We start from the raw sequence: 112146 nt of genomic DNA, 5'->3' as shown, positions 1-112146 counted from the left end.
GGACCACCGACCGGGTCGGCGCGGGGAAGGAGATGAGGTCGTGGGTCGCGAGCTCGGCCAGGTCGATCACGGCGCGTTCGGCGAGCGGGTGACCGGCCGGCACGACCGCGCGCAGTGAGCCGGCGGCCAGGGAGTGCGACCGGAGTCCCGCCGGGACCGGCTCGCCCGCCCGCACGAGGAACCCGATATCGACCGCCCCGCTCGTGATCGCGTCCAGCTGGGCCGGGGTGAGGAGGTCCGTGTGCAGGTCCACTTCGAGGTCACCGACGCGCCGGGCGGTCACCATGATGCGCGCGAGCAGGGACTGGGCGGCGCAGCTGGTGAAAGCGACCGTGACGCGGGCCGGAGACGCGGTGGCCAGTTCCGCGACGGTGCGACTCACCACGTCCACCTCCCGCAGGATCGCGCGGCCCCGTTCGAGCAGGACCCGCCCGGCGGCGGTCAGCTCCACGCGGCGGGTCGTGCGGCGGAAGAGCACCGCCTTCAGCTCCCGTTCCAGGCTGCGGATCTGCCGGCTCAACGGCGAAGCCGCCATGTGCAGGCGGTCCGCCGCGCGGCCGAAGTGCAGCTCCTCCGCCACGACGACGAACGCTTTCAGCTGCCGCAGCTCCATACCGGCCGCCTCCCCCGCGCCTTGTCCGGTGCATCCCACCGAGCTACCATCCGACCATGTGTGCCGGTGACCGCACGGCGGCTGTCGGCGCGTCCGGCACGCCGAAGTCCTTCCACACCACCGATCTGGCGTTCGCGCGCGAAGAGCTGAGCCGCGTCTACTACCCGCTTCGCGTCGATCCCACGCACCGCTCGCGCGACTTCGAGTTCACGATGCGCACGCTGACCGTCGGCCCGCTGACGATCGGGCGAATGTCCTACGGCGCCGAGATCGTCAAGGACTGCGGCGACCTGCAGACCGCCTACCACGTGAACGTGCCGCTGACCGGAGCCGTGGCATCGACGTGCGGCGACCAGCGGGTGGTCGCCACGCCGCACACGGCCGCCGTGTTCAACCCGGTCGGGCACACCGTGCTCGACCGGTGGGAGGCCGGAAGCGAGCAGCTGTGCCTCAAGATCGACCGGACGTTCCTCGAGGACGAGGTCGTCCGGCGGGTCGAGCACCCGCTGCACGCTCCGGTCCGCTTCCGCATGGCGATGGACCTGACGCAGCCGGCCATGCGCGCGTGGCTGCACGCGGTCGAAGTCCTGGCCACGGAACTGGACGCGCCCGGCGCCTTCACGAGGGACGGGCTGCTCGCCGCCGAGCTGCGCCGGCTCATCGTGGGCGGGCTGCTGTGGGGACAGCCGCACAGCTACCACGAGGCACTTTCCGAGCTGGGTGCCAGCCCGCAGCCGCGGACCGTCAAGCGCGCGGTCGACCTCATGCACGCCAGCCCCGAAGTGCCGTGGACGGTCGCCCAGCTCGCCGAGCTGGTGGGCATCAGCGTCCGCTCGCTGGAGGAGGGGTTCCGGCGCTACGTCGGCGTCCCGCCGATGACCTACCTGCGCGACTGCCGCCTCGAGCGGGTCCGCGCGGACCTGCGGACCGGGTCGCGGCCTGCCGTCTCCGTGACCGAGGTGGCTTTCCGCTGGGGTTTCAGCCACCTCGGCCGCTTCGCCCAGGCGTACCGCGCCAAGTTCGGGGAGAACCCCTCGGACACGCTCCGGTTCGAGGAACTCTAGTTCCGCCGGCATTCCAGACCTCCCGTCAAGCGCCGTTGCTGACGTTCGACGGGAAGTTAGCGATCCGCGGCCGAGCGGGCGATCCGCTTCTCGCGGTGGTCATCCGGATATCGCGGCGGGCGCGGGTGACCGTCCGGCGCAGGAGGGCTAATCGCGCGCCGCGGCTGCGAGCTGGGCGGCGACGTCCCAGCCCTGCGGCCGACGGTCGCGGTCGTGCCACGGGTGCCCTCGGGCGGCCCACTCCCGGAACCACGCCTCGAAGCTGACCGGCTCCGAATCCTTGCGCGCGGCGTCGTCGAGCCCGAACCCGTAGCCGCAGCACGGGCAGCGGGTCCGGGACGGGTCACCGAAGTGCACGGAATAGGGCGGTGTGAACTCCGGCCGGCCGGCGTCCCGCGACAGGCCTTCGAACGCGAGGTACGGCGGGTCGTCGAGATCGTCGAACGCGCACACCGGACAGGTCCGCGACCGCTGCTCGACGCGGCGCAGTTCCCGCAGCCGGGCCGCGGCCGGGCCCAGCCGCCGGACCGCGGCCGGCGCATCCGGGAGCTGCTTCTCCCATGCATCGGCGAGGACCTCGAGATCGCTCGCCGGCAGTCCGTGGACCGCCGCGAGAGGTGGAACGGACTGCGGGAGTTCGACGATGGCGCGCGGGAGGATGGTGCTTCGCGAGGCAGACATGACCACATCATCGGTCCGGCCGGGCCGCACCGGCAACAGCCGCCGGCTCGCGGCCATGACCGGTTCGGTCATGATCCCGGACCGTACACTGTGGATGATGGCGGGGCGCTCGCATACCGGCGCGGCGGAACGGCTCGACTCGCCGCGCGACGACCCGGTTGCCCGGTGATCACGCCGCGGAGCCGGCCGGCGCGGCCGCGACGCGGATCGGCTCCGCACCGGGCAGCCGGCTGTCCCGCACCGGATCAAGCAGCTCGCCCAGGCTCATCACAGCAACCGCCCGCTCTGGCAGTCGCTCCCGGGCTGGTGGGCTTCGGCGATGTTCGTCGCGAGCACGCGGTGGTCGATGTCCTCGATGCGGGCGCAGGCGGTGAGGGCCATCGCGCGGTCGAGCTCCGAGGTCAGGATCTGCAGCACCCGTTCCACGCCCGCCTGCCCGCCGGCCGCGAGCCCGTACAGGTAGGGCCGACCGACGAGCACCGCGCGGGCGCCGGTGGCGAGGGCGGCGAGCACGTCGGTGCCCCGTCGCACGCCGCCGTCCAGGAACACCTCGGCGTGGCCCGCGACTTCGGCGACGACGCCGGCGAGGGCTTCGATGGTGGCGGGCGCGCGGTCGAGCTGGCGACCGCCGTGGTTGGACACCACGATGCCGTCGACGCCGTGGTCGAGCAGCACCCGGCAGTCGGCCGGGCGCAGCACGCCCTTGACCACGAGCGGGCCGGACCACCAGGCGCGCAGGTCGGCGAGATCCCGCGCGGTCACCGGGTAGAGGCTGCGCAGCATGTCGCGCTGCATCGCGTGCGGCGTGACCCGGCCGTGGCGTGAGCCGCGACGCCGCAGGTGGCCGCGCGCGATGTCCACCGCCCAGCTCGGGCGCGTGGAGCAGTGCAGGGCCATCCGGGGCCCGAACCGCATCGGCACGGTGAACCCGTTGCGGCGATCCCGTTCGCGGTTGCCGAACACCGCACTGTCCACAGTGACCACCAGCGCCCGGTACCCCGCTGCCGCGACGCGGTCCAGTAGCGCGCGCACCGCCGCACGGTCCGGCCAGAGGTAGAGCTGGTACCACCGCGGGCCCGGGGCCGCGGCGGCGACCTGCTCGAGCGTGAAGCTGGACACCATGCCCTGGACGTAGACGGTGCCGCGGGCGGCGGCCGCCCGGGCAACGGCCGTCTCGGCTTCGCCGTGCAGCACCCGGGCCGCGCCGGTCGGTGCGAGCAGGATCGGCGACGCCACCGGGTCGCCGAAGATCCGCACCGCGGTATCGCGCTCGCCGGGCACGGCCAGGGCCGAGGGCAGCAGCCGCGTGGCCTGGAACGCTTCGACGTTGCGCCGCGCCGTCACCTCGTCCTCGGCGCCGCCCTCGACCAGGTCGAACACCGGGCGAGGGATCCGGCGGCGGGCGGCCTCGCGCAGTTCGGCGATGTTGCCGGCGCGGTTCACCCCTCGCCTCGCGCATACCGCGCCAGCACGTCGGCCGCCGCCTCGATCGCCCGCGCCTTCCCCTGCCGCGTCGCGCCCGCGATGTGCGGCGAAAGGAAACATCCCGGGGCCGTCCACAGTGGATGATCCGGTGGCAGGGGCTCGGGGTCGGTGACGTCCAGCACCGCCAGCAGCCGCCCGGCGAGGACCTCGGCGGTCAGCGCCGCCGTGTCGACCACCGTGCCGCGCGCGGCGTTCACCAGCACGGCCCCGTCCGGCATCCGGGCCAGCAATCCCGCCCCCGCCAGCCCGCCGTGCCGGCGGTCGCCGGCACGAGCAGGACCACCGCGTCGGCCTCGGCCACGAGGTCGCCGAGCTCGGTCACCGGGTGGACCCCTGCGCGAGCGGTCCGCGCGACCACGGTGACCGAGGCCCCCAGCCCGGCGAGCTTGTCTCGGGCGCGGCGGCCGATCGCCCCGGCACCGACGAGCACCACCCGGGTCCCCGCCAGCTCCGCACTCTCCACGCGGCGCCATCGCCGCTCGCCCTGCTCGCGCACGGCGAGCAGCAGCCCGCTGGCCAGCCCGAGCAACGCCGCAGCGACCCACTCGGCCACCGCGTTGTCGCGCGCACCGGCGGGCCGGCTCAGCCGCACCCCGTCCGGCAGGTACGGCTCGAGCCACTCGGCACCGGCGATCAGCGTCTGCACCACCCGCAGCGCGGGCAGCTCGCCGAGCACCGGGAGCAGGTCGGTGCGCTGGTGCTCCAGCACGAGGAACTCGACGTCCCGCAACGCGCGCACCGCGGCCGGTCCCCCGCCGGAGGGGAGCGGGACGACGCGGACCCGCCCCGGCGCGGCGGCGCGCAGCGCGGGCAGTGCCTCGTCCGGTCCGGAAGCGACGACCGTCATCAGCCCAGCTCGGCCAGCCGCTTGTCGAACTTGTGCAGCTCCTCGACGCCGTCGTCCCCGATGATCACGTTGTCGCACACCCAGTGACAGAAGCCGTCGAGCACGTAGCGCGGGTGGCAGGCGAGGTTCATGCCCGCCGCCAGCACCATCGGCTCCTCGGCCCGGATCAGCGGGCGCTCGACGAGGTCGGTGCCCTGGCCGTGGCAGTGCAGCCGCAGCTCCTCCGGCCGCCCGTTGTCGCGCAGGAACTCGTTGTACTCCGCCCAGATGTCGGCGGGCGCGGCGCCGGGACGCAACAGGCCGTAGCAGAATCGCTGCGCCCGCAGGCAGAAGTCGTACTCCTCGGCGATCCGGTCCGGGACCCGGCCGACGACGCCGGAGCGGCCGATCTCGGTGTACATCCCGCCCGGGCCGTTCACCTCCACCATGAGGTGGAACGCATCGCCCTCGCGGATCACCCGGTGCTGGCTGTGCGGGTGCGCGATCCGGCCGGGCTCCCCGAGCGGGGTCGAGACGCACCAGTAGATGCCCTGCTCACTGCCCAGCGACTGCGCCGTGTGCTGCGCGACGGCGGCCACGTCGCTGTCGCGCATCCCGGGCTGCAGCGCCTCGAACGCCGCCGCGATCGCCGCGTCCTGCAGCCTCGCCGTGGCGCGCACCAGCTCCAGCTCCTCTTCGGACTTGAGCGCGCGGACGGTGTCGACGACGTCGGCGGCCTCGGCGAACGTCGCCGCGTGCAGCTCACGCTGCAGGTACTCGCCGAACGCCAGCGGGATCGTGCCGGTGCCGACCCAGCCGATGCGCCCGGTGGCAAACGGCCGCAGCGCGTCGAGCGCGAGCTCCGCGGCGTCGTGGCGGGTGTAGGACACCGAGCTCATGTACGGGCTCGCCAGCGCCCGGCCGACGCCGCGCAGCACCGGGTCGTGGCCGGGATCGATCACCAGGTCCTCGCCGCGCGCGCCGTGCCGGATGATCGTCATCGGCTCCTCGCGGGGGAACACGACGGTGACCGGGTAGCCGTTGGTCGCCGGGATGTCGGTGAGGTAGCGGATGTAGCCGCCGACGTAGTCGTTGTTCGTCTGCGCCACCAGCACGTCGATCCCGTGATCGGCCATGCCCTCGCGGATCGCGTGCCACCGCCGCTGCAGCTCGGCGGTGCTCACCGGGTGGTTCAGCCGTTCGGACAGCTCGGTTGCGGTCATCGGGCCGCTCCCGTCTTCGCGCCGCTGATCAGGGTGAGCACCTCGGTGCGCAGCTCGGTGAACCGCGGCAGCGCCTTGGTCGTCACCTGGCTGCGCGGCCGGGGCAGGTCGACGTCGAGCGTCCGCAGCACCGTGGTCGGGCGTCCGGACATCACGATCACCCGGTCACCGAGGTACACGGCCTCGTCGATGTCGTGGGTGACCAGCACGATCGTCAGCCCGGCGTCGTGGCGCACCCGCAGCACCAGGTCCTCCAGGTCCGCGCGCGTCTGGGCGTCCACCGACGCGAACGGCTCGTCCATGATGAGGAACTCCGGCCGGTAGGCGATGGCCCGCGCGATCGCGACCCGCTGCTGCATCCCGCCGGAGAGCTGCCACGGGTAGCTGTCGTCGAACCCGTCCAGGCCCACCTCGTCCAGCGCCTTGCGCACCGCGGCCCGGCGCGCCGCGCGGTCGCGGATCTTGTTCTTCAACGGGATCGCGACGTTGCGGCCGACCTTCGACCACGGCATCAGCGAACGGCTGTAGTCCTGGAAGACACACGCGACCTCCGGCGGCGGGCTCTCGATCACCTTGCCCGTCTCGGTGAGCACGACCTTTCCCCCGGACGAGGGCAGCAGCCCGGACAGGCAGCGCAGCAGGGTGGTCTTGCCGGCGCCGGACGGGCCGACGATCGTGACGAACTCGCCGGCGTTCACGGTGAACGAGATGTCGCGCAGCACCTCCAGCTCGCTGCCGGCGGTGCGGTAGGACTTCCTCAGGTGGTCCACGGTCAGCATGTCAGCTCTCCCGATCCTTGGTGTACCAGCGCAGCAGCCGGCGTTCGACCAGCACAAAGGCGCCGTTGAAGAGCACGCCGAGGATCCCGAGCAGGAGCATGCCCGCCCACATCTGGGACACCTCGAAGCTCTGCTGCGCCTGCAACGTGACGAACCCGATCCCGTTGGTCGCCGCCACGAGCTCGGTCACCACCATCATCACGAACGCCACGGTCAGGGCGATGCGCATCCCGGCGAGGATGTTCGGCGCGGCGGCGGGCAGCTGCACGTGCAGCACCCGCTGCGCCCGGGTCAGCCGGTAGGACCGCGCGGCGTCCTCGAGCTCCCGATCGACGGCCCGCACCCCGTCGATGGTGTTGAGCAGCACGGGAAAGACCGTGACGAACGCGGTGAGCACGATCTTCGGCAGGTCACCGATCCCGAGCAGCACGATGCTCACCGGTACCAGCGCCGTGGCGGGCAGGGCCCGGCAGAACTGCAGCGCCGGGTCGAACGCCCGGTGCAGCAGCGGCAACCGTCCGAAGAGGACACCCAGCGCGACGCCGAGCACCACGGCCACGCAGTAGCCCAGCAGCATCCGGCCGACGCTCGGCAGCACGTCGGAAGCGAACCGGCTGAACAGCCACAACTGCTGGAACGACACCAGGATCGAGCGCAGCGACGGCCAGAACGGCGAGGTGCTGCCCAGTGAAGCGAACCACCAGGTCAGCAGGGCCGCGACCGGGACGACGAGCGAGACGAGCCACGCCGTGAACCGGCGCCCGGCCCGGCGCGGGCGCACCATCGAAGTCATCGGGCCTCCTCACGGTAGGAGATGTGCCAGCGCAGCACCCGGCGCTCGATCGCGAGCAGTCCGACGTTGGCCAGGACACCGAGCACACCGACGACGAACACCAGCGCGTACATGCTCGGGTAGACCGCGTTGGAGGCGTAGACGGCGATGTCGGCCCCGATCCCCCGCACCGACGCGATGATCTCGACCGCCACCACCACGACCAGCACGTGCGACGCCGCAAGCCGCACCCCGGTGGCCACGAAGGGCGCCACGGCGGGCAGCACCACGTGCCCGAGGCGCTGGTGGGCCCGGAGCCCGAACACGCGAGCGCTGTCGCGCAGCACATCGTTGATGCCGCTGACGCCGTAGAAGGTCTGGAAGAGCATCGGCCACAGCGCGCCGAGCATGCCGAGCAGAGTGGACACCCGGGGGGTGGCGCCGAGCAGCAGCAGCATCAGCGGGAGGAACACCACGGCCGGCACGAAACGCAGGAAGTCGAGCGGGTAGTGCACGAGCCGGTACAACAGCGGCACAGCGCCGAGCGCGACGCCCAGGACCAGGCCGGCGACCACACCGCCGGCCAGACCGACCGCGACCTGCTCCAGCGTCGCCATCAGGGCGTGGACGAACCCCGCGGTGGGTGCCAACTCGACGAGCGCCGCCCCGATCGCGCTGATCGAGGGCACCTCCGGCGGCAGCCAGCCGGCGCGGGCGATCAGTTCCCACAGCACGAGGATGCCGAGGGTGGTCAGCCACGGGAGGCCGCGCAGCAGCCACGGCCGGGAAGCCCGCCGGGCGGGGGCGGCCGCCGGCGTCGGTGCGTCGAATCCGGCGGGCGCGGGGGCCAGGCCGGTGGGGGTCTGCTGGGTGCTCATGGAACCACGTACGTTCCGTATGCGGGCGCGGCCGAGACCACCCCGTACTTGACCGTGAACGCGGCTTCCTTCTCGATCACGCGGCGGCTGACGTCCGCGGTGTAGAGCGGCAGCGGGGCCTGGGCCACGAGGGCGGGATCGGCCTTCGTCTGCTTCACGATGGCCTTGCGGGTCTCGTCGGGATGTGCGTTGGCGTACTCACTGGACTCTCGCACCGCCTTGCGCCACCTTTCCACGATGCCGGGATACTGGTCGATGAACGACTTGGCCATGAAGAACACCGTGTTGTCGGCGTCCGGATCGGCGAACGCGACGGCCGGCGAGTCACCGATGTCCCGATAGCCCTTCTTCCGCAAAGCGGTCGCGTACGGCTGGGCGGTGCTGATCGCGTCGACCCGCCCCTGTTCGAGGGCGGTGATCTGGTCGGGGAACGTGAGCTGTACCAAGTGGACGGACGACGCGTCGCCGCCGTCCTTCTCGATCGCCTCGCGGATCCAGAACTCCCAGCAGCACTTGAGGGAGTTCACGGCGACCGTCTTGCCCGCGAGGTCCTTGAAGGACCGGATCGGGCTGCCGTTCGCCACCATGGTCTGGTACTGCGCGCCGGCCGCGGCGGGACGGTCGGCGACCGCGCCCGACACGATCTGCACCGGGATGTGCGAGGCCGCCGCGATCACGACCGGCGAGATGCCGCCGAGCGCCACCTGCTGCTGGCCGTTGATGACCTGGGTGATCGCTCCGGCACCGGTGGCCGCGCGGCCGATGGTGAGGTCGATCCCGTTCTGCGCGAAGAACCCGTGCTGCTGCCCCACCAGGATCGCGGTGGACGACTGCGACGCCGCGACCCCCGCCGTGATCGGGATCAGGCCGCCGGTCGACCCGCCACCCAGCGTGTTGGTCGCGCTCAGCGCCCCGCACGCCGACAACAGGAACATCGCCCCGGTGAGCACCAGGCACGCGAGTTTGCGTCGATACTTCACGGTTGGCTCCGTTTCGCCGGTGAAACGAATCAAAGTCCTTGCGGGGCCGCGGAAATCGCCCGTCCGGGAGAAGAAGTGTGCCCGTATCGTACGCCGCGCTCGCGCGCACGGACACAGTTTTCTGTTGTTATTACTGGGAAATACGCGCCGTGTCCGCTTCGGACACCCGCGGTAGCAGTGCGAGTGCGTTGTCCCGGTTGACGGCGGCGCGCTGCGTTTCGGACAGCGGATACGCGTCCAGCTGCGCGGTGAAGTACTGGGAGTTGTCGCCGCGGGCGTAGGGCCAGTCGCTGCCGTAGAGCACGCGGTCCGGACCGGCGAACGCGAGCAGGCTCGGCAGGGTGTCCGCGTTGGCCGACAAAGCCGTGTCGAAGTAGAACGTGCGCAGGTCGCGCAGGAAGTTCTCGCGCGTGACGACGTGCCCCGCCGCGCCTTCGGTGAGACTGGCCATGCGGTGTGCCGCGTACGGCACGAACCCGCCGGCGTGCGAGAGGATCATCCGCATCCGGGTCGATCGGGCCACCACACCGTGGCGCACCAGGTTGAGCGCCGCGCGGGTGGTGTCGAGCAAGAAGTCGGCGGCGAAGGGCGGCACGCCCGGCACCGCGGGGCCGGGCGGCGCGGTCGGATGGACGAACACCACCGCCGCCCGCCGGTCCAGTTCGGCCATCAACGGGTCGAACACCGGGTCGCCGAGGTACACACCGTCCACATTGGCCAGCAGGATCACGCCGTCGGCGTGCAGCTCGTCGAAGGCGTAGGCCACCTCGTCGAGCGAACCGTCCACATCGGGCAGTGGAACCGAGGCGAAGAACCCGAAGCGACCCGGGTGGTCGCGGACCAGCCCGGCGGAGAACTCGTTGACCTGCCGTGCCAGTTTCCGCGTGTCGGCGGCGCTGCCGCCCAGGTGCACGCCGGGCCGCCCGACGGAGACGACGGCCGTCGCGATGCCGAGCTCGTCGAGCAGCTCGAGCGCGGCGGCCGGGCTCCACGCCGGCGTGGCTTGCCCGCCGAAGTAGCCGCTCGTGCGCAGCGCGTCCGCCCACACCGGGGGGACGATGTGGTGGTGGGTGTCGATCCGGCCGGTGGTCATGTCAGCACTTTCCCTTCCGTGCTTTTCCCGTCCCCTGACGGCGCGCCGAGCCTGCCTCGGGCCCGGGTGAACCCGCGGGGGTTGTTCCAGCCGAGGACGCCGGTCACCCGGCCGCCTGCCGCGTGGGCGGCCACGAACTTGCCGTCGGCCACCGAGCCGTCGACGACCGTCAGCTCACCGTCGGCGAAGGTGCCGGCGGCCTGGATCCGGAGGTCGCCGGCGTCGGTCCAGAAGAAGTGCGACGGCGCGAACGGCTCGTCGTGCCCGAGCAGGTTCAGCGCGGCACGCCGGCCTTGCTCGGTGGCGTTCATCCGGTGTTCGAACCGGCGGTGGGTGCCGGTCGCCGGATCGGGGTTGGCCGCGACGTCGCCGGCCACGTAGACGCCGTCGGCGGCTCGGCAGAACGCGTCGCAGCGCACGCCACCGCGCAGGTCGAGCCCGGAGCCGGCAAGCCACTCCGTGGCCGGTTCGGCGCCGACGGCCGCGACGACGACGTCGGCCGCGAGCGTCGTGCCGTCGTCCAGCCGCACCAGTCCGGCGTCCGCGGTCGTGACCCCGACGCCCATCCGGAACTCCACGCCGCGTTCTTCACCCGCCGCCCGCACGAGCTCGCCCAGTGCCGGCCCGAACTGCCGGATCATGGGGCTGGGCAACGGATCGACGACGGTGGCGGTCGAGCCGAGCGACCGCGCGGCCGCCGCGATCTCGACGCCGAGGAACCCCGCGCCGACCACGACGGTGCGCCGAGCCGAACGCAGCCGTTCCCTCAGCAGCACCGCGTCCTCGACCGTGCGCAGGTAACACACATCCTCGGCGCCGGGCAGCCGCCGCGGCCGCACGCCGGTGGCGATCACCAGCGCGTCGAACGCCACCGCCGTGCCGTCGTCGAGCCGCACACGACGGCCGGGCAGGTCCAGCCCGGTTGCCCGCCGGCCGAACCGGGTGTCGAGCCCGAGCTCGGCGTAGCTGCCGGGCGGGCGCAGTGCGAGCCGGTCCGGCTCCCAGGAACCGAGCAGCACCTGCTTCGACAGCGGCGGCCGGTCGTACGGAGCGTGGGGCTCCGCGCCGATCAGGGTCAGCCGGCCGTCGAAACCGTGCTCCCGCAGCGTCTCCACCGCGGTGAGCCCCGCCGCGCCCGCACCCACGACCACCACCGCTCCCATGTCCGCGCTCACCCGCCCGACGCGGCCAGGCGGATCGCCCGCGCGGGACAGATCCGCTCGGCGCTGCGGACGGCGTCCTCTTCGGACGAAGGCACGTCGGTCACGCGCAGCACGACGATCCCGTCGTCCTCCCGCTGGTCGAACACCGCATCGGACAACAGCACGCACTGCCCCGACGCGATGCACTTGTCGGCTTCCACTTCGACCTTCATGTCCTGGCTCCGTTACCACTCGACGGGCATCGCGAAGAGCCCGTAGAACACGTTCTTCGTCTTGAACGGCAGCTCGCTCACCGGAGCCGCGAGCCGCAGATCCGGCAGGCGCCGCAGCAGCGTCGGGTACACCACTTGCAGCTCGACGCGCGCCAGCGGCTGCCCGAGGCACTGGTGGACGCCGTAGCCGAACGTCAGGTGGTGCCGCGCGGACCGGGACAGGTCCAGCTCGTCGGCGTTGCCGCCGAACGCCTCCGGGTCACGGTTGGCCGAGTCGTTGGCCGCCACCACACCCTCGCCCTTGCGGACCAGCGTGCCCGCGACCTCCACGTCCTCGAGCGCGACGCGCCGCCGGCCGTAGTGCGTGATCGTCAGGTAGCGCAGCAGTTCCTCGACCGCGTTCGCCACCGCCTCCGGCGAACCATCGGCCTTCAGCGCGGCGAGCTGGGCGGGGTTCTGCAGCAGCGCCAACGTCCCGAGCGCGATCATGTTGGCGGTCGTCTCGTGCCCGGCGCGCAGCAGCAGGTTGAGCATGTTGATCAGCTCGTCGCGGCTCAGGCCGCCCGCCCGCTCGATTTCGAGCAGGTGGCTGATCACGTCCGGCGCGGGCTCGGCGGCCTTGCGCTCGACCAGGCCACCGAGGTACTCGCGGATCGTGGCGAACGCCTCCAGCGCCTCGTCCGCGCCGGTCTCACCGGAGATGAGCAATCCGCTCTGCCGCTGGAAGAACTCGTGGTCCTCGTACGGAACCCCGAGCAGCTCGGAGATCACCGACGAGGTGACCGGCAGCGCGAATCCGGTGACCAGGTCGGCGGGCTGCGGGCCGGCGGTGAACTCGTCGAGCAGCTCGTCGACGTGCCGCTGGATGCGCGGCCGCAGTCCCTCGACCCGCTTGATCATGAAGTCGCGGGTGAGCATCCGGCGGTGCCGGGCGTGCTCGGGGTCGTCCATGTTCAAGAACGTAGGATGCTTCTGGCGGGTCACCGAAACGCCCGCGCTGTGGCTGGGGAAGCCCGGGTTGGTCATGTCCGCGCTGAACCGCGGGTCGCCCAGCACCTCGCGGACGTCGTCGAAACGGGTGACCAGCCAGGCGATCTTGCCGTCCCACAGCCGCACGCGGGAGATCGGCTCGTCCGCGCGCAGCCCGCGGAACTCGGCGGGCGGGTCGAACGGGCAGCCCGGCGGCCGGGACATCGGGTACTCGGGAATCGGCTGCCCGGAAATCTCTGTGGCAGTGATGGTGCACCTCCGACTTGGCTTGAGCGGCCGGGAAAGCGGATCAGTTCTCCGTGCGAGCGCGGACGGGGGTCAGCTCGGCCGGCGGCACCGGGCCCGCCCCCGCGCCCAGGGTCGGGCAGGTAACGGCACCGGCCGCGCTGACGCCGACGGTCAGCTCGCCGACCCGCGTCACGGCCGCGGTCACCGAATCGCCGTCGTGGATGGCGCCGACACCGGCCGGCGTGCCGGTGCTGATGACGTCACCGGGGTGGAGCGTCATCACCGAGGCGACGTACTCGATGAGCGCGGGTACGTCCCAGATGAGGTCGCGGACGTCGGCGTCCTGGCGCAGGGTGCCGTTCACCGAGCAGGTCAGCCGGAGTGTCTCGAGTGGACCGACGTCGTCGGGCGTCACGAGCCAGGGCCCCATCGGCGTGAAGGTGTCGAACGACTTGCGGGTGGAGCGATCCTCCCCGCCGCGCATGGTGATGTCGAGCAGGCACGTGTAGCCGAACACGTGCGACAGCGCGTCGGCCGCGGACACCCCGCGGGCCGTGCGGCCGATCACCACGGCCAGCTCGCCCTCCTGGTCGAACCGGCGGTCGGTGTAGGGCAGGCGGACCACGTCGCCGGCACCGATCAGCGACGAGGGCGCCTTGAGGAACACACCGAGCGAGCCGACGTGCACGCTCTGGCTCATCTCGGCCTGGTGGTCCACGTAGTTCACCGGCGCGGCCACGATCTTGGTCGGATCCGGCACCGGCGGCAGCACGCGGACCTCGTCGAGCGGGACGCCGGGACCGTCGGCGAGCGGGACGTCGCCCGCGAGAGCCCCGGACGCCGCGATGAGGCGCCGCATCGGGCTGAGCCCGGCCGGCCCGGCGGTGCGGTCCGGCGAGACCTCGCGCACCATGCCGTCGGCGAAGACGCCGACCCGGTCGAGGCCGTCGCGGCCGCGGTAACTGAGCAACTTCATTGCCGCTCCTCGGTGTCGTGCCGATCAGGACGAAAGGACGGCGGATTCCGCCGCGTACAACCAGTCCAGCTCGCTGTAGTCGTCCGGCCGCCGGGAGCGCATGTACCGGTCGCGCAGCCCCAGCGTGACGGGGTCGCCGGTGTGCCAGACCTGGCCCCACAGCCGCGCCCGCGTCTGGCACAGCCCCGCGCGGGGGACGCGGACGGCGTCGTAGGACTTCACGGCTTTCCCGATGTCGGTGCCGCTCCCGCGGACCGCTTCGCCCAGCGCCAGCGCGTCCTCGAGCGCCTGGCACGCGCCCTGGCCGAGGTACTGCAGCATCGGATGCGCCGCGTCGCCGAGGAGCACCGCCCGCCCGTGCACCCAAGTGGGCAGCGGGTCCCGGTCGTAGATCGGCCAGCAGCGGCCGGTCTCGATGCGCGAGACGTGCCGCTGTACCTCCTCGCACGCTTCGCCGAACCGGCCGAACAGCTCCTCGACCGGCCCCACCGGCTCGGCGCCGCGGCCGAAGCTGTCACTGCGGAACACCGCGACCTGGTTGTACAGCTCGCCGCGGCGCACCGGGTACTGGATGAGATGCAGCCCGGGGCCTACCCACAGCACCACGTCGTCGTTGCTGACCTCGGTCCGCACCTCGCTCATGGGCAGCGCGCCGCGGTAGGCGACGAATCCGCTCGGCACCGGCTGGTCGACCGAGACGAGCTTGCGCACCACGGAGTGCAGCCCGTCGGCGCCGACGAGCAGCTCGGCGCGGTACGTGACACCGTCCTCGCAGCGCACGCCGGCACTGTCCTCGTCGGCCCACGCCTCGGCGACGACCCGGTTGTTCTCCAGTCGCACCAACGGTTCCGCCCGGCAGGCTTCGACCAGAATGGACAGCAGATCGCTGCGGTGCACCACCACGTAGGGGTAGCCGTAGCGCTCCCGGAAGGCACTGCCGAGATCCAGGGTGGTCAGCGGGTCGGCGGTGATGGCGTGCCGCATCACGCCGTGCCGCGGCAGCACCGCGACGTCGAGCAGCTCGGTGAGCAGGCCGAGCCGGTCGAGCATCCGGATCGCGTTCGGGCCGAACTGCAGGCCGGCGCCGATCTCGGTGAACTCGGCCGCGCGTTCGAGCAGGTGGACCTCGCGCCCGGCGCGGGCCACGGAAAGCGCCGCGGCCAGCCCGCCGATACCGCCACCGACGATCAACGTGGGCAGTGGTGCCGTCCCCATGCGCTCAGCACTCCCGTTCGCGGTAGAGGCCCAGTGCTTCCAGCACGGGTGCGTCACTGACGCTGAACACGTCCAGGTTCTCCTCGGCGGCAAGGCCGTAGGGAGCCCACGACGGCACCGCGAAGACGTCACCCGGGGCGAGCTCGAAGCGCTGGTCACCGATCAGCACCTCGCCGGTGCCGGCCAGCACCGCTCCCACCCGCGACCCGGCCTGCCGGGTCGTGCGGCTGCGGCTGCCGCCGCGCACGCGCCGCATCTCGCAGCGCATGGTGGGCATGACGTCGGCGCCGGTCTGCGGATTGGTGTAGCGGATCTGCGCCTCGCTCGCGCCGGTGGCGGCCAGCTGCGCCGCGAGCGCCCGGTCGGTGTCGGCGCGCCGGTACACCAGCAGCGGCGAGTGCGCCGCCTCGTGCCGGGCCTTGCCGAGCCCGCCGGGCACGAGGCCGGGACCGGCGCCCCAGAGCCGTTCGGCGGCCGACGCCGGATCGCTGCTCAGACCATCCCGGGCGTCGGCGCCCTCCTCGAAGAACACCGCGTCGAGCGCGGCGACGACCGGCAAGTCGAGCACGTCCAGCCACATCATCGGCTCGGCGCCGGGGTTGTGGTGCTCGTGGAAGGTCATGCTCGGGGTGAGCACGAGGTCGCCGGTCGCCATGCGCAACGGGTCGCCGTCGACAAGGGTCCAGGCACCCTCGCCGGCGAGGACGAACCGCAGCGCCGCCGGGGTGTGCCGGTGCGCGGGCGCCCGCTCCCCCGCGCCCAGGTACTGCATCCCGGCCCACATGGTCGAGGTCGCGTACGGCGCGCCGCCGAGACCGGGATTCGCGCAGGCCAGCACGCGGCGGTCGCCGCCCCGGTCGATGCCGACCAGCTCACCGCTGCGAGCCGCGAGCCCGCGCAGCGCTTCGGCCTGCCACCGGTACGGCACGGTCCGGGGCACCGGCTCCGGCGTCAGCAGGCCGGAGAGCTTCCACAACGGCTGGAGATCGGCTGCCGCCACGTCGCCGTACAGCTCGTCCAGCCGGCTGTCCTGATCCGTGAAGCGAGATGTCGCCATGGGGGTTTCCCTCCGCATGCCACTCAAGCTGAATTAGTACGTGTACGTACTATGAAACGGCACGCTAGACGCTGATTTGTTGACAGTCAAGGGCTTCTCGGCGCAACGACGACGTCGATCAAGCCGAGATAGTACGGACACGACCGACCTCGGTCGGCTACAGTGAACCGGTCAAGAAGGGGACTTCCGTGCGAGACACCACCATCGGCAGCAGCCCACCTCCCCAGGCACCGGGGCCGGTCACCCTCGTGCTGCCACCCGACACGACGGCGGGGCACCTCATCCGCCGCGCCCAGCAGGCGCACACGGCGCTGTGGTCGGCCGAGGTCGGCACCGAAGTCACCGGCCCGCAGTACGCGATCCTGAGTGCGCTGAGCCGCCGGTCGGGGGTCGACCAGGTCACCGCGGGGCGCGCGGCGTCACTGGACAAGTCGACAACGGCCGACATCGTCGACCGGCTGGGGCGCAAGGACTGGATCCGGCGCGACCGCGACACCGGCGACGGCCGCCGGTACCTGCTGTCGCTGACGCCCTCGGCCAAGGCGATGCTGCCCGACCTCACCGCCCGGGTGGAGACCGTGCAGGACCGGCTGCTGCACCCGCTGGGCCCCAATCTGCGGCGCAGCTTCGGCAGGCTGCTGGGCCGAGTGGCCTACCAGGGGCCGGTGCCGGCCACCGGCAAGGACGAGGACAAGGAAGTCGAGGTGCTGCGGCTCAGCTCGACACCCGGCCACCTCATCCGGCGCGCCGAGCAGGTGCACGGCGCGCTGTGGAGCCGGCACGTCGGCGCCCGGCTCACCCCGTCGCAGTACGCGCTGCTGTGCAGCCTCGTCTGGCGCCCGGCCATCGACCAGACGGCCGCCGGCGAAATGGCCTCACTCGACAAGTCCAGCGCGGCCGACATCGTGGCCCGCCTGCGCCGTCGCGGCTGGCTGCTCGACACCCGCGACGAGACCGACCGGCGGCGCAAGCTCCTGGCGCTCACCGACCTCGCGCGCACCACGCTCGCCGAGGTGACACCCGCGGTGCAAACCGTCCAGCGCGACCTGGTGGCCCCGCTGTCCCCCGCCGAACAGGACAAGCTCATCAGCCTGCTGCGGCGTGTCGCCTACCAGTGACCGTCCGGTGAGGCCTGGAGGGCTCGTGCCCGACACTCCAGTGTGGACACCGCACCCGCGGGCGGCCGAGCGAAGTCGGCCAACCCACGGATCGGGCGCGCTAGCTCGTGGAGCTCCCCGCCGCCGGTGCGTCGGCATCCTTTGCGGAGGCGCGGGTCCGCCGATCCTCGAGCTCGTGCAACCAGGCCGCGAGATGTTCACCGAAGGCGTGCGGGTTGTCCTCGGGCGTCCAGTGGAAGCCGGGAAACTCCGAGCGCGAGAGGTTGCGGTACTGGGCGATCGCGTCGCGGCGGCGGCCGCCCACCCAGTCGATGCCGCCGGGCACGCCGGCCAGGTGCAGCTTCGGAGTGTCGCTTGTGGACAGACACGTCGCCTGCGCCTCCAACGCGTCGCGCGTCGCGGTGCGGTCGTCGCCGAACGGTACTTCGCGCGGCCAGTCGATGGTCGGCCGCCGGGACTCGCCTGGTGAGCGGTACGGCCGGACGATGGTGTCGAGCTCGGCCGGTGCGAGCATCCGAACCATGCTGTGCTGGGCGGCGTTGACGAAGAAGTTGTCCTCCAGCACGGCCTGCTCGCCCGCAGGCGAACGCAGAAACTCGAACTGCCCACGCATCCGCTCCGGCCAATCAGACCATTCGAACGGCGGGAGCAGGGCCTCGGCGAAAGCGATCCCGGCGACCCGGTCTTCGTGCTGCATCGCCCAGTCGAAGGCGACGTTGGAGCCCCAGTCGTGGCCGACGAGGACGACGTCGTCCCCGACGGCCAGCTGATCCATGAGCGCGCTGAAATGCTTCGCGTGCGTGGCGAAGCCGTAGCTTCCCGCGGTGGCATCCGGCAGCTTCTCCGAGTCGCCGGCGCCGATCAGGTCCACCGCGATCACGCGGCCGAACCCCTCTACGTACGGCATGACGTTGCGCCACAAGAAGGACGACATGACGTCGCCGTGGACGAACACGATCGTCCGGTCGCCCGCGCCTTCGTCGACGTAGCTCATCCGGCTGCCCAGCACCGTGACCGACTTCTTCCGATACGGCGACGTCGGCGACACCGCCGGCCCCGACTCGGACGCCGGGGCGAGCATGACGTTCTGAAGAAGCGCCGCGGCCGGAGTCAGCGCGGGTCCGCCGGCGTTGACCTGTTCGAAGTAGTCGTACCAGCCGGATTCCGCGATGCCGGCCTGCAGTTCGCGCAGGAGTTCGGCGTCGGGGAGCCGGTACACCGAGAAGAAGTCGAAGTCGGCGCGGTGATCAGTGGCGGGATCGTTGGGACCGTACCCGAGAATCTCCAGGCCGCGCTCCTGCAGGCTCCCCAGCGCGGTGGGCAGGGCCATGGCGAAGCGCCGGCGTTCGGCCGCGCTCAGCTCCAGCCAGGCCGGCTTGTACTTGTACAGCTCGATGAACAGCTGTTGCACGGTGATCTCCTTTTTGTGCAAGGTCGAGCCGCCGGCGACCGGACGCGGTCGTCGGCGAGGGACTTCGGGCACTCAGGCCAGGGTGAAGCGCTGCCGGTACTCCCCGGGCGTGGTTCCGAGCCGTTCCCGGAACACCCGGTGCAGGGTTTCGATCGAGCCGAACCCGCTCGCGCTCGCGACCGCGGCCGGAGGCAAACTGGTTCGCTCGAGCAGCCGCCGGGCGTGTTCGACGCGGAGGGCCTCGACGTACTCGGCCGGTGTCGTGCCCAGATCCGCGCGGAAGATCCGGGAGAGGTGGCGGGGGCTGACCGACATCCGCTCGGCGAGCACCCCGACCGACAGCTCGTCCTCGAGATGATCGGCGATCCACCGGCGCAGGTCGCCCAGGCTCCGGCGCACCGTGGTGGGGTAGGCCAGAGGCACGCTGAACTGGCTCTGCCCGCCAGGTCGCTGCACGTACATCACCATGTGCTGGGCGACCTTGAGCGTCAGCTCGTCACCGTGGTCCTCCGCGACCAGTGCGAGCGCGAGGTCCATCGACGAGGTGATTCCCGCCCCGGTCCAGATCTTGCCGGAACGGACGAAGATCGGATCGGCCTCCACCTCGACCGACGGGTTCTCGGCGGCGAGCAAGCCCGCCGTGGCCCAGTGCGTGGTCGCCTTGCGCCCGTCCAGCAACCCGGCCGCGGCGGCGACGTGCGCACCCGCGCACGGGGCGGCGATCCGCCTCGCGTCTTTCCCCTTGCGCCGCAGCCAATCCACGAGGTCCGGGTCCACATAGGGCCGCGGCCCGCGTTCGGTGATGTCCATCCGGCCGGTGATCAGCAGGGTGTCGGGGCATTCCTTGATGTCGGCCAGTGCGGTGTCCGCGTGCAGCGACACGCCGGAGAACGTGGGGATGCGTCCGGTACGGGTGCCGCCAAACCGGACGTCGTACCGCGCGCGGTCGTCCGGCAGCAGAACGTTGGCCATCGCGAACACCTCCGCGGGCCCCGTCGCCTCGAGCGCGTCGACGCCCGGGAACAGGGTGACCAGCACCACGTGCGGCGGAACGTTCTGCATGACTCCACCATGCGCCGCGGCCCTGCGGTCCGCAATGACACGTCATTGCAAGAAAGGGACACGCGACGCCGCGACGGTCGGCGTGCCGACTGCGGCCCCAGCCGGCGCACGGTGCGTCTGTGACCGTGCGCCGGCCGGGTCCACCACCGCGAGCCCGGGCCCCTCGACATCCCGGCCTCGCTCCCAGTAGCCGGAACCATCGGATCCGGCTGCGGCTCGTGTTGTGCGCGACGACCGCCGGTTTCACACCGGCCGGTCGGTTGGTCTGCGCGGAGCGGGTTCTGCGGCGGGGCCGGCGTCGTGGGCCGGCCGACGTTCCTTCCGGGCGGTCGCGGGGTCGGTGGACTCTCGGGAGCGCTCAGGTACGCAGAATCCCATCAGACGCCTCCAAAGTGAACGCGGGATGAACGAAGGGCCGTCGCCTTTTTCGGCCGGACAACGGGTCCGCGGCACGGAGATGCGGCAGGAATCCGTGCTGTCGCGAGGGCGCGACGCCGGATCGCCACGGTCACCGAAACCGGTATTTTCGCCTTGAGGTGACCGCGCGAGGCCGTTCGGTGGTTATTCGGCGACGATCACGTAGATGCCATAGCCGATGATCAGTGCGCTCGCGGAAAAGCACAGCGCCGCGGCGGTGTAGCGGAGGCCGCGTGACGCGTCGGCGCCGCGCCCGGGACCGGTTCGAGCGACGGGCGCGAGCGCCGCGATACCGAGGGTCACCAGGACGATGACGGCGACCGCGGCGCCGAAGGAGACCAGGAACACCAGTCCCAGCAGGTTCCATTGGATGTGCACCGGTGCCTCCTGTCAGGGGTTGCTCGGGGCCGGCCGGGGTTCGGCGACGGGGTTGTTGACGTTGTCGGCACTGATCGGCCGGCGACGGGACAGCGCATAGATACCCGCGGCGATGGCCACGCCGCCCACCGCCACGAGGACCGTGCCGAGCGTCCCCGTGGAGGCGACCCAGCCCGCGACCGCGCCCAGGACGGCCGCGGCGGGCATGGTGAACAGCCAGGCGAGAGCCATCTGGCCGGCCAGGCTCCAGCGCACCGTGGCCAGCTTCTTGCCGACCCCAGCACCGAATATCGCGCCCGAGCACACTTGCGTCGTCGACAACGGAATGCCCATTTTGGAGGACACCAGGATCACCGCGGCGCTGGTCGTCTCGGCGGCAAAGCCTTGTGGCGTCTCGATATCGGTGATCCGTTTGCCGAGGGTCCGGATGATCCGCCAGCCGCCGAGGTACGTGCCGACCGCGATCGCCAGCCCGGCCGAGACGATGACCCACGCCGGTGGGCCCGAGCCGGCCGGCAGCGTGCCGGCGGTGATCAGGGTCAGGGTGATGATGCCCATGGTCTTCTGCGCGTCGTTGGTGCCGTGTGCCAGGGAAACCAGGGACGCCGAGACGATCTGGCCGGCCTTGAACCCACGGCCGACCGCTCGGTCGTCACGGCGCTTGCTGAGCAGGTACGCGAAGTAGGTGCCGGTCATCGCGACCACACCGGCGATGAGCGGCGCCAGGAACGCGGGAATCAGCACCTTGCCGAGCACGGTGGAGAAGTTCACCGCGCTCGTGCCGGCGGCCACCCAGGTCGCGCCGATCAGCCCACCGAACAGGGCGTGCGAGGAACTGGAGGGCAGCGCCAGCAGCCAGGTGAACAGGTTCCACAAGATCGCCCCGACGAGCCCGGCGAAGATCACCGTCGGACTGATGGCCGTTTCGTCGACCAGCCCGCCGGAGATCGTCTTGGCGACTTCGACCGACAGAAACGCCCCCACCAGATTGAGGGCCGCCGACACCGCTACCGCGACCCGCGGGCCCAGCGCCCCGGTCGCGATCGACGTCGCCATGGCATTGGCCGTGTCGTGAAACCAGAATGACGATCAAGACGATCGTGGCCATCACAAAACACTGCGACCGGTACACCAACACGAGTTGAACAGCGTATTTCTTCGGCCTTAACAGGAACGGCGCTTTCTTGATCTTTTTGATCGCACTTCGGGCGCGGCAACGTCCGGCGACGAAACCGCCCCCTCGGCGTGGCTCACGCTTCGGCGCGGTGCCGCTCGGCGAGCTGCTTCAGGTTGAGCAACTGCCGTCGAGCCATGATCAGGTCGCCGACGCACACGCCGCGCGCCGCCCAGCGGTTGGTCTGCATGACCAGTTTGAACAGCAGGCGCGTCGTGTCGTGATCCCGGGGGATGAGGACGTAGGACATGAAGGCGCCCATGATGGTCCCGGTCAGCTGGTTGCCCCGGTCGACCGAGACGATCCGGCCCAGCCTGCGCCCGCCGGCGGTCGTGAACTTTTCACCGACGTGCGGCTCGGGAAGGTCCAGCAGCTCGCGAGGTGAGCGGCGGCCCAGGTTGTCGATCCAGTCGTAGGAGTAGGGCGCGAGCCGCACCTGCCCGACCCAGGGCCACACCGCTTCGGACGGCGCCTGCACACCCACGCCCCGCCACGCTTCGAGCGCGGGTGAGGCGACGAAGTCGTCGCACGGGTAGGAGCGCGTGATTTCGCTGTCGCTGACACCCCAGCGGTCACCGATCATGCATCGATCGTCACCCACCCCGGCCCGGTCTTCAAGACGCGGGTCCGTTCGCCGACGGTGAACCACGGAATCGCGCACCCGCCACCACGCGTTTGCACGATATGAACAACGACAAGGCGGAGCCGGACGCACTCGACGCCTACTCGGCCATCGTCACCTCCGTCGCCGCGCAGCTCACGCCCCGCGTCGCGGCGTTGACCGTCCGCTCCCGCAACGGGGAGTCCGCCGGGTCGGCCGTCGTCCTGACCGCCGAATCCCACCTGATCACCAACTCGCATGTCATTTCCGGCGGCGACCACGGCACCGCGGAATTCGCCGACGGCACCGTCGCGCGCTTCGACGTCGTCGGCAGCGATCCCCTTTCCGACATCGCCGTGATCCGCGCCGACCGGGAACTGCCCGCCCCGCCCGAATTCGGCGACGCCGACACCCTTCTCGTCGGCTCCCTCGTCGTCGCCGTCGGCAACCCGCTCGGCCTGGCCGGCACCGTCACCGCCGGTGTGGTCAGCGCGCTCGGCCGCAGCATCCCGGCCCGCACCCGCACCGCCGCACGGCTGATCGAGAACGTCATCCAGACCGACGCCGCGCTCAACCCCGGCAACTCCGGCGGCGCGTTGGCCGACAGCCACGCCCGGATCATCGGCATCAGCACCGCCGTCGCCGGCTTCGGCCTCGGGCTCGCCGTCCCCATCAACGCCACCACCCACCGCATCGTCCACGCACTGATGCACGACGGCCGAGTCCGCCGTGCCTACCTCGGCCTGGTCACCACACCGGCACCCCTGACACCAGTCCAAGCCGAACGATTCGGGCAACGCACCGCGCTGCGCATCGTCGAGGTGGTGGGCGACAGCCCCGCCGCCCGCAGCGGACTGAAGCCGGCCGACCTGGTCCTCGCCGTCGACGGCACCCAGCTCCCCGACGCCCAGTCACTCCAGAAACGCCTGTTCTCCGAAGCCATCGGCCGCCAGATGGAAGTCACCGTCCTGCGCAACAGCGCCCTCGTCGACGTGATCGCCGTCCCCGCCGAACTCACCGACTGAGCCCGACGCTCACCCGAGCCGAATCGGCCCCGAGAGCACGTCAGACCCCTGCTTCGCGAGGTGCCGCCGGCGGATCACAACAATGCGTCCAGAGTGATCGGCAGTGACCGCACGCGCACGCCGGTCGCGTGGTGCACCGCGTTGGCGACCGCCGCGGCCACGCCCACCAGGCCGACCTCGCCGACTCCCTTGGTCCCGATCGGGTTCATGCGGTCGGGCTCGCCGACGAAGGTGACGTCGATGTCGGGGATGTCCGCGTGCACGGGGACCAGGTAGTCGCCGAAGGTCGCGTTCGTGATGCGGCCGGTGGCCGGGTCGGTGACCGTGTCCTCGAACAGGGCCATGCCGATCCCGCCGATGACGCCGCCGATGATCTGGCTGGTGGACGTCTTCTCGTTGAGGATGCGGCCACCGTCGATCACGGACACCACGCGCGTCACCCGGACCAGGCCGAGGTCCTCGTCGACCCGGACCTCGACGAAGTGCGCGCCGAACGCCCCCGCGGGCGCCATCCCCAGGCGGTGGGGATCCGCAGGGGTGCTGCTCCCTTCGGCGGACAGGTCCGGCAGTCCGTGGCGGGCCAGGATGGCGGTGTAGGTCTCGCTGCGCTCCGGGTCATCGCGCCGTCGGATCCGTCCGCCGGTGGCGATCACGTCGGCGGGATCGCTGCCGCGCAACGGTGATCCGGGGTCGTCCCGCACGAGGTCGAGCACGGCGCCGATCAGCCGCGCACACGCGTCGTGGACGGCCGAGCCGAGCGCGCCGGTGAGCCCGGACCCGCCCGCCTGCGGTGCCTTCGGCAGGTCCGAGTCGCCGAGGTCGAAGTGCACCTGCTCCAGTGGCAAGCCGAGCAGCTCCGCCGACAGCTGGGTCATCACCGTGTAGGTCCCGGTGCCGATGTCGATCGCCGCGCTGCTGACGGTGGCCCGCCCGTCGGCCGCTACCGTCGCCCGCGCCGAGCACGGTGCCTGGTACCACGGGTAGCTCACGCCCGCCATGCCCTGGCCGACGAGCCAGTGCCCGTCGCGAAGACTGCGCGGCTCGGCCGGGCGCCGGGACCACCCGAACCGCTCGGCACCCACGGTGTAGCACTCCCGCAGCGCCTTGCCCGACCACGGCAGGCCCAGCCCGGGATGGGTGTCGGCGTAGTTGCGCAGCCGCAGGTCCAGCGGATCCATCCGCAGTGCCAGCGCCAGTTCGTCCATCGCCGATTCGAGCGCGAAGCTTCCCTGTGCCTCGGCCGGTGCCCGCATCGAGACCGGGGCCGGGATGTTCACCCGCACCTGCTGGTCCCACGTGCGGATGTTCGGGCAGCTGTAGGCCACGGCGGAGCCCGCCGCGAAGGGCTCGTAGTCGTCGTCCTCGACGGCCAGCAGCGAACGGCTCCGGTGTTCCAGCGCCAGCAGCCGGCCGTCGGCGCTCGCACCGAGCCGCACCCGCTGCACACCCTTGGGCCGGTGACCGACCGAGGTGAACATCTGCGGCCGCGTCAGCACGAGCTTCACCGGCCGGCCCAGTTCCCGCGCTGCCATCGCCGCGAGGATCACGTGCGGCCACGCCCGCAGACCGGCACCGAATCCTCCGCCGACGAACGGGCTGAGCACCCGCACCGACTCCTCGGGCAGGCCGAACACCACGGCGAGCGTCTCCTGCACCATCGACGGCCATTGCGTCGAGTCGTGCACCGTGAGCCGATCACCCTCCCACTCGGCGAGGGTCGCGAACAGGCCCAGTGGGTTGTTGGTGTTGTCCGACGTGGAGTACTCGGCCTCGACTGTCACGTGCGCCGCGGCCAGACCCGCCGCGAGGTCCCCGCGCTCCTGATCCAGGCCCCACGGGTTGTCGACGGTGGCCGCACGAGGATCGTCGGCGTCGAGGACCGGTTCGGCAGCCGCGTACTCGACGCGCACCAGCGCCGCGGCCGCGTCGGCCTGTTCGCGGGTCTGCGCGACGACGAGCGCGACGTGCTGCCCGTGGTGCAGCACGCGGTCGTCCTGCATCGGAGCGGGCGGCGACGAGCCCAGCGCGGTCATCGGTCCCCGCACCAGCGGGGGCACGTTCAGGTGGCTGAACACCCGGACCACCCCGGGCGCCGATTCGGCGGCGGCCGAGTCGATCGCGGTGATCCGCCCGGCCGCGACGGTGCTCCGCACGAGGGCGGCGTGCGCCTGGCCGGGAGCGCTGAAGTCCGACGAGTAGCGCGCCTGGCCGCTGACCTTCCGGGGCCCGTCGACCCGGTTCAGCCCGGCGCCGATCAACGGCAGTGCCTGGAAGGTGGTCATCGGGAGATCTCCGATACGGTCTGGAGCTGCCGGACCAGTGCCCGTTGGGCCAGCTCGACCTTGAACTCGGTACCCGGCACGGTCCACGCTCCCGTGAGCGCGGCCGCCGCGGCCGCCCGGTAGCTCGTCACGGTCGCCGGTGCCCCCCTGAGCACCTCCTCGGCCGCCGGGGCCCGCCAGGGTTTCGACCCGACCCCGCCGAGACCGATCCGCGCCGTGCGGACCACCCCGTCGTCGATCTCGAGTGCCGCGGCCACCGAGACCAGAGCGAACTCGTACGACACCCGGTCTCGGACCTTGAGATAGCCCGAGCGCGTGGTCTCCGGCAGCAGCGGGATCTCGACCTCCGTGATCAGCTCACCGTGTGCCAGCACGGTTTCGACGTCCGGCGTCGTGCCCGGCTCGAGGTAGAACTCCGTGAGCGGCACGGTCCGCTTCCCCCCGGCGCCCTCGATGTGCACCAGCGCGTCCAGCGCCACGAGGGCCACGGCGAGGTCGGACGCGTGCAGCGCGATGCACCGCTCGCCGACGCCGAGGATGGCGTGCATCCGGGCCGGTCCGGTCACGGCGGCGCAGCCGGACCCCGGGGCACGCTTGTTGCAGGTCGCGACCGCCGGGTCGCGGAAGTACCGGCAACGCGTGCGCTGCAGGAGGTTGCCGCCGATCGTGGCCATGTTCCGCAACTGCACGGAGGCCCCCAGCAGGAGCGCCTCTCGCACCACGGGCAGCCGGTGCGTGACAAGCGGATCCGCGGCCAGCTCCTCCATCGTGGTCAGCGCGCCGACGTGCAGCGAGCTCCCGGCGCCGAGGACGCCGCGCAGTGGCAACCGGGTGATGTCGACCAGCCGCTCGGGTGCGAGGACACCGTCCTTCATCAGGTCGACCTGGGTGGTGCCGCCGGCGAGGTAAGCGGCGCCGATGCCCTCCGACGCCGCCAGCGCGTCGGCCACCTCGGACGTCCGGACGTACTCAAACGAGCGCATCGGTACCTCCCGCGTCCGCCACTTCGCGAATCGCGGCCACGATGTTCGGGTACGCGGCGCAGCGGCAGAGGTTCCCGCTCATGAACTCGCGGATGTCCTCGTCGGTTCTCGCGCGGCCCTCGGCCAGCAGCGCCACGGCCGACATGATCTGGCCGGGCGTGCAGTACCCGCACTGAAATGCGTCGTGCCGGACGAACGCCTCCTGTATCGGGTGCGGGCGTCCGTCGCGGGTGAGCCCCTCGATGGTGGTCACCTCCCGGCCTTCGCACGACGCGAGCAGCGACAAGCACGAAAGGACCCGGTGCTTGTCGACGAGAACTGTGCACGCGCCGCACGCGCCCTGGTCGCAGCCCTTCTTGGTGCCGGTGAGGTCCAGCCGGTCGCGCAGGGCGTCGAGCAACGTGACGCGCGAGTCCGCGACCACCACCCGCGGTTCTCCGTTCACGACGAATGCCGTGGTGATCTCGGTGGCGTCCGGGGCAAGGGTCCGCGACGCCGTGCGTAGCCTGGGTGTGGAGGTCATCCCCTCAGCGTGGTCCCCCGCCGCCGTCTCCGGACCCGGGAGTCACCCCGGTCGGCCCGCGGACGGGCCCGGGGTGAGCCGGCCTCGGCAGGCTGCGCAGCTGCTTGCGCGACGTGACGCCGAGCTTGCCGAACACCTTGCCCAGGTGCCATTCCACCGTGCGCGGGCTGAGGAACAGCCGCGTTCCGATCTCGGCGTTGGACAGGCCTTCCTGGACCAGCCACGCAATCTGGACCTCCTGCGCGGTGAGCTCCGAATTTCCTTCGGCGGCACGCCGGCGCGGCACTTCCCCGCCCGGACGCAGCTCCCGCTCCGCCCGGCGCGCGAACGCGTCCATCCCCATCGCCGTGAACAAGTCGTGCGCGGTCCGAAGCTGCTCGCGCGCCGCCCGCCGTCGCCGGTTGCGGCGCAGCCACTCGCCGTACAGCAGGTGGGCTCTCGCCAGTTCGCCGCGCACGCGTGTCCGGCCGAGCCGTTCGACGGACTCCACGTAGTTGTCCTCGGCGACCGAGCCCTCGGTGACCAGCGCCCGGCAGCGGGCCTCGATGCCGAGCGCCCATTCCGTGCCGCTGACCCTGGTGTGCGCGGAAAGCCGCCGCAACGCCTGCGCGGCCTCGTCAGGTTGCCCGTTCCGGGCCGTCGCTTCGACGCGTTCGGCCATCATCCAGAGCCCCGCACCGACCAGCAGCTGTTCCTGCTCCACGAGGTCGGTCGCGGCCACCGCGTCGGCGTAGCGGCCCAGGCTGTTGCCCAGCAGCGCCTCCGCCCACGCGTAGATCTGCGCCCCGGAGCCCTCACCGCGAGCCAGCACCTCGGCGCGGGTGGCGGCGACCATGGCCGAAGTCTCTTCCTCGCGGCCCTGCCAGGCGGCGAGCATGACCGCTCCGTAGGGCGCGAGGCCGACGCCGATCGTTTCGGCCAGGACATCGATTTCGCCGACCAGCGCGGCCGCCTCGGCCAGCTCGCCCAGGACCACGTGCACTGCCACCCGCGAGGTCACGGCGAGTGGCAGTGTGGTGAGCGCCCCGGCCGCGCGGGCCTGCTCGACGTGCCGGGTCGCGAGCCGTTCCCAGCTCCGGTAGTCCCACAGGTCGGGTGCGGTGGTGCCGGCGAGCCAGAGCCAGCGCAGCTCGTCCACGCCGCCGCCGGTCTCGTCGCAGAACGCACACAAGGCCCGTTTCAGCAGGTGGCTGCCGGCGGCGAGCTGACCGGTGTCGCGAGCGGCCAGGCCGTCGAGGAGCAGGTCCGCGGGGGTGGGCGGACCTGGCGGAGCGGGGGCGCGCCGGGCCGCTTCCGCCACCTCGACCACGTCGCCGCCGACCGCGAGGTGGAGCGCGAACCGCGCCGCCGACAGGGCCTGCAAATAGGTGTCCCTGGCCAGGCGCGTGTCGAACGGCTCCAGCTGCTGAGCGGTTTTGAGCAGCAGCATGGGCGCCTCCGCACCCCGGCTGACCGCGAACGCCACCTCGGCCCGGAGCAAGTTGGCCTTTGCGTGGCGCAGGTCGTCGAAGCGGCCCGCCTGAGCCACCGACAACAGGCCGAGCGCCATTTCGGGCGCGCCCGCGTCGAACGCCGCCCGCGCGGCGGCGAGCGCTCGCTCCGCCCGGCTCACCGGATCGCGGGTCAGCTCCACCGCACGAGCCAGGAACGCCGCCGCGGCGGGAAGACCGCCTCGGGCCTGCGCGCGGGTCGCCGACCGGGCCAGTTCGGCCGCGACCTCCTCGTCCGGCCCGGCGACGGCCCGGGCCCGGTGCCACGCCCTGCGGTCCGGATCGGACTCGGGGTTCGTGCACTCCGCCAGCGCCCGGTGCGCATGCTGCCGTTGCTGCTCCGTGGCGCCGTCGTACACGGCCGAGCGCACGAGCGGGTGCCGGAATCCCACCCGTGCGCCGAATTCGACGAGGCCCGCCGACACGGCGGGGGCTGCCGCGTCGACCCCCACGCCCAGCAGCTCGGCGGCACTCCACACGAGCACCGCGTCGCCGAGCGGGTCGGCCGCCGCGACCAGCAGCAGCCGGCGGGACGCTTCCGGTAGCCGGGTGACTCGTTCCTGGAAACTCGCCTCGATCCGGCCGGGTGAATCCCGGGCAGCCGGCAGGCCGAAGCCACCGGCGAGTTCCGAGGGCGGCATGCTCCGCGGCAACTCCAGCAGCGCCAGCGGATTTCCCCCGGCGTCCGCGACGATCTGCTCCGCCACGCGCTCGTCCACCGGGCCCGGCAGCGCCGTCCGCAACAGGGCCCGGGCGTCCCCGGCAGGCAGTCCCCGGACCGGTAGCTCGCTGACGCCGATCAACACGGCCGCGGGCACCTGCTCTCGCGTGGCGAAGACCAAGCCCACGGATTCGGCGAACAGCCTGCGCGCCGCGATCGCCAACGCCTGAGTCGAAGCGTGATCGAGCCACTGCAGGTCGTCGACCAGGCACACCAGCGGACGCTCGGCCCCGGCGTCGGCCAGCAGGCCCAGCACGGCCAGCCCGACGAGCAGCCGGTCCGGCGCCGGACCCGCGGTCAGGCCGAAGGCGGTGCTCAGCGCCTGGCGCTGCGGGGCCGGCAGCCGGCCCAGCCGGTCCAGCAGGGGTACACACAGCTGGTGCAGGCCGGCGAAGGGCAGCTCCCGCTCGGCCTCGACGCCGGCCGTGCGCACCACCCGGCACCCCGCGGCGTGCGCGGCGACATAACGCAGCAGCGAGGTCTTTCCGGCACCGGGTTCGCCGACCAGCAGCAGCGCGCGACCCTGCCCCGCCCGCACGGCTCCGACGAGCGTGTCGAGCGTTGCGCACTCTCGGTGCCGGCCCAGCAGCACCTGATCGCCTCCGTCCACCAGCTCCAGGCCACGGCTGCCCGACGTCGCCGGGGCGCTGCCGCGGACGACCAGTTTATGGCGCTTCGGGCGTCGTGGGACGTTCCGCGACCCATTCCCGTACCGCGTGGTGATCGTCCGTTGTGGACGCAGAAGGTCCGCCTGATCCCGGCTGTCCTCGTGAACGGCGCGCTCGCCACGGCGCTCCACATCACACGTTTTCGCAGGTCAAGGCCGCTGGAACCAGCCGGCAGCGTTGCGCCTGCCCCAGCGCGGGCGGATGCTGGCCGGCATGACCGAAATGGACGAGAACGAGTGGAAAGCCTTCATCGGAAAGGGAACCCGCACGGGCAAGGTGGCCACCGTCCGGGCGGACGGTGGCCCGCACATCGCACCCGTGTGGTTCCTCCTCGACGGCGACGACCTCGTGTTCACCACGGAGAACGTGACCGTGAAAGCCCACGACCTGATCCGCGACGGCCGGGCCGCGGTCTGCATCGACGATCAGGTGGCTCCCTACTCCCACGCTGTCCTCTGGGGACACGCGGACATCTCCGAAGACCCCCGACAGTTGCGCACCTGGGCAACGAGCATCGCGGCCCGCTACATGGGCGAGGACCGCGCCCGCGAGTTCGGCGAACGCAACAGCGTGCCCGGCATGCTGCTCGTGCGGATGCGCATCGAGCACGTCAGCGCCTACGCGGCCATCGCCTGACTCGAGCGTGACCGCCGCCGGACTACCGGCCGACCCGCCGAAACATGGATCCATGCGCGCAATCGCTTGAGACACTCCCGCCCCGTCGGCCGAGAAGCCGTTGCAGTGGAAGGAAGTCGCCGCTCCCTAGCCAGCTGCGCACACGGGTCGGAGCCAGCGTCGGCCGCGCGAACCTGCACTTGGTCGAAGGCGACTGGCGAGCGGCCGAGGGACACGGACCGATCCTCGTCGACTGACCTCGGGCGCCGTCGGTCCGCGACGGTTCAGTTCGCCGCGAGCGTCACGGCGAATTCCGGCGGTGTGCGCAGCGACTGGAACACGACGCAGTAGCGCTCGGTGAGCTTCTTCAGCGTCGCGAGCTGGTCGGGGTCGGCGTCGGTGTCGAGGTCGAACGACAGGCGGATCGCGCGGAAGCCGACGGGGGCGTCCTTGGCGACGGCGAGGGTGCCGCGGAAGTCGAGGTCGCCTTCGGCGCGGACGCGGCCGCCGCGGACGTCGAGGCCCAGGGACGTCGCCACCGCGCGCAGCGTGACCCCGGCGCAGGCGACGAGCGCTTCGAGCAGCATGTCGCCGGAGCAGGCGAGGGTGCCGTCGCCGCCGGTCGCGGGGTGCAGCCCGGCCTCGACGATCGCGCGGCCGGTCTCGACCTTGCAGGAGATGCCGAGGCCGTCGAGCTGGGCGTCGGCGTGCAGCGTGACGAGCGCGCTCTCCGGTTCGTCGCGGTACTTGTCCTTCAACGGGGCCTGGGTCGCGCGCAGCTCTTCGGTGTCCATGCGCTCGATTGTGCCCATCTTTCCCGGAAATCAAAAAGGTGAGGACCCGCGAGGGAGGTGGTTGCGCCCGCAGCCACGGAGGACTGGACCAGCCGACGACCAGCGAAAGCACGGCCCGGGGGCGGCCTCGTCGTACGGAGGCGGCCGCCGGCCGGCGCGGAGATCGGTGGTCATGAATGTTCGTTATGGGGTGCTGTGGCGGCAGGCGCCGCCGCCTGCGGAGCGCGCGGCCGAGTGGGTGACCCGATGCACGCACCGCGCCGGGAAAAACGCAGGTCACCTCCTTCTCGATGAGCGAAGGCGGCTCGTGGCGGTCGCCCACGCCGGCCGGGCCGACGGGCACCGCGGCCAGGTCGGGCGGGTTCCGAGCGTTCGATCATCCGCCGCATTTTCGCTACGATTCGCCGGCACCGAGAATGTTCGATCGACAGCTTGGAGTGACCATGCCGCGCCCGTACGCCAGTGGAGTCGTCGCCGCGCCCGTCGAGAAGGTCTGGGCCCAGGTCCGTGCCTTCGGAGACTTGTCCGCCTTCCTGCCCGCGATCGGGCACAGCGAGATCGTCGAGGGCGTCGACGCGCAGGCCGGGGCCGTCCGGCGGCTCACCCTCGCCACGGGCGGCGACCCCTTCGACGAACGGCTGGTCTCCCTGGACGACCCCGGTCGCACCCTCACCTACGCGTTCGTCGGCGCGAACCCGTTCGGCGTGCGCCGCTACGTCTCGACGGTCCGCGTCTGCCCGGTCAGCGACACCGGCGAGTCCTTCGTCGAGTGGTGGGCCGAGTACGACGCCGACGCGGGCCAGGAGGAAGAGCTCAACCGCACCTTCGCCGAGGACGTGTACGGCAGCGGCATCGCCGGGCTGCGGAAGGTGCTCGGGTAGGGACCGGCTCGGGTAGGGAGAACGCCGTGGTCGAGGTGATCACGGCGTGCGGGTCGGCGGCGCGGTCACCGTTTTCCTGAAGGACGTTCGTCCGTGCGGAAGGGAACCCACTCGGCGCTCGTCTCCTTCCTGAACGCGGCCACGGCCGCGCCGACGGTGGGATAGAAATGAGCCGGGTCGAGGCTGCGGGTGAGCTCGTAGCGGTCGATCTTGCGCCGCACCGGGTCCTTCAGCTCGGCCAGCACCAGGTGGGTGTCGCGCGCGTTGAGCTCGTCGTCGAGTTCCCGCAGCATGTCGGCGGCGGTGGTGTCCACATCGGTCACCGGCTCGGCGGCCACGACGATCCAGCGCGGAGCCGGCGTGGCCGCCGCCAGGCGGCGGACCTCGTCGCGGAAAGTTCTGGCGTTGGCGAACATCAGTGGCGCGTCGAAGCGGAAGAGCACCAGTCCCGGCAGGCGCAGCGCCCGCGGGTAGGACCGGACGTCGTGGAAGCCGGGCAGGTCGGGGACTTTCCCGAGGATCGTGTGGTAGGGCAGCCACGACCGCCGGAACACGTTCAGGATCGACAGGACCACCGCGATGGCGATCCCGGGCAGCACTCCGAGCAGCGCGACTCCGGCCAGGGCGGCGATCGACAGCAGGAACTCGGTCTTGCGCTGTTTCCACAGCCGCACTGTGCCGCGCACGTCGGCCAGTGACACTGCGGCGGTGATCACGATCGCCGCCAGCACGGGCTGGGGCAGGTTCCGGAACAAGCCGGGCACCAGCACGATCATCACCGTGATCAGCACGGCGCCGACGACCCCGGTCAGCTGGGTCCGGGCCCCCGCCTGCTGCGCCACCGCGGTCCGCGAACCACTGGTGCTGACCGGAAAACCCTGGAACAGCCCGGCCGCCAGGTTCGCCACGCCGATTCCGGTCATCTCCCGGTTGCCCTGGACCTCTTGCCCGGTGCGGGCGGCGAAGGCCGAGGCCGTGGAGATCGTGTCCGCCAGCGACACCACCGCGATACCCACCGCTCCGGCGAACAGCGGTGCGAGATCGGCCAAGCCCACATGCGGCAGCGTCAGCGGAGGGAAGCCGGCCGGCAGGACACCGACCAGCTGCACCCCGCGGGCGCCCAGATCGAACAGCGGAACCGCGGCGATCGCGAGCACCACGACGACCAGAACCGCGGGCACCTTGCGCACCCAGCGTTGCAGCACCAGGATCGCCGCGACACCGCAGAGCCCGACCGCGGCGGCCGCGCCGACCACCTCGCCGCCGGCGATTCCCCGCGCCACGGCGCCGATCTCGGCGAGGAGCCCTTCCGCGTCGACGCTGAACCCGCACAGTTTGGGCAGCTGACCCACCACGATGGTCAAGGCCAGCCCGTTGAGGTACCCGATCATCGTGGGCTTCGAGATCAGGTCGGCGATGAACCCGAGCTTCGCGACTGCGGCGACGAGCATGATCACCGCGACCATGATCGCCAGCATCGACGCGAGCGCGACGGCGCGGGCCGGGTCCCCGTTCGCCGCGACGAGGGGCAGAACGGTCGCGGCGATCATCGGTCCCAGCGAGGAATCCGGCCCCAGCACGAGAATCCGCGAGGGTCCGAAGACCGCGTAGGCCAGCAGGCACAGGATCGACGTGTACAGCCCGGTGATCGCCGGCAGCCCCGCGAGTTCGGCGTAGGCCATGCCCTGTGGAACCAGCAGGGTCGTGAGGACGACGCCCGCCACGAGGTCCTTCGCCAGCCAGCGCCGCTGGTAGGTACGTACTTGCTGCAGGCCGGGGATCCACTGGGCCATGGCGCCGATCCCTTCTGCCGGCGGGCGGTTCGACGCGATGCTAATCGGGCCGCGGCCGCCGGTCCTCGCCTCCGAAGGACGAACCAATCCACAGCACCGCTCTATGACGCTCGACCCGGCGCGGCAGAACTCGGTCTGGCGGGCGAGGGCGCGCGGGTGACGGGGCGTGCGCGAAGAGGTGCATCGCGAGCGCCTTGCGAGCCCGGAACCGGTCCCGCGGGCGGCGGGTGAGCGCAGCTCGGGTCCGGCCGAGGTGCTGACCTGCCGGCGGCATCCGGCGGGCACACGCGCCGGCCGGGCGAACCCCTGCTCACGGGCGTGCGCGCGGACTTGACCCATCGCCGCGGCGGGGATGTACTGGTAGTGGCGATGGATCCCGCCTGGGCCCCACGGCCCGAACCGCCGGACGCAACGGCTGATGGCTTCCTGGACGATGCAGTGCTGCAGCGGACCGGGAGGACGTCGTGACGACAACCAGCCACTCTCTGCGATTGTCCATCTTCCTCGGCGAAGGCGACATCTGGCGGCACCGGCCGCTGGATGCCGAGATCGTGGCCCGCGCGCGCCGGGCGGGCCTGGCCGGGGCGAGCGTGTTCCGCGGGATCGCCGGCTACGGCGCGACCTTGCGCATCCACACGCCACACCGGGTGCCGCTCGGCGCGGACCTGCCGTTGCTGATCGTCATCGTCGACTCCCCCGCGAAGATCCGGGAGTTCCTCACGCAGCTGGACGACCTCGAGCTCACCGCGCCCGTGGTGATCGACGAGCTCGAGTCCCTTCACTTCACCGAATCGGCTCCGGCCCGGTCACGCTGGTCGTGGGCGACCTAGGAGCCGGTGGCGGCCATCCCACTCGAGAGGAGTGCATGACGATGCAGCTCACGGGAACCGCGCTACGCATGACGATCCTCATCGGCGAAGACGACGTCTGGCAGCACACACCGCTGCACCGCGAGATCCTCGACCGCGCACGCAAGGCCGGCCTCGCCGGCGCGACGGTCGTGCGGGGCTGCGAGGGGTACGGCCTGCACCGCATGATCCACACGACGCGGATGCTGAGCATGGCCGACCACATGCCCATCCTCGTCCTGATCATCGACCGGCCGGACAAGATCCGGGCATTCCTGCCCCAGCTGCAGGAGGTGATCAGCAACGGCACGGTCATCCTCGACAACGTCGACGTGATGACCATGGGGTGGTCCACGCTCGGCCCGGCGGCCGGATCTCGCACGGAAAACTGACCCGCTTCACCGGCGAGCTCACGACCGCAGCGCACCGCGAGCCCCCACGGCCGTGCGCTGCACCGCGGGGGTGGCCTGCCCCAGTCCTCCCACACGGGCCGGCCACCCCCGCCCCCCGTCGTCGCGAGGTGACTCAGAACCGGTGCTCGGCCACCGTGCCGAGGCCGGCCGGTCCTGTGGTCAGTTGCGGCCGGCCATGACGCCACCGTCGACGTCGACGATCGCGCCGGTCATCCAGCTCGCCTTGTCCGAGAGCAGAAACGACACCATGTTCGCGACGTCTTCCGGCGTGCCGACGCGTCCCAGCGGATGCATCGTGGAGAAGTTCGTCTCCGGGTCGTCGCGCTGGTCTTCGGGAACCAGAAGGAAATACGGCGGCGTCTTCACCGACGCCGGCGCGACCGCGTTGACCCGGATGGCGTGCGGCGCCAACTCGATCGCCAGGGCCTTCGTCAGCGAGTGCAAGCCGCCCTTCTGCAACGAGTGGCCGGTGTGCGGCTTCGCCGCCACGCCCTGATGCGCCCACATCGAGCCGATGTTCACGATCGCGCCACCCTCGCCCCTGGCGATCATCCCCGCGACGACCGTCTGAGTGATGAAGAACATCGCCCGGTTCAACTCGGCGAACGAGTCGTAGAACGCCTCGTCGTACTCCGTGAACGCCTTCGGCACGAAAATGCCCGCCGCGTTCACCAGCAGGCTCGCATCGGCGTGCTCGGCCGCGAGCTGCTCCCGGACCGCCGGAACCTGGCTGCGATCAGTCAGCTCGGCCACGATGCCCCACGCCTTGCCCTGCCGCGACAGCGTTTCCACCGCCGTCCCGAGCTTCTCGGCGTTTCGGCCCGTGATCACCGCACTGCCACCACCGGCGAGCACCTGTTGCGCCGTCGCCAGCCCCATACCACTGCTGCCGCCGACGATGACGACCTTGCGTCCCTCGAAAATCCCACCCATGGACCGTTCCTTCCCGAATCGGCAACAACCACGCATCCGCAAACAAATGGGAAGAGAACCAGCACACCGCCCGATGAGCCCCCTACACCCATCGGACACCTCCCACCGCAGCAAGATCAAGTCAACTCCCCCGCGCGGCGCGACCGCACCCGTGGCGATCCCGGGCCGACCACACCCGTAGGTCCCGGCCCGCCGGTACCGGTCGCCCCAGCGCTGGGGACGCGAGGCACACCCGCACCGCCGGATCACGGTCCGATCTGCGCGGCGGGTGGACCACCCACCACCCACCGAGTGGACCAAATGGTCCGCCCTGGTGCATGATGGTCGCGCCGGTGAACGAAGTCGACTCAGTCGATCCCCGCGTCTTGCTTCCGCGGATGGGCAGCATCCCGGCACCTCCGCACCGCCGTCCGGCAGGTGCGCCGCCGTCCGGAACAAGCGAAAGGCACGCCCCGATGCGAAACGCGGCACCAGCGCTCGACGAGGGTCGCCCGACGAGGACGCCGCAGGTGGCGTTCGTCTCCGCGGTGATCTCCCTCGTGGCCGTGTTCGCCGCGGTGGGCTCGACGATCCCCCTGTTCAACATCTACCGGGCCGAAGACGGGTTCACCAACGCCGGCATCTCGGTAACCGTCGTCGCCTACTCCGTCGCCACCCTGACCACGCTCCTGGTACTGGGGAGGCTGTCCAACCACCTCGGCCGGCGGCCCATCTCGATCGCCAGCCTCGCGCTGCTCATCCTGGGCTGCGTGGTGCTGTTGAACGTCCACGACATCGTCGTCCTGGTCGCCGGCCGGCTCCTGATGGGTCTCGGGGCCGGCCTGGCCAGCAGCAGTCTCACCTCCTACATCGTCGACGCCGCCCCGAAGAGGCCGGCCTGGCTGGCTTCGGTGGCCTCCAGCCAGACAGTCATGCTCGGGCTCGCCCTCGGCGCCATCGCCTCGGGTGCCCTCGTCCAGTTCGGACCTTGGCCGCGCGACCTCGGATACCTGATCGTCATCGGCCTGCTTCTCTTGTCGGTCGCACTCATCGCCGTCAGCCCGGAGACCGCCACCCCGACGCCGGGAGCCTGGCGATCGCTGCGCCCGAGGGTCCTCGTGCCGGCACAGGTCCGTGGGCTGCTCCCCGTCGCGGCAGCGGTGCTTCTGGCCACGTGGGCGGCCGGCGCCTTCTACCAAGCGTTCGTGCCCGCGCTGGTGGAAGATCAGCTCCACACCCGCAGCCCCCTCGTCCTCGGGCTGGTGTTCGCCGCCTACATGGGTCCGAGCGTCCTCGGCGCTCCCCTCGGCGGCAGGTTCACCCCGGCCGGCGCCCAACGCGTTGGCATGATCGGCTTTCTGGCGGGAATGGCCGGCGTCATCACGGCGATCGTCACCGGCACCCTCGTGCTGTTCATCGCCGCGACCATCGTCGCGGGAGCGAGCCAAGGCATCGCGATCAGCGCCGCGACCCGCGGCCTGCTGTCCGGCAGCACCCTCGCCGACCGCGCACCGACGTTCAGCGTGATCTACCTGCTCTCCTACAGCGGTTCGACGATCCCCGCCCTCATCGCCGGCCAGCTCTCCGGCACCTTTTCCCTGCAGCAGATCGCCTTCGGCTACGGCGGGCTCGCTCTGGTCGCGACCGTGTTCACCGTTCTCGCCGCACGCAACCCGCACACCGGCCCGAAAGGCCCGTCCGGGCAGTGATCGACAGCGATCGATCACCCACTGCCGAGCCGGCTCCACCACGACCCCAGGAGAAGTTGAGTCGCAGACTTTGGTCTGTATAGTCCATAATCGGTGCGTCCGCGACGACGAGGTTCGGGACTCTGCAGCACCAGGAGCCCGGGCTCGGGCTCGACGACGGCTACTCACACCGGAGGTCGATTCACTGTGTCACGACTGAACACTCCCGCCCCCGACGAGGTCCCTGAAGGTGCTCAGCGGATCCTGGACAACGTCGGCACGCAGCTCGGTTTCGTTCCGAACATGTTCAGGACCATCGCGTCCAACCCGACCGTTCTCGAGGTCGTCACGACGCTGCAAGGAACCTTGAGCCGGGTCCTGGACGCGCGGACCCGGCACAGCATCGCGCTGGCCGTTTCGCACGCCAACGAATGCAGTTACTGCCTGGCCATGCACACGTACGTGTCGTCCGAGTTCGGCGGTATGTCCCATGAGGACATCGAGCTGAGCCGCGGCGGGAGTTCGGTCGACCCGAAGCGCGCCGCGGCCGCCCGCTTCGCGAAACGGGTCGTCGACAGCCGGGGGCAGGTCAGCGACGCCGACCTCGCGGCCGTGCGAGACGCCGGATACACCGACTCCCAGGTCTTGGCGATCGTCACGGTGGCGGTGCAGGCCCTTCTCACCAACTTCATCAACAACGTCAACCAGACCGACATCGACATCCCCGCCGTGGACTCGGCCACCGCGCCTCGCTGACCGCGCTACCTCCACTCGCCGCAAGTTGATTCAGGAAAGATGCGATATGCAGGGCTCCGAGCTCTATGAGAACTTCATGGCGCTGCACACCCGAGACGGTGGCCTCGTCATGCCGAACGCCTGGGACGGCCTCTCGGCGCTGATGCTGGCCGACGCCGGCTTCGAGGCGATCGCGACGTCGTCGGCGGCGCTCGCCGGCACGCTCGGCCGTTCCGACGGGCGGCACGAAGTCACGCGCGACGAGCATCTCGGCCATGCCCGGCTCCTCGGCCGGCTCACCGGGCTCCCCGTCAACGGAGACTTCGAGGACGGTTACGGCGACACGCCCGAAGACGTGGCAGCGACCGTCGAAGCCGCCGTCGGCCACGGCCTGGCCGGCATCGGAGTCGAGGACACCTCGGGCATCCCCGAGTGCCCGATCCGCGACTTCGACGAGGCGGTCACCCGCGTGCGCAGCGCCGTGGACGCGGCCAAGCAACGCATCGTCGTCACCGGCCGCACGGACAACTTCATCCAGGGACGGCCCGATCTCGACGACACCATCCGGCGGCTGACGGCCTTCGCCGAGGTCGGTGCGGACGTGGTCTACGCCCCGTACCCGCCCGACCTCGCCGCGCTCGAGGCGATCGTCGCCGCGGTCGCGCCGACGCCGGTCAACGTGCTGGTGTCACCCGCGGACAAGGTGCTGACCGTCGCCGAGCTGCAGAAGGCCGGCGTCAAACGCATCAGCCTCGGCCCGTGGCTCTACACCCACGCGATGGCGGCACTCGATCAGGCCACCAAAGCGCTCGTCGCGGGTGACCTCGCGGCGGCGGCCACCGGTCTCGGCTTCGACCGCATCGGTGAACTCCTCGCGCGCGGCAAGAACTAGCCCGGACCCGGGCACTGCCCTCACCTGATTGATCACCCGAAGAAAGCAGAGGACCATGGATCTCGACAAGCTCATGAGCAAGCACCTCACCAGGGCTTTTGATCCCGGCAAGACCATTCCGGAAGAGACCCTCGAGCAACTGCTCAAGTTTCTGCGATCCGCGCCGACGTCGACGAACATCCAGCCCAATCACTTCTACGTGCTCGCCACCGCCGAAAGCAAAGAGCACCTCGTCGCCAATCTGGGCGAACGGTTCCAGGACAACGGCGAAAAGATCCTGAAAGCGTCGCACACCATCATCCTCACCACCCGGGCGGACGTACCGGACAGCCACCTCGACGAGGTGTTCGCCAAGGAGACCGCCGACGGCCGGTTCCCCGACCCGGCGAAGAACGCGATGTGGCAGTTCATGACCCGCGATTTCCTCAATCTGCGCAACTACCAGTACAAGGACCTCAACCACTGGATGGAAAAGCAGACCTACATGGTGCTGGGCATGACCATGATGGCGGCCGCCGAGCTCGGCGTGGACGCGACGCCGCTCGAAGGCTTCGATCCGACCAGCGTCGACAAGGCGTTCAAGATCCGCGAAACCGGGCACACCACCACGGTGCTGCTGGCCCTCGGTTATCCCAATCCCGAGAAGGCCTACACCGGCCCGATTTCGCGCTTCGAACCCGACCGGCTGTTCAGTTTCCTCTGAGCCGTCCTCGGTAGCGGGAACCACTGCGCCGACGCCCCCGCGGCTCGTCCGTTCGACGGAGCCGCGGGGGCGTCGAGCTCTTGGTCAGTCGGCTGCGACGAGCTCGCGCGCGGCGGCGGCGATGTGTGCCGCGTCGATGCCCGCCGCGGCGAGAAGTTCCGCGGCGGTGCCGGAGCCCGGCAGGTGGCGTACGCACAGGTGGGTCATGCGCAGGCCGGGGATCAGCGCCTCGAGGATGGCGGAGCCGATCCCGCCCTCGCGGTGGTGGTCCTCCGCGACGACGAAGCGGCCCTCGGTGGCCGAGGCGGCGGCCGCGAGCGTGGCGGTGTCGACGGGTTTCACCGAGTACAGGTCGACGACCCTCGCGGTGATCCCCTCGCCGGCGAGCACGTCCGCCGCGGCCAGGCACTGGTGCGCGGTCACGCCGGCACCGACAAGGGTCACCGAGTCCTGGCGGCTGGAGCGCAGGAGTTTCGACCCGCCGACGGGGAACGTCTCGCCGGGGCCGTAGAGCACGGGGTAGGCGCCGCGCGTCGTGCGCAGGTAGCTGATGCCGGGTGTCTCGGCCATCACCTTGGTGAGGGCGACGGTGCTGGTCGCGTCGCTGGGGTAGAGAACCGTCGAGCCGTGGATCGCCCGCATCATCGCCAGGTCCTCCAGCGCCATCTGCGACGGGCCGTCGGCGCCGATCTCGACTCCCGAGTGGGAGCCGACCAGCCGGAGGTTCGCCTGGGAGATCGCGGCCATCCGGATGAAGTCGTGCGCACGGGTGAGGAACGCGGCGAAGGTCGAGGCGAACGGGATCCGGTGGCGCACGCTGAACCCGACGGCCGACGCGAGCATCTGCTGCTCGGCGATGAACATCTCGAAGTAGCGGTCGGGGTAGGCCTTGGCGAACTCGTCGGCGTGGGTGGAATTGGACACCTCGCCGTCGAGCCCGACGACCGTGGGGTTCGTCGCACCGAGCCACACCAGGGCGTCGCCGTAGGCCTTGCGGGTGGCGACCTTCTCCCCCAGCTCGTAGGCCGGCCGCGGCGCCTGCTCGTTCTCCGCCGTGGGCACGGCGCCGTGGTCGCCGGTGGGCAGCGGACCGCGGACCAGGAGGTCGCTGGTTCCCCCGAGTTCTTCAACGGCGCGGGCGGCCATGTCCTCGGGCAGCGCCTTGCCGTGCCAGCCTTCGTGGTCCTCGATCTCGGAGAATCCGCTGCCCTTGACGGTCTTGGCGAGGATCACGGTCGGCGCGCCGGCGCCGGCTTCGCTCGCGGTCCGCAGGGCGGCATCGATTTCGGCCAGGTCGTGGCCGTCGATCGTGAGCACCCGGGCCCCGAATGCCTCGGCGCGCCGCGCGTAGGTCTCGGTGTTCCAGCCCCATTCCGTGGGTCCGCGCTGTCCCAGCCGGTTCACGTCGGCCAGGACGATCAGGTTCTCGAGCCGGTAGTACGAGGCCTTGTCGAGGGCTTCCCAGATCGAGCCCTCGGCCAGCTCGCTGTCCCCGCACAGGACCCACGTGCGGTAGGAGAGCCGGTCGAGGTAGGCACCGGCGAGGGCGACGCCGACCCCGATCGGCAGCCCCTGTCCGAGCGAGCCGGTGGCCACGTCGACCCACGGCAGGACCGGCGTCGGGTGTCCCTGCAACCGGTGCCCGAACCGCCGGTACTCCGTCATCAGCTCAGTGTCCGAGACGACCCCGACTGCCTTGTAGATCGAGTACAGCAACGGAGAGGCGTGGCCCTTGGAGAAGATCAGGTGATCGTTGCGGTCGTCCTCGGGCCGGTCCCAGTCGTAGCGCAGGTGACGCGCGACCAGCACGGCGAGCAGGTCCGCCGCGGACATGCTCGACGTCGGGTGCCCCGACCCGGCGCTCGTACTGGACCGGATCGAGTCGACCCGCAGCTGGCGGGCGAGCTCGGCCGCCCCGGCGAGATCGAGGTCCGTGCGGGCCTGGTGCGTGGTGCCGGAGGTGCTCATCGGTGCTTCTCCTCATCGCGTGAATGCGGCCGTACGGCTTCCGCGGCCTCCCGGAACGCGAGCAGGCCGCGGGTCACGGTTGCCGGTCGTGGCGGATCATTCGCTCGTCGTGCGGGCAAAGCTGCTTGATGGGGCGCGAGCGGCCGTCCGGTTTCGGGCAACGCGCGGGTTCGTGGTTGTCGGCCGATGCCCGTCGGCGGGCCACGACCGTGATGCGTCCTCAGTGGAGGATACCCGCCTGACGACCCCGTTCCACGACCATCCGGATGATCTTGACCGACGGCCGCAGACCACCGGGTTCCCGCCCGGCGAATATTGTGTTACGTCGTCGGGAAATGGGTAAGACGCCGCTCCGGGACGGCACACACCTACGGGCCGGTGAACCGGTACGGCGGCGGGAGATGCTCGTGGATCTGGGGCGTTGTGGGGTGTGGGGCGTCGGCCTCGGCGCGGCTGAGCGGCGTCTCGCCGCGGAAGTGGCGGCCGAGCTCGAAGACGCCGGTTGGGGCGCGGTCTGGGTACCGGAGTCGCGCGAAGCCGATGTGTTCGACCAGTGTGAACTTCTTCTCGGCGTCACCCGTCGGATCAAGGTCGCGCCGGCTCTGCGGGACATCGGAACCCGCGACGCGTCCGTCGTGGCCGCTCGGCACGGCCGGCTTCGGGACGCAAGGGGCCACAGGACGTTACTGGGTCTGGCCGCGACCGGCACCGGCACGCGAACGGACCCGGTGGCGCGGATGGAGGCCTACCTCGACTGCCTCGATCGGCTCCCGGGTCCGGTCACCTGGGAAGAGCGGGTGCTGATCTGCGATCGGACGGAGATGGCCGAGCTCGCGAAACCGCGGGCGCTCGGGGTCGTCCGCCGGGTTGCGACACCGGACTGCACGGACCGGACGAGAGCGTTCCTCGGTGACGGGTCTTTCCTGGCGGTGCGGCAGGCAGTCGTCGTCATGCGGGACGCCGAAGCCGCCGAAGAGCTCGGCCGCGCCGAGCTGTCGAGAATGCTCTCGTGCCGGACCTGCGTGCTGGAGCTGCGCGGACAGGGCTTCGGCGAGGACGACCTGCGCGCAGGAGGGAGCAAACGACTCTTCGACAGCGTCATCGTCCGCGGGGATGCCGAGCAGGTGGAGGCGAGGATCCGGGACCACGTCGCAGCGGGCGCCGACCACGTCAGCCTGCACGTGCTGACCACCGGACTGGACCGGGCTCGAATCGAGTGGCGCGAACTGTCGCCGCTCGCGGTGCACCGCGCAACCGGGTCCTGAGGCAGCAGCGGCGACGCCGTTTACGGACGCCTTCGTCCCTTCGGCACCAGGGTGGCCGGGAGGTCGCCAACGGTCATCGCTCGTGGTAGTGCGGTAACCTGGCGCCGTGGTGGAACCTCAGGATGACGTGCGGCCGACCCGGGTCACGGCGCGCGGAGAGGCGACCAAGGCGCGAATCGTGCAGGCCGCGGTCGACTTGATGACGGTGAAGGGCGTGGCCGCGACGACGCTGGACGACGTGCGCGCGGCCAGCGGCACGAGCAAGTCGCAGCTGTACCACCACTTCGCGGACAAGAACGAACTGGTCCAAGCGGTCATCGAGTTCCAAGCTCACGAAGTGCTGAACTTCCAAGGCGAACAGCTCCGCCGGCTGAACTCGATCCGCGGCCTGGAACGCTGGCGGGACGCGATCGTCCAGCGCAACGCCCTGCGCGACGGCGCGTACGGCTGCGCACTCGGGTCACTGGCGAGCGAGCTGTCCGATTCGAACGAACGGGCCCGCTCGGCGCTGGCCCAGCACTTCGAAACCTGGCTCGGCCTGCTGGCCGACGCGTTCACGAGGATGCGCAAGGACGGCAAGCTCCGCCCGGACGCCGACCCCGAGCGGCTGGCCACGGGGTTGATGAGCGCGCTCCAGGGCGGGTACCTCCTGGCCCAGACCGAGCGGGACGTCAGGCTGATGAAAGTCGGGCTCGACATGGCGATCGACTACATCCGCACCTTCCGGGCCTGACGCCCAGCCCGCAGCCCGCACCCGCTGTCCGCCATGCCACGGCGGCTCGTCCGTCACGCCGTCGATCGCCGAGCACGGCACCTCCCGGTTCGACTGCCGTCCGCGAGCGCTCATCGCGCCGCGTCGCCGTCGTGCGCGGAGGCGATCCGCTCCTTGGCCTTGGCTCTGGCGAACCCCCACACCTGCGCGGCGGTGGGTGCCGAGGGCAGCGCGATCTCATCGGCGTTGGTGACGACGTCGAGCAGGACCGGACCGTGGTGCCCGAGCGCGTCGCGCACGGCGGAGTCGACGTCCGCGGCCCGCTCGACGCGTACCGCGTGGAGTCCGCAGGCTCGGGCGATGGCAGCCAGGTCCCGGTTTTTCAGCCTGGTGCCGAACTCCGGGAGTCCGCTCTGCTCCTGCTCCTGCTTGATCATGCCCAGCCGAGAGTTGTTGAACACGACGATCTTGACCGGCAGGTCGTGGTCGACCACCGTCAGCAGCTCCCCCATCACCGGGGTCAGGCCGCCGTCGCCGCAGAGCGCGATGGTCTGGCGGGTCCGATCGAGCTGTGCCGCGCCGAGCGCTTGAGGAAGGGCGTTGGCCGTCGAGCCCAGGTTGTACGAGCCGAGCAGGCGGCGGTTGCCGCCGAGCGTGACGAACCGAGCGAACCAGACCGTCGACATGCCGGTGTCGGAAGTGAACACCGCATCGGCCTTGGCGTGCCGATCGATCGCCGCGGCGAGCACCTCCGGACGGATGGCACGCGCCCGGTTGTCGAACTGCCGGCGGACCCGCCCTGCCACGCCGGCCTCGTAATCGGGGTCCGCGAGGTGTTGCTGACGCTCGCGCCAAGTCTCGTAGCGACGGTGGGACCGGGCCAGGTGGTCGCGATCCGGCTTGGTGGTCAGCTTGGGCAGCAGCGCCTCGAGGGTGGCCGCCGAGTCGCCGACGAGGCCGAGGTCGACGGGCACCCGTCGGCCGATGTGGGCACCTTCCACGTCGATCTGGACCACCGTCTTGCCCCGGGGGTACCAGTCGCGGTACGGGAAGTCCGTACCGACCATGAGCAGGACGTCGCAGTCGTCGAGTGCGTGCTGAGCCGCGGGGTTGCCGAGCGGGCCCGGCTGGCCGACCTGGAACGGGTTGTCCTGCTCGATCTCTTCCTTGCCCTGCAACGTGAGGACCATCGGTGCGGAGAGCGCGTCGGCCACCGCGAGGACCTCTTCCCGAGCTTCCCTCGCTCCGGCGCCGACGAGCATGGTCACCTTGGCCGCGCCGTCGAGCAGGTGGGCGGCCTGGTCGAGCAGGGGCCACGTGGGAACGGTCTCCGGGCGCTGCGCGATGAACCGCGGGCCGGCCGCGGACAAGGGGCGGGCACCGATGTCACCGGGCACGGTCAGTACCGCCACGCCGCTGCGCGCGTACGCGGTGTTCACCGCCAGTTCCAGCAGGTACGGCAGCTGCGCCGGGTCGGTCACGGTAAGGCAGAACTCGGCGACGTCGCGGAATACGGCGTCGTTGTCGACCTCCTGGAAGTGGTCGCTGCCGAGTTCGGCGCTGGGGACCTGGCCGCAGACCGCCAGCACCGGTGCGTGGGACTTCTTCGCGTCGTAGAGGCCGTTGAGCAAGTGGACGGCGCCCGGGCCGACGGTGCCCATGCAGACGCCGATCGTTCCGGTCAACTGCGCCTGCGCGCCGGCGGCGAACGCGCCGGCCTCCTCGTGCCGGACGTCGATCCAGCGGAGCCGCTTTTCGAGGCGCACAGCGTCGGTGATCGGGTTCAGCGCGTCGCCCACCACACCCCAGACGGTCCTGACTCCGTGGTCGGCCAAGCTCGTCACGAGCAGGGACGCGACAGTCGTCATGGCTGTGGCCTCTCCGCGGATTTCGGGTCGAGGAAGTCGAATCGCTCGTCCTCGTCGGGACAACGAACATTATAAGTGGACTATAACGTCCATTGTCTGGCCGGCGCGCTCCGCGGTGAGTGGCGTACACCTCGATCATCGAAGAGGTAAGAACCTCTCCGTCGTGACCACTAAATCAGCGAACGGCCTTCTGCCGCTTCGATCCACCTTCCGTCGGTCCGGATTCCGGGCCGGAGTTCTCACGAGTGAGGATCACACACGATCATGGCCAAACACACGAGGGCGCGCGTCACGACGGTGGCGGCGGCTGTCGCCCTCGCAGCCGTCACGTTCACCGCGTCACCTGCGTCCGCGACGTCGGCTCGTGCCGCCGGCGGCACGGTGTTCGTTCAGACGGATTCACCCGACGGCAACGCGGTCGTCGCGTTCGACCGCATGACGGACGGCTCCCTGCGGCAGAAGGCCGTGTACCGGACCGGAGGGCGCGGTGGCGTGCTCGACGGCTCGGTGGCCGACCACACCGCTTCGCAGGGTGCCCTGACCTACGACAGCCGCCACCACCTGTTGTTCGCCGTGAACCCCGGCAGCGACTCGGTCACCGTCTTCGCCGTGACCGGCGACCGGCTCACCAAGCTGCAGACGATCGGGTCCGGTGGCACCTTCCCGGTCAGCATCGCGGTGCACGACAACCGGGTGTTCGTGCTCAACGCCCGCGCCGGCGGCTCGCTGCAGGGATTCGTGCTGCTGGCCGGGCACCTCGTGCCCGTCCCGCTCTGGCACCGCGCGCTGGGCTTCGACGCCGACGCCGCGCCCGAGTTCACCCACACCGCGGCGCAGGTCGCGTTCACCCCGGACGGCGGCTCTCTGGTCGTGAGCACGAAGGCCGCCGGCGACAGCGTGATCACCTTCCCCCTGAACCCGGTGTTCGGTCCGTCGGCCAAGCCGGTCGTCGACTCGACCGGCGCGGGATCGGTCCCGTTCGGGTTCGTCTTCGACGGCTCCGGCCGGATCCTGCTCACCGAGGCCGGCCCGAACGCGATCGTGACCGGCCGGGTCGACGGCCGGGGCAAGCTCTCGACCGGTACCCCCGTGGCGACCGGGCAGCAGGCGACCTGCTGGATCGCGGCCGCCGGTGACTTCGCCTACGTGGCCAACGCCGGCAGCGGCACGGTCAGCGGCTACCGCATCGGCGCCGACGGCACTCCCGTGAGCCTGGGCACGACGCCCGCGGGCGCCGGCACGGTCGACCTGGCCACCACGCCGGACGGCCGGTACCTCTACGCGCAGACCGGAGCGGACGGTGGCGTGTCAGCCTTCCGGATCAACCACGACGGCAGCCTGACCTCCGCCGGGCACGTCGTCCTCGACGGTGCTGCCGGCGGCGAAGGAATCGTCGCTCTGTGATCAGTCGGCTCAGGAGCCTGCCGTACGGCGGCTCCTGAGCCTTCCCGGCGCCCAACGCCGGCCATCCGTCCAAAATTCGCGACTTCACGGTGCGACAACAGGGTGTGGGCCCGTTGAAAAATCCGTGTCGCCGGGGGTTGCGCTGCGGTGCCGCTACGAGCCCGACCGACGGTGGGCGAAGCTGCCCACCGTTTCTATCGCCAGGTCGAGCCCGCTGTGAAAGTACTTCGCGTTCCGCATCGTGTGCGACAGCAGGAATCCCCCTTGGACGGCGGCCATGATCGCCGTGGACAGCGCGGCCGGATCAGCGGCCGGCGTGAGCTCACCCGCCCCCTTGATGCGCTCCAGTGCCTCCGTGACCAGTTGCTGCCACTGCCCGAACGCGGCCACCAGCGCAAGATTGCCCCGCAGGTGGTGACCGGCGAGGTGCTGGATGAGCATGCCGAGGGGACAGCCTTCGATCGCGTTCACCGAGCCGACCAGTTCCGATCGCCACTCACACAGGCCGTCGAGAGTTCTGACGGCGGCGAGACTGGGCCGCTGGCCGCGCAGCACGGTTTCGAGCTGGGTTTCGACAATTGCTTCGACGATGGCATCGACGGTGTCGGATTCCCCGAAGACCATCCGGACCCGACGTGGCTCGATCGCCGCCGCCCCGCTGATCCTGGACATCGTGAGCGCACCGAGTCCGTGCCGGAACAGGAGGTCTGTCGAGGCGGCCACAATCCGGGCTCGTGGCTCCGATTCGGAGGCGTCGAGAGGGGAACAGGAGTCCCTGGTCGGATCAGACGGCATGCAGTGAAGCGTAGCCGCGCCGACGCCTGAGCAGACGTAGACCCCCTCTGAATAGTGGACTAACACGTCCAATTGAAAGGCCGGAGGCGCGGCTCGGCCGGCGTGGTTTCGGATTCATATCCGGAAGGCGACTCCAAATGTGACCTGCGATGGTCACCGTTGTGGACCGGACAAAGGACGATATAGTCCACTAAGCCCCTCTTGTGGCTCCGCTGCCCGTTGCCGGCCGGAGCCTCTTCCCCTGCATCCGGAGACCGACATGAGTGACGACACGGACGAATACGACGGCCGATTCGACCTCGATTCAGGCCTCCTCGAACCCGAGGACACCCTGGACGACCTCGGCGTCGCCGACGTTCTGGACGAAGGTTACAGCCCTCCCGACCGCCCGCAGGCCGTGTTCGACTGGGGCCTCACCGCGCGCGAAGAAGCGGGCCACGAAAGTCTCGGCAGGCGCCTGGCGCGGGAGATTCCCGACGTGAGCGTGGATCCGGCCGAAGGCGACGGGCTGGGCGACTCATCCGACACCGATGGCGAGCTGTACGACGACGAGGTCGGCGTCTCGCGGGCGGGGCGGCTGGTCGAAGATCCCGACGCCGACGAGCAGCGCCCGTACCTCTTCGCCGTGGACGTCGGAGTCGACGGATCCGCTGCCGCCGCGGAGGAAGCCGCGATCCACGTCGTCCCCGAATGACGGGCGGACGTCGATGCCTCGGCGACCCGCGAATCGCCGCCCCGAACGGTCTTCGTGACGGCACGGTCTCGTGTTCACCCCACAGATTGAGAGAATGACCTTGGCGCACCCCAGGAACGGGAAGGCCGTCGTCCGCCTTCCGCCGCTGGTTTCGAGTGTCGATCGCTTCACCGGCGCGGCAGTGGGCACGCAATCGGTGCTGGTGCTGGCCGACTTCGCGGTGCTCGGCGCCGCCCGGGTCCCCATCGGACTCGCGGAAAGCGTGCTGATGGTCGCCGCGGGTTTCGTCGTCCCGGTGGTCGGGGTTGCCGGCCACCTGCGGCACGCCAGCAGGCTGGGTGTGTGGTTCGTGACCGCGTCGCTGGCCTGTTCGTTCGTGCTGGGGGTGCTGTTCCACTTCGTGCTCGACACCGGTACCACCCTGCGCCGGATCCGGGTGGACGGGTTCGGAAGCCTGGCCCGAGTGTATGAAACAACGGCGACCCTTCAGGTCTTGACCGCCCTCGTCGGCGTGATCATCGCGGCGGTCGCGTGGCGCAGGCGAGCCAAGCTGCTGACCCTGTTTCCGAGGCGCACCCGCACCGCGGTCCTGTGAGTCCCGTGGCCCTTCGCGCGCCCCGGCACTGTCATCAGGAGGAAGCGGCCTCGCTCAGTGCGGGACGTGGTGCCTGTCGTGGTCCGCGAGCGTGACCTTCAGCTCCCGTCGCGAAGAGATGCCGAGCTTTCCGAAGATCTTGCCCAGGTGCCACTCGACCGTGCGCGGGCTGAGGAACAGCTGCGAGGCGATCTGCGAGTTGGTGTGGCCCTCGGCGGCCAGCCGCGCGATGTAGGTCTCCTGCCCCGTCAGCTGCGCCCTCAGCGGCACTGTGGGTGCTTCGACGGCTTCCCCGGCGGCCAGGAGCTCACGGCGGGCGCGTTCGGCGAACCCGCCGGCGCCCACGCGCCGGAAGGTGTCGCACGCGAGCCTGAGCTGGTCGACCGCTTCTTCGCGGCGGCGTTCGCGACGCAGCCATTCGCCGTGGAGCAGCTGAGCCCTGGCTCGGAGGACGTCGACCTTGCTGCGGCCGAGGTGCTCGATGGCCAGGCGGTACAGCTCGTCGGCCTCCTCGCCCCGGGCCACCAGGGCGCGTGAGCGGGCGGCGACGCCGAGCGCCATCTCCGTGCCCGTCGCGGCGGCGCGATCGGACAGCTCCCGTGCCGCGTCGATCGCGATCGCGACCTCACCGCAGCGGGCGGCGGCCTCGACCCGTTCGGCGAGGCCGTATCCGTGCATACCGATGTCGTCGTGCTCCACGGCCCAGTCGGTCGCGGCGAGCGCTTCGCGATACCTGCCGAGGCTGTTGTGCAGAACGGCCGCGGCGTACTGGACGATCGGGATCACCCGGCCTTCACCGCGTTCCGTCGCGCTGTCCAGGCTGGTACGGACGAGCTCCAGGGTCCGGGCATCCTGGCCGCGGTAGGCCGTGAGGACCGGCTCGATGCACAACGGCGGCAGAGCGCCGGTGGCCTGGCTGATGGCAGCGGATTCCTCGAGCAGGGTGGCGGCCTCGTCGAATCGCCCCGCGTGCACGCAAACCCCGGCCCGGTTGGCCAGCGCGACCGGCAGCAGCGTCAGCACACCCCGTTCGCGAAGGGTCTGTACTTGCCGGGCCGCGAGGTCGTCCTCCGACTGCCGGTCCCCCAGGTCGAGGGCGATCCGGCTGGCGAGGCCGTACCAGCGCAGGCCGGCGCAATCGGCATCGGAGTCTCGCCGGAACTGCCGGACGGCGCGCATGAGAGTCGGGGCCGCGTCCGTGTACCCCTTGGTGAACCGCAGGACGAGGCCGTCGAGGAGCACGTCGACGGCGCGGGGCGGAGTCGGCGCGGGCGGGGCCGACCGCGCGGCGCGCGCCATGCCGTCCGGCGCGTTGTCCGGCGCCCACACGAGCCGGCCGGCGAACACCGAAGCCATCAGCGCCTCGAGGTAGGTCTCGCGCGACAGCAGCGGGTCCAGGTCCCGGAGGCGCTCCGCAGCCGACAGCAGCAGGCCGGGCGCGTCGCGGCCGCGGTTGAGGGCGAACGCGATCTGCGAGCGCACCAGCTCGATCCGGGCCTGCCGCAGGGGTTCCCGTGGTGCCGCCTCCGCCTGCGCGACCAGCTCCAGCGCCGCCTCCGGGGCCCCGGCGTCGAGTTTGGCTCGCGCCGCTCCCAGCGCACGGCGGGCGCGATCGACGGGGTCCGGAGTCAGCTCGGCCGCGTCGGCGAGAAACGCCGAGGCCGCGGCCGCTCCGCCCCGAGCCCGGGCGAGCTCGGCCGTCCGTTCCAGCTCGGCCGCGGTCGCCTCGTCCGGACCGGTCGCCGCCTGACTGCGCTGCCACGCGCGTTGCTCGGCATCACTGCGGGGATCGATCGCCTCGGCGAGCGCCTCGTGCACGCGTCGGCGGTCGGCGCCGCCCGCCGATCCGTAGACGGCGGACCGGATCAACGGGTGACGGAATCGTACCCGGCGGCCGATGCTGATCAGCTCCGCCGACTCCGCCGGCTCCGCCGCCGATTCGGGCAGCCCCAGGAGGCCGGCGGCCCGCCAGAGCACCGCGGCCTCCCCCACCGGGTCGGCCGCGCCGATGAGGAGGAGGAGCCGGGTGTCCGCCGGCAACGCGGCCAGATGCGTCGCGAAACTGCGTTCGATGCGGCGCGACAGCGGCCGTCCGTGTCCGACCAGTCCGAAGCCGCCGGCGAGGGCCGGCAGGTTCGCCGTGCGGGGCAGTTCCCGCAGGGCCAACGGGTTGCCCCGCGCCTCGGCGAGAATCCGCTCCCGCACCCGTTCGTCCATCGGACCGGGCATCGTCGTCGCCAGCAGGGTCCGTGAATCCCGGTCGCAGAGCCCGGTCAGAACCAGCTCGGGCAGCTGCGCCAAGCCCGCCAGGGCCGCGTTCTCCCGGCTGTCACGGACCGCGAACACCATCGCCACCGGATCCGCCCGCAACCGGCGCGCGACGATCGACAACGTCCGTACCGAGGCACTGTCGAGCCACTGCGCGTCGTCGACGACGCACACCAGGGGTTGCTCCGTGGCCGCGGCCGCCAGCAAGGTCAGCACGGCCAGCCCGACCAGGAACAAGTCCGGCGGCTTACCCTCGGCGAGGCCGAACGCGGTGGCCAGCGCGGTGCGTTGCGGAGCCGGCAGGCGATCGAGCCCGTCGAGGTGCGGCGCGCACACCTGGTGCACACCGGAGAAGGCCAGCTCCGCCTCCGACTCCGCACCCGACACGTGGATGACCTGCAGATCGGCAGCCCGCGTGACCGCGTGATTCAGCAACGAGGTCTTGCCGACGCCTGCCTCGCCACGCACCACCAGCACGGCGCTGCGCCCGTGGCGCACCTCGTCCAGCATCTTGTCGAGCAGCTCGGCCTCGCCGCGCCGGCCGAGCAGGTCCGGATCGCCGCCGCCGATCATCGAAATCCCACGGCCGAGCCGGGTCTCATGACACTCCAGAAAGCGAAAAAAGGGCATTGAGTCACGTCAGGCTCGATATCAACGCACGGCGACGTGCACCCGATTTCGCTTCCGATCGACCGCCGCGGGGGCGCTCGGGACCGGCGTTCGCGTATCCACTCGAGGCCTTGGCCGCGCCGACCGCGCGTCGCGGGTCGATGCCGGACCGCACGAGCGAGGGATGAAAGTGAAGAAGCTTCACCTGTCGGCGGAGAGCGAACCGGTGAAGCTCCGGCGAAGCCTCGAGGTGGATCTCGGTTCGATCACCTGACACAGCCGAAGCCTAACCGCGCTTCACCGCGGAGTACACCCCGCCTCGGCCATTTGTGGACTTTTGCGTCCACTGTCACAGCGGCACCGGACTGCGGACGTCGGCGGGACGCCCGCAGTCCTTTCGGTGCGGTGCTTGTGTTGTGCGCCCGGGCTAGTTGCGGCCGGCCATGACACCACCGTCGACGTCGACGATCGCGCCGGTCATCCAGCTCGCCTTGTCCGACAGCAGGAAGGACACCGCGTTCCCGATGTCCTCCGCGGTGCCGACGCGCCCCAGCGGGTGGAAGCCCGCGAAGCTGTCGACGCTTTCGTCGAGCTTGTCCGCGCCGAACACGCCGAGGTACAACGGAGTCTTCACGACCGCAGGCGCGACCGCGTTGACCCGGATGCGGTGCGGCGCCAGCTCGATCGCGAGCGCCTTGGTGAGCGAGTGGAGCCCGCCCTTCTGCACCGAGTAGCCCGCGTGCGGGGTCGCCGCGATGCCCTGGTGCGCCCACATTGAGCCGACGTTGACGATGGCGCCGCCGTTGCCGCCGGCGATCATCCCCGAGACGACGGTCTGCGTGATGAAGAACAGCGCGCGGTTCAACTCGTTGTACGAGTCGTAGAACGCTTCGTCGTACTCGATGAACGGCTTCGGGACGAAGAAGCCCGCGGCGTTGACGAGCAGGGTCGCGTCGGCGTGCTCGGCCGCGAGCTGCTTCCGCAGTTCGGGCACCTGGCCGCGATCGGTCAGCTCCGCCGGGATACCCCACGCTTTCCCGTGCTGCGACAACGCTTCGACCGCCGCTCGGAGCTTGTCCGGGTCCCGGCCGGTGATCACCGCACTGCCACCTCCGGCGACCACCTGCTGCGCCGCGGCCAGACCCATGCCGCTGCTGCCGCCGGCCACCACGACTTTCCGGCCCTCGAAGTTCTCACTCATGACACGTTTCTTCCTTCCGCAATGACACCCGAATTGTGCTGGCAGACCCCGGAATCACCGGGTGCGAGGCGACATCCGCAGAAGCGCTGCCGGCCTTACGAGAACCTCGCCGACAGAGCAATGCCGGCGGACCGGCCGAATGTAGCCTCGGCAGAACTGGTCGGTCAAGTCCACTTTCGAGTCCGCAACGGTGCTCCGTCCAGGCGCCGGAACCCGGTTCGTGGACGGCCGATCACGCGATGAACTCGTTCTCGACCAGGTAGGCGTGAATGTTGCGCCGGGCTTCGAAGATCGCTTTGTAGATCGCATTCCGGTTGGTACCCAGTTGCTCGACGAGGGCGTCCACGGGAACCCCGTCGATCGCCACGGCGACGAAGACGCGCCGCTGACGCACGGTCAGTGCCCTCTCGATGGCGTGGCCGAGGGCGGCGCTGAGCTCGACGGCCTGCACCCGCTGAGGTGGTTCGTCGCCGGCCGCGGCGCGCACGCCGTCCGCCTCGCCCTGGTTCGGGAACACCCGGTGGTCCCGCCAGAAGTGCCGCCCGACCTTGCTCGAGACCTCGAGGGCGACGAACCTGAAGGCCCAGGTCTTGAACTGCGCGTCACCGCGGAAATCACCGATCTTGCGGGTGATCCGCATGAGGGCGTCCGCCGCGGCCTGGTGGGCGAGGTCGTCGAGCTCGGGGCCGCCGATCCTCGAGGCCGAAGACCTGCGCGCAGCCTCACTCCTGGCGATCTTGACGAGCATCGCGTAGAGCCGGCGGCAGGCATCGTCGAACTTCGAGCTGCCGGGGCTCAGCTCCTCGACCCAGACGGCGGACTCGCGGTCGAAACTCCGCCCGCCGACCAGGACTCGTCCGGCGAACCCCGAAACGGTCGTGGCGGTGGTTCCCGTCCGGCGCCGGCGACATCCGCCGTCCGCACACAGTTCGCTCCTGGTGCCCTGTCCGCTCACCGTCTCCGTCACTGTCGACATCCCCACCGCACGTTCCCAGATCCTTGATCGCGTCTCGAACCGACTCGTGCACGACCCGGGGGATCCTGCTCCGGTTCCAGTGAGCCCCACCGGGGTCACGGACGGGACCCGTGGCGATCCCGGGTGAACAAGACCGGTGGACCGCAGGACCCCGGAGGCCGGCCCATCATGTGGACTTTATGGTCCACTAAGGGCAGGATCGGCACGGTCCACAATCAACCGAGGAAGACGGCAAACATGATTACTACCAGAGGTTTCGTCGGGCGCCGGCGCTCTGGTCAAGACCCGCGGCTGCCACCAGGCCAGCACGACGCGGGTGGCGACTGGCCGGTTCTGCACGCGGAAGCGACTCCCTCGATCGACACCGGGGACTGGACTTTCACCATCGACGGCCTCGTCGACACACCGACCAGCTGGACCTGGGACGAGATCCACGCTCTCGCGCCCGGCCGTTACGAAGGCGCCATCCACTGCGTCACGACGTGGTCCAAGTTCGACATGGCCTTCGACGGGGTCTCCGTCGACACGCTGCTCGACATCACCGGGCTGCACGACGATGCGGCGTACGTCATGGCGCGCTCGCACACCGGCTACACGACCAACCTCCCGATCGAGGATGTCGTCGACGGTCAGGCCTGGGTGGTGTGGGACGTCAACGGCGCGCCGCTGGACGACATCCACGGCGGGCCGGCCCGCCTGCTGGTGCCGCACCTGTACTTCTGGAAGAGCGCCAAATGGGTCTCCGGGCTGAAGTTCATGGCCGAGGACGAGCCCGGTTTCTGGGAGCGCAACGGGTACCACGACCACGGCGACCCGTGGCTCGAGCAGCGTTACCAGGGTGACTGATGACCGTCACTTCATCCTGGCAAACCGGTGTCGTGACCGCGATCATCGCGGAGACACCGCACGCGAAAACCTTCCGGCTGCGGCTGACCGAGCCCAGAACTCATCACGCCGGCCAGTTCTACGTCATCCGGCTGACCGCTCCCGACGGTTACCACGCCCAGCGCGACTACTCGGTGGCCAGCACTCCCGGCGGAGACGAGATCGAGGTCACGGTCGAGCTGCTGCCGGACGGCGAGGTGTCGACGTTTCTCCACAGCACCGTCGAAGTCGGCGATGTCCTGCAGGTCCGCGGCCCCGTCGGCAGGTTCTTCTCCTGGGACGGCACCGCACCGATCCTGGGCGTCGCCGGCGGCTCCGGAGTCGTCCCGCTCATGTCGATGCTGCGGCTCGCCCGAAGCACCGGCCGCACCGACCTGATGCGCCTGATCGTGTCCGTCCGATCGCCTGCCGACCTGTACTACGCCGACGAAATTCGCGGTCCCGAGACCACGGTCGTCTACACCCGTGATTCGCCCGCGGGCAGTGCACGGCCGGCGGGACGCCTCACACCCGACGACGTCCGGCCTCTGGTCGAGGCCGATCGCGAGGTCTACGTCTGCGGTTCACCGGGCTTCTGCGACGGGGCGACCGCATTGCTGGCCGGGGCCGGCGTCGACGTCAAGCGGATCCGCGTCAGCCGGTTCGGTCCGACCGGCTGAGCCGCGGCTCTGGCCCTGCGCAAGATCGTCGAGCTGTTCCGTCGTGAACAGGATGACGGCCCTTGCGCAGGGCCACGTTTCCTAGCCGTCCGTTCCGGTTCGAGTGCTCGGCGGCTCGTGCCGTGCCGCCGGATCCACCGCCGGGGCCGTCGTGTCGAGCGGAACCGCGGCCGATCGGACGAGCCCGAGCTGGACGGACTGGTGCCCCAGGACGGCGTTCAGCAGCCAGTCGACCGCCGTCCGAATCCGGTTTCCCGGCATCGACAGCAGGTGGTAGCCACGCGTGACGATCTTCGCGATCCACCCCGACATCGGGACGTGGAGCGGGTTCGCGGCCGCTTGTTTCCCGCCGAGATCGACGACGAACCCGAGGTCGTGGTGCTTGTACTCGGCCAGGTGACCGTATCCGAGTGACGCCGCGACGTTCCGTCCCGCGAGTGTGCCCTGGCGGCTCGCGTGTTGTGCCGTCATCGCCGTGACCTCGCCGGGTCGCGTGACGTCGGGGACCGCCGCGGCGTCGCCGCACGCGAACACCCGGGACTGTCCCGGGACGGCCAGCGTGGTGTCGACGACCAACCGGCCCTTCTGCGTCTCGAAGCCCGCGCCGTGGACCAGCGGATCGGGCCGGACCCCGACACACCATGCGATCGTGCGAGTCGGGACGAACTCGCCCGTAGTGAGCCGCACACCGTCGGTCGTCGCCTCGCTCACCGAGGTGCCGGTGAGCACTTCGACGCCCCGCTTGCGCAGCACCCGGTCCGTGGCCCGCGAGAGCCGCGGATCGAGCTCGGGCAGCACTTTCGGTGCGAGGTCCAGCAGGAGCCAGCGCATCTTCTGACCGCTGAGCTCAGGGTGGCGCCGGGCTACCGCCTGGGTGAACAGCGGGCCCTGCGCGGCGACTTCCGTTCCGGTGTAGCCGGCGCCGACGACGACAAACGTGCACCGCGCCGCTCGTTCGTCCGGATCGTCGGTCGCGTCCGCCAGCTCCACCTGGCGAATGACGTGGTCCCGCAGGTACAGAGCCTCCGCCACTCCCCGAAAGCCGTGCGCGTGCTCGGCGACGCCCGGAATCGGCAACAGTTTGTTGACGCTGCCCACGGCAAGGATCAACCGGTCGTATCGCAGCTCGTGCGCCCGGCCCTCCGGATCCGTGTAAGACAGCGAATCCTTGTCCGGCGCGATCGCGGTCACCTCACCGAGCGCGAGCCGCACTCCGGGAAGCGTCCCCGGAATCGGCACGGTCACCCGCCGCGGATCGACCACCGCGGCCGCCACTTCGGGCAGCAGCGGGAGGTAAAGAAAGTAGTCCGTCCGGTTCACCAAGACGATCTCGACATCAGCCTTGCGCGGAAGGGCGCGGCGCAACGCACGAGCCGCGTTGAAACCGGCAAAGCCGCCGCCGACAATGACCACTCTCGTCGGTTCCCCACTCATCGATCAACCTCTCTGCGGCGTATTTCCGGCACCATCGGAATCACATTCGGGAATTCCCCGACACCTTGTCTCACACCTTGGCTGGAGCGGGGAGCCGGGCGGCCGGCACGCACACGGTAGCCCAGGTGCTGCGTTCCGGCGGCGTTCGTCACCCCGGTTCCGCCCTCCGGCCCCGTGCCACCCACGGGTTTCCTTCACCCGGGCCGGGCACGGGTCCTCCCCACGCCGGTCACCGAGACCACAATGGACTATAGAGTTCACCGAATCGACCCGATCGGTCCGGACCGGACGCAGGGAGGCGCCGAATGAAGGCGATCGTGGTGACAGATCAAGCCGCGGGACGGGCTGGGATGACGTTGGCCGAGCGGCCCGGTCCGGACACCGAGCGGCTCGCCGACCTCGCGGGCGCCAACTACGGTGACGTCGTCGTCGAGGTTCACGCTTCGGGGTTCACCTGGGACGAGCTGTCGTGGCCGTCGACGTGGATCGACCGGCTCGGCCGTGACCGGACGCCGTCGATTCCCGGCCACGAGGTGGCCGGAACCGTTACCGCTCTCAGCTACGGCACGGCCGGGCTCGCGGTGGGACAGCGCGTGTTCGGGCTGACGGACTGGACTCGCGACGGCACCCTCGCGGAGTATGTGGTCGTGGAGGCGCGGAACCTCGCGCCACTGCCGGGCGACGTCGACTTCACCACCGGCGCGGGCCTCGTCATGTCGGGCCTGACCGCGTGGCAGGGGCTGTTCGAACACGGCCGTCTGCGAGCCGGCCAGAGCGTTCTCGTGCACGGTGCGGCCGGCGTGGTCGGGTCGATGGCGGCGCAGCTCGCACGGGAGGCAGGAGCCTATGTCATCGGCACCGGACGCGCGGCCGGCCGCCAGGCGGCACTCGACTTCGGCGCGCAGGAGTTCGTCGACCTCGAGAGCGACAGCCTGGACGAGGTCGGTGCGGTCGATCTGGTCTTCGATGTGTTCGGCGGCGACATCGGGCGGCGGTCAGCGCGCCTGGTCCGTCCCGGAGGAACGCTAATGGGCATCGCCGGTCCGCCCGAGGCCCGGCCTGCGGAGGGCCTGGCGGTCGACTTCGTGGTCGTGCCCAATCGCGTGCAACTGGACGAGATCGTCCGGCGGACGCGCGAGGGCCGCCTGCGGACGAACATCGGCACCGTCGCGGCCCTCGACGACGCCGTCGCCGCCTTCAACCCGGCCGAGCACCCCAAGGGCAAGACGATCATCCGCGTCCGCCCCTGAGACGCGGCGAAGTGAGACAAGCATCCCCGTTGTGTCGCCGGAACGAGCGAAGATCGGCTCGGCATCGGTTTCACTGCTGTATCGAAACTGTATTGGACGCTATCGTCCAGGAAGCCACGGCAGGTGGCCAAAGGGCGCCGAAGTGACCGTGAAACATGGAGGTAGAGGATGAAGGCGATCGTCGTGACCGACCAGGCCGCGGGGGCGGCCGGGTTGACGTTGGCGGACCGTCCGACCCCGGATCCCGCGGGGAATGACGTGCTGGTCGAGGTGCACGCGTCGGGTTACACCCCTGGTGAGCTGACCTGGGAGGGGACGTGGACCGACCGGCTGGGGCGGGACCGTACGCCTTCGGTCCCCGGCCACGAGATGGCCGGCGTGGTGGCCGCGCTCGGGTACGGAACCGCCGGGTTGGCGGTCGGACAGCGGGTGTTCGGCCTGGCCGACTGGACCCGCGACGGCACGCTGGCGGAGTACGTGGCCATTGAGGCCCGCAATGTCGCGCCGCTGCCCGGCGATGTCGATTTCACGGTCGGTGCGAGCTTGGTGATCTCCGGTTTGACGGCCTGGCAGGGACTGTTCGTGCACGGCCAGGTGCAGTCCGGCCAGAGCATCCTGGTGCACGGGGCGGCCGGCGGCGTCGGGTCGATCGTCACCCAGCTGGCCAAGGAGGCGGGCGCCTACATCATCGGCACCGGGCGCGCGGCCGACCGCCACGCCGCGCTCGGTTACGGCGCGCGGGAGTTCGTCGATCTGGAGAACGACTCGCTGGCCGACGTCGGTGGCGTCGACCTCGTGTTCGATGTCATCGGTGGCGACATCGGGGCGCAGTCCGCCGCGCTGATCCGGCCTGGCGGCACCCTCGTGACGATCGCCGGGCCGCCCGAAGTCTGGCCCACCCACGGCCGAGCGATCGATTTCGTGGTCGAGGCCGACCGTGCGCAGCTGGGTGAGCTGGCCGCACGAGTACGGGATGGACGGTTGCGCACCAACATCGACAACGTCGTTTCCCTTGACGACGCCGTCACCGCGCTCAACCCGACGACGCGCGCGAAAGGGAAGACGATCGTCCGCGTCCGTCCCTGAGGTCACGGTGACGACGGGCACGGCGTGTTCAGGCACAGGCCGCGGTCAGAACTTCCGGTAGTGCCGTCCCCGTCCCCGTCCCCGTCCCCCACCGCACACCGGGCTCGTCACGCGGCGGACGTCGCGGATGTACTTCTCGCCCGGGGCGCTCGTCCGGGCTCCAGGTTGTCGATTTTCCGAGCGCGGCGAAGCGCGCGCTCGCGCGGCCGGAGTCCTCGTCATCACGGGTCGGGCATCACACGATGCCCGCCTTGATTTGGACCAAGTCGTCCAAGTAGCGTTCGTCGTGCTCCAAGCTGAGCCTTCGAGAGGAAATCATGCGGACAGCAGCACCCCGTCCAGTCGCGACCCGTCCTTTTCCCACGCGGGAAACGGTCAAGGGTTCGTACCTGCTGCGGTTGTTCCGCACGACGGACCACAAGCAGATCGGCATCATGTATCTGGTCACCGCCTTCGCGTTCTTCATGGCGGGCGGAGCGATGGCCATGCTGATCCGCACGGAGCTCGCGCGGCCGGGGCTGCAGTTCCTGTCGCAGGAGCAGTACAACCAGCTGTTCACCATGCACGGCACGGTGATGCTGCTGCTCTACGCGACCCCGATCCTCTTCGGATTCGCGAACTTCGTGCTGCCGCTGCAGATCGGTGCGCCCGACGTCGCGTTCCCGCGGCTCAACGCGTTCTCGTACTGGCTCTACCTTTTCGGTGGGCTGATCGTGATCGCGGGCTTTTTGACGCCCGGAGGGGCGGCGGAGTTCGGCTGGACCGCGTATACCCCGCTCTCGGAGGCCACGCACACTCCCGGGGCCGGCACGGATATGTGGATCATGGGCCTGATCATCGGCGGCCTGGGCACGATCCTGGGTGCCGTCAACATGATCACCACCGTCGTCTGCCTGCGTGCGCCGGGCATGACGATGTACCGGATGCCGATCTTCACCTGGAACATCCTGGTCACGAGCATTCTGATCCTCGTCGCGTTCCCGATCCTGACGGCCGCCTTCTTCGGGCTGGAGGCCGACCGGCGCTTGGGCGCTCACGTCTTCGACCCGGCCAACGGCGGCGCGATCCTCTGGCAGCACATGTTCTGGTTCTTCGGCCATCCCGAGGTGTACATCATCGCGCTGCCGTTCTTCGGGATCGTGTCGGAGATCTTCCCGGTCTTCAGCCGCAAACCGATCTTCGGCTACAAGGGCCTCGTCTTCGCGACGCTCGCCATCGCAGCGCTCTCGTTCTCGGTGTGGGCACACCACCTCTATGCCACCGGTGCCGTGCTGCTGCCGTTCTTCTCGTTCATGACGTTCCTGATCGCGGTTCCGACCGGCGTGAAGTTCTTCAACTGGATCGGCACGATGTGGAAAGGCCAGCTGTCCTTCGAAACGCCGATGATCTTCTCCGTCGGATTCCTGGTCACCTTCCTGTTCGGTGGCCTCACCGGCATTCTCCTGGCCGCGCCGGCCATCGACTTCCACGTGTCGGACAGCTACTTCGTGGTGGCGCACTTCCACTACGTCCTCTACGGCACGATCGCGTTCGCGACCTTCGCCGGCATCTACTTCTGGTTCCCGAAGATCACGGGCCGGATGATGGACGAGAAGCTCGGCAAGTGGCACTTCTGGACCACGTTCATCGGCTTCCACGGCACGTTCCTCGTGCAGCACTGGCTCGGCGCCGAGGGCATGCCGCGCCGCTACGCCGACTACCTGTCGTCGGACGGGTTCACCGTGTTGAACACGATCTCCACGATCGGCGCGTACATCCTGGGCGCGTCCACGCTGCCGTTCATCTGGAACGTGTTCAAGAGCTACCGCTACGGCGAGATCGTCACGGTCGACGACCCGTGGGGCTACGGCAACTCCCTCGAATGGGCCACCTCGTGCCCGCCGCCGCGGCACAACTTCACCGAACTCCCCCGCATCCGCTCCGAGCGCCCCGCGTTCGAGCTGCACTACCCGCACATGGTCGAGCGCATGCACACCGAAGGCGAGATCGGCTTCTTCGGCAAGCCGCGCCACCAGGCCACGCCCTCGCAGAAGCTGACCGAGGCGAGCGTGTCGGACGGTGAAGGCTGATCGATGCCGGGGAGGCGTGTCACACCGAATACCGCCGGCTGCGGATCACACCTCGAAGCCGCGGACGTAGTCGATGGCCATGTCCAGCGCGATTTTCATCGGCTTCACGTCTTGCGTCGTCTGCGCCAGGAGGAACGCCCCTTGAAGGGCGCTCATCAATCCCGTCGCCAGGCCTTCCGGATCCGCTTCCGGACGCAGCTTCCCCGCCGCGCGCATCCGTTCGAACGCGTCCGACATCAGGCGCAGCCACGTGCCGAAGTGGCCCGCGAGCGCGGCGCGGGCAGGCTCGTTCTGATCGGACAGCTCGCTCGCCAGCGAACCGAGCTGGCAGCCGTGCGCGCCACCACGCAGAGCGCTGCGCTGGACGATCGCGTCCCGCCAGCGTTCCAGGCCCTTGATGGAGTTCAGCCTGCGGAGGTATCCCTCTTCGCGATCCAGCAGGTCACGAGCTTGCAGCTCGATGACCACCTGGACCAGCGCGTCCTTGTCCGCGAAGTAGTGGTACAGCTGCGACTTGCTCGTGCCACTCGCCGACCGGACCTCGTCCAGCGTCGTCGCCGCCACGCCCTTCACGCGCATCAGCTCGGCCGCGACCTGCAACATCCTGGCCTTGGTCGCTTCTCCTCGCGCGGTCAGCCGGGCCGGCTTGACGCTGTGTTCCGATTGCACCACTGACCCAGGCTACCGGTGGACCTCCGGGATGCGCGCGCCTCGTGCGGAAACGTGTAACGAAATGGGACCATCTGGACCAGGTTTACGCGTCACCCTAGGCCGCTCGGGCGGCTACGCCTGCTTTCCCGGCACCTTCGCCCGCGGGAGCCCGCCGACCACGAGACGGTAAGAGTCGGTGACGAGCCTCTTCACCAGCTCCTCCTCGATGGTGACGCCACCCTCGACCGTGATCCAGTGCTTCTTGTTCATGTGATAGCCGGGGGTGATGTCCGCGTGCTGTTCACGCAGGGCCTCGGCGTCGTCGGGATCGGCTTTCAGGATCACGACGGGGTGCCCGGGCATGTCGGTCATGAGCATGAAGACCTTGTCGCGCACCTTGTAGACGTCCCAGTCGGGGCCGACGCGATGCTCCACGTCGGCGCCGGGTAGTTCCAGGCCACGGTCGCCCGCGATCTTCTGCAGCTGCTGTCCGTCCAAGACGATCAACTCCTCTGTCGATTCGAGTGCTCCGGCCGCCGGCGGTCACGGGGCCGGCCACGCTCACACCCGCTCGAGCACCACCACGGGGATCTCGCGGTCGGTCCTCTTCGTGTAGTCGTTGTAATACGGCCACACCTGGGCCATCTTGTCCCACAGCTGCGCCCGCTCCTCCCCCTCGGCCGTGCGGGCGCGCGCGGTGAACCTGTCGGCGCCCACCTGCACGCGGACCTCGGGGTTCGCCTGCAGATTGAGGTACCAGCTCGGGTGCTTCGACGCTCCGCCATTGGACGCGACGACAACCGGGTTGCCCGCCACGTCCTGGTAGATCAGCGCGAGCTTGCGGTCGGCACCGCTCTTGCGGCCCTTGGTCGTGAGGACCAGCGCCGGCACGCCGGGCTGCCAGTCGTGGCCGACTTCACCGTCGGTTTCCTCGTACCGGCGGACGTGCTCGTCACCTTCAAGCATTCGTGTTCCCCTCTGATTCGGTGGTTTTGAGCACGGCGTCTCAGTGCCCGAGGTTCTTACTCCGCGGCCGGTTCGTGTGACCGAGCGCACTGCTGTCACCAGCCGAAACCTGCCCGGCAGACCATCTTGCAGTGGACCTTATAGTCCATATAATGTGTCGACGGCCGTGACCCAGCACATCGAGAGGGTGTCATTCCAGTGGGATGGACAAGCAGTTCCGCACGGGCTTGGTCGAGGGCGGCATGAGCTCGCTGACCACGCCCACCCGAGACGTCTCCGCGCTCGAGAAGACCGCCGCCGCGGGCGCGAACTGGATCGACGACCGCTTCAAGGTCGCGAAGCTGCGCCACAGCCTCAACAAGGTCTTCCCCACGCACTGGTCGTACTTGCTCGGCGAGGTGTCGCTCTACAGCTTTCTCGTGGTGATCGCGTCGGGTGTGTACCTCACCCTGTTCTTCGATCCCTCCATGCAGGAGGTCACGTACCACGGCAGCTTCCAGAACATGCAGGGCCTCGAGATGTCGAAGGCCTTCGCCAGCACCCTCGACCTCTCGTTCGACGTGCGCGGCGGGCTGTTCGTGCGCCAGCTGCACCACTGGGGCGCGCTGATCTTCATCGCGGCCACCTTCCTCCACACGTTCCGGATCTTCTTCACCGGCGCGTTCCGGCGTCCGCGCGAGGCGAACTGGGTGATCGGGGTACTGCTGCTCCTGATCAGCATGTTCGAAGGCTTCTTCGGCTACTCGCTGCCGGACGACCTGCTGTCGGGCACCGGTATCCGCGCGACCCTGTCGGGCATCGTCCTGTCGGTGCCGGTCGTCGGCACCTGGATCCACTGGGCGCTGTTCGGCGGCGAGTTCCCGGGCGACCAGATCATCCCGCGCCTGTACACGATCCACATCCTGATCCTGCCCGGGGTGCTGTTCGCCCTGGTCGGGGTGCACCTCGTGCTGGTGTGGTTCCAGAAGCACACGCAGTTCCCCAGCCATCGGGCCAAGGAAACGAACGTCGTCGGCATCCGCATCATGCCGGAGTTCGCTCTGCACGGGGGCTCGCTCGCCGTACTGGTCACGGGCGTGATCGCGCTGATGGCGGGGCTGTTCCAGATCAATCCGGTGTGGAACTTCGGGCCGTACAACCCCTCGATGGTGTCGGCGGGCTCCCAACCGGACTGGTACATGGCCTGGGCCGACGGCATGCTGCGCATCTGGCCTGCCTGGGAGGTCTACCTCGGGAACTACACGATCCCCGCGGTGTTCTTCCCCGGCGCGGTCGGGATGCCGCTGCTGTTCACCATTCTGATCGTGTATCCGTGGATCGAGCGGAAGCTGTCGAAGGACACCGCGCACCACAACCTGCTGCAACGCCCGCGCGACGCGCCGGTCCGCACTTCGCTGGGGATGATGGCCCTCGCCTTCTTCGCGGTGATCGAACTGTCCGGGTTCAACGACATCATCGCCGACCAGTTCAACATCTCCCTGAATGTCACCACGTGGGCCGGCCGTATCGGCGTGCTGTTACTGCCTCCCCTCGCCTACTACGTGACGTACCGGATCTGCCTCGGTTTGCAGCGGGCGGATCGGGAAGTGCTCGAACACGGCATCGAAACCGGCATCATCAGGCGCGAGCCGAACGGCCAGTTCATCGAAATCCACCAGCCGCTGGCCGGCGTGGACGACCACGGCCACGCCATCCCGTTGTCCTACCAAGGCGCCAGCGTGCCGAAGAAGATGAACAAGCTCGGCGCCGCCGGCCGCGCGGTCCCCGGCTCCCTGCTCACCCCGGACCCTCCCGAGGAGACGGCCGCGCTCGAACGCGCGGCCACCGAACACCCCGCCCGCTCCGAACACGGCTGATCGTCCACCAAGCAGCTCCGACGACAAGTACAGGATTCGATGGATACCCCCTTGCTCACCGACCGCCTCGTGATCCGGGACTGGTCGGCCGACGACGCCGAGGCCGCCCTGGCCATCTACGGCTCCTCCGACGTCACCCGCTGGCTGACACCGGCGATGGACCAGGTACCCGACCTGCCCGCGATGCGCGCGGTGCTGGAGGCGTGGCGCGAAGCGCAGCCCAACCTGCTCGTCCCTCGTGGCAGGTGGGCCGTCGAACGCCGCGAGACGGGCGCCGTGGTCGGCGGCCTCAACATCCGGCTGCTGCCGCCGTACGAAGAGGATCTGGAGATCAGCTGGCAGATCCATCCCGACCACTGGCACCGGGGGTACGCGACGGAGGCGAGCCAGGCGCTGATCGACTGGGCGTTCGCCGAAGACGCCGAGGAGCTCTTCGCCGTCGCCCGCCCGCACAACGTGCGCGCGATCGCCACGGCGAAGCGCCTCGGGATGGAATGGGTCGGCGAAACCTCGAAGTACTACAACCTGCGGCTGCAGGTGTACCGGATCAGGCCGGCAGACCGGATCCGATGAGGACCCCGGCCGCGGCCTTCTGGCGTCGCGGCCGAGAAGAACACAGGCACGTCGCGATCATCAAGTCCCCGCGTGGCCGGCCCTGACATCGGCGACGCGGCCCTCGGCCGGGCTGCGCATCCTCGGGTTCGACATCCCGCGCAGCCCGGCCTCCTTGTGTGGAGCGCAATCCGTCGCCGAAACCGCGCCGCGGTCGGTAAGACAGCACGCCGGGCGGACACCAACCATCCACACGATGACGGCGGTCGCCAGGCGCGCCGCACTCCGAAGGAGGAGAAATGACCGACACCACGCAGCGGGCCGAGGATCTCGCGATCCTCGAGAAGCTCAACCTCGACTACGTCGTGGCCGACTAGGCCAGCGACGCCGCCCGCTTCAGCACGTTGCTCGCCGAGGATTTCGTCGTGCAGACCCCGGGTGTCACGCGCAATCGCGAGGAGTTCCTCGAGTACATCGCCAAGCCGCGGCCCTTCAAGGATCTCGCCGTGCACGACGTGAAGATTCGGATCCTCAGCGATGTCGCTCTGATCCACGGCCGCAGCACCTACACCATGGTCGCCGACGGCGCGGAGCAGGAAGCGCTGTACACGGACGCGTACCAGAAGCGTGAGGGCACCTGGGTGTGCGTCTCGGCCTGCGCGATCGCTCCGGGCACCTGACCATCGGCGGGATCCGCCCGCCCCGCAAGGTTCAGCGACGATCCGATGGTCCGGCGTCCGATGCGTTGGCGACCGCGATGATGTGGGTCACCGTCGCGACGTCGAAGTACTCCTCGATTCGCGTGATTCTGCCGTCGGAGACAGCGAGATACATCGCGATCTCGAGAGCGGACTCCTCACCGTTGGACAGCCGGCCGCGGAGGACGTGCTGCTGGAAGACTCCGTCTCCGACGTCGACGCGGCGCGAGACGTCGAAGTGCAGGCCGCGAATGGCACGGCTGAACAAGCCGAGGATGTCGAGATTTGCTTCGAGGCCTTGGTCGCCTCCGCCGTCGTTGTGCCAGACCGTCGCGTCGGGGGCGTAGATGGCGCGCACCGCGTCGATGTCACCGCGCTCAATGGCCCGGAAGAAGTTGTCCACCACGGAGGTGTTGGTGTGGGGCATGGATGTCTCCTTGACCGGAGGGAGTGTCGAGCGCGAGATGTTCCGTAGCCCGCCGCGGCCGGCGATCATCAGGAGCCCAGCGCGATCGACACCCGGCGGGCGAGCTCGGGTACGACGTCGGCCGTGAACCAGGAGTTCTTCGCGTGCCAGCGGTAGTTGAGCGGCGACGGGTGCACCAGCGGGAACTCGCCCGGGAGGTAGTCGCCGTAGGACCGCACGGTCTCGGTGAGATTGGCCTTGGCCCGGCCGGCGAGGTAGAACCGCTGAGCGTATGTCCCGATGAGCACGCGGAGCGTGATGTCCGGCATCCCGGAGAGAATCCGCGGATGCCACCGCGGCGCGAAGTCCTTGCGCGGCGGCAGGTCGCCCGTCTTGCCCTTCCCCGGGAAGTAGAAATCCATCGGCACGATGGCGAACAGCGCCGGGTCGTAGAACTGATCGTCGCGCACGCCGAGCCACGAGCGCAAGCGCGCGCCGCTGGCGTCGTCCCACGGGATGCCGCTCTCCTGGGCGAGCCGGCCCGGCGCCTGGCCGATGATCGCGATCCGGGAGGCCGCGGACCCGGCCCACACGGGGCGGTAACCGAGGTCGCGGGCCCACGCGTTCGACGGGTCGGACGTCAGCTCGTCCGTGACTGCACGCAAAACGTCGCTCAACTGCACTCCGGGTCAGTGGGCAGGGAAAGTCCTTTGTGGCCTCGCGGTGGCACCGTCGGCATCCTATAGCTGGACCATAAAGTCCATCAACTTGGCGCGCACTGTGCGCGACGCGCAGCTCCGGCAAGAAATCTGACACTCAGCAGCCGTTTGCGCTAGGGCAGGCTCGGATCCAGCCACGGCCCTTCGGGCAGCTCCGGCACCGCGAACCGCTCGTCGAACGAGCACAGCGGCAGGCGCTCGCCGAGGAACCGCAGCAGGACGGACCCGACGATCGCCGAGCAGAGCGAACCGCCGAGAACTCCGACCTTGGCCTGCTGCTGCAAGCCGGGATCGGTGAAGGCGAGGTCGGTGATGAAGAGCGCGATCGTGAAACCGATCCCGGCCAGCATCGCGCCACCGATGAGGTGGCCGTAGCGGACGCGGCCCGGCAGGGTACCCAGCCCGGTTCGCAGGGCGATTCCCGCCCCGAGCGAGATACCGGCCGCGTTGCCGACGATCAGCCCGACCGCCACACCCAGTGTCACGGTGGAGGAAGCCGCAGCCCGCAGCGCGCCGCCGTCGAGCTGGACGCCGGCGTTCGCCAGGCCGAAGGCGGGGATGATCACGAACGCGCTGATCGGGTGGAGAATCGCCTGCAGCCGTTCGTTGGCGGAAAGCGTCGCCTTGATCGCGGTGGTCGCGAGCCGCACCCGCACGGCGTCCGCGCGCTCGATCACCGCGCGGCCGTAGAGGCGGAGCCGTTCACCGCTGTGCGCGTCGACCTCGCCGGCCGGCACGATCAGTCCGACGAGGACGCCGGCCAGCGTCGGATGCACTCCCGAAGCGTCGACAGCCGCCCACAACCCGATCCCGACGACGAGATACGGCGTCAACCGCCACACCCCCAGCCACCGCAGCCCGAGCAAAGCCAGGATCAGCACCACCGCGACAGCGAGCGCCGGCACGGACACGTGCTGCGTGTAGAACACGGCCATCACCGTGATCGCACCGATGTCGTCGCCGATCGCGAGCGTGAGCAGGAAGAGCCGCAACTGGTCCGGGCAGCGTGGCCCGAACAGCGCGAGCACGCCGATCAGGAACGCGGTGTCGCTCGACATCGGGATGCCCCACCCGACCGCGGCGACGCCGGAGCTGTTGAACAGGAAGTAGATCACCGCGGGCAGCACCAGTCCACCGAGCGCGCCGCAGGCCGGGACGACGATCGAACGCCGTTCGCGCAGCTCGCCGACGGCCACCTCGCGGCTGATCTCGAGACCCACCACGGCGAAGAACACCGCCATGGCAACGTCGTTGACCCAGTCGCGGAGGTTCAGCGAGAAATGCGCGGCGCCGACTTCCGCGCCCGCCGGGGTCGCCCAGAACGCGTCGTAGTTCGCGCCCGCCACGTTCGCCCACACGAGCGCGGCCACCGTGGCGGCCAGAAGCAGGACGGCGCTGCCTGCTTCGGTGAGCAGGAACCGGCGGAACCCGGCGGAAACATAGGGCAGCGGCACGTTCACCCGACGGGTCGCCGAGGGCATCCGCGGGAGGAGCCCGTCGGTGAATCGGCTCGAGTCGGCGTTCACGAGCCGAGTATGACCGACGCGCCCTCGACCGGATTGTGTAGCGTCGGCCAGACCGGCGGGACGCCGGCCGGTTCGACAGCGACCTCGCGGCGAGGCTGTCCGGAGTGGATCACCTGACCGCGGAGGGATCGCACGTGACGACGAGGAGCGACGTCGACCTGGACCGGCACGTCTACGGCGATCCCTCCGCCCGCGTCACGGTGGTCGAGTACGGGGACTTCGAGTGCCCGTACTGCGCCGCGGCCGCACCGGAGCTGCGCAAGCTGGTCGACAGCTCGGACGGCTCGATCCGCCTGGTGTTCCGCCATTTCCCGCTCTTCACGATTCACCCGTACGCGCTCACGGCCGCCCTCGCGGCCGAGGCGTCCGGCGAGCGGTTCTGGGCCATGCACGACCTGCTGCTCACCCACCAGACCAAGCTGACGGACGCCCACCTGCGGACGTACGCGACCCGCATCGGGGCCGGCGACGTCACCGGCGAAGCCGCTCAGCAGTTCCGTCCGGCCGTCGTGGCCGACTACACCTCCGGCGCCGAGCTCGACGTCCGCGGCACGCCGACGCTGTTCATCAACGGCCGCGCGTATCGGGGCCGGGTCAGCTTCCAGGCGCTCCGATCAGCAGTGCGCCCGACCGGCTGACCGGCAGTCGAAAACCCTCACTCATCACACCAAGTGGACCTCCAAGTCCGCCATGTGAGCAAGGACGGCCGCGTTCAGGGTCTTGAAGCGCACCTTCGATCTGTGGCACGATCCACACTCTCACCGGAACCCCAAGGCCCGGCGCGCGCACTGCACGATCAGCCGGCAAAACCTGCCCTCAGCCACGGGATACCCTAGTGGACTGAATAGTCCTCTGTGGTGCATGATGGGCGCGCCGGACAAACGAACTTGAACCAGCAGAGCGCTGAGCCGCTGACTGGGCAAACTGCGCCTGCGCTCCGTCGCACAGGACGCGAGAAGGGTCTACACACGGTGAGCGAGCAGCCGGGCTTCAAGCCGATTTCGCCGGCTACCAGCCTTCCCTTGAAATTGTCGTCAGCGATCATCACGGCTGACGACAGCAGCCGGTCTCACGACGTCGGAATCGAGCGCCGCTGGCCGCGGGAGCTCTCGATCAGCGTCCGCGTGCTGGGCGAGCTGGAAGTCATGCTCGCCACCAGCCACGAGGCGCCGCAGGCCACTTCCGGTCTTCCCGAAGCGAGCCGGGCAGCCGAACAGCTCGAACTGCAGGTCAACTCGATCTTCCTGAGTTCGCTGCCTCGCGTCATCCACGTCTCCGGCCGGCACCACGGCGCACACCTCGACGAAGCGGCCACGCAGTCGTACCGGCTGACGATGACCTTCTCCGACGGGAGCGCCACCAGCATGTTCTGGAGCACGACCTTCGAGGTTCCCCCCACGCCACTTCACGAATCCAGGTGGCGGCTGAACGTGCCGTTCAGCCACTCCCTGACCCCGGCGACCTTCGACGCCGCACCCCACCGCTGAAGCACGATCAGGAGAAACCCCATGGACAACGACATGAATCTGCAGAAGAACAGCCAAGGCGGATCGTACGAGGCCGTCGTCGACGGACGGGTCGTCGGCATGATCGTCTACCACACACCGCACGGCAATCAGCGCGTGACACTCAGCCACACCATCGTCGAACCCGAGTACCGCGGCCAAGGGATCGCCACCCGGCTCGTCAAGCACGCTCTGGACGACCTTCGCGCGAACGACCTGAAGCTCACCAACTACTGCCCGTTCGTCGCGGACTACATCGCCGACCACCCCGAATACACGGACCTTGTCGACAGCCGCTACCCGGGCGGCGCCGCGGTACCCGATCGCGCACCGCGCGAACGCACCAACTGACGTACTCCGAGGGTCGCACCGGAGGGGCGCTTGCCGCACCCTCGAAACCAGTAAAGAAGTTCAGAGGACTCCGGAGGAGACATGACCATGCGCGGAACCCTGCCCGATCGGTGCGGCACTTTCACGATCGGAGGTCACCAGATCACGCGACTCGGACTCGGCACGGCCCAGATGAGCGAGTCCGGTGTGTGGGGCCATCCGGAAGACGCCACCGAAGCGGCGAAGGTTCTCCGGGAAGCCGTCGATCTCGGGGTGAACCTCATCGACATCGCCGAATCGTCCGGCCCGTTCGACTACGAAGAACTCATCGTTCGAGCGCTGAGCCCGTATCCCGAAGATTTGCTGCTGATGGTCAAGGGCGGGCTGCTTCGATCGGCGGAAGGCCAGTGGGAGCCGGTGATCCGGCCTTCGTTCCTTCGCAAGCAGATCGAAATGCGCCTCTGGTACCTCAAGCTCGATCACATTCCGCTGTTCCAGCTGCACGGGTTCAGCCCGAACGCGCCCATCTCCGATCAGATCGGAATGCTCGCCGACCTGCAGCGAGAAGGGAAAATCGGGCTGATCGGCTTGGCGGAGGTGACGGTCGAGGAACTGGCGGAAGCGCGAAAGTTCGCGGAGATCGCCACGGTTCAAGCCGAATACAATCTCGTCAACCGGGCCACGGAGCCGTTGCTGGACTACGCGGAGGCAGCGGGCATCGGGTTCATCCCCTGGCTTCCGCTGGCCACCGGGGCGCTGGCTGACCGGGAGGGCCCGCTGGCCGAAATGGCGCGACAGCGTGGGGTCGCCCCCGCGCAGCTCGCTCTTGCCTGGCTGTTGAAGCGTTCACCCGCGATGCTCCCCGTTCCCGGAACGTTGAGCGTCCGGCATCTGGCCGACAACGTTTCCGCAGTGGACATTCCGTTGACGGCCACCGAACTCGACGAGCTCGATCGACTGACGCCCCAGCCGTAATCGAGCGTTCCGGACAATCGTCCGACACGCTTGTCCGGATGACGCCGAGAAGGAGAACGAGGTGGCCGATACCGAGGTCACCCTGCCACGACCGGTGGGTGTTCCGGTCCGCTCGCCGCAAGGTCGACGGATCCTGGTCGCGACCGTCCTCGGCGCCAGCATCGCCGGCATCGACACCAGCGTCGTGACCGTCACGCTCCCGGACATCGGCCGGGACTTCGGCGCGAGCTTCGCTTCACTGCAGTGGACCGTCACCGGATACACCCTGAGCCTCGCCTCGCTCATCCTCCTCGCGGGCGGGCTCGGCGATCGATACGGCCGCCGGCGGATCTTTCTCGTCGGCGTCACCGTGTTCACCCTCGCCTCCGTGTTGTGCGCGATCGTGCCCGACATCGGAAGCCTCGTCAGCGCGCGCATCCTGCAAGGGATCGGCGGCGCCTTCATGGCGCCGGCGAGCATGGCCATCCTGCAGTCCACGATCACCCCGGACGACCGGCCGCGGGCGATCGGCACGTGGTCCGGGTTCGCCGGAATCGCCGGAGTTCTCGCGCCGTTCGTCGGCGGGTGGCTGTTGGCGCTGGGTTCGTGGCGCTGGATCTTCCTGATCAACGTGCCCGTCGCCGTCATCGTCCTGCTGGTGACTGTGCGGCACGTTCCCGAGACCCGCGACGGCCGAGCGTCGCGAATGGACTGGGGTGGATCGGCCTTGGCCGTCGTGGCCCTCGCCGCGGCGAGTTACGCCTTGACCGGCTTACCGGTGAACCCGAGAGACCCCTGGGCGGTGACGAGCGTGGGCGTCGCCATCGCGGCGGCGCTCGGCTTCGTCTGGTGGGAACGGCGCACCGCGTCCCCGATGCTGCCGGCGTTGCTGATGAAGTGCCGGCCGTTCGTCACCATCAACGTGATCACCTTCATCGTCTACGGTGCGTTCGGTGTGTTCTCCCTGATCTTCACGATCGCATTGGAGACCGTCTCCGGGTACAGCCCCACCAAGGCCGGCAGCGCACTCTTGCCGATCACGGTCATCAGCCTGCTTCTGGCCCCGTCCAGTGGCAAACTCGCGGCCCGCATCGGGCCGGGATTACAGCTGGCTGTCGGTCCCGCACTGTGCGGTGTGGCGGCGCTGATGGCCCTGCAGGTCAACCCGGACACCAGTTACTGGGGTGTGGTGATCCCCCTCGAGTGTGTGTTCGGTCTGGGGATCGCCGCGATGGTGGCGCCCTTGACGGCCGTCGCGCTGTCGTCGGCGCCGGACGAGCGCGCCGGCGTGGCGTCCGCGGTGAACAACGCGGTCGCACGCGGTGGTGGCCTGTTGTGGATCGCGGCGCTTCCGCCGATCGTGGGGCTGACCGGCTCGTCGTACACCCGGTCCGAGGCTTTCCTTCCGGGTTATCGGCTGATCTGCGTCATCTGCGCAGTCGCCTTTGTCGTCTCCGGCACCATCGCGGCGGCGGTTTTCCGCAGCCACGCTCCGTGCGACCGGCGCGTCCTGCTCGCGCACCCGATGCCGCACCCGCTGTGCCGATAGCGCAATCGCCGTCGGTCAGACGACTCCTCCGTTGGCGCGGACGACCTGCCCGTTGACCCACCGGCCATCCGGTCCGGCGAGGAAGGAGACGACCGCGGCGACGTCGTCGGGTGCGCCCAGCCGCGCCGACGGCGGCAGATCGGCCAGCTCCCACCGCTCCTCGGCCGAGGTGCTGTCGAGGAAACTCGCCGTCGCGGTCGGGCCGGGCGCCACGGAGTTCACCGTCACGTCCCGGCCCCGGAGCTCCTTGGCCAGGATCCGGGTCAACGTGTCCACTGTGGCCTTGGAGGCCGTGTAGGCGCTGAGCGCCGGAGGCGCCAGCCGCACGACCGTCGACGAGATGTTGATGACGGCTCCGCCCGCTCGGACCCTGCGCGCCGCCTGCTGGTTCACCACGAACGTGCCACGAACGTTGACGCGGAAGACCGCGTCGAAGTCGGCCCAGTCGAGGTCGGTCAGCATCGCGGTGCGATTGATCCCCGCCGTGTGCACGACGACGTCGATGCCCCCGAAATGCCAGACGACGTCGTCGAACACCCGGCGCATCTCGTCTTCGTCCGCGACGTCCCCCGTGAACGCGGCACAGCGGCGTCCGAGCCCGTCGATCGCCACCATGGTCTCCTTCGGCGCGGCCGCGCGGCCGTGCGCGAGAGCGACGTCGAATCCGTCCGCCGCGAGCCTCCTGGCGATGACCCCGCCCATTCCCCCCGTCGCACCGGTGACAAGCGCGGTCCTCGGTCGCGGCGTACCGCCTGCCGATCGTGTCATCCGGCGTTCCTTCCACGTCAGCGTCTCCCCCGACTGGTGTTCGTCGGTAGGTCTGCTGCCGCAACGCCGTGACTTCTTACCTTCCTCCCCCTGATTCGAACCGGTTCCGGCGCGGCCAGTGATCTGGGCGAGGCGGTCCGCGCTTGGCCGGAGCGAGCTAGTCGATGCGGATGATCGTCTTCCCGCGGTTGTGCTGTCCGGGTGCGAAGGCAGCCGGTGCGTCGGCGAGGGGGTGCACGGAGCCGACCAGCACGCGCAGGCGCCCGTCGCGGACGCGCTGTGCCAGGTCGGCCAGGCGGGCGCGGTCGGCTTCGACGACGAAGAACACGGCCCGGCCGTCGCGTGGCTTCACGGTCGGAGGGCCCGCGATGGTGACCAAGGTGCCGCCGGCGCGGACGAGGTTCGCCGAGCGGTCGAGGATCTCGCCGCCGAGCACGTCCAGGACCACGTCGACCTCGCCCGCGTCCTCCAGCCGGTCGGTCTGCAGATCGAGGAAGGAGTCGGCGCCGAGGTCCAGGACCACGTCGCGGCCGGCCGCACGCCCGGTGCCGATGACCGTCGCGCCCGCCTGGTGGGCGAGCTGCACCGCGATCGAACCGACGCCGCCCGCCGCGCCGTGGATCAGCACGGTCTGCCCGGCCTCGAGCCGGGCGTGGTCGAACAGCGCCTGCCACGCGGTCAGACCGGAGATCGGCAATGCCGCGCCGACGGTGTGGTCGATGCCCGCCGGGAGCGGTGCGAGGTTGCGGGCCTCCACGGCGGAGAATTCCGCGAGGGACCCGTCGCGGGTCCAATCGGCGAGCCCGAACACACGCTGCCCGACCGTGAGGCCGGTGGTTCCGTAGCCGAGCTCGGCGACGACGCCGGACAGCTCGTGCCCGGGCACGCTCGGCGTCCGATCGCGCCCGGCCCGGTCGGCCCAGGTCCCGGGCCACTCGAGCTCGCCGGGGGTGAATCCGGCCGCACAGACCCGCACGATCACGTCGTTCTCCGACGCGTGCGGGTAGGGGCGCTCCGTCAGGGACATGCCGCCGGGGCCGGCGTCGCGGTCCTGGACGGTGATGGCTCTCGTATCAGTCCTCGGTGGTCTGGCGAAGGTTTTCAGCCGGCCTGGGTGCGGGCGCTCGGGTGGCGGAGGTGGTCCCGCGCCGCGATCTCGGCGGGTTCGAGCATGGTGATCATCTCCACGCCGGGCGCGCAGATGCACACGGCGACGAACCGGCTCCACTTCTCCGGTTCCAGGTTCGCGACCTGGTAGTGCACCACGTCGCCACCGGGCTCCCAGAACGCCTCACCGGCAGTGATCTCCCGAGGGGCTTCGCCTTCGAGCTCGAAGAGGATCTTGCCCTCGAGCACGTAGCCGAAGACCGGTCCGCTGTGACGGTGCGGACGCAGTCCCTCGTCAGCGGGCGGCAGCTCGACGAGCTGCGTCATGGCGTGCGAGCCCTCGGGGATCCGCGGCGGGGTGATGGACAGCAGGTCGGAGACCTTGACGTTTCCAACGGCCAACATGGTCCCGACGCTAACGCCGTTTCGGACCACAACCTGGGACCACTCGGCGGCCTTGAACGGGGACCACTTCGCCCAGCCACGCTTACGGCAACTGGCGTACCAACGCCTCGAGCGCTCCCGACCACGCGCTGGGCGACGGCGTGGCGAACCCGGCGACGAGACCGTCGCGAACCGACCTCGATTCCGGGTGCCGGAACAGGTCGAGTGGTTCGACGGCGAGCCGTTTCCACGCGGCCTGACGCCCGTCCGCGCTGGTCAGCCGGCCGGCCTGCTCCAGCAGCACGTGCAGCCCCGCCGGCACGCCGCCGACCGACGAAGCCGGCGAGTGCTGCTTGACCGCCTCGACCAGCTGGTGCCGGCGCCGCCCGTACTGCGACCGCATGGCCCGGATGTGGCGGTCGTACGCGCCGGACTCGATGAAGTCCGCCATCGCCAGCTGGTTGACGAACCCGACGGTCTCCTCGGTTTCCCCCTTCTGCCGGGCCACGGCGTCGACCAGGTGGTCCGGCACCACGAGCCAGCCGAGGCGCAGGCCCGGCGCCAGCGATTTGCTCGCCGTGCCCAGGAAAATCACGTGCTCGGGGTCCAGCCCCTGCAACGCGCCGACGGGCGCGCGGTCGTAGCGGAACTCACCGTCGTAATCGTCTTCGATGATCACCGAGCCGCGGCGACGGGCCCATTCGACCACGGCCGCACGCCGGTCCGGGTGCAACGCCACCCCCAGCGGAAACTGGTGCGACGGTGTCAGCAGCACCGCTCCCACGTTCGGCCGGCCGTCGAGCACCGCGATGTCGGCTCCGTCGGTGTCGATCGGGATCGCCGGGGCCGCCAGCCCGGCCTTCTCCAAGGTCCGGCGCTGTGCGGGCAGCCCGAACTCCTCGACCGCCACCGCCTTCACGCCGGCGGCCGCCAGTGCTGCCGCCACCAGGCGCAGTCCCTCGGCGGCTCCGCTGCACACGATGATGTTGTCCGCCTGCGTCCGCAAACCTCGAGCGCGCGCCAGGTATCGGGCGAGAGCCTCACGCAATTCGACCCGGCCCGACGTGTCGGAATATCCGAACGCGTCGAGCGGCGCGGCCCCGACGGCCCGTTTCACCGCGCGAACCCATTCCTCCCGCGGAAACGACGACAAATCCGGGCACCCCGGCCGAAGATCGTGCACCGGCCGCCGCAACGCCTGCGCCGCCCGCAGCCGGGGCCGCGCACGCACCGATTCCACCCCACGCTGCGACACCTCGGTCCCCGACCCGTGGCGGGCGGTGAGCCACCCTTCGTTGACGAGCTCCGAGTAGGTGCGCACCACGGTGTTGCGCCCCACCCCGAGATCCGCCGCCAGCGCACGGCTCGACGGAAGCCGCGTCCCGGGAAGCAACCGCCCGGACCGGATCGCTTCCCGGAAAGCATCCATCAGGCCCGCGCGCGCACCACCGCCACCGCGAATCAGGTGCAGGTCCAAACCGGAAACCCGTGCACTGCCGGCGGCCCCCTGATCACTCACGCCGGGCAACGCTACTACACCGCGCGGAATCCGAGCTGCGTAAGAACATCCCGTTTCTTCTCGCGCATTCGATCAGATGGACAATCCACCGCCGCCGGACACGACGATCTCCTGCCCGGTGATGTACGCGGCCCCGTCCGAAGCCAGGAACGCGACCGTCTCGGCGATGTCCTCCGGCGTGCCGAGGCGACCGAACGGGTTCTGCTCCGCCATGGCCGCCAGCGTCACGGCGACCTCGTCGGGTCCCATGTGGGCCCGTGTCATGGGGGTGTCGGTGAGTCCCGGGCTGACGGCGTTGACCCGGATGCGGCGCGGGGCGAGCTCCAGGGCCAGCGTCGGGATCATGGCCAGCATCGCGCCGTGCGATCCGGCCGCGACGCTGTTGCCGGGCAGGTTGCGCGTCGCTCCGATGCCGACGGTGAAAATGACCGAAGCTCCGTCGCACAGCAGCGGCAGCGCTTTGACCAAGGTGAAGAACTGGCCTTTGGTGTTGACGGCGAACACATCGTCGTAGGCGGCTTCGTCCCAGGCGTCCAGCGTCATCGGACGGCTGACGCCGGCGTTGAGGAACAGCGTCGTCAGCGTCCCGAATCGGTCCTGGACCTCGGACACCACCTTGTCGGTGTCGGCGAGCGAGCGAGCGTCGGCACGCAACACCAGGACGTCCTCGGGCAGCTCCTCGCGCGCCCGGGCGACGCTTTCCGGACGCTGCCCGGTGATCGCGACGCGGTAGCCGCGGCTGTGCAGAACCTCCGCAGTCGCCTTCCCGATCCCGCTGGTGCCACCGGTGATCAGAGCTGCAGGTGCCGGCATGGTGATCTCACTCCACATTGGTTGGTGTACTGCGCCGAGTTCACGCTCAGGCGCGGCGCGGTGCAGGCAGCGAGCGCCACCGAGTTCGCCTGACGCAACTCTGCCGTTCCGAGCGTCCATCATGCCCCACTGCGGACTATCTAGTCCACTCAGGTGAGCCACGCACGTCGAGTAACCACCGGTATGCATCCTGACGCTGCCACTGTTGCGCCCTCACCTATCTGGACTATCTGGGCCACATTTGCCACGCTTGCGAGGTGACCATGACTCGCACGGGCAAGCGCGCGACCAAGGAACAGCGTGCCGCATCGAAGTACCTGGGCTCGCTCGGCGACTCACTCGCCAGGTGGGTGCGGTCGGCCGGACCGATCGATGCCTACGAGATGCACCTCCCCGTCGACGTCCGCAGTCCGCTCGAATGGTTCTCCTTCACCATCGCCTCGCGGCAGCTCAGCAGGGCGACGGCGGTTTCGATCTACGACCGGTTCGTCGCCCAGCTGGGTGGGTCCGTCACCGCCGAGCGGGTCATCGCGACCGACGAGCCGACGCTGCGCGGCGTCGGCTTGTCCTACCCCAAGGCCAGGGCGATCCGAGCGTTGGCCGAACACGCCGACGACGGTCTGCTCGATCCGGACGGTCTCGCGACCCGGTCGGATGCCGAGATTGAAAGCGAACTCGTGGCCATACCGGGTATCGGTCCGTCGTCAGCGCAGCGGTTCATGATGCTGTACCTGCGCAGACCCGACATCTTCCCGGCCGGCGACCTCACGGTGCGCGCCGCGATCACGGCGTTCGACGGGCTCGAGAAGAGGATCACGCCGAAGGTTGCGGAGCAGCGCAGCGAATTGTGGCGGCCGTATCGCTCGTACGCGACGTCGTACCTGTGGGGCTACATGTGGGAGCATCGTTCTCCGGCGCCCGACCGGTTCTCGCAGGCGCGATAGGCGTAGAGCCAGGATCGCGCTCCATACACGGCCGACCTGCTCAGGCCGTCGGCCACGTGGTCGAGGTCGGCGTCTGCCATCGCGGCCCACTCAGGACGGACCAGTCCCGGTGCCGCCGCGACGACTTCGGCGAAATTGACCATGCCCGCCCGTGACACCGCGACGCCCTGCGGACCCTGGTGGTGACGGCTGCACGCGGCATCGATCGCCCGCACGGCGGTCATGGACTCCGCGGACCATTCGAGATCGTCGGTGCCGGGCACTCGGAACAGGTTGTCCACCAGCTGCTGGGCCAGCGGGACCAGCGCAGCCACGAACGCGTCACCTTGCTCACGGGTCATGAACGTCCACACAGGCGTCGCCGGACGCGCGGTGGCCGGAACGTCGGCGCGCGTCCAGGTGTCGATGAAGAACATCAGCAGCTCCGGGATCGGTTCCGTGGCCGAATGCACGGAACTGTCCGAACCGCCGCCGGGGTACTGCGAGGTCCAGACTGCGCGATCCCCGCCCTTGTCACGGATCGGCGCGTGCACACGCCAGTCGGCGCAGAAGAACGACAGCTCGCCGGTCCGGACATTGAGCAGGACTCGCTGGTAGTGGCCGACCCAGCGGTCCGCCTGGGTCGGCAGCGGCGGAAGCTCCACGCCATCGGGAACCGGCCGGTGCACAACCTCGACTGCGTTGACATAACGGGTGACGGGCATCGTCGGCGTCCTCCCCGTCAACCGAGTGACGTGGAACTTGTTTCGTACTCAACCCTGCAGGTGATCCAGTTTCCCGGTAGAACGGCGCGATTTCCCCGTTGTAGTGCCGACAATCACTCAGAGGTAAGACGTTCCGAAGTGGACATACGACCGGCTCGTCACCGGAACCGCTGGGCCCGGGGCGCACGATGGCCACGCCGCGGCGCCGTGCCGGGAGTGAGTTCGAGGACCCGGACCACCCGATAACGGTGTGGCCTCCACGGCCGGTAAAACGCCTCGATCTCGTCGTCGGCGAGGGGATGGCCGGCGAGGGCCAGCCCGGTCATCCGGCCGAGGTGGAAGTCGCCGAGCGGCAGCGCGTCGGCATCCCCGAGCGCCCGGTGCCCGACCTGCGCCGCGGTCCACACGCCGACGCCCGGCATCAGCGACATCAGTTCGTACGCGCGGGCGGGATCGCCGGCGGCACGGTCGAGCTTGGCCGCATGCCGTGAAACGAAGGTGATCGTCCTCGACCGCTGGAGGTCGACCCCGGCGCGCCGCCATTCCCAGACCGGGATCTTCGCCCACTCCTCGGGAGAGGGCATGACCCGCATCGTCTCGTGCGCCGGTCCCGGTGCCGCACCGCCGTGCGCCCGGACGAGGCGGGCCCAGGCGGCCATGGCGTCCAGGCCGACCACCCGCTGCTCCAGCACGGCGGGCACGAGCGCCTCGAACAGCCGCCCCGTACGCGGAACGCGGAGTCCCGGCAGCCGCTTCCAGGCCCGTTCCAGCACCGGATGCCCCGGCCGGAACTCCTCGGGGCGATCGTGCTCCCCCAGCTCGGCGCGGATGTTCCCGACGAGCTCCTCGGCCCCCGGCCCCCACGCGTCGACGTCCAGATCGTCCAGGCGCTGCTGCCGGATCCGGTAGGTGACCGGCCCTGACGAGGTGCGGGCCGTGCGCCACAGCGTCCCGTCGGCTTCCACCCGGTGGGTGGGGTCGTACCGGCCGCGCCGCAGGCTCTTGAGCGTCAGCTTCGCGTCCACGGGAAAGCCGGGCTCCCAGTGCGTCGACTGGTCCGGTGGCATTTCCAACGTCCCCTCCCTCGAGACGGTTCTCCGGGCGGTCTGCCTCGAGGACCGGAGATGACGGCGGAGGTTCCAGCGCGCCGGGCCGGCGCAGCGGGCTTGTTGGTTGCGCCCGCGCCGCCGACCTGCTCGCGCACTGCTCGGCGGGAGGCGACTGTACCTCGGTAGTGCAGGCGCAGGTCATGGAGCCCGTCTCGACAGCCCGCCGGGAGTTTCAGCTTTGCCGGAGATTGCCGATCACGAATTCGGCCATTTTCGCGAGTCCGCCGCAGCGGTCGTTGTCCCAGTAGCTGCCGGGCAGGTCTTCGCCTTGGATGTCGAAGGTGAGCATCTGGTCATGGGTGACTTGGACGGAGACGGAGCACTCGTACATGTGCCGGAAGACGTGGTAGACGACCGCGGGGAGGCCGGCGATCGACGTCTCGGTCCACGGGTCGAGTTTGCCGTCCTTCTTCAGGCCGTCCACCGACAGTTCGGCGAGTGTCTTAGGGCCGTCGATCGGCTTCAAGGCCGAGATCAGCGCACCGAGGTGGTTGGTCCAGGAACACCCGAAGTCAGAAGGGCCGTTTCGCACGTTCGCGCGGATGTCGTTGGGCGGGTCAGCCACGACGGCCGCGGTCTGGTCCTTGGTGAGCAGGCTGCACGGGTCCGAGTCGAACTTGGCCAGGTCGACGGGCCGGTCGACCTGGGTGAACGGCAGCGGCGCCCCGGTCTGCGCCGGAGCCGGAGGCTGCGAGAGCAGACGGTGCGGCTTGGCCGGACCACACCCGCTGAGCAGACCCGCGGCGAGCACCACAAGCCCGGCCAACGCCCACGCCCTCATGCCCGCGCCACCGACGGCTCGACCCACCACTGCTTCTCGTCGCCCGACGGGCGTGGCGCCGTCATGACCGCTCGCGGCGTCGTGCATCCGGCTCCCCTACTCTGGGTCCCGTCGATTAACGGAACGTGACCAGCGGATCTTACTGCCAATCGCCGACAATGCCGAACCGGACGAGGGACAGCTGCGGCGGCCGACCGCGAGCGACCGTACGTGGTGTCGAACCGGCCCAGAACATCGGTGCGGCGTTCGACAACATCGCGAAAGCGGTTGTGACAAACGAAATTCTTCGTCAACGGCGCGTGCGAAAGCGAGTTCTGTTCTCGCTACGCTGCCATGGCAAAGGCCGTCAATGCCTGGGGGATGTGTGAAGGACGAAGCCGCAGCCGTTTCCACTGAGCACGTGCAGTCGAACGGGCTGATGTTCCGCAATCGTGACTACACCGGCTGGTGGATCGGAGACACCTTCTCGGATTTCGGTAGTGCGCTGTCCGTTGTCGCCTATCCGTTGTTGGTACTGGCGGTCACCGGGTCGGTCGCGGGCGCGGGTGTTGTCGAAGCGGCCGTGATTGTCGGCAGCCTGATGACGATGTTGTTCGGCGGCGTGCTCGCGGACAGATTCTCCCGGAGGGCGATTCTCGTCATCGGCCCGCTGGTCCAGGCCGCCGCGGTGAGCGGCGTCGTGGTCGCGGTGCCGACCGGCCACGTCGCGGTGAGCGGTCTTGCCGCGGTCGGGTTCGTGCAGGGGCTCGCCGGCGGACTGACTCAGGGGGCGCAACTCGCGGCGCTGCGGCGCCTCGTGCCGGACGAGCAGATGGCGACCGCTTGGGGCCAGTACGAGGCCAGGGTCAGGACGATCAAGCTGGCCGGCCCTGCGGTCGGCGGTTTCCTGTTCGGCGTCACGCGCTGGGTGCCGTTCCTCTCGGACGCCCTGTCGTTCCTGGCGAGCGCGGTCGGCGTGCTGCTCATCAAGCGCCCGCTCGGCCCGGACCGTGACGACGAGGACAGCGGTCCCGGCGAATCGGTCTTCGCGAGCATCGGCGCCGGCTTGAAGTTCATCTGGCGCAACGCCTACCTGCGGTTCACGGCAGCGTGGGTCTCCCTGGTCTCGGCTTGCTACAGCGGCCTGGTCCTGCTCGTGATCGTGATCGTCCAGGGCCGCAGCGGTGATGCCTCACTCGTCGGTGCCGTGAGTTCGATCGGCGCCCTCGGCGGGCTCGCCGGGGCACTTCTCTCGAGCCGGATCGTGAAGCGGTTCCCCGGACGGCTGCTGGTCATCACCATGTCCTGGACGATGGCCGTCGTGGCGCTCGCCACGGGTTCGGTCCCCGGCACGTGGCCGGTCGGCGCGCTGCTGGCCGTGATGATGTTCCTCCTCTCGCCGCTCAACGTCGTCTTTGCGACCTACGAGATGAAGATCATCCCGGACGAGCTGATGGGCCGGGTGCAGAGCGCGATGAGCGTCGCGTCGACGTCGATCCAATGGCTCGGCCCGATCGCCGCCGGGTTGCTGGCCTCGGCCTTGAGCCCGACAGCGGCCACGATCGTGTTCGCCGGCATGATGGCAGTGCTCGCGATCGCCACCCACTTCTCCGGCGGCCTGCGAGCGCTCACCAGTCCTGCCGCGGCACCGGCCCGCTAGTCACGAGTCGGGTGCAGGAGCAGTTCGGCGATGGCTTGCACGCGGGCACGGGTGATACCGGTGCGCTGTTCAACCGCCAGCGAGTGGTCGGTGGGCTCGAGTTCCACGGTCGGCCGGACGCCGACGGGCTGGCTGTGCAGGTTGGTTTTCAGGTTCACGGTCGTCGGCTCGTACGTGGGGAGTTCGGTGGCGAGCCAGCCGAAGTAGGGCGGTTCCTGCACCCGTTCCGGTTTGGTCCACAGTTCGGCGACGCGCGCGAAGTTGGCCTCGCTGAGCGACACCCACACGCCCCATTCGAAGTCGTCGCCGGTGTCCAGGGTCGGCAGGACCAGGCGGGCCCTGATGAAGAAGTGTTCGCCATCGATCACGCATTGCTCGTCGCCGAGGATGCTGCCGGGATTGCCGGTCAGGCCGTCGTGCCAGTAGGCGGGCGCGAATGTTCGGTAGCCCAAGGGGAGCTCGTCGTGGTGCCGGCCGCAGCAGGAACAGTCGTACCCGAGGTCGGCGGTCATGGCACACAGCATAGGGATGCTCGGAGCCTCAGCACATGAGTTCGCGCCCATCCACCGAAAGCCACCGCGACGGCAACTCCTGCGGTCCATCGGCCAAGCGGGCAGGATCGGAATTCGGAGGAGAATCGAGGGGGTAGATCTGCGGTGAAGGCTTCCGAGAAGGCCAGGATGTGGGCCTGCCTCGCAGTGTCAGGGGTGCTGGCGGTGACCGCGTGCAGCTCGTCGATTGCGGGCCGGGCTCACCCGGCGAACTCCCCTGAGGCGAAGCAGGCCGAGACCGGGATTGCCCTTGAGAACCTGACCGTGGCTCCGGCCGAGGCGATGACGTACGCCGGTCAGCCCGTCTACGACGCCTGCGCGATCATGAACCCGTTCCTGATGCAGCAGGCGGGGTTCGTGATCAATCCCGAGAACACCTTCATACAGATGAAGTTCACCGGCAATGACGGTCCCCCGGCCCCCGGTTCTGTCACCTACGATCCGTCCGGGACGCACAGCTCGCCGGAACCCGCGTCCGAGTGCCTGATGACGGGCAGAGACGACAAGTACCAGCTCGGCCTGAGTATCGACCAGAAGCAGTACGAGAGCGACGGCTTTTCGAGCGACCGGGACACCATCTGGCGCCTCGCCACCAATCCCGAGGCGCAACAGAGCACCCAGTCCCACACCGTCAGCCACGAGACGCGTGGCGACATGCAGATCTATGTGACGATGGGGACACCCGTGTATCCCGATGAGTACGAGGTGTATTTCTTCTGGGGTGGCGACCAGTACTGGGCCACGTTGAACATGCACGCCAGCGACTACGGCACCCCTGAGGACAGCCCGGGCATCTCCCAGGAACCCGCCGACGCTCTGAAGTTCCTGATCGATCAGATCGCCGGCAAGCTGGCCGCCGGGCCCGGCAAGGTGGGACTCTCCAAGTACCGGTTCGCGCCACCCTGGAACGTGCCGAACGCATGTGACGTGTACCGGCCCGAAGACTGGGGGCTGTCGTTCACGGACGACACCGCGTCCGGCCGGGTTCAGGAACAGTCGTCGATCGGTCCGGTGCGGTTCACCGCCGATGCCCAGGACTCCGGCAAGGGGCCGTGGAAATACGTGTGGAGCAGCTGCTATCGCATGAATCATGCCAACACGGGCAACTTGATCGACCAGGATGGATTGACGGTTCAGCTCGACACGTACGACAACCTTGACGGCGCAACGTACTCCAACCAGGTGCAATGCCACCCGCACACCCCCGGACCGGGTGGCGCGCCTTCGGAGGAGACCGAAGCCGAGCTCGGAGACGGCGACACTTGCTGGGTACCCACGGGCGGCAGCCCGCACCTGCTGTTCAAGGTCGGCCGCCACGTGGTCACCCTGTGGGCCTTCAAGCACGAGGACTACCAGCAGCCCGCGCTCAACGCGGTTTTCGGGAAGGTCGTGAACACGATCGTCGACCGGTTGAAGCAGATCCCTTGACGTCGTCGGCCACCGCCGAGATCACGTCGGACGGTGACCGCGCGCGGACACAGAACATCCGTGGCCGGGCCCGGAAAACCCGGGCCCGGCCACGAACGGCCGCTGCGGTCAGGCCGTGGGGGCGGGCGAGCGCAGGCCGGCTTCTTCCAGGCGCGGCAGGACGTCGGCGGCCAGGCGTTCCAGGCCGGTCTCGTAGTCGAGCCACAGGAGCATCAGGCCGTCGACGCCGGCAGCCGAGAGTTCGGTCACGCGGGTCGCGATGTCGGTGGCCGTGCCGACGAGGGGGTAGGCGCCGTAGCCGGCCTTGAATTCGTTGGCCATGTCGGCCATGCGTTCGGGCGGCATGGTCTTGGCGTTCGGGATGTTGGCGGCGATGAACTCCTCGACCGCCTTGTCGTCGCCCTGGGTCACGATGTAGTCGTGGGCGTACGCTTCGGCTTCGGCTTTGGTGTCCTTCTGCACGACGTAGGCGGAGAGCCAGATCTGGATTTCCTTGCCGAACTTCTTGCGTGCTTCTTCGCGGTATTCGGCCAGTCGCGCCTGCACCGCGCGGGGGTCCGGGTCGTCCGGGATGGTGAAGGCGACTTCGGCGTGTTGGGCGGCGAAGTGGCGGCCGCGGGGTGAGCCCCCGGCATTCAGCAGCACCGGACGGGACTGAAGGGGGTGCGGTTGTGAAATGGCGTTCTTGAGCTCGAAGGAGTCATTCTTGAGATCGAAGGATTCGGTCGAGGACCACAGTTTGTCGAACACCTCCATCCAGTCGTCGCCGTAGGCGTAGCGGTCGCCGTGTTCCTTCATGGCGACACCGAAGAGGTCGAACTCGGGCTGGAACCAGCCGCACACCAGGTTCATTCCCGCGCGGCCGCGGGAAATGAGGTCGAGCGTGGCTTCCGCCTTCGCGACGAACGCCGGATTGACCAGCGTGATCGGCACGGTGCTGATGACGCTGATGCGCTCGGTGATCGAGGCGACGGCACCGGCCCAGGAGAGCGTTTCCATGACGTCCCCCGAATAGTGCCCGTCACCGCCGAAGGGGTGCCAGCGCGACGCGGAGACGAACCCTTCGATGCCGAGCGCGTCCGCCCGTTTCGCGAGGCGCGCGGTGGCCTCCCAGCCGCCGGAGAACCGGTCCGGGTGAAAGGTGAAGGACGCGCCCCCGCCGTTCATGCCGAAGATGCTCAGCTTGAGCTTGTTGGCCGAATCCCGAATGGGATTGGGCTTGACGAAGTTTTGGTCCACGGAAGAACTCATTCCTCGTAATGGAGACGGCTGATGGAAAAACCAACTCAGGTGCCGGACAGTTTCGCGCCGGGAACCTCCGAATCGCCATACCCCTCAGGTGTTATTTCCCGCCCTGCACATCACTCCACTGGCCACCGGGGCGCCGCCCGGAGGCCGAGGCGGCCCAGCGCCGTGTCGGCGGCCCGGTCCACGTCCCGCTTGAGCTGCTCGACGTCGACGGTCTTGAGCTGCTTGTCCTCCAGCACCACGCGGCCGTCGATCACGACCGTCTCGGCGTCGGTGCCGCTGCCCGAGTAGACGAGGTCGGCGATCGGGTTGGCCAGCCGGTTCGGGGACCAGGACAGGCTGGTGGCGTCGAAGACCACGAGGTCGGCGGCGCAGCCGGGCGCGATCGAGCCGATCTCGGCGGACCAGCCCAGCGCGTCGGCGGCGTTGACCGTCGCCATTTCGAACACCGAGTGCGCACCCATGATCAGGGGGTCGCGGCGCACGTCCTTGTGCGCGGCGGCCGCCGCGTACATCACTCGCACCAGGTCCAGGAACCGGCTGATCGCCGCGCCGTCCGTGCCGAGCGTGACGTTCACGCCGGCGGCCACGAGCTCCGGGATCACGCCGTGGGTGACCCAGCCGTTGCCGCCGGTGAGGCTGGCGGACGGCGAGTGGGCGACGGACACATTCGCGGCCCGCAGCAACTCGATGTCGCTTTCGGGCAGCCACGCGATGTGGGCCAGGAGCAGCCGCTGGTCGAGCACGCCGAACCGTTCGTACCGCTCGAGATCCGGGTTGCGGCTCGCATCCGTCTGGGCGCCGATGAAGTGACCGAGGATGCCGGTGTCGCGTTCGTTCGCCCGCTTGACGACGCCCTCGAGCAGCCGATCACTGACGGCCGGCGGGATGTCGAGGTCGTACCAGACTTTCAGGCGGCCGTCGCCGGCGCCGTGGAACCGGTCGTGGATGTCGTCGGCCTCGGCCAGGCATTCCTCGGCGGTCGGGACGCTTCCGCCGAACGGCCCGGCCTGGTCACCGGACTTCGCCGCGAGCACCCCGCGGATGCCGATGTCGAGCGCGGCCCGCGCCGTGGCGGCGGTGCGCGGCCCGGCGCCGTCGGCGAAGCAGGTGGTGCCGTGGCGGATCAGCTCGGCGAAGCTCGCCGAGGCCGCGGTGTAGGCCTCGTCCTCGGTCAGCTGGTCCTCGTGCGGGATGACGCGTTCCTTCAGGCGGTTCACCTGCAGCTGCTCGTCGACGACACCGCTGATCAGGAACGCGCCCGCCGGGTGGTGGTGGCAGTCGATCAGGCCGGGTGTGAGCAGGCCGCCCGGCCGGTCGATCAGCTTCGCGGGCGCGTGGGCGGCGAGGATCTCGTCGCGTTTGCCGACCGCGACGATCCGGTTGCCGGTGACGGCCACCGCGCCGTCGCGGATGATCCGGCGGGTCGCGTCCATCGTCGCGATCGCGCCCGCCGTGATGACCAGGTCCGTTCGCGCTGGCGCGCCGACGTCGTGCGTCACTCGAATCGTCCTCTCGCAAAATGGGCGGGGCCGGTTTTCGGGACCCCGGGCACCCACCCTGTTCCGCGAGAGCGGCCGTGGCCATAACCCTCAGGTGGTATTCCGGTCAGCCGGACTGCGCCAGTCGTTCGGCGCTGCGCATCGCCTCGAGCCGGGACCGGGCGCCGAGCTGTCGATCGACGTGACCAGCGTGCGACGGTGGTGCCGGTCGAGCACATTGGTCTTCCACGAGTTGTCTCCCGTTGTCGCTTCGGAAGCCCTGGAAACGTCGCTGCACCACCAGATCTGACGGTCCTCAGTGTACTCGCGGAGTTCTCCTCCATATCGGTGTCGGCCGTCGAACGGTTTTCAACAGAACGGCAAGATCAATGGTTCACCGAGGCCGCGGACTCGGGCGACAGCAGTGCTGTGTTCGACTGCGTACTCACGCTGTCGGGTCGAACGCACCGAGAACGTCGCGCGGTCGAGGCCCGTCGGGGTGCCGGTTGCCCGGGATCGCGGCGAGGAGTTCGCGGGTGTACTCGTGGCCCGGGTTGGTGAACAGAGCGTCGGTGGTGCCGGTTTCCACGATCCGGCCCTGGCGCATCACGGCGACGTCGTGGGCGATCTGGCGGACGACGGCGAGGTCGTGGGAGATGAACAGGTACGCGAGGCCGGTGTCGGCTTGGAGTTCGGCCAGCAGGTCGAGAACCTGGGCCTGGACGGAGACGTCGAGCGCCGAGACGGGTTCGTCGCACACCACCAGGTCCGGGGACAGCGCGAGGGCCCGCGCAATGGCGACGCGCTGGCGTTGCCCGCCGGACAGTTCGGCCGGGCGGCGGGTGAGCGTGGCCGCGGGGAGCGCGACGCGGTCGAGGAGGTCGCGGGCGCGCGCGAGGCGGGAGGCGCGGTCCCCCAGGCCGAAGGCGCGCAACGGTTCCGTGATCACCTCGCCGACCGAGAACCGCGGATCGAGTGAGGCGTACGGGTTCTGGTAGATCAGCTGGGCGCGGCGGCGCAGCTGCCGCACCTCGGCGCCGCGGGCGGTGGTGACGTCGGTGCCGTCGAAGCGGATCTCGCCGGCGGTCGGGTCGGTCAGGCGCAGCACCAGGCGCGCGGTGGTCGACTTGCCGGAGCCGGATTCGCCGACGAGGGCGAGCGTCCGGCCGCGGTGGAGGGTGAAGCTGACGTCGTCGACCGCACGCAACGTCCGAGCCGGGCCCGAGACGCGCGGCAGCCGGAACTCCTTGACGGCGTTGCGGACTTCGACCAGCGCGGCGGAGCCGATCGGCGCCGGCGCCGAGACCCGAGGGTGAGCCGTGGTCAGGCTCGGCGCGCTGGCCAGCAGCCGCCGCGTGTACTCGTGCTGCGGGTCGGCCAGCAGGCCGGCCGCGGGGCCGGTCTCGACGACCCGGCCTTCGGACATCACCACGATCCGGTCGGCCCGGTCGGCCGCGACGCCGAGGTCGTGGGTGACCAGCAGCACCGAGGTGCCCGACTCCTCCGTCAGCCGCTGCAGGTGGTCGAGGATGACCCGCTGCACGGTCACGTCGAGCGCGCTGGTCGGCTCATCGGCGATGATCAGCCGCGGGTTCGCGGCGATGGCCACCGCGATCAGGGCGCGTTGCCGCATGCCGCCGGACAGCTCGTGGGGGTACTGGCGCGCGCGGGTGGCCGCGTCCGGCAGGCCGGCCCGGTCCAGGACCTCGATCGCGGCCGGCCACGCGGCGCGCCGGCTCGCCAGGCGGTGGATCCGCAGCACCTCGGCGACCTGCTCGCCGATGCGTTTGACCGGGTTGAGCGACACGGTCGGGTCCTGGGGCACGAGCCCGATCTGCGCGCCGCGGACCGTCCGCAGTTCCCGCTCGGACAACGCGGTGAGCTCGTGCCGGCCGAACCGGACCGTGCCCGTGTCGAGGTGGCCGTTCGCCGCGAGGAGCCGGATGATCGCGTGTGCGGTGGTGCTCTTGCCGGAGCCGGATTCCCCGACCACCGCGACGACCTCGCCGGCGCCGACGTCGAGGTCGACTCCACGCACCGCACTCACCTGCCCGCCTCGCGTGCGGTAAGACACCGACAGGTCACGCACCCGCAGCAGCGGTTCGGCCCCGGTCATCGCTGTCGCGCCCATTCGCCGTCCAGGGCCCGGGCGATCCGGTTGGTGGCCAGCACGGTCACCGCGATCGTCAGGCCCGGCAGCGCGGTGAGCCACCACGCGTTGGCCAGGTAGTTGCGTCCGTCGGAGATCAACGTGCCCCATTCCGGCGCCGGCGGCGGCGCTCCGTAGCCCAGGAAACTCAGCGAGGACACGGCCAGGATCGCCGTGCCGATCTCGACGGTCGCCAGCACGACCACCGGGCCGATCGCGTTGGGCAGCACGTGGCGCAGCAGCACCGAGTACCACCGCACACCGCACGAGCGGGCCGCCTCGACGAACACGGCCTGGCGCGCCCTGAGCACCTCGGCGCGCATCACCCGGGCGAACCCCGCGACGCTCGCGATGCCGACGGCGATCGCGACCTTCACCGTGCCGTAGCCCAGCGCGGTGACCAGCGCGAGCGACAGGAACAGGGCCGGGATCGAGAGCAGCACGTCGACGAACCGCATCAGCACGTCTTCGACCCAGCGCCCGACGAACCCGGCGACCAGCCCGAGCAGCCCGCCCGCCACGAACGCGACGGCCAGCGCGATCAGCGTGGCCTGCAAGGAAAGCTGCGCGCCGTGCACAACACGCGTGAACACATCGCGGCCGAGCTCGTCGGTGCCGAACCAGTGCGCGCCGCCCGGGGCCTGGAACAGCTGCGCCGGCGTGCCGCGCAGCGGATCCCGCGAGGTGAACAGATCCGGCCAGAACGCGGCCAGCACCACGAGGACCACCACGACGACCGAGGCCACCAGGCCCGGGCGCCGCAGGAGGAACCGCGCCACTCCACGGCGCTTTCCCGGCGTCCCCCCGGCGTCGGCCGGGTCGGGGCCGAGAACCGCTCCGGCCGCGACGTCGTCGACAAGTCCCTGGCTCACGCGACACCCACCCGTCTCCCGGTCGCGACCACGATCCGCGGGTCCAGCAGCGGGTAGACGAGGTCGACGACGAGGTTCACCACCACGAAGACCAAAGACCCGAACACCACCACTCCCTGGACCAGCGGGATGTCCTGCACCGTCACGGCGCCCGCGGTCACGCGGCCCAGCCCGTCGCGCGAGAACACCGTCTCGATCACCACCGAGTTCGCCATCAGCTGCCCGGCCAGCAGACCGACGACGGTCAACGCGGGCAGCGAGGCGTTGCGCAGGGCGTGTCCCCAGTGGATCCGCGCACGCCCGGCGCCTTTCGCCCTCGCTGTCTCCACGTACGCCTCGTCCAGCGCGGTCAAGAGGCTCTTGGCGAGCACCTGGGCCACGATCGCGCCCGTCGGGACCGCCAGCGCCACGGCCGGCAGCACCAGCCCGCGCACCCCCTCGCCGCCGAAGGCCGGGAACAACTGCAGGCGGAAGGAAAAGAGCTCCACGAACATCAGCCCGATCCAGAACGTCGGCACCGACACCCCCAGCGGCGGCAGGGACAACAGCAGCTGACGCAGCCACCGCTGCGTGGTGTAGGTGGCCAGCACCGCCAGTCCCCCACCGAAGACGACGGCCAGCAGCAGCGCCGCCCCGGCGAGAGCAAGCGTCTGCGGCAACGCGTCGGCGAGCGTGGCCGTGACCGGTCGGCCGGTGGAGATCGAGTCGCCGAAGTCGCCCCGCACCGCCCTGCCGAGGTAGTCGAGGTATTGCAGGATCACGGGTTTGTCGAACCCGTACTCGTGACGCAGGCGGGCGAGCTGCGCGGGGTCGACCGGCCCCGAGTCCGTGCCGGCGCCCGCCATCGCCGACACCGGGTCGCCGGGCAGGAAGTCCAGCACGAGGAACGAGATCGTGTAGGCCGCCCACAGCACGCCCACCGCCTGGGCAATGCGGCGGATCACGTAGCGACGCATGGCGTTTTCACCTCCTGGGCCGGGGGCCGGCTAGCTCAGCCACGTGTCGTGCAGCTGGATCCGGCTGGAGGCCTCGAAGTCGAGGTCGTGCACCTTCGGCGCGACGCCGAGCTCCGTCTGCAGTTCCACGACGGGGATGACGTAGGCGTTGCGCACGACCTCCTGCTGCGCCTGCGCGACAACCGCCTTGCGCTGAGCGGCGTCGGTCGTCGCCGCCTGCCGCGTCAGCAACTCGTCGATTCCGGGCGCGGGGATGCGGTAGACATTGGCCAGCTGCGTCGAGTACTGGCCGCGCAGGATGTCGGGATCCGCGCGCGTCAGGTTGCCCCACAACAGATCGAAGTCACCGGCGGTCTGCGCCTGCGCGAGCTGCGCGATCGGCAGCTGCTTGAGCACGACGTCGACGCCGACGGCCTTCAGCTGCTGCTGCACCAGCTCGAGCGCGGGCTGGTTGGTGGCCGCGTTGGCGAACCACACCAGGTTCAGGCTGAGCCGGGCGCCGTTGCGCTGCCGGATGCCGTCGCCGCCGGGCGTCCAGCCGGCGGAGTCCAGCAGCGCCTTGGCTTTCGCTGCGTCGAACGCCAGCGCCGGGCCTTGGTCGGCGTAGTCGGGTGTCGTGTGCGACAGGACGCTGGTCGCCGGCCGGGTCCCGGTCGGGAACACGGTGTCGACGATCTGCTCCCGGTCGACCGCGACCTGCAGTGCCTGGCGCACCCGCTCGTCCCGCAGTGCCGGACGGGAATTGTTCAGACCGAGGTTGAACACCGCGCCGGGATTCGCCCTCGCCAGCAACGTGACACCGGCCGCCTTCAGCGCGGCCTCGTCGGCCTTGCCGACGCTGCCGATCGCGTCGACCTGACCGGACTGCAGGCTGCCCTGGCGCACCCCGGCCTCCGGCACCACCTTGAACACGACCTGATCGAGGTAGGCCTCGCCCTTCTTGCGCCAGAGCGAGGAACCCCAGTCGTAGCCCGTGCGCTTGGCCAGCGTGATCGACTGGTTCGCCACGTGCTGCTTCAGCACGAACGGACCGGACCCGATCACGCCCTGGCTGCACTTGTCCTGCGGCCGTTTCTTCGCGCTCGCCGAGGATTCGATCCCGAGCGAGAACGTGGAGGTCGCCTGCAGGAACTGGGCATTGGGCCGGCTGAACTGCACGCGGACGGTGCTCGGATCGACCACCGTGGTGGCCTGGACCCCGCTCAGATAGCCCTCGGCCAGCACCCCGAGGGCGCCCAGTTTCGGCACCGCGTCGAAGTTGTCCTTGACCACCTGCGCGGTCAGCGGCGAGCCGTCGCTGAAGGTCACGCCGGGGCGAAGGTGGAAGGTGAACGTGGTCGCGTCCGGGCTGATGTCCCAGCTCTGCGCCAGCCACGGCACGATCTTGCCGGTCGCGGGATCTTGGTCGGTCAGCGAATCGACGATCTGGCGCAGCGAATAGATCGTGTCGTTGCTGCTGACCTGTTGCGGATCCACGCAACCGGCGTCCGAGCCCACCGCGAAGGTCAACGTGCCACCGCTGTGGGGCGGTCCGCTCGCGGTGCTCGTGGCGCCGCCTTCCCCACAGGCGCTGAGCGTCAAGGCAGTGGCTGCCGCCAGTGCGGCGAGGGCCACTCGACTGGTCCGGCGCCGGTGAAGAGACGGTCTCACGGTCGGGTACTCCTAGCTCGTCGAAGGCACGGCGGAACACGACGTCGTGTCTCGCGGCCGGATCACGCGAATGTCGGCGGGAATTCCCGCGGCGGGAAAGAATGCGTCCTCACGATTCGGGCATCCTCCGGCCGGGTTTGCCGCCGGTTCGGGATGCCGCTCGCCGCGAACTCTAATGACCGTTTCTCGCACCGGTCAACGGCGCCGGACGAGCGCGGAAATCCTCCCATCAGACGAGATCCGGCCGTACAAAGAAATGCTTCGGCCGGTGCACGGGTTGTTCCCGGCATGACCATCGGAGTCTCGCTCAACACGACCACCGGAGTCGCCAACTACGTCGACGCCGTCGTCGAACAGGCCCGCGCGGCCGCCGCGGCCGGAATCCGCTCCGCGTGGGTGGGCCAGCGTCTTGACTACGACGCCGCCACCCTCGCCACCGTCCTGGGACGCGAGCTCCCGGGGCTGCACGTGGGCACGTCCGCGATCCCCGTGTTCGGCCGCCACCCCGTGCTCGTGTCGTCCCAGGCGCAAACCGCGCAGGCCGCGACCCACGGGCACTTCCACCTCGGGCTCGCGCTCGGCGCCCGGTTCATCGTCGAGAAGACGTTCGGGCTGCCGTTCGAGCGGCCCGTCGCGCTGCTGCGCGAGTTCCTGACCTCGCTGAGGGCGTTGCTGGACACCGGCACCGCCGACTTCCACGGCGACCGGCTCACCGTCGCGCCGATCCTGCCGGTCACCGTGCCCGGCGCGCAGCCGACGGTGCCGGTGCTCGTCGCCGCGATGGGGCCGAAAGCCTTGCGGGTCACCGGCGAACTCGCCGACGGCACACTCCCCTACCTGGCCTCACCGCGCGTGCTCGGCGAGAACATCGTCCCCGCCATCGCCCAGGCGGCCGAGGAGGCCGGCCGCCCCGCACCGCGGATCGTCGCCTTCGTGGCGGGCACGGTCACGGCGAACGCCGGTGAAGTCCGGGAAAAAGCGTTGCGGGACATGGCGTTCTACGACCAGATCCCCTCCTACCAGCGCGTCGTGTCTCTGGCGGGCGCGCAGCACGCGGGTGAGCTCGCCGTCATCGGGGACGAATCGGCCATCGCCGCCGGGGTGCGCAGTTACTTCGACGCCGGAGCGACCGAAGTGGTGTTCACGCAGACCGATCTCGGCGGTCCCGAAGACCAGGCCCGCACCTTCGAAGTCCTCGGCGGCCTGGCCTGACCGCGAGGGCCACTGTGGACAGTCACTCGGACGCGGCGAAGTCGTGCACGATCCGCCGGAACATCTCACGCTCACGGCGCGACAGCGGCACGCTCGGCTCATCGGCCGCGGCCGACCGCGGCACGGGTATGACGAACCCGAAGTCGAGCGGCGCGGACGGAGGTGCGAGCACCCAGCCGTAGCCGGTGACCGCTCGGGTCAATGCCCGGATCGCACGCTTCATCGTCAGCCTCCCGTACCGGACCGCCTTCCATTCTCGTCGCGGTCGCGGCCGTGTCCAGCCCCGTCCAGCCGGCGGGAGAACAAAACCGCCCGCATCCTGGGCTCGCGTGCAGCCGGGCGGTGAAAAATGCTTGGCTGTGGGGAAAGATTTCGTCGGGCACAGCTCCACGCCGATCGGCAGCCTCGCGCAGGCCGCCGAATTGTGGCCGGTCGGTGCGGTCGCGGTCGTACGGTCCGATGTGGATGTTGAGGTGTTCGGCGACTCGGCCGATCGGTCGGGTGGCCCAGCCTCGCGCGGTCAGCGGGTGCGGCGCCGGCGAGCGGTGAGGATGAGCAGGCCTGTTCCCACGGCCACGAGGAGGAGGCCGGCGCCGAGCCATTGACCGGCCGAGGTGCCGGTGGTGGCGAGTGGGCCGTTCGGGGTGGTGCGGGTCGCGGGCGGGACGACGATGCCGCTGCTTGTCGTCGTGGGCTGGGCGGAGGTCGGCTCGGTGGTGGACACATCGGTCGGGGGTGGCGATGTGGTCGACGTCGGCGATGGTGGCGTCGTCGTCGGTGGTTTCGGCCGGCAGGTGAGGGCGAAGTCGACGTCGGGGGCGTCGGCGGAGGTCGTGTCGGCCGGGGTGGTGGCGGGGCCGTCCACGGTGAAGCCTTCCGCCGGCACGACCTGGACCTGGTAGTGACCCGCTGCGACAGAGGCGAAGGCGTAGCTGCCGTCGGGCTCGGAGGTGGTTTCCGCGAGGACCGCGCCGCTGCCGGTCAGCAGGCGCACCGTGCTCGTGGCGGGCCGGCCGTCGCACGCGCCGGCCAGGGTGCCGCTCACCGTGCGGGTGAGGGCGGCGAGCCAGACCTGGTAGACGGGCCGGCCCGTCAGCACCGTCATGCGCAGGGTCAGCGAGGAGATCGCCGCGGTCGGGCGGAACCAGCCGCTCGCGCCCTCGGTGTCGGGGCCGTTGCCGCGCAGCGTCGCGGTGCCCGGGTCCCACGTCGGCCGGTCGCCGGCGCTCCCGCTGCCGCACGACGCCGGCTTGGGCGTGCCGCCGCAGTAGTTGAAGGCGCCCTGATAACCGAGCGACGCGACGTCGACGCGGCTGCCGTCCGCGCCGGTCGCGCTGACCTGGACGGTGTCGGCATCGACGTCACCTAGGGCGAACCCCCAGCTCGACGCCGGGGCCGGGCGGGCGAAGCTGATCGTGGTCGTCGACGGCGCGCTGCCCGCGGCGGGCCGGATCACCGCGTAGGGCCGCCCGCGCGAGCTGCCGAAGACCTGTCCGAACGGCGTGTCCGCCGCCAGGTACGTGGTCCCGCCGCTCGTCGCGGTCGCGGAGGTCGCGTCGGTCGAGAAGGCGCCGGCCGGGAAACCCGCCACCGGCACCGTCACCGGACCCTCGCCGGACCGCAGGTCCCAGGTCGCGTACGCCGACCCGGCCGCGCCGGCCGGCTGCGCACCGAGCACGCCCAGCAGCGCGGCCAACCCCATGGACACAGCCGGCACCAGCGCGCCTCGACCTCGCCCCATCGACACTCCTCACCCCGCCCTGTCCCCCGAGGCAACCACCCTGACCTGCGCCGACGCAGCACATCTCGGCGCAATCGGTCCCCTTTCACGCAAACGTGTGAAGCCGACGCGGAGATGGCTACGCCTGTTCGGTCCTCGGCAGCCAGGTGCGGTCGGGGGACGCCCGCCGCTTCGGCGATGCGGCGGCGGGACTCGAGCAGCCGGGACCGCAGGGCCGGCAACGGGAGGTCCACGAGGTGACCGTCGCTTTTGACCACGCGGCCGGCGACGAGCACGGTGTCGACCCGGCGCGGATGGCCGGCGCCGACGATCGTGCCGCTCAGCTCGTCAGACCGCGAAGCCGCAGGACAGCCCGGTAAAATCCGGTAGGTGACCGAGCCGCGCGCAGCCGAACCGAGGACCCCGCGACCGGGACCGTCGCGGCGGGACGCGAAGGCGAACCTCGCACGGGTCCTGGACGCCGCCGCCGAGGTCTTCGCGGAGCACGGCTGCAGCGCCACCCTCGCCGACGTCGCCAAGGCAGCCGGGGTCGGCGTGGCCACGGTGTACCGCACGTTCCCGACGAAGGACGACCTGATCCACGACGTCTACGCGCCGCTGTTCGAGCTCGCCGAGAACCAGGCGATCGACGCGAGCCTCGACCCGGACCCGTGGGCGGGCATCGCCGGATTCCTGGAGAAGTCGGTCACCACCCTCGCTCCCGACAAGGGGTTCCGGGAGCTGCTCAGCGGCTCCTACAGCGAGTCGCTCGGCTGGTCGCGGCCCCGCACGCCGCACCGGCTGGCGAAGCTGGTCGAGGACACCCACAACCGCACCGGCAAGCACCTCGGCCGGCTCGTGCAGCGGGCGCGCGAGTCCGGTCGCGTGCGCGACGACCTCGTGGCCGGCGACCTGCTGCTGATGTCGATGGCCGTGCAGACGTCCGTCGAGTTCGGCGGCGCGGCCCACCCCCGCCTGTACCGCCGGATGATCGGCTTCCTGATGGACAGCCTCCAGCCCGCCCGCGACACCCCCACGCCACTGCCCGAACCCGGGCTCACCGACCGGCAGATCTCCGCACTGGAGCGTGGCCGGCGCCGGCGGATCTCGGGCGACGGCTAGGGCGCGGCCGCGCCCCGGCGGAATCCCGGGTCAGGCCGCCGCCGTCTTGATCACCTCGACCACCGCGGCCGCTTGAGACTCGAACAACGAGTGACTCGCCGCCACCTCCGTCACCGTCGCCCCGGCCCGCTCCGCCATCGCGTGCTGCGCGGGTGGCGGAATCATCCGGTCCTCCGTCGCCACCAGATACCAGCTCGGCTTCACCCGCCACGCCGGCTGACTCACCGCGCCCGCGAGAGCGTCCACACCCCACGGCACCTGCGAGTCGGCCAGGAACCGCGCGCGCTCCGGCGTGAGGTCACCCGAGAACGACTCGTGGAACTTCTCCTTGTCCAGGAACAGAAATCCGTTCTGCGGCGGAAGAATCGGCGGCACCGGCGCCCCCGGAGGCGGGTCGGCGATCAGCGTGTTCACCGACTCCCCCTTGTCCGGCGCGAACGCGGCGATATAAGCCAACGCCGCCACGTTGTCGTGAGTACCCGCCTCACTGATCACCGCGCCGCCGTAGGAGTGTCCGACCAGGACAGTCGGGCCGTCCTGCTGATCGAGGATCATCCGGGTCGCCGCGGCGTCGCCCTCCAGCGACAGCGTCGGGTTCTGCACGACGCTCACCGAGTAGCCGTCGCGGACGAGCAGATCGTGGACCTGCGCCCAGCCCGAACCGTCCACGAACCCCCCGTGGACGAGCACGACATTGCGCGCTCCTGCGCTCATGGTTGTCTCCTCAAGACCGTGTTCCCGGTGCCGCTTCCGCCGAATGACCTGGTACGCCATCATGCTATGATCCGGAATAGCTATTCCGATACCGGGTTTTTCACGGAGGTGCGGATGGGTCCCGTTCGGCGACGCCGGGGTGTCCTCACCGGATGCCACGCAGCATTCTGGGGTGGGGCGGTGGCGCTCCACCCCGGCAAGTCGAAGGAACCGTCCCACGAGCCCGAAGTGGTCTCGCCCTACGCCGGCTGATGTGAACCACCAGGAGGAACCATGGCCCAGCCCCGGCCTGCCGGCGTGCTCGCCCGAGCGATCGGCGCCGTCCACCGGACGGCGTTCGGCCTGCCCAAGGGTGGCCGGCGCTACACGGTCGAGCGGGCGGTACCCGTGCTCACCCGCGACGGGGCGCAGCTGCTCACCGACCTCTACCTGCCCGTCGGCGAGGCGCACGGCACCGTGCTCATCCGCTCGCCGTACGGCCGCGGCCTGCCCGAAAGCCTGTTCCACGGCCGCGCGTTCGCCGAGCGCGGGTACCAGGTCGTGGTGCAGAGCGTCCGCGGGACGGGCGGGTCCACCGGCGCGTTCCGGCCCATCGCGCAGGAGACGGCCGACAGCCAGGACGCGGTCGCGTGGCTGCGCGAGCAGGCGTGGTTCACCGGCCGGCTCGCGACCCTCGGCGGTTCCTACCTCGGCTGGACGCAGTGGGCGCTGCTGCAGGACCCGCCACCTGAGCTGCGGGCGGCCGTCGTCCTCGTCGGGCCGCACGACTTCGCCCGCGCCATCCGCGGCACCGGTTCCGTGGCCCTGGCCGACTTCCTCGGCTGGAGCACCACCGTGCAGGCCCGGGGACCGCGCGCGATGCTCGCCGCGCGCCGCCGCGTCGACGCCGCGCTGCGCGAGCCGACGCCGGAAGCCGCCGCGGTGAAGGCCCTGGGCCCCGACCACCCGTGGTTCACCGACTGGCTCGCCCACCCCGACCTCGAAGATCCTTTTTGGACGGGCTACGACGCCTCGGCGGCGCTCACCGCGACGCGGATCCCCGTCCTGCTCATCGGCGGCTGGCACGACGTGTTCGTGGACCAGACGCTGGAGCAGTACCGCCGCCTCGACGCCGACGTCGCCCTCACGATCGGCCCGTGGACACACCTGGACACGGCCTTCAAATCCTCGCGCGTCACCGACCCCGAGGCCCTGGCCTGGTTCGACGAGCACCTCGCCGGTGCTCCGTCGCGGCGGCCCGCGCCCGTGCGGATCCACGTGACCGGCGCCGGACAGTGGCGGTCGATGCCGTCGTGGCCACCCAAGACCGAGCAACGCGTGCTGGGCCTGACCTCGACCGGCGGCCTCGGCGCCGAAAGCAACTCGGGCACCGTCGAGTTCACCTACGACCCGGCGGACCCGACACCGTCGGTGGGCGGGCGCCACATGTCCGCCAAGGCCGGCCGCCAGGACAACAGCGCGCTCGAAGCCCGCGACGACGTGGTCACCTTCACCTCCGCTCCGCTGGACACACCGCTCGAAGTCCTGGGCGCGCCGTCGGTGCACCTGCGGATCACCACCGGCACCACGCCCGACGTGTTCGTGCGACTGTGCGAAGTGGACGAACGCGGCCGCTCGTGGAACGTCACCGAGGTCTTCACCCGCCTCACCACCACCGACGCCCCAGTCACCCTCTCGCTCGGCACCTGCGCCCACCGCTTCGCGCCCGGCCGGCGCCTGCGCCTGCAGATCTCCGGCGGGGCCCACCCACGCTTCGCGCGCAACCCGGAGCCGTGCCACTACACGATCTCGTGCGAGGGTTCGCACCTGACGCTGCCCGTTGCGGCTCTCTGAAGCAAAACGTGGAGCGAGACCGTCCGGAACCGGCCTCGCCCCTGGTGATCGCCGCCGGCGTCAGTCCTGGTGCGCGGTGGCGAGCGACTTTGCCGCCTGCCCGGGCTGAGGTGAGGTGACGGCGCGGGCTCACGCCCGGCAGGAAGGGCCGGTCCGCATCGGAGCGGGCCGGAGCAGCTCGCTCGTGGCGAAGAACTCGGACGAGTCCAGCCGTTCCAAGATCCGCCGGACGGCGGGGGAGAAAATCAGCGACAGCTCGGTCGAAGCCTCCCGGCAGTGCCGTTGCAGACTGAGCAGCACCGCGATTCCCCGCACCGACAGGAAGTTCACCCCGCTCAAGTCGACGACCACGCTGTGGTGCGGCGTCCGGCACAGAGCGTTCACCTCGTCGGCCAGCCGCGGCGCCGTGGCCAAGTCGACTTCGCCGCCCACCATCACCAGTGCCTGGCCGGGCCGGGGATGGCGGGTTTCCACCGCCAACGACGAACGTCCGCTGGTGTCGATATTTTTGAAGGAGCGAGCCATCTGAGCTCCCCGCGCTCGGATCCGAGGCAACCGAGAGGCGGGGCCGGGCCAGACGAAAACCATGACGTGGCTCTGTGTTCCACCACGTGAAGACCACCATAGCCGCGCGGTACGTCCCGGACAACCGCACCGTGGCGCTGGGTGGCACCGCCGCGCGGCGGGCGGGTGGACGACCGCGGGCCGGTTGGGCGGTCCGGGGCGGGGTACCCGAGGCTCGATTCCGCGAAGAGCCCAGCCGGCCGAAGCACCGGCCGACGAGTTCGGCAGCAAAGGAGACGATCCATGGTCGAGGTGACCCGCAAGTTCGCCGTCGCCGCCGCGCCGGCCGAGGTACAGGACTACCTGAAGGACTTCGCCAACGCCGAAGAGTGGGATCCGGGGACCGTCTCGTGCGACCCGCTCGGCCGCGGGCCGGTCGAGGTCGGGTCCCGATGGCGCAACGTCTCGAAGATCGCGGGCGTCAAGACGGAGCTGACGTACGAGCTGACGTGGCTCGAACCCGGCCGGGTGGTGTTCGTCGGCCGCAACGACACCGCGACTTCCACCGACGACATCGGCCTCGCCGCCGACGGCGCGGGCACCACGATCACCTACCACGCCACGATCGAGTTCCACGGTGCCGCCAAGCTCGCGGCGCCACTCGCCAAGGTCGTGTTCGAAAAGGTCGGCGCCGACACCGAAAAAAGCCTCACCCGGATCCTCGGCGCACCGGAGTGACGCGGTGGCAGGAAAACGGCTCCCGCCGACCAGCTGCATGACCGGCGGGAGCCGCTCCGACCGCGATACCCCCTCGGGCGGGAACCAAACTTCTCCAGGTCGCAGAGGTTTTTCGCACACCAGGATCTCGCCGGCGGCGGTTACCTTCCCCGGCCGCGGGTACCCGGGGTGCGGAACGTCGGCAGCGATGGGGACAACCCGAGGAGAGAACGATGATCGAAGTGACCCGCCTCGTCCGGGCTTCGCCTGCGGCGGTGTTCGCCGTCCTCGCCGACGGGTGGTCCTACGCCGGCTGGGTCGTCGGCAGTTCGCACATCCGCGACGTCGACGCGACGTGGCCGGCGGTCGGCAGCCGCCTGCACCACAGCGTCGGCGCCTGGCCGGCGCAAGTTCAGGACAGCACGGTGGTTCTCGCCGTGCGACCGGGTGAATCCGTGAAGCTCGAAGCCCAGGCGTGGCCGTTCGGCACAGCCGAGGTCGAAGTGACGTTGTCCGTCCAAGATGGACAGACTCTGGTCAGGATGTCCGAGCGGGCGCTGCGCGGACCCGGCAAGCTGCTCCCCGAGGCGGTGCAGGCGCTGGTGCTGCGGCCGCGCAACCAGGAATCCCTGGCCCGTTTGGCCGATGTGGTCGAGGGCCGAGAGCGGGCGCGGGTCCGGCCGTAGCGACGCCACCGCCGCGCCGTCCGCTTCATCAGCCGTACACCGCGCGATGGGCCGTGCGGATCAGTGCCGCGTATCCCCCACCGAGTACGCCGTCGCGCGCCAGGGCGGCGCGAGCGGCGTTGGCACCCGGTCCACCGTGGACCGCGCCGCCGGGGTGGGCCGAGGCACCGGCGAGGTAGAGGCGGTCGACCGGCGTGTCCGCGCGGCCGAGACCCGGGACGGGCCGGAAGAACAGCTGCTGGTGGAGCGCCGTGGTACCACCGTTCACCGCGCCACCCACGAGGCTCGGGTCGTGACCGGCGAGCTCGGCCGGGCCCTGCACGCAGCGGCCGACGATCCGGTCGCGGAAGCCCGGCGCCTGCCGCTCGATCGTGTCTTCGATCGCGTCGGCTCGGCGGGCCGACGCCGACGCGGTCGCCACGGACCCACGCGGCACATGGGTGTACGCCCACACGGCTTCGGTCCCGGCCGGCGAACGCGTGGGATCCGCGGTGGTCATCTGGCCGAGCAGCAGGAACGGCCGGCGCGGCACCCGGCCCCGGCCCAGCTCCGCGCCGAACGTCGCGAGACCGTCCTCGTCGCAGCCCAGGTGGACGGTGCCGGCGCCCGCGGCGTCCGGCGCGGTCCACGGGACCGGGCCGCTCAAGGCCCAGTCGACCTTCACCGTCGCGCTGTCCCACTCGAACGCCTCGAGATCCCGCAGCAGGCGGGCCGGCAGCCACTCCGGCGCCACGAGCTGCCCGTACAACGCGGGCGCCGGCACATCGGCCAGCACCGCCCGGCGCGCGCGGACCACAGTCCCGTCGGCGCAGCGCACCCCCACCGCGCGGCCGCCGGCCACCAGGATCTCGGTCACCCCGTGTTCACAGTGGAGGGCTCCGCGTCCACCCAGCCTGCGCAGCAATGCCGCCACCAGCTCGCCCGCTCCGCCTTCGGGCACGGGAAACCCGACGTCCTGGGCGAGCATCGTCAGCAGCCAGCCGAACACCGCGCTGCCCGCGTTGTCCACGGACAGGTCGCTGTGCGCGGCGTTGCCCGCCAGCAGCAGCCGCGCGCCTTCGCCGGCGAACCGTTCCTGCCCGAACCGCCGTGCGGGCAACGTCAGCATCCGCGCCAGCCGCAGCGCGTCGGCGGTACCGGCGCGCCGCAGCAGCTTCACGGCGGGCCGCACCGGAGGGAACGGCGTGAACAGCGCGTCCAGCAGTGGGTCACGCAGCCCTTGCCACTGGGTGAACAGCTCCCGCCACGCGTCCCCGTCGGCGGGCGCGAACCGAGCCACCGACCGGGCCGTGCGGTCCACGTCGCGCGAGAGCACCACGCATCGGTTGTCCGGCAGGACGTGCGCGAGCACGTCGGGCGCGTGCCGCCAGCGCAGCCCGTGTTCCTCCAGGCCGAGGCCACGCAGGATCGGCGACGCGGCGGCCATCGGGAAGAAGGCACTGCACAGGTCGTTGCGGAAACCCGGCGACGTCACCTCCGCGGTGCGCACGGCCCCGCCCGGGGCGTCCGTGGCTTCGAACACCAGGACGTCCCAGCCGGCGTCGGCGAGCAGGTTCGCCGCGACGAGCCCGTTGTGCCCCGCCCCGACCACGATCGCGTCGGCGGTCTCCATCACGCCGACGCCGTGCCGAGGTTCCCGGTCGCGCCGGTGATCACGATGCGCACGCCTCCCGGATAACCCCGGTTCGGCCGGCGGAAACCCGGGAATCGTCCGGCGGCCGCGGCGGTCGCCGGCGAGTCGGCTTGAGCTGGGCGCGGGCGGGGTACCCGGGGCCGGTGAACGACGACGTCACTGAAACCGTGACCATCACCCCGTACGAAGACGGGCCGCTGCTGGTCCGCGGTGCCTTCGAGCTCCGCTCACCGGACGGCGAGGTCATCGACCCCGGCCGGGGCACGGTCGCGTTGTGCCGGTGCGGGCTCTCGGCCGTCAAACCGTTCTGCGACGGCACTCACAAGGTGCGGGGCTTCCGCGCGGCCGCCGGGCGCTGACCCCGGCGCCGGGCGCAGGGACGAGCGTCCTTCGTCCCATTGCGTGAGCAGCATCCGGCCGAACTCCCCTTCCACCGCCAGCGCGCACGCCGCTCCGAAGAGGACATCGCCCGCGGCCGACGGGTTCTCACGGGCGAACGTGCCGCACAGATCGTGCGCGGCGATCTGCTCGTGGACGGCGTCGGCCTCGACGTGTTCGTCGTAGAACCGCGTGGCGGCGGCATCGCCACCCAGCCGGCGCAGTCCGTTGCCGTAGCGGCGATTCGGCAACGACGACGTCATCTCGAACGCGGCCAGGTGCCCGAGCGCCGCGCCCAGCCAGCGGCGGTGAAACCCGAACAGGGACATGAGGTTGCTGACCGCGAGCGTCACCGCCGGGACGCGGTCGACGTAGTGGCCGTAGCCGTCGTCCAGCCCCAGCGAGCGCAGGGTGCCCCGGAAGAGCTCCGAGTGCATCCGGGCGAGCCGGCCCTGCCCGTATTCGTCGGCCTGGATCTCGACCAGTGCCGCCTTGGCCGCGCCGGAAAGCCGGGGAATGGCCCAGCTGTGCGGATCGGCCTCCTTGAGGTGGTAGACCGAGCGCTGCGCCACGAACTCCCGGAACTGCTCCTCGGAAGCGCGCCGCTGCAGGAACTTCGCCACGGGTGGCCCTTCGTCCGCCCGCACCAGGTCGGCCAACGCCTGCGCCACCGCGTCCGGCCGCACCGGGGTGGGCGGCACGAGCTCGTGCAGACCGGCCACCCATCTGCGTTCCAGCTGCCGTCGCATGCCCGTGACGAAGGGAGCGTGTTCCCAGGCGGCGTCGACGTCGTCGAAACCGCGGTAGCTCAGCTCGTAACAGATCCACAGGGTGAGCTGCAGGTCTTCGTCGTGGCACACCGGCCCGCCGGCGCCGGCCGGTACCGCACTGGCCGCCGCGTCGTCCGGCTCGGACCCGAGCCGGGTGACGACCGCGGCACTCGCCGGACCGCGAGGATGGGGCAGACGCATGGAACCTCCTGGTACCCGGGGGAAATGTGCCCCACCGGCCAGGGTGGCCGGTGGGGACTCCTCAGCGGTGGCCGAGCGCCGTCCGGATACCCTCCGGTTCGGACCGGGAAACCGGGGGCGGCGCGGGAAGGTCACAGGCGGGACAGAGCAGCCTGAGCGCGGGCGGCGGGATCTGTCCTCAGGCCCGGTCCGCCAGCCGTCCGGGCCTCACCCCTGGACGAACTCCTCCGAGTGCTCGTTCCACCAGCGGGCGATGTCGGCCCGGCGGGCGAACCAGACGCCGCCCTTGGCCTGGGCGTATTCGATGAACTCCCGCAGCGCCCCGGTGCGTGCCGCCTGACCCACCAGGCGGGGGTGGAGGCCGATGGACATCATCTTGGGCCGGCCCTTCGAGCCTTCGAGCCACAGTTCGTCGAAGCCGCGCTTGAGGTAGTCGAGGAACAGGCTCGGTGACCGGGTGCCCTGGATGTCGTTGTAGGTCAGCGAATACGGGACGACGAGCTGCCGGACTCCGTTCACGTCGACGTAGTAGGGCAGGTCGTCGTTGTAGGCGTCCGAGTCGTACAGGAATCCGCCGTGCTCCACGACCAGCTCGCGCGTGTTGATCGAGGGGCCGTAGCGGCAGTACCAGCCGCTGGGCGCTTCACCCCACGTCTGGGTGAAGGAGGCGACGGCTTTCTTGATCCGGTCGGCCTCTTCCTCGCGCGACAAGCGCCAGTGCTCTTCCCAGCGCCACCCGTGCCCGAGCAGGTCGTGGCCGGCTTCGCGGGCCGCCGACGCGACCTCGGGGTTGCGTTCGAAGGCCACTGCGCAGCCGAAGAACGTGGCTTTGACGTCGTACTCGTCGAAGAGGCGGAGCAGGCGCCACACGCCGACGCGGCTGCCGTACTCGTACATCGATTCCTTCGCCAGGTCCCGCAGATGAGCCGGGAAGGCGTAGTCCACTTCGGCGAGACTGTCGTTCTCACCGTCTCCCATCTCGTGGGAGTATTCGGAACCCTCCTCGTAGTTCACCACGAGGTTGACCGCCACCTTGGCGTCGCCGGGCCACCGGACAGCCGGCACGTCCTTGCCGTAGCCGACCAGGTCCCGGCTGAGATTGCTCGGAATTTCTCGCATCGACCGCAAATCCTCACTCACGAAGTTTTCGTTCTACTTGGCGGATCCGTGCAGGACCTCGAGGGGCACCCGATGGGTTTCCGGAACGAACAGCGCCGCCAGCGCCAGCCCCAGGTACATCACCGCCACGATGGCGAACACCCAGAACTCGCCGACCCCCTGCAGCAGCGAGCTGGCGACCAGCGGCAGAAGCGCGCCGCCGACGAATCCGGTGTTGACGACGACAGCCGTGCCGAAACTGCGGACCCGCGTCGGGAAGAGCTCCGGCGCCCACGTCCAGATGGTGGTGTTGACCAGGAGCACGAAGATCTGGAACACGAAACCCAGCGTCAGGATGAGCCCGTCGCCTTGCGCGAAGATGGCGAAGGCGAGCACGGCCACGGCACCGCACACCGCACCCACACAGACCACGGTCCGCCTCGAAATGGCGAACCCGCCGTAGGAGGCGATCGCGCAGCCGAGGAGACCGCCCAGGTTCTGCAGCATCGTGAAGGTCACGCTGCCCTGCACCGAATAGCCCCGGTCGACCAGCATGATGGGCATCAGCAGCACCACGCTGAACTCCGCGCCCCACGCCAGGAACGCCGCGATTCCCAAGGCGACGGTGCGCCGGCGAAGCGGCTTGGTGAGCACGCTCTTCAACGCCTGGGACGCGGGCCCGTCGCCCTGCGCGCTCTCGGAAACGGCAGCGGTCTGGCTGTCGACGTAGGAGTGGACTTCGCCGCCCCGCAGGCGCAGCTTGCCGGTCGCCAGCCGCGTCAGTGCCTCGTTCGCTTCCCGGATCTTGCCGCGGCTCAAGAGGTACGCGGGTGTCTCGGGCAGGTACCGCCTGAAGAAGAAGATCAAGATCGCGGGAAGGCCCAGCAGGCCGAAGGCCCACCGCCAGTCGTCGGCGCCGGCGCCGACCCACGAGGCGAACGGGCCGATCACCAGCAACGTGTAGGCGTAGGCGAGAAACAGGCCGACGCCCGCGGAGATGGTGTTGAACAGGGAGACGAACACGCCCCGGACCTTGGTCGGCGTGAGCTCGGACAGGTAGGTGAGCCCGACGGCGATCTCACCGCCGACCCCGAGGCCGGTCACGACCCGGGTGACCCCGAGAATCGTCGCGTTCGGCGCCAGGGCCGAAAGCACCGAGCCCAGGCAGTAGATCCCCAGGCTGACGGCCAGCAGGCTCCTGCGGCCCAGCAGGTCCGCGACCACTCCGCCGACGATGCCGCCGATCACGATCGCGATGAGGCTCACCGTCGAAAGCAAGGCCAAAGCGGAGGCGTCGATGCCGAGATCTTTTTGGAGAGAGGGGCCGAGCGCGGAGAGAATGAGCTGCTCGAAGACCTCGAAGAGGCCGCCCAGCACCACGAGGGTGAGCGCCAGGTAATGGGTTCGGGTGAGCCCCATGTCATCGATGATTTCACCAAGTGACCTGGGTTTTCTGCCCATGGCGGCTTTCGCATCGAATGCCATGATTGCACTTCCTACGTTCGAGTGTGGGTGATCCGAGCCCTCAAGACACCCTTTTGGCGCGTGTTGACGGCCGCGAAGGAGAGGGGAAGGAGAACACGGAAACGAGGTCCTCGCCGCCGGTGTTCTCCAGTGCGTGCCACGAAGCCGCCGGGATGAAGATCGCCTGGCCTCGCTCGAAATCGATGACACCTTGGTCCGTGTGCAGTTGCCCGGTCCCCTGGGCCACGTACATGACCTCGGAAGTCGCGTGCGCAATGGTGTCCGTCCTCGGCGATCCTGCCGGGATCGTCACCACACCGAGGCAGTTCTGGATCTCGGGGACGTTGGCCGCACTCAGCAGCAGGCCGTCCGCCGGCGGGTTCGCGGGATCGTAGGTGACCTGGACGTACTTTCCCGTGACGGTGACACTGTCAGTCATTCGTTCCTCTTCCGGATTCGGTCGCCAGACCTGGCCACTCGACCCCAACCTGCCCGGGGAAGAGCTGTTCCTTGTTGAGCCGCAAGTGATCCCGCATGGCATCCTCGGCACCGCGAGGACCGTCGCTGCGAATCGCGTCGAGGATGCGCTGGTGATCGTTGATCAGCTTGAGGCGGTTTCCGCGGTCCTGCAGCACGATCTGGTTGATCAGGACCCACAGGGGCTGCCGGTCGATCTCGACCAGCTCCAGCGCGAAGTGGCTGAGGATGTGGTTGGGGCACATCGCGGCCAGGTCGGCGTGGAAGGCCATGGAGTGGTTGACGAAGTCGGGTAGCTGCGCCGGCTCGTCGATCAAGCGGGCGGCCAGGTCGAGCTCGTGCTGCACCTTGTCCAGGTCGAGATCACCCGGACTCGCCGCGAGAAGGCGGGAAAGTGGCGGCTCGACCACCAGCCGGGCGGCGATGACGTGCTCGGGCGTCGAGCCGATCTCGTTTCCGGAGCGCTTGAACAGCCCCCGGCTCAGGTCGGCCACGTAGGTGCCGTCGCCGTGCCGCGCCACGATGGCGCCGCTGAGCTCCAGCGCGAACAAAGCCTCGCGCACGCTCGCCCGCGACACCTCGAACTTGGTGGCGAGCTCACGGTCCGACGGAAGCCGGGCCCCGGCGGTCCAGCCCCCCTGCTGGATCTCGCTCAGAAGGGCCTGAGCCACGCGCAGGTACCGCCGCTGCGGCAGGGCGGTCCGCTCGGACTGGTCTGAAGACTGCATCCGCAGAGGTTAGACCAGTGCCCCGGGTCGCACAAGAGTCGACTCATCGGTCTGACAAGGGCGCAGGCACCGGCTCTGAACTGCGGGTATTACGGATGGTGATCCGGTGAATCCGGACTGGAACAGGCGTCTGATCCGAAAAGAAGGCCCCCGCCGGCCGACGACCTCCCGGCAAGGGAGGACCTTCGAGCGACGGGGGCCGTCTCGGGTTCACCGCGGAACGTGAAGTCCGTCCGCGCTGTCCACGGGTCAGGAAATCGTGGTCGACCGGCTGAGCGACTCCCACGTGGTGACGTCGGCCAGCAGGGCCTCGTGGTGCTGGCGCAGGCCGTCGACCGCGTCTTCGCCGAGGAGGAAGTGCAGCGGTGGGTTCTCGGACTCGAGGACCTTGACGATCGCCGCGGCGCCCTTGGCCGGATCGTTCGGTTCCTGGCCCACGACGTTCTTGACCATCTGCCGCAGTTCGCCCGAGGTCGCGTGGTAGGCGGGGTTCTCGGGTGTCCACTGCAGACTGGTGCTGAAGTTGGTGCGGAACATCCCCGGCTCCACCACCACGACCCGGATCCCCAGCGGCGTCAGCTCGAGTGACAGCGCCTCGCCCAGCGCCTCGAGCGCGTGCTTGGTCGCGTTGTACCCGCCGAGACCCGGGAACGTCATCACGCCGCCGAGGGAGCTCATCACCACGATCGTGCCGCTGCCCTGCTCGCGCAGCACCGGCAGGACGGCCTGCGTCAGCTCCACCGCACCGAAGAAGTTGACGTCGAACATGGCGCGCAGGTACTCGGCCGAGGTTTCCTCGATGGCGCCCAGCACGCTGAAGCCGGCGTTGTTGACCAGCACGTCGATCCGGCCGAACACGGCGAGCGTCGCGTCGACCGCGGCGCGGATCGAGGCCGGGTCCGTGACGTCCATCGCCGCGGTGCTGACCCGGTCACCTCCGGCCTCCGCGAGGTCGGCGAGGGTCTCCGGGCGGCGCGCGGTGGCCATCACCCGGTCACCGGCGGCCAGCGCGGCCCGCACGAGCTCGCGGCCGAAGCCGCTCGAGCAGCCCGAGATCAGCCAGACGCGGCCCGGTGTTTCGTTCGTCATTCCCATGCCTTTCCCTTGGTGTCCAACAAGGTCGATGGTCGTCCCGGGAGCGTGGCGTCGTCCAACACCGGTTGCCTGTCGTGGTTGTAGGCTTTTCCTGTGACCCCTGATCTTCGGCAGCTGAGGTACTTCGTCGCCGTCGCCGAGGAGTCCAGCTACACGCGGGCGGCCGAGCAGCTGCTGATCAGCCAGCAGTCGCTGTCGCAGCAGATCACCTCGCTGGAACGCATGCTGGGCGCGAAGCTCTTCGACCGCGACACCCGCGGCACGAGCCTGACCGCGATCGGCACGCTGTTCCTGCCCGAGGCGCGCGCGGTGCTCGCCCGGGCGGACGAAGCGTTCGATCTCGTCGCCCGCGCCACGCGCGGCGAAGTCGGCCGCCTGTGCCTCGCTTTCCTCGCGACCACCACGAACTACCTGCTGCCGCCGGTGGTGCGCGCGGTCCGGCAACGGCTCCCCGAGCTCCGGCTGACCACCGAGGAGACGACGATCGCCCCGCTGGTCGAAGGGGTGCGAAAAGGACGCTACGACGTCGCGTTCACGCGACCGCCGCTCGTGTCCGATCTGGAATCCCGGACGCTGGTGATCGAACCGGTGTGCGCGGTCCTGCCCGAAGGCCATCCGCTCGCCGACCGGGCCGAGGTGACGCTCGCCGAGCTGGCCGGCGAACGGTGGGTGCTGACCCCGCGCAGCTCCTGGGAACCGTGGCACGAGGCGTTCGACAGTTCCTTCCGGACCGCCGGGTTCACCCCCGACGTGGTCCACCGCGACGCGAGCGTGCAAGCACTGCTCGGCCTGGTCGCCGCCGGAGTCGGCATCACGCGCCTCGCCCGGTCGGCGCGCAGCCTGCGCCGCTCCGGGGTGGTCTTCGTGCCGATCGCCGGCGAGGTCGTCTCCACCGAGATGGTCTGGCTCGAGGGCAACGACTCCGCCGCGCTGCACGCCCTGCTCGACGTCGTCACCGACGTCGCCGCCTCCACCGACTTCGCCGCGGCCGGCTGACGCGCACCAGGGCGGCGGCGCTGCCGTCCAAACGGGTCAGGCGGCGAAGCGTTCGCGGATCTCCACCGCCTTTTCGAGCATCTGCCCGGTGCTCTTGAACCAGTCCTGCAGGTTCAGGTCCACGATGAGCTCGTCGGCGCCGGCCTCCTCGGCCGTGTGGATGTCCTCCACGATCTGGTCGAGCGTGCCGACGAACGCCGAACGGCCGGATCCCGCCGGCCGGTCGGTGAAGGTGACGTTGCCCACCACGACCAGCTCCATCCGGCTCGCGTCCCGGCCGTACCCGGTGGCCATTTCCCGGATGCGGTTCCAGTCCGCGCGCAGTGCCGCGGCTCCGGCCGGCCCGGGCGTGGTGAGCAGCGGCAGCCAGCCGTCCGCGCGCCGCGCGATGCGCTCCAGGGCCGTGGAACTGGAGGCGCGGCCCAGGTTGCTGGCGCCGCCGGCGAGCATCACGGGGATCTTCGAAGCGGGCTTCGGCAGGACCGACGCGTTCTCGATGATGACGCGAGGGCTGCGGAAGGTCACCGGATCCGGCCCCCACACGGCGTCGAAGACGTCCAGCATCTCGTCAAGGAAGCGCCCGCGATCCGCTCGGGTGGCGCCGGTGGCCCGCAAAACGTCGCTGGACCAGCCGGCGCCCAGGCCCGCGATGACGCGGCCGCCGCTGATCCGGTCGACCGTCGCCAGCGCCTTCGCCAGCGGAACGGGGGTGTGCAGGGCCGCGATCAACACGGCCGTCCCGAGGCGCACCTTCTCGGTCACCACCGCCGCTGCCGTGAGCACCGCCAGGGGGTCGGCGGTCTGGCGCCCGCTCTCCGGCCACGGCACGTTCGGCGGCGCGTACGGTTCCAGGGGTGTCTCGGGGAACAGCAACTGTTCGTAG

At 70.1% G+C, this 112146-nt stretch carries 104 protein-coding genes and 4 pseudogenes (2 of these 108 cut by a window edge); 40 read left to right on the top strand and 68 right to left on the bottom strand.

What is annotated here, in order from left to right; translation table 11 throughout:
- A protein-coding gene (locus AB0878_RS20670; protein WP_366581851.1) for a LysR substrate-binding domain-containing protein crosses the window boundary here: on the bottom strand, window positions 1-613 show its 5' portion. It extends 320 nt beyond the left edge of the window; the window shows 613 of its 933 coding nt (coding positions 1-613); the start codon lies at window positions 611-613; its stop codon lies beyond the left edge, outside the window.
- Window positions 614-669: 56 nt separating this feature from the next.
- On the opposite strand from AB0878_RS20670, the gene AB0878_RS20665 reads away from it, so the two are divergent.
- Window positions 670-1677: an AraC family transcriptional regulator gene (locus AB0878_RS20665; protein WP_366581850.1), complete on the top strand. Its 1008-nt coding sequence runs from the start codon at window positions 670-672 to the stop codon at window positions 1675-1677.
- A gap of 147 nt (window positions 1678-1824) precedes the next feature.
- Here the strand turns inward: AB0878_RS20665 and AB0878_RS20660 are convergent, their stop codons facing one another.
- Window positions 1825-2358: a hypothetical protein gene (locus tag AB0878_RS20660; RefSeq protein ID WP_366581849.1), complete on the bottom strand. Its 534-nt coding sequence runs from the start codon at window positions 2356-2358 to the stop codon at window positions 1825-1827.
- Here AB0878_RS20660 and AB0878_RS20655 point away from each other — a divergent pair.
- A complete protein-coding gene (locus AB0878_RS20655; protein ID WP_366581848.1) occupies window positions 2357-2527 on the top strand; it encodes a hypothetical protein in 171 nt (56 codons plus the stop codon). The genes AB0878_RS20660 and AB0878_RS20655 overlap by 2 nt on opposite strands.
- Before the next feature lie 98 nt (window positions 2528-2625).
- Here AB0878_RS20655 and AB0878_RS20650 read toward each other — a convergent pair whose 3' ends face one another.
- From AB0878_RS20650 to AB0878_RS20585, 14 genes and pseudogenes are all read right to left on the bottom strand, one after another.
- Window positions 2626-3801, bottom strand: a complete 1176-nt coding sequence (locus AB0878_RS20650; RefSeq protein ID WP_366581847.1) for an alpha-hydroxy acid oxidase — start codon at window positions 3799-3801, stop codon at window positions 2626-2628.
- Window positions 3798-4690, bottom strand: a pseudogene (locus AB0878_RS20645) (NAD(P)-dependent oxidoreductase). Before AB0878_RS20645 ends, AB0878_RS20650 begins: the two are co-directional and overlap by 4 nt.
- Complete coding sequence (locus AB0878_RS20640) at window positions 4690-5892, bottom strand: aminopeptidase P family protein (RefSeq protein WP_366581846.1); 1203 nt, start codon at window positions 5890-5892, stop codon at window positions 4690-4692. The pseudogene AB0878_RS20645 and the gene AB0878_RS20640 overlap by 1 nt, the downstream one beginning before the upstream one ends.
- A complete protein-coding gene (locus tag AB0878_RS20635; protein ID WP_366581845.1) occupies window positions 5889-6671 on the bottom strand; it encodes an ABC transporter ATP-binding protein in 783 nt (260 codons plus the stop codon). Before AB0878_RS20635 ends, AB0878_RS20640 begins: the two co-directional genes overlap by 4 nt.
- Before the next feature lies 1 nt (window position 6672).
- Window positions 6673-7464: an ABC transporter permease gene (locus AB0878_RS20630; RefSeq protein WP_366581844.1), complete on the bottom strand. Its 792-nt coding sequence runs from the start codon at window positions 7462-7464 to the stop codon at window positions 6673-6675.
- Entirely contained in the window at window positions 7461-8321 is an 861-nt protein-coding gene (locus AB0878_RS20625; protein WP_366581843.1) for an ABC transporter permease subunit, read from the bottom strand. Before AB0878_RS20625 ends, AB0878_RS20630 begins: the two co-directional genes overlap by 4 nt.
- Window positions 8318-9301 (bottom strand): ABC transporter substrate-binding protein, encoded by a 984-nt coding sequence (locus AB0878_RS20620; protein ID WP_366581842.1) that lies wholly within the window; start codon window positions 9299-9301, stop codon window positions 8318-8320. Before AB0878_RS20620 ends, AB0878_RS20625 begins: the two co-directional genes overlap by 4 nt.
- A gap of 130 nt (window positions 9302-9431) precedes the next feature.
- On the bottom strand, window positions 9432-10394 hold the full coding sequence (locus AB0878_RS20615; protein WP_366581841.1) for an amidohydrolase family protein: 963 nt from the start codon (window positions 10392-10394) through the stop codon (window positions 9432-9434).
- Window positions 10391-11557, bottom strand: a complete 1167-nt coding sequence (locus AB0878_RS20610; protein ID WP_366581840.1) for an FAD-dependent oxidoreductase — start codon at window positions 11555-11557, stop codon at window positions 10391-10393. The genes AB0878_RS20615 and AB0878_RS20610 overlap by 4 nt, the downstream gene beginning before the upstream one ends.
- A gap of 8 nt (window positions 11558-11565) precedes the next feature.
- Window positions 11566-11769 (bottom strand): ferredoxin, encoded by a 204-nt coding sequence (locus AB0878_RS20605; RefSeq protein WP_366581839.1) that lies wholly within the window; start codon window positions 11767-11769, stop codon window positions 11566-11568.
- A 12-nt stretch (window positions 11770-11781) separates the two neighbouring features.
- The gene (locus AB0878_RS20600; protein WP_366581838.1) at window positions 11782-12963 is read right to left on the bottom strand and encodes a cytochrome P450; all 1182 of its coding nucleotides are present in this window, start codon (window positions 12961-12963) and stop codon (window positions 11782-11784) included.
- Window positions 12964-13048: 85 nt separating this feature from the next.
- Window positions 13049-13963, bottom strand: coding sequence for a fumarylacetoacetate hydrolase family protein (locus AB0878_RS20595; RefSeq protein WP_366581837.1), 915 nt, complete (start codon window positions 13961-13963; stop codon window positions 13049-13051).
- A 24-nt stretch (window positions 13964-13987) separates the two neighbouring features.
- Complete coding sequence (locus AB0878_RS20590) at window positions 13988-15178, bottom strand: FAD-dependent monooxygenase (RefSeq protein ID WP_366581836.1); 1191 nt, start codon at window positions 15176-15178, stop codon at window positions 13988-13990.
- Window positions 15179-15182: 4 nt separating this feature from the next.
- On the bottom strand, window positions 15183-16235 hold the full coding sequence (locus tag AB0878_RS20585; protein WP_366581835.1) for a cupin domain-containing protein: 1053 nt from the start codon (window positions 16233-16235) through the stop codon (window positions 15183-15185).
- 188 nt (window positions 16236-16423) lie between these two features.
- Between AB0878_RS20585 and AB0878_RS20580 the strand changes: the two genes are divergently transcribed.
- Window positions 16424-17353, top strand: coding sequence for a MarR family transcriptional regulator (locus AB0878_RS20580; protein WP_366581834.1), 930 nt, complete (start codon window positions 16424-16426; stop codon window positions 17351-17353).
- 100 nt (window positions 17354-17453) lie between these two features.
- Here the strand turns inward: AB0878_RS20580 and AB0878_RS20575 are convergent, their stop codons facing one another.
- From AB0878_RS20575 to AB0878_RS20555, 5 genes and pseudogenes are all read right to left on the bottom strand, one after another.
- Entirely contained in the window at window positions 17454-18764 is a 1311-nt protein-coding gene (locus AB0878_RS20575; RefSeq protein WP_366581833.1) for a haloalkane dehalogenase, read from the bottom strand.
- Between the two features lie 72 nt (window positions 18765-18836).
- Complete coding sequence (locus AB0878_RS20570; protein ID WP_366581832.1) at window positions 18837-19826, bottom strand: helix-turn-helix domain-containing protein; 990 nt, start codon at window positions 19824-19826, stop codon at window positions 18837-18839.
- 561 nt (window positions 19827-20387) lie between these two features.
- The gene (locus AB0878_RS20565; protein ID WP_366581831.1) at window positions 20388-20621 is read right to left on the bottom strand and encodes a hypothetical protein; all 234 of its coding nucleotides are present in this window, start codon (window positions 20619-20621) and stop codon (window positions 20388-20390) included.
- A gap of 12 nt (window positions 20622-20633) precedes the next feature.
- Window positions 20634-21698 (bottom strand): annotated as a pseudogene (locus AB0878_RS20560) (inorganic phosphate transporter); the annotation flags it as partial.
- 173 nt (window positions 21699-21871) lie between these two features.
- Window positions 21872-22456 carry a polyketide cyclase gene (locus AB0878_RS20555; RefSeq protein ID WP_366581830.1) on the bottom strand — a complete coding sequence of 195 codons (585 nt, stop codon included), beginning with the start codon at window positions 22454-22456 and terminating at the stop codon, window positions 21872-21874.
- 23 nt (window positions 22457-22479) lie between these two features.
- Here AB0878_RS20555 and AB0878_RS20550 point away from each other — a divergent pair, with 23 nt between their 5' ends.
- Window positions 22480-23421, top strand: a complete 942-nt coding sequence (locus tag AB0878_RS20550; protein WP_366581829.1) for a trypsin-like peptidase domain-containing protein — start codon at window positions 22480-22482, stop codon at window positions 23419-23421.
- 74 nt (window positions 23422-23495) lie between these two features.
- On the opposite strand, the gene AB0878_RS20545 is transcribed toward AB0878_RS20550, so the two are convergent.
- Genes AB0878_RS20545 through AB0878_RS20530 form a run of 4 tightly spaced genes read right to left on the bottom strand, consistent with a single transcriptional unit; the run spans window position 23496 to window position 30030 of the window.
- The gene (locus AB0878_RS20545) at window positions 23496-25703 is read right to left on the bottom strand and encodes a xanthine dehydrogenase family protein molybdopterin-binding subunit (protein ID WP_366581828.1); all 2208 of its coding nucleotides are present in this window, start codon (window positions 25701-25703) and stop codon (window positions 23496-23498) included.
- Entirely contained in the window at window positions 25700-26686 is a 987-nt protein-coding gene (locus AB0878_RS20540; RefSeq protein ID WP_366581827.1) for a xanthine dehydrogenase family protein subunit M, read from the bottom strand. Before AB0878_RS20540 ends, AB0878_RS20545 begins: the two co-directional genes overlap by 4 nt.
- Window positions 26673-27209, bottom strand: coding sequence for a (2Fe-2S)-binding protein (locus tag AB0878_RS20535; protein ID WP_366581826.1), 537 nt, complete (start codon window positions 27207-27209; stop codon window positions 26673-26675). The genes AB0878_RS20540 and AB0878_RS20535 overlap by 14 nt, the downstream gene beginning before the upstream one ends.
- A 4-nt stretch (window positions 27210-27213) precedes the next feature.
- Entirely contained in the window at window positions 27214-30030 is a 2817-nt protein-coding gene (locus tag AB0878_RS20530) for an AAA family ATPase (RefSeq protein WP_366581825.1), read from the bottom strand.
- 271 nt (window positions 30031-30301) lie between these two features.
- On the opposite strand from AB0878_RS20530, the gene AB0878_RS20525 reads away from it, so the two are divergent.
- Window positions 30302-30724 carry a PPOX class F420-dependent oxidoreductase gene (locus tag AB0878_RS20525; RefSeq protein ID WP_366581824.1) on the top strand — a complete coding sequence of 141 codons (423 nt, stop codon included), beginning with the start codon at window positions 30302-30304 and terminating at the stop codon, window positions 30722-30724.
- A 263-nt stretch (window positions 30725-30987) separates the two neighbouring features.
- Here AB0878_RS20525 and AB0878_RS20520 read toward each other — a convergent pair whose 3' ends face one another.
- Window positions 30988-31497, bottom strand: coding sequence for an OsmC family protein (locus tag AB0878_RS20520; protein ID WP_366581823.1), 510 nt, complete (start codon window positions 31495-31497; stop codon window positions 30988-30990).
- Window positions 31498-31940: 443 nt separating this feature from the next.
- Here AB0878_RS20520 and AB0878_RS20515 point away from each other — a divergent pair, with 443 nt between their 5' ends.
- Window positions 31941-32378, top strand: coding sequence for an SRPBCC family protein (locus AB0878_RS20515; protein WP_366581822.1), 438 nt, complete (start codon window positions 31941-31943; stop codon window positions 32376-32378).
- 65 nt (window positions 32379-32443) lie between these two features.
- Here AB0878_RS20515 and sulP read toward each other — a convergent pair whose 3' ends face one another.
- Window positions 32444-34171, bottom strand: coding sequence for a sulfate permease (sulP, locus tag AB0878_RS20510; protein WP_366581821.1), 1728 nt, complete (start codon window positions 34169-34171; stop codon window positions 32444-32446).
- A 464-nt stretch (window positions 34172-34635) separates the two neighbouring features.
- Between sulP and AB0878_RS20505 the strand changes: the two genes are divergently transcribed.
- Together AB0878_RS20505 and AB0878_RS20500 are read left to right on the top strand one after the other, a co-directional pair.
- Window positions 34636-35001, top strand: coding sequence for a DUF190 domain-containing protein (locus AB0878_RS20505; RefSeq protein WP_366581820.1), 366 nt, complete (start codon window positions 34636-34638; stop codon window positions 34999-35001).
- A 35-nt stretch (window positions 35002-35036) separates the two neighbouring features.
- Window positions 35037-35411, top strand: a complete 375-nt coding sequence (locus AB0878_RS20500) for a DUF190 domain-containing protein (RefSeq protein ID WP_366581819.1) — start codon at window positions 35037-35039, stop codon at window positions 35409-35411.
- Between the two features lie 180 nt (window positions 35412-35591).
- Here AB0878_RS20500 and AB0878_RS20495 read toward each other — a convergent pair whose 3' ends face one another.
- Window positions 35592-36485, bottom strand: coding sequence for an SDR family oxidoreductase (locus AB0878_RS20495; RefSeq protein ID WP_366581818.1), 894 nt, complete (start codon window positions 36483-36485; stop codon window positions 35592-35594).
- Window positions 36486-36874: 389 nt separating this feature from the next.
- Between AB0878_RS20495 and AB0878_RS20490 the strand changes: the two genes are divergently transcribed.
- The 4 genes from AB0878_RS20490 (at window position 36875) to AB0878_RS20475 (ending at window position 40362) form a co-directional block, all read left to right on the top strand.
- Window positions 36875-38053: an MFS transporter gene (locus AB0878_RS20490; RefSeq protein ID WP_366581817.1), complete on the top strand. Its 1179-nt coding sequence runs from the start codon at window positions 36875-36877 to the stop codon at window positions 38051-38053.
- A 282-nt stretch (window positions 38054-38335) separates the two neighbouring features.
- Window positions 38336-38788, top strand: a complete 453-nt coding sequence (locus AB0878_RS20485) for a carboxymuconolactone decarboxylase family protein (protein ID WP_366581816.1) — start codon at window positions 38336-38338, stop codon at window positions 38786-38788.
- A gap of 46 nt (window positions 38789-38834) precedes the next feature.
- Window positions 38835-39659 carry an isocitrate lyase/phosphoenolpyruvate mutase family protein gene (locus AB0878_RS20480; RefSeq protein ID WP_366581815.1) on the top strand — a complete coding sequence of 275 codons (825 nt, stop codon included), beginning with the start codon at window positions 38835-38837 and terminating at the stop codon, window positions 39657-39659.
- A gap of 55 nt (window positions 39660-39714) precedes the next feature.
- On the top strand, window positions 39715-40362 hold the full coding sequence (locus tag AB0878_RS20475) for a nitroreductase family protein (RefSeq protein ID WP_366581814.1): 648 nt from the start codon (window positions 39715-39717) through the stop codon (window positions 40360-40362).
- Window positions 40363-40446: 84 nt separating this feature from the next.
- On the opposite strand, the gene AB0878_RS20470 is transcribed toward AB0878_RS20475, so the two are convergent.
- On the bottom strand, window positions 40447-42330 hold the full coding sequence (locus tag AB0878_RS20470) for a transketolase (protein WP_366581813.1): 1884 nt from the start codon (window positions 42328-42330) through the stop codon (window positions 40447-40449).
- 407 nt (window positions 42331-42737) lie between these two features.
- Here AB0878_RS20470 and AB0878_RS20465 point away from each other — a divergent pair, with 407 nt between their 5' ends.
- Complete coding sequence (locus AB0878_RS20465) at window positions 42738-43595, top strand: hypothetical protein (protein ID WP_366581812.1); 858 nt, start codon at window positions 42738-42740, stop codon at window positions 43593-43595.
- A gap of 106 nt (window positions 43596-43701) precedes the next feature.
- The gene (locus AB0878_RS20460) at window positions 43702-44328 is read left to right on the top strand and encodes a TetR family transcriptional regulator (protein ID WP_366581811.1); all 627 of its coding nucleotides are present in this window, start codon (window positions 43702-43704) and stop codon (window positions 44326-44328) included.
- Window positions 44329-44438: 110 nt separating this feature from the next.
- Here AB0878_RS20460 and AB0878_RS20455 read toward each other — a convergent pair whose 3' ends face one another.
- Window positions 44439-46175, bottom strand: coding sequence for a thiamine pyrophosphate-dependent enzyme (locus AB0878_RS20455; protein ID WP_366581810.1), 1737 nt, complete (start codon window positions 46173-46175; stop codon window positions 44439-44441).
- A 264-nt stretch (window positions 46176-46439) separates the two neighbouring features.
- Here AB0878_RS20455 and AB0878_RS20450 point away from each other — a divergent pair, with 264 nt between their 5' ends.
- Window positions 46440-47579, top strand: a complete 1140-nt coding sequence (locus AB0878_RS20450) for a beta-propeller fold lactonase family protein (RefSeq protein ID WP_366581809.1) — start codon at window positions 46440-46442, stop codon at window positions 47577-47579.
- 153 nt (window positions 47580-47732) lie between these two features.
- Here the strand turns inward: AB0878_RS20450 and AB0878_RS20445 are convergent, their stop codons facing one another.
- Window positions 47733-48251 (bottom strand): TetR family transcriptional regulator C-terminal domain-containing protein, encoded by a 519-nt coding sequence (locus tag AB0878_RS20445; RefSeq protein ID WP_366581808.1) that lies wholly within the window; start codon window positions 48249-48251, stop codon window positions 47733-47735.
- Between the two features lie 382 nt (window positions 48252-48633).
- Between AB0878_RS20445 and AB0878_RS20440 the strand changes: the two genes are divergently transcribed.
- Window positions 48634-49068 (top strand): DUF5709 domain-containing protein, encoded by a 435-nt coding sequence (locus AB0878_RS20440; RefSeq protein WP_366581807.1) that lies wholly within the window; start codon window positions 48634-48636, stop codon window positions 49066-49068.
- A gap of 70 nt (window positions 49069-49138) precedes the next feature.
- On the top strand, window positions 49139-49663 hold the full coding sequence (locus AB0878_RS20435; RefSeq protein ID WP_366581806.1) for a hypothetical protein: 525 nt from the start codon (window positions 49139-49141) through the stop codon (window positions 49661-49663).
- Window positions 49664-49717: 54 nt separating this feature from the next.
- Here the strand turns inward: AB0878_RS20435 and AB0878_RS20430 are convergent, their stop codons facing one another.
- The 3 genes from AB0878_RS20430 to AB0878_RS20420 all read right to left on the bottom strand — a co-directional run bounded on the left by AB0878_RS20430 (window position 49718) and on the right by AB0878_RS20420 (window position 54717).
- On the bottom strand, window positions 49718-52504 hold the full coding sequence (locus tag AB0878_RS20430; RefSeq protein WP_366581805.1) for an AAA family ATPase: 2787 nt from the start codon (window positions 52502-52504) through the stop codon (window positions 49718-49720).
- Between the two features lie 463 nt (window positions 52505-52967).
- On the bottom strand, window positions 52968-53741 hold the full coding sequence (locus AB0878_RS20425; protein WP_366581804.1) for an SDR family oxidoreductase: 774 nt from the start codon (window positions 53739-53741) through the stop codon (window positions 52968-52970).
- Between the two features lie 232 nt (window positions 53742-53973).
- The gene (locus AB0878_RS20420) at window positions 53974-54717 is read right to left on the bottom strand and encodes a sigma-70 family RNA polymerase sigma factor (RefSeq protein ID WP_366581803.1); all 744 of its coding nucleotides are present in this window, start codon (window positions 54715-54717) and stop codon (window positions 53974-53976) included.
- A gap of 237 nt (window positions 54718-54954) precedes the next feature.
- Here AB0878_RS20420 and AB0878_RS20415 point away from each other — a divergent pair, with 237 nt between their 5' ends.
- Together AB0878_RS20415 and AB0878_RS20410 are read left to right on the top strand one after the other, a co-directional pair.
- Window positions 54955-55563, top strand: a complete 609-nt coding sequence (locus tag AB0878_RS20415; RefSeq protein WP_366581802.1) for a molybdopterin-dependent oxidoreductase — start codon at window positions 54955-54957, stop codon at window positions 55561-55563.
- Window positions 55563-56261: an FAD-binding oxidoreductase gene (locus tag AB0878_RS20410; protein WP_366581801.1), complete on the top strand. Its 699-nt coding sequence runs from the start codon at window positions 55563-55565 to the stop codon at window positions 56259-56261. Before AB0878_RS20415 ends, AB0878_RS20410 begins: the two co-directional genes overlap by 1 nt.
- An 81-nt stretch (window positions 56262-56342) precedes the next feature.
- Here the strand turns inward: AB0878_RS20410 and AB0878_RS20405 are convergent, their stop codons facing one another.
- Complete coding sequence (locus AB0878_RS20405; RefSeq protein WP_366581800.1) at window positions 56343-57695, bottom strand: NAD(P)/FAD-dependent oxidoreductase; 1353 nt, start codon at window positions 57693-57695, stop codon at window positions 56343-56345.
- A gap of 305 nt (window positions 57696-58000) precedes the next feature.
- On the opposite strand from AB0878_RS20405, the gene AB0878_RS20400 reads away from it, so the two are divergent.
- From AB0878_RS20400 to ctaD, 3 genes are all read left to right on the top strand, one after another.
- Complete coding sequence (locus AB0878_RS20400; protein WP_366581799.1) at window positions 58001-58945, top strand: NADP-dependent oxidoreductase; 945 nt, start codon at window positions 58001-58003, stop codon at window positions 58943-58945.
- 168 nt (window positions 58946-59113) lie between these two features.
- Window positions 59114-60031 (top strand): NADP-dependent oxidoreductase, encoded by a 918-nt coding sequence (locus AB0878_RS20395; RefSeq protein ID WP_366581798.1) that lies wholly within the window; start codon window positions 59114-59116, stop codon window positions 60029-60031.
- Window positions 60032-60348: 317 nt separating this feature from the next.
- Complete coding sequence (ctaD, locus tag AB0878_RS20390; RefSeq protein ID WP_366581797.1) at window positions 60349-62100, top strand: cytochrome c oxidase subunit I; 1752 nt, start codon at window positions 60349-60351, stop codon at window positions 62098-62100.
- Window positions 62101-62145: 45 nt separating this feature from the next.
- Here the strand turns inward: ctaD and AB0878_RS20385 are convergent, their stop codons facing one another.
- The 3 genes from AB0878_RS20385 to AB0878_RS20375 all read right to left on the bottom strand — a co-directional run bounded on the left by AB0878_RS20385 (window position 62146) and on the right by AB0878_RS20375 (window position 63717).
- Complete coding sequence (locus AB0878_RS20385; protein WP_366581796.1) at window positions 62146-62772, bottom strand: TetR family transcriptional regulator C-terminal domain-containing protein; 627 nt, start codon at window positions 62770-62772, stop codon at window positions 62146-62148.
- Window positions 62773-62883: 111 nt separating this feature from the next.
- Complete coding sequence (locus tag AB0878_RS20380; protein WP_366581795.1) at window positions 62884-63249, bottom strand: MmcQ/YjbR family DNA-binding protein; 366 nt, start codon at window positions 63247-63249, stop codon at window positions 62884-62886.
- 63 nt (window positions 63250-63312) lie between these two features.
- Window positions 63313-63717: a nitroreductase family deazaflavin-dependent oxidoreductase gene (locus AB0878_RS20375; RefSeq protein ID WP_366581794.1), complete on the bottom strand. Its 405-nt coding sequence runs from the start codon at window positions 63715-63717 to the stop codon at window positions 63313-63315.
- 242 nt (window positions 63718-63959) lie between these two features.
- Here AB0878_RS20375 and AB0878_RS20370 point away from each other — a divergent pair, with 242 nt between their 5' ends.
- From AB0878_RS20370 to AB0878_RS20360, 3 genes and pseudogenes are all read left to right on the top strand, one after another.
- The gene (locus AB0878_RS20370) at window positions 63960-65573 is read left to right on the top strand and encodes a cytochrome bc complex cytochrome b subunit (protein WP_366581926.1); all 1614 of its coding nucleotides are present in this window, start codon (window positions 63960-63962) and stop codon (window positions 65571-65573) included.
- Between the two features lie 39 nt (window positions 65574-65612).
- Entirely contained in the window at window positions 65613-66146 is a 534-nt protein-coding gene (locus AB0878_RS20365) for a GNAT family N-acetyltransferase (RefSeq protein WP_366581793.1), read from the top strand.
- Between the two features lie 368 nt (window positions 66147-66514).
- Window positions 66515-66805: pseudogene (locus AB0878_RS20360) on the top strand (nuclear transport factor 2 family protein); the annotation flags it as partial.
- Between the two features lie 31 nt (window positions 66806-66836).
- On the opposite strand, the gene AB0878_RS20355 reads toward AB0878_RS20360, so the two are convergent.
- From AB0878_RS20355 to nhaA, 3 genes are all read right to left on the bottom strand, one after another.
- Window positions 66837-67250: a nuclear transport factor 2 family protein gene (locus AB0878_RS20355; protein WP_366581792.1), complete on the bottom strand. Its 414-nt coding sequence runs from the start codon at window positions 67248-67250 to the stop codon at window positions 66837-66839.
- Window positions 67251-67318: 68 nt separating this feature from the next.
- Window positions 67319-67906 carry a uracil-DNA glycosylase family protein gene (locus tag AB0878_RS20350; protein WP_366581791.1) on the bottom strand — a complete coding sequence of 196 codons (588 nt, stop codon included), beginning with the start codon at window positions 67904-67906 and terminating at the stop codon, window positions 67319-67321.
- Between the two features lie 155 nt (window positions 67907-68061).
- Window positions 68062-69474 carry a Na+/H+ antiporter NhaA gene (gene nhaA, locus AB0878_RS20345; protein ID WP_366581790.1) on the bottom strand — a complete coding sequence of 471 codons (1413 nt, stop codon included), beginning with the start codon at window positions 69472-69474 and terminating at the stop codon, window positions 68062-68064.
- A gap of 134 nt (window positions 69475-69608) precedes the next feature.
- On the opposite strand from nhaA, the gene AB0878_RS20340 reads away from it, so the two are divergent.
- The 5 genes from AB0878_RS20340 to AB0878_RS20320 all read left to right on the top strand — a co-directional run bounded on the left by AB0878_RS20340 (window position 69609) and on the right by AB0878_RS20320 (window position 73812).
- Complete coding sequence (locus AB0878_RS20340; protein ID WP_366581789.1) at window positions 69609-70112, top strand: thioredoxin domain-containing protein; 504 nt, start codon at window positions 69609-69611, stop codon at window positions 70110-70112.
- A gap of 249 nt (window positions 70113-70361) precedes the next feature.
- Window positions 70362-70961: a hypothetical protein gene (locus AB0878_RS20335; RefSeq protein ID WP_366581788.1), complete on the top strand. Its 600-nt coding sequence runs from the start codon at window positions 70362-70364 to the stop codon at window positions 70959-70961.
- 21 nt (window positions 70962-70982) lie between these two features.
- Window positions 70983-71330 carry a GNAT family N-acetyltransferase gene (locus AB0878_RS20330; protein WP_366581787.1) on the top strand — a complete coding sequence of 116 codons (348 nt, stop codon included), beginning with the start codon at window positions 70983-70985 and terminating at the stop codon, window positions 71328-71330.
- Window positions 71331-71417: 87 nt separating this feature from the next.
- A complete protein-coding gene (locus tag AB0878_RS20325) occupies window positions 71418-72284 on the top strand; it encodes an aldo/keto reductase (protein WP_366581786.1) in 867 nt (288 codons plus the stop codon).
- 61 nt (window positions 72285-72345) lie between these two features.
- Window positions 72346-73812 carry an MFS transporter gene (locus AB0878_RS20320; protein ID WP_366581785.1) on the top strand — a complete coding sequence of 489 codons (1467 nt, stop codon included), beginning with the start codon at window positions 72346-72348 and terminating at the stop codon, window positions 73810-73812.
- Window positions 73813-73827: 15 nt separating this feature from the next.
- Here AB0878_RS20320 and AB0878_RS20315 read toward each other — a convergent pair whose 3' ends face one another.
- From AB0878_RS20315 to AB0878_RS20295, 5 genes are all read right to left on the bottom strand, one after another.
- Window positions 73828-74580, bottom strand: coding sequence for an SDR family oxidoreductase (locus tag AB0878_RS20315; RefSeq protein ID WP_366581784.1), 753 nt, complete (start codon window positions 74578-74580; stop codon window positions 73828-73830).
- A gap of 157 nt (window positions 74581-74737) precedes the next feature.
- Window positions 74738-75607, bottom strand: coding sequence for an NADP-dependent oxidoreductase (locus AB0878_RS20310; protein WP_366581783.1), 870 nt, complete (start codon window positions 75605-75607; stop codon window positions 74738-74740).
- A gap of 74 nt (window positions 75608-75681) precedes the next feature.
- A complete protein-coding gene (locus AB0878_RS20305) occupies window positions 75682-76092 on the bottom strand; it encodes a cupin domain-containing protein (RefSeq protein WP_366581782.1) in 411 nt (136 codons plus the stop codon).
- Between the two features lie 82 nt (window positions 76093-76174).
- On the bottom strand, window positions 76175-77590 hold the full coding sequence (locus AB0878_RS20300; RefSeq protein ID WP_366581781.1) for a PLP-dependent aminotransferase family protein: 1416 nt from the start codon (window positions 77588-77590) through the stop codon (window positions 76175-76177).
- Window positions 77591-77662: 72 nt separating this feature from the next.
- Entirely contained in the window at window positions 77663-78403 is a 741-nt protein-coding gene (locus tag AB0878_RS20295) for an SDR family oxidoreductase (protein ID WP_366581780.1), read from the bottom strand.
- Between the two features lie 263 nt (window positions 78404-78666).
- Between AB0878_RS20295 and AB0878_RS20290 the strand changes: the two genes are divergently transcribed.
- A complete protein-coding gene (locus AB0878_RS20290) occupies window positions 78667-79347 on the top strand; it encodes a hypothetical protein (protein ID WP_366581925.1) in 681 nt (226 codons plus the stop codon).
- Here the strand turns inward: AB0878_RS20290 and AB0878_RS20285 are convergent.
- The 3 genes from AB0878_RS20285 to AB0878_RS20275 form a co-directional block, all read right to left on the bottom strand.
- A complete protein-coding gene (locus AB0878_RS20285) occupies window positions 79293-80051 on the bottom strand; it encodes a hypothetical protein (RefSeq protein ID WP_366581779.1) in 759 nt (252 codons plus the stop codon). The two genes, AB0878_RS20290 and AB0878_RS20285, sit on opposite strands and share 55 nt — an antisense overlap.
- Window positions 80052-80209: 158 nt before the next feature.
- On the bottom strand, window positions 80210-81118 hold the full coding sequence (locus AB0878_RS20280; RefSeq protein WP_366581778.1) for a DNA-3-methyladenine glycosylase 2 family protein: 909 nt from the start codon (window positions 81116-81118) through the stop codon (window positions 80210-80212).
- Between the two features lie 214 nt (window positions 81119-81332).
- Complete coding sequence (locus tag AB0878_RS20275; protein WP_366581777.1) at window positions 81333-81968, bottom strand: DUF3558 domain-containing protein; 636 nt, start codon at window positions 81966-81968, stop codon at window positions 81333-81335.
- A gap of 373 nt (window positions 81969-82341) precedes the next feature.
- On the opposite strand from AB0878_RS20275, the gene AB0878_RS20270 reads away from it, so the two are divergent.
- Window positions 82342-83580, top strand: a complete 1239-nt coding sequence (locus tag AB0878_RS20270; protein ID WP_366581776.1) for an MFS transporter — start codon at window positions 82342-82344, stop codon at window positions 83578-83580.
- Here the strand turns inward: AB0878_RS20270 and AB0878_RS20265 are convergent.
- Window positions 83577-84092, bottom strand: coding sequence for a DUF2199 domain-containing protein (locus tag AB0878_RS20265; protein WP_366581775.1), 516 nt, complete (start codon window positions 84090-84092; stop codon window positions 83577-83579). The two genes, AB0878_RS20270 and AB0878_RS20265, sit on opposite strands and share 4 nt — an antisense overlap.
- A gap of 144 nt (window positions 84093-84236) precedes the next feature.
- Between AB0878_RS20265 and AB0878_RS20260 the strand changes: the two genes are divergently transcribed.
- The gene (locus AB0878_RS20260; protein WP_366581774.1) at window positions 84237-85559 is read left to right on the top strand and encodes a hypothetical protein; all 1323 of its coding nucleotides are present in this window, start codon (window positions 84237-84239) and stop codon (window positions 85557-85559) included.
- Between the two features lie 108 nt (window positions 85560-85667).
- On the opposite strand, the gene AB0878_RS20255 is transcribed toward AB0878_RS20260, so the two are convergent.
- The 6 genes from AB0878_RS20255 to AB0878_RS20230 form a co-directional block, all read right to left on the bottom strand.
- Complete coding sequence (locus AB0878_RS20255) at window positions 85668-86798, bottom strand: LLM class flavin-dependent oxidoreductase (RefSeq protein ID WP_366581773.1); 1131 nt, start codon at window positions 86796-86798, stop codon at window positions 85668-85670.
- 122 nt (window positions 86799-86920) lie between these two features.
- Window positions 86921-88309 (bottom strand): amidohydrolase family protein, encoded by a 1389-nt coding sequence (locus tag AB0878_RS20250; RefSeq protein WP_366581772.1) that lies wholly within the window; start codon window positions 88307-88309, stop codon window positions 86921-86923.
- A 424-nt stretch (window positions 88310-88733) separates the two neighbouring features.
- Window positions 88734-90419, bottom strand: a complete 1686-nt coding sequence (locus AB0878_RS20245) for an ABC transporter ATP-binding protein (protein ID WP_366581771.1) — start codon at window positions 90417-90419, stop codon at window positions 88734-88736.
- The gene (locus tag AB0878_RS20240; RefSeq protein ID WP_366581924.1) at window positions 90401-91216 is read right to left on the bottom strand and encodes an ABC transporter permease; all 816 of its coding nucleotides are present in this window, start codon (window positions 91214-91216) and stop codon (window positions 90401-90403) included. Before AB0878_RS20240 ends, AB0878_RS20245 begins: the two co-directional genes overlap by 19 nt.
- Before the next feature lie 89 nt (window positions 91217-91305).
- Complete coding sequence (locus AB0878_RS20235; protein WP_366581770.1) at window positions 91306-92265, bottom strand: ABC transporter permease; 960 nt, start codon at window positions 92263-92265, stop codon at window positions 91306-91308.
- Window positions 92266-92295: 30 nt separating this feature from the next.
- Complete coding sequence (locus tag AB0878_RS20230) at window positions 92296-93774, bottom strand: ABC transporter substrate-binding protein (RefSeq protein ID WP_366581769.1); 1479 nt, start codon at window positions 93772-93774, stop codon at window positions 92296-92298.
- Window positions 93775-94203: 429 nt separating this feature from the next.
- Here AB0878_RS20230 and AB0878_RS20225 point away from each other — a divergent pair, with 429 nt between their 5' ends.
- Complete coding sequence (locus tag AB0878_RS20225; RefSeq protein WP_366581768.1) at window positions 94204-95127, top strand: TIGR03564 family F420-dependent LLM class oxidoreductase; 924 nt, start codon at window positions 94204-94206, stop codon at window positions 95125-95127.
- A gap of 22 nt (window positions 95128-95149) precedes the next feature.
- Here AB0878_RS20225 and AB0878_RS20220 read toward each other — a convergent pair whose 3' ends face one another.
- Window positions 95150-95350 carry a hypothetical protein gene (locus AB0878_RS20220; RefSeq protein ID WP_366581767.1) on the bottom strand — a complete coding sequence of 67 codons (201 nt, stop codon included), beginning with the start codon at window positions 95348-95350 and terminating at the stop codon, window positions 95150-95152.
- Between the two features lie 297 nt (window positions 95351-95647).
- Complete coding sequence (locus AB0878_RS20215; RefSeq protein ID WP_366581766.1) at window positions 95648-96868, bottom strand: SdrD B-like domain-containing protein; 1221 nt, start codon at window positions 96866-96868, stop codon at window positions 95648-95650.
- 369 nt (window positions 96869-97237) lie between these two features.
- On the opposite strand from AB0878_RS20215, the gene AB0878_RS20210 reads away from it, so the two are divergent.
- Entirely contained in the window at window positions 97238-97969 is a 732-nt protein-coding gene (locus AB0878_RS20210; RefSeq protein WP_366581765.1) for a helix-turn-helix domain-containing protein, read from the top strand.
- A gap of 30 nt (window positions 97970-97999) precedes the next feature.
- Here AB0878_RS20210 and AB0878_RS20205 read toward each other — a convergent pair whose 3' ends face one another.
- Window positions 98000-98683, bottom strand: a complete 684-nt coding sequence (locus tag AB0878_RS20205; RefSeq protein ID WP_366581764.1) for an alpha/beta hydrolase — start codon at window positions 98681-98683, stop codon at window positions 98000-98002.
- Between the two features lie 273 nt (window positions 98684-98956).
- Between AB0878_RS20205 and AB0878_RS20200 the strand changes: the two genes are divergently transcribed.
- Window positions 98957-100516, top strand: coding sequence for a CocE/NonD family hydrolase (locus AB0878_RS20200; RefSeq protein ID WP_366581763.1), 1560 nt, complete (start codon window positions 98957-98959; stop codon window positions 100514-100516).
- 129 nt (window positions 100517-100645) lie between these two features.
- Here the strand turns inward: AB0878_RS20200 and AB0878_RS20195 are convergent, their stop codons facing one another.
- Window positions 100646-101041: an STAS domain-containing protein gene (locus AB0878_RS20195; protein ID WP_366581762.1), complete on the bottom strand. Its 396-nt coding sequence runs from the start codon at window positions 101039-101041 to the stop codon at window positions 100646-100648.
- A 282-nt stretch (window positions 101042-101323) separates the two neighbouring features.
- On the opposite strand from AB0878_RS20195, the gene AB0878_RS20190 reads away from it, so the two are divergent.
- Both AB0878_RS20190 and AB0878_RS20185 read left to right on the top strand, forming a co-directional pair.
- Complete coding sequence (locus AB0878_RS20190) at window positions 101324-101758, top strand: SRPBCC family protein (RefSeq protein ID WP_366581761.1); 435 nt, start codon at window positions 101324-101326, stop codon at window positions 101756-101758.
- A 212-nt stretch (window positions 101759-101970) separates the two neighbouring features.
- Window positions 101971-102423 (top strand): SRPBCC family protein, encoded by a 453-nt coding sequence (locus tag AB0878_RS20185; protein WP_366581760.1) that lies wholly within the window; start codon window positions 101971-101973, stop codon window positions 102421-102423.
- A gap of 28 nt (window positions 102424-102451) precedes the next feature.
- On the opposite strand, the gene AB0878_RS20180 is transcribed toward AB0878_RS20185, so the two are convergent.
- The gene (locus tag AB0878_RS20180) at window positions 102452-104035 is read right to left on the bottom strand and encodes an NAD(P)/FAD-dependent oxidoreductase (RefSeq protein WP_366581923.1); all 1584 of its coding nucleotides are present in this window, start codon (window positions 104033-104035) and stop codon (window positions 102452-102454) included.
- A 164-nt stretch (window positions 104036-104199) separates the two neighbouring features.
- On the opposite strand from AB0878_RS20180, the pseudogene AB0878_RS20175 reads away from it, so the two are divergent.
- Window positions 104200-104322, top strand: a pseudogene (locus tag AB0878_RS20175) (hypothetical protein); the annotation flags it as partial.
- Here the strand turns inward: AB0878_RS20175 and AB0878_RS20170 are convergent.
- The 6 genes from AB0878_RS20170 to AB0878_RS20145 all read right to left on the bottom strand — a co-directional run bounded on the left by AB0878_RS20170 (window position 104284) and on the right by AB0878_RS20145 (window position 110261).
- Window positions 104284-105405 carry an iron-containing redox enzyme family protein gene (locus tag AB0878_RS20170; protein WP_366581759.1) on the bottom strand — a complete coding sequence of 374 codons (1122 nt, stop codon included), beginning with the start codon at window positions 105403-105405 and terminating at the stop codon, window positions 104284-104286. The pseudogene AB0878_RS20175 and the gene AB0878_RS20170 overlap by 39 nt on opposite strands.
- Window positions 105406-105612: 207 nt before the next feature.
- Complete coding sequence (locus tag AB0878_RS20165; RefSeq protein WP_366581758.1) at window positions 105613-106524, bottom strand: polysaccharide deacetylase family protein; 912 nt, start codon at window positions 106522-106524, stop codon at window positions 105613-105615.
- 33 nt (window positions 106525-106557) lie between these two features.
- Window positions 106558-107922: an MFS transporter gene (locus AB0878_RS20160; RefSeq protein WP_366581757.1), complete on the bottom strand. Its 1365-nt coding sequence runs from the start codon at window positions 107920-107922 to the stop codon at window positions 106558-106560.
- Between the two features lie 106 nt (window positions 107923-108028).
- On the bottom strand, window positions 108029-108406 hold the full coding sequence (locus AB0878_RS20155; protein ID WP_366581756.1) for a cupin domain-containing protein: 378 nt from the start codon (window positions 108404-108406) through the stop codon (window positions 108029-108031).
- Window positions 108399-109172, bottom strand: coding sequence for a GntR family transcriptional regulator (locus tag AB0878_RS20150; RefSeq protein WP_366581755.1), 774 nt, complete (start codon window positions 109170-109172; stop codon window positions 108399-108401). Before AB0878_RS20150 ends, AB0878_RS20155 begins: the two co-directional genes overlap by 8 nt.
- A gap of 249 nt (window positions 109173-109421) precedes the next feature.
- Window positions 109422-110261 (bottom strand): oxidoreductase, encoded by an 840-nt coding sequence (locus AB0878_RS20145; RefSeq protein ID WP_366581754.1) that lies wholly within the window; start codon window positions 110259-110261, stop codon window positions 109422-109424.
- A 99-nt stretch (window positions 110262-110360) separates the two neighbouring features.
- Here AB0878_RS20145 and AB0878_RS20140 point away from each other — a divergent pair, with 99 nt between their 5' ends.
- Window positions 110361-111263, top strand: a complete 903-nt coding sequence (locus tag AB0878_RS20140) for a LysR family transcriptional regulator (RefSeq protein WP_366581753.1) — start codon at window positions 110361-110363, stop codon at window positions 111261-111263.
- A gap of 36 nt (window positions 111264-111299) precedes the next feature.
- Here the strand turns inward: AB0878_RS20140 and AB0878_RS20135 are convergent, their stop codons facing one another.
- Window positions 111300-112146 carry the 3' portion of a TIGR03619 family F420-dependent LLM class oxidoreductase gene (locus AB0878_RS20135; protein WP_366581752.1) on the bottom strand. It continues 107 nt past the right edge of the window, so only the last 847 of its 954 coding nucleotides appear in the window; the start codon falls outside the window, past its right edge — the gene reads right to left on this strand; the stop codon is at window positions 111300-111302.

The organism is Amycolatopsis sp. NPDC047767 (assembly GCF_040704195.1).
GTDB lineage: Bacteria > Actinomycetota > Actinomycetes > Mycobacteriales > Pseudonocardiaceae > Amycolatopsis.
The sequence above is the reverse complement of the archived record's forward strand: the minus strand, read 5'-3'. Positions and strand labels throughout refer to the sequence as shown.

What these genes read in the sequence shown, in the direction of transcription:
- AB0878_RS20665 (WP_366581850.1), top strand. Translation starts at nt 670, where the DNA reads ATGTGTGCCGGTGACCGCACGGCGGCTGTCGGCGCGTCCGGCACGCCG.
- AB0878_RS20655 (WP_366581848.1), top strand. Translation starts at nt 2,357, where the DNA reads ATGACCACATCATCGGTCCGGCCGGGCCGCACCGGCAACAGCCGCCGG.
- AB0878_RS20660 (WP_366581849.1), bottom strand. Translation starts at nt 2,358, where the DNA reads ATGTCTGCCTCGCGAAGCACCATCCTCCCGCGCGCCATCGTCGAACTC.
- AB0878_RS20640 (WP_366581846.1), bottom strand. Translation starts at nt 5,892, where the DNA reads ATGACCGCAACCGAGCTGTCCGAACGGCTGAACCACCCGGTGAGCACC.
- AB0878_RS20635 (WP_366581845.1), bottom strand. Translation starts at nt 6,671, where the DNA reads ATGCTGACCGTGGACCACCTGAGGAAGTCCTACCGCACCGCCGGCAGC.
- AB0878_RS20630 (WP_366581844.1), bottom strand. Translation starts at nt 7,464, where the DNA reads ATGACTTCGATGGTGCGCCCGCGCCGGGCCGGGCGCCGGTTCACGGCG.
- AB0878_RS20625 (WP_366581843.1), bottom strand. Translation starts at nt 8,321, where the DNA reads ATGAGCACCCAGCAGACCCCCACCGGCCTGGCCCCCGCGCCCGCCGGA.
- AB0878_RS20615 (WP_366581841.1), bottom strand. Translation starts at nt 10,394, where the DNA reads ATGACCACCGGCCGGATCGACACCCACCACCACATCGTCCCCCCGGTG.
- AB0878_RS20610 (WP_366581840.1), bottom strand. Translation starts at nt 11,557, where the DNA reads ATGGGAGCGGTGGTGGTCGTGGGTGCGGGCGCGGCGGGGCTCACCGCG.
- AB0878_RS20605 (WP_366581839.1), bottom strand. Translation starts at nt 11,769, where the DNA reads ATGAAGGTCGAAGTGGAAGCCGACAAGTGCATCGCGTCGGGGCAGTGC.
- AB0878_RS20600 (WP_366581838.1), bottom strand. Translation starts at nt 12,963, where the DNA reads ATGTCCCGGCCGCCGGGCTGCCCGTTCGACCCGCCCGCCGAGTTCCGC.
- AB0878_RS20595 (WP_366581837.1), bottom strand. Translation starts at nt 13,963, where the DNA reads ATGAAGTTGCTCAGTTACCGCGGCCGCGACGGCCTCGACCGGGTCGGC.
- AB0878_RS20590 (WP_366581836.1), bottom strand. Translation starts at nt 15,178, where the DNA reads ATGGGGACGGCACCACTGCCCACGTTGATCGTCGGTGGCGGTATCGGC.
- AB0878_RS20585 (WP_366581835.1), bottom strand. Translation starts at nt 16,235, where the DNA reads ATGGCGACATCTCGCTTCACGGATCAGGACAGCCGGCTGGACGAGCTG.
- AB0878_RS20570 (WP_366581832.1), bottom strand. Translation starts at nt 19,826, where the DNA reads ATGCAGAACGTTCCGCCGCACGTGGTGCTGGTCACCCTGTTCCCGGGC.
- AB0878_RS20550 (WP_366581829.1), top strand. Translation starts at nt 22,480, where the DNA reads ATGAACAACGACAAGGCGGAGCCGGACGCACTCGACGCCTACTCGGCC.
- AB0878_RS20545 (WP_366581828.1), bottom strand. Translation starts at nt 25,703, where the DNA reads ATGACCACCTTCCAGGCACTGCCGTTGATCGGCGCCGGGCTGAACCGG.
- AB0878_RS20540 (WP_366581827.1), bottom strand. Translation starts at nt 26,686, where the DNA reads ATGCGCTCGTTTGAGTACGTCCGGACGTCCGAGGTGGCCGACGCGCTG.
- AB0878_RS20535 (WP_366581826.1), bottom strand. Translation starts at nt 27,209, where the DNA reads ATGACCTCCACACCCAGGCTACGCACGGCGTCGCGGACCCTTGCCCCG.
- AB0878_RS20525 (WP_366581824.1), top strand. Translation starts at nt 30,302, where the DNA reads ATGACCGAAATGGACGAGAACGAGTGGAAAGCCTTCATCGGAAAGGGA.
- AB0878_RS20520 (WP_366581823.1), bottom strand. Translation starts at nt 31,497, where the DNA reads ATGGACACCGAAGAGCTGCGCGCGACCCAGGCCCCGTTGAAGGACAAG.
- AB0878_RS20515 (WP_366581822.1), top strand. Translation starts at nt 31,941, where the DNA reads ATGCCGCGCCCGTACGCCAGTGGAGTCGTCGCCGCGCCCGTCGAGAAG.
- sulP (WP_366581821.1), bottom strand. Translation starts at nt 34,171, where the DNA reads ATGGCCCAGTGGATCCCCGGCCTGCAGCAAGTACGTACCTACCAGCGG.
- AB0878_RS20500 (WP_366581819.1), top strand. Translation starts at nt 35,037, where the DNA reads ATGACGATGCAGCTCACGGGAACCGCGCTACGCATGACGATCCTCATC.
- AB0878_RS20485 (WP_366581816.1), top strand. Translation starts at nt 38,336, where the DNA reads ATGTTCAGGACCATCGCGTCCAACCCGACCGTTCTCGAGGTCGTCACG.
- AB0878_RS20480 (WP_366581815.1), top strand. Translation starts at nt 38,835, where the DNA reads ATGCAGGGCTCCGAGCTCTATGAGAACTTCATGGCGCTGCACACCCGA.
- AB0878_RS20475 (WP_366581814.1), top strand. Translation starts at nt 39,715, where the DNA reads ATGGATCTCGACAAGCTCATGAGCAAGCACCTCACCAGGGCTTTTGAT.
- AB0878_RS20470 (WP_366581813.1), bottom strand. Translation starts at nt 42,330, where the DNA reads ATGAGCACCTCCGGCACCACGCACCAGGCCCGCACGGACCTCGATCTC.
- AB0878_RS20455 (WP_366581810.1), bottom strand. Translation starts at nt 46,175, where the DNA reads ATGACGACTGTCGCGTCCCTGCTCGTGACGAGCTTGGCCGACCACGGA.
- AB0878_RS20450 (WP_366581809.1), top strand. Translation starts at nt 46,440, where the DNA reads ATGGCCAAACACACGAGGGCGCGCGTCACGACGGTGGCGGCGGCTGTC.
- AB0878_RS20445 (WP_366581808.1), bottom strand. Translation starts at nt 48,251, where the DNA reads ATGTCCAGGATCAGCGGGGCGGCGGCGATCGAGCCACGTCGGGTCCGG.
- AB0878_RS20440 (WP_366581807.1), top strand. Translation starts at nt 48,634, where the DNA reads ATGAGTGACGACACGGACGAATACGACGGCCGATTCGACCTCGATTCA.
- AB0878_RS20430 (WP_366581805.1), bottom strand. Translation starts at nt 52,504, where the DNA reads ATGATCGGCGGCGGCGATCCGGACCTGCTCGGCCGGCGCGGCGAGGCC.
- AB0878_RS20425 (WP_366581804.1), bottom strand. Translation starts at nt 53,741, where the DNA reads ATGAGTGAGAACTTCGAGGGCCGGAAAGTCGTGGTGGCCGGCGGCAGC.
- AB0878_RS20420 (WP_366581803.1), bottom strand. Translation starts at nt 54,717, where the DNA reads ATGTCGACAGTGACGGAGACGGTGAGCGGACAGGGCACCAGGAGCGAA.
- AB0878_RS20415 (WP_366581802.1), top strand. Translation starts at nt 54,955, where the DNA reads ATGATTACTACCAGAGGTTTCGTCGGGCGCCGGCGCTCTGGTCAAGAC.
- AB0878_RS20410 (WP_366581801.1), top strand. Translation starts at nt 55,563, where the DNA reads ATGACCGTCACTTCATCCTGGCAAACCGGTGTCGTGACCGCGATCATC.
- AB0878_RS20405 (WP_366581800.1), bottom strand. Translation starts at nt 57,695, where the DNA reads ATGAGTGGGGAACCGACGAGAGTGGTCATTGTCGGCGGCGGCTTTGCC.
- AB0878_RS20400 (WP_366581799.1), top strand. Translation starts at nt 58,001, where the DNA reads ATGAAGGCGATCGTGGTGACAGATCAAGCCGCGGGACGGGCTGGGATG.
- AB0878_RS20395 (WP_366581798.1), top strand. Translation starts at nt 59,114, where the DNA reads ATGAAGGCGATCGTCGTGACCGACCAGGCCGCGGGGGCGGCCGGGTTG.
- ctaD (WP_366581797.1), top strand. Translation starts at nt 60,349, where the DNA reads ATGCGGACAGCAGCACCCCGTCCAGTCGCGACCCGTCCTTTTCCCACG.
- AB0878_RS20375 (WP_366581794.1), bottom strand. Translation starts at nt 63,717, where the DNA reads ATGCTTGAAGGTGACGAGCACGTCCGCCGGTACGAGGAAACCGACGGT.
- AB0878_RS20370 (WP_366581926.1), top strand. Translation starts at nt 63,960, where the DNA reads ATGAGCTCGCTGACCACGCCCACCCGAGACGTCTCCGCGCTCGAGAAG.
- AB0878_RS20365 (WP_366581793.1), top strand. Translation starts at nt 65,613, where the DNA reads ATGGATACCCCCTTGCTCACCGACCGCCTCGTGATCCGGGACTGGTCG.
- AB0878_RS20355 (WP_366581792.1), bottom strand. Translation starts at nt 67,250, where the DNA reads ATGCCCCACACCAACACCTCCGTGGTGGACAACTTCTTCCGGGCCATT.
- AB0878_RS20330 (WP_366581787.1), top strand. Translation starts at nt 70,983, where the DNA reads ATGGACAACGACATGAATCTGCAGAAGAACAGCCAAGGCGGATCGTAC.
- AB0878_RS20325 (WP_366581786.1), top strand. Translation starts at nt 71,418, where the DNA reads ATGCGCGGAACCCTGCCCGATCGGTGCGGCACTTTCACGATCGGAGGT.
- AB0878_RS20315 (WP_366581784.1), bottom strand. Translation starts at nt 74,580, where the DNA reads ATGACACGATCGGCAGGCGGTACGCCGCGACCGAGGACCGCGCTTGTC.
- AB0878_RS20310 (WP_366581783.1), bottom strand. Translation starts at nt 75,607, where the DNA reads ATGTCCCTGACGGAGCGCCCCTACCCGCACGCGTCGGAGAACGACGTG.
- AB0878_RS20305 (WP_366581782.1), bottom strand. Translation starts at nt 76,092, where the DNA reads ATGTTGGCCGTTGGAAACGTCAAGGTCTCCGACCTGCTGTCCATCACC.
- AB0878_RS20295 (WP_366581780.1), bottom strand. Translation starts at nt 78,403, where the DNA reads ATGCCGGCACCTGCAGCTCTGATCACCGGTGGCACCAGCGGGATCGGG.
- AB0878_RS20290 (WP_366581925.1), top strand. Translation starts at nt 78,667, where the DNA reads ATGACTCGCACGGGCAAGCGCGCGACCAAGGAACAGCGTGCCGCATCG.
- AB0878_RS20285 (WP_366581779.1), bottom strand. Translation starts at nt 80,051, where the DNA reads ATGCCCGTCACCCGTTATGTCAACGCAGTCGAGGTTGTGCACCGGCCG.
- AB0878_RS20280 (WP_366581778.1), bottom strand. Translation starts at nt 81,118, where the DNA reads ATGCCACCGGACCAGTCGACGCACTGGGAGCCCGGCTTTCCCGTGGAC.
- AB0878_RS20265 (WP_366581775.1), bottom strand. Translation starts at nt 84,092, where the DNA reads ATGACCGCCGACCTCGGGTACGACTGTTCCTGCTGCGGCCGGCACCAC.
- AB0878_RS20245 (WP_366581771.1), bottom strand. Translation starts at nt 90,419, where the DNA reads ATGGGCGCGACAGCGATGACCGGGGCCGAACCGCTGCTGCGGGTGCGT.
- AB0878_RS20235 (WP_366581770.1), bottom strand. Translation starts at nt 92,265, where the DNA reads ATGCGTCGCTACGTGATCCGCCGCATTGCCCAGGCGGTGGGCGTGCTG.
- AB0878_RS20225 (WP_366581768.1), top strand. Translation starts at nt 94,204, where the DNA reads ATGACCATCGGAGTCTCGCTCAACACGACCACCGGAGTCGCCAACTAC.
- AB0878_RS20220 (WP_366581767.1), bottom strand. Translation starts at nt 95,350, where the DNA reads ATGAAGCGTGCGATCCGGGCATTGACCCGAGCGGTCACCGGCTACGGC.
- AB0878_RS20215 (WP_366581766.1), bottom strand. Translation starts at nt 96,868, where the DNA reads ATGGGGCGAGGTCGAGGCGCGCTGGTGCCGGCTGTGTCCATGGGGTTG.
- AB0878_RS20205 (WP_366581764.1), bottom strand. Translation starts at nt 98,683, where the DNA reads ATGAGCGCAGGAGCGCGCAATGTCGTGCTCGTCCACGGGGGGTTCGTG.
- AB0878_RS20200 (WP_366581763.1), top strand. Translation starts at nt 98,957, where the DNA reads ATGGCCCAGCCCCGGCCTGCCGGCGTGCTCGCCCGAGCGATCGGCGCC.
- AB0878_RS20195 (WP_366581762.1), bottom strand. Translation starts at nt 101,041, where the DNA reads ATGGCTCGCTCCTTCAAAAATATCGACACCAGCGGACGTTCGTCGTTG.
- AB0878_RS20190 (WP_366581761.1), top strand. Translation starts at nt 101,324, where the DNA reads ATGGTCGAGGTGACCCGCAAGTTCGCCGTCGCCGCCGCGCCGGCCGAG.
- AB0878_RS20185 (WP_366581760.1), top strand. Translation starts at nt 101,971, where the DNA reads ATGATCGAAGTGACCCGCCTCGTCCGGGCTTCGCCTGCGGCGGTGTTC.
- AB0878_RS20180 (WP_366581923.1), bottom strand. Translation starts at nt 104,035, where the DNA reads ATGGAGACCGCCGACGCGATCGTGGTCGGGGCGGGGCACAACGGGCTC.
- AB0878_RS20170 (WP_366581759.1), bottom strand. Translation starts at nt 105,405, where the DNA reads ATGCGTCTGCCCCATCCTCGCGGTCCGGCGAGTGCCGCGGTCGTCACC.
- AB0878_RS20165 (WP_366581758.1), bottom strand. Translation starts at nt 106,524, where the DNA reads ATGCGAGAAATTCCGAGCAATCTCAGCCGGGACCTGGTCGGCTACGGC.
- AB0878_RS20160 (WP_366581757.1), bottom strand. Translation starts at nt 107,922, where the DNA reads ATGGGGCTCACCCGAACCCATTACCTGGCGCTCACCCTCGTGGTGCTG.
- AB0878_RS20155 (WP_366581756.1), bottom strand. Translation starts at nt 108,406, where the DNA reads ATGACTGACAGTGTCACCGTCACGGGAAAGTACGTCCAGGTCACCTAC.
- AB0878_RS20150 (WP_366581755.1), bottom strand. Translation starts at nt 109,172, where the DNA reads ATGCAGTCTTCAGACCAGTCCGAGCGGACCGCCCTGCCGCAGCGGCGG.
- AB0878_RS20145 (WP_366581754.1), bottom strand. Translation starts at nt 110,261, where the DNA reads ATGACGAACGAAACACCGGGCCGCGTCTGGCTGATCTCGGGCTGCTCG.